The following is a 113,156-nucleotide window of genomic DNA, read 5'->3' as shown; positions in this document are numbered from 1 at the left end:
GTGCCGTTGCACCGGGCGACGCTTGAGCGCATGGTCGAGTCGGTGCAGAAGGACCTGGCGGGGGTGCTCGTCGTGGACCTGCCCGACGGGCGCACGGCCCGGCTCGAACGCACCTCGGCGCTGGGCCGGGCGCTGCTGCTCGCCGATCCCGGCGCCGACCTCGACGACGTCATCGACACCACCCACGGGGTGCGCCACGAGCCGCCGGACCGCTACTGGCCCGCGCCGCCGCAGCCGGAGCCGGTCACCATCCCCGCGACGGTGGCGGTTCCGGCCGAGTCCGCCGAGAACACCCTGTTCCGACGGCTGAAGTCAGCCCTCCGCCCGAACTGACCTCCCTGGACGCCGGGGGCGCCCGCGCGGCCCCGGAGCCTGGTCGTGTCGAAGGTCACCGGCCGCCCCGGGGCCTGGCTGTGTCGGGGGTCAGCCGCGCAGGCGGCGGCCCAGTGCTCGTTTCATCGTGGCGGACAGCAGCGTGCGCAGGCTCTGCTGGGCGCGGTTCGCGGCGGCGAGCTGGCGGCGCAGGGTGCTCACGTCGCGCCGCAGCTCGACGGCCGCTTTGCGCCACCGTGTGGCCTCGTCCTTCCACTTGCTCACCTGGGCGCGCAGGCGGTCGGCCTCCCTGGTCAGCCGTTCGGCCTCGGCCTGGGCCTCCATCCGCGCCCGGTACGCCCCGCGCCGCCCGACCAGGGGCGCCGCCTCCGTGGTGAACCCGTAGGTCTCGCCCTCGACCCAGGACACGCCGGACACGGCGTCCACCACGTCGTCAAGGTCGCCGGGGTCGCCGGCGGCGACCATGCGGGCCCTGGCGAAGGACGACCGGCGTTCCAGGCGGGCCGCGACGACCCCTTGGGACGACTCCCGCAGCAGCACGGAGACCAGCCCGAGCCCCTCGTCGCGGGCCAGGTCGAGCAGGCCGGCGACGGTGTCCTCGCCGGGGATCCAGCCGGGCGGCAGGCGCAACACGAAGGGCGTGGCCGGATCGATCTGCGCGGCCTCCTCGGAGACGGCCAGGCGCACCCGGCCTTCGTGCCGGTAGTGGCCCTGGACCAGCGCCAGGTCGAGGTCGGGGTCCTTGAGCGGGGAGCGGCGTTCGCGGCCCAGCTCGTCCCAGGGGCCGAGCAGGAGCACCGACAGGTCGGGGACGGTGCCCGCGAGCAGCGCGTCCACCGTCGCGCGCACGCTGTCGTAGCCGGCCGTGCCGTCCACGACGGCGGTGACGTACGGGATCTTCCAGTGCCTGGACGGATGAGAGCGCAACCACCGGTACGCCGGGATGCGGTCGGCCACGAACGCGTGGCTCACCCGGTCGATGGACTCCTTGTCGCGCATGCGCATGGTCGGGCCGAGATGGTAGGCGCGGGCGCGCGGCTCGGGCACGAACACCGCGCCGGCCTGGCCCAGCCGGTAGCCCATCTCGGTGTCCTGGCCGAGGATCAGCTCGTCGTCCATGGGCCCGGCGGCCTCGATCAGGCGGGCGCCCACGGAGGTGGCGCCGCCGACGTGCAGGCTGAAGGGGCGCTGGGGGTTGGCGGTGAGGCCGTCGGTGCGTTCGACGAGGTCGACGATCCAGGTGTGCGGCTCGGCGGGCTCGAAGTGATTCTCCAGGTCGGCGGGCAGCTCGGCGGGGACCGGCGCGTCGGTGAACCTGATGTAGCCGGTCACCACCAGGTACGGGGCCGCGTGGTGCCAGCGCATGTGGGCCTCGATCGCGCCCGGGGTGAGGACGACGTCGGAGTCGAGCCAGTGGATCACGTCGCCGGTGGCCTCGGCCAGGCCGGCGTTGCGGGCGTTCGCGCGACCGGGCTGGGAGCAGACGATCAGGCGGGTGCCCTCGGGCCGGGTGGCGGGCAGCCGCAGCGGCGGTGAGCTGCCGTTGTCCACGACGATGACCTCGGTGAGCGCGGCCGGGTAGGTCTGGCGGGCGAGGGCGGCCAGCACCAGGTCCAGCTTGTCCTGGCCACCGTAGGCCGGGACGATCACGCTGACCTTGAGCGACGGGGTGAGGTCCTCGCCCGGACGCAGCACGCGGTAGTCGTTGCCGCGCACCGGAGGGTTCTGGCCGGGCTTCATGCGGGGTCCATCGGCAGGCACGGGTTCATGCGGCTTCCATCGAGCACGGGTTCATGCGGGGTCCATCGGGCGGGGTTCAACAGGTTCAGCGGGTCCGAACAGGCACGTGCGGATTCATGCGAGTTCATGCGGTTCCATCAGCAGGCTCGGCCGGAAGCCGTGCCATTGGTTCGTGGCGATCCTGACGAAATGGGCCAGCGGCAGCTGCCAGGTGTGCTCGGCGGTGAGCGCCCTGCGCAGCACGTAGCCGAGGCCGTGCGTGCGATAGGTGCGCGCGCCGATCTTTTGCGCCGCTTTCAGGAACTCCAGATCGACCGCCCGCGGCAGTGCGGGAAATCCTCCAATTTCCCGAAATTTCGCCGTTTCGAGCAAAATGGTGCCTCCGGCCACATGATCTGCCCAGACCTCGCTGGGGTACGCCGCCCCGCTCGCGAACGTCGTCCGCCGGATCGTGGCGCGCAACGGCTCCAGGTAGAAGAACTCGGCCGTCGTGCCCACCACGTCGGCCCCCGCGTACGAGCGGGCCATGAGGAGGTCGGCCAGGTGGTCGGGGCCGTACCAGTCGTCGTCGTCCCACTTGGCGAGATGGTCGCCCGACGCCGGGGCGGCGGCCCGGTTCAGCACCTCGCCGAACGGCACCGTCTGCTCCGCCTCGACCCATCGCACGGGCAGCGAGCACGCCTCGACGGCTGCGCGTACCTGCTCGAAGGCCACCCCGTGCAGCCCGAGCAGGACCTCGGCCTCGACGCCGCGCTGCCGCTCCATCTGCGCCAGCGCCGCGCCGACCAGGGCGGGCCGCTTGGTCGACATGACGACACTGACCGTCGGGCCGGCCGACGTGCGGGCCGGCCGGTGCGCCAGGCGGCGCAGGCGTACGCTGTGCTCCTCCCGCCGCAGGTCGGCCAGGCAGCGCGCGGTGCCGTCGGGCTCGACGAGCCAGTCGCGGTCGGTGAGCAGCGCGGCCAGGTCGCCCGGCACCCACGCGGGGGCGTCCTTGGCGGTCAGCGGTATCCCCGCGCCGGCCAGGGCCGTCAGGCCGTCGAGCGGCACCGGCGCGGCGGGCCAGTCGATCTCCAGCCCGCGCCGCGAGTGCAGCTCGGGCACCTCGGGCGGCCCGCCGTCGACCTGCCATCCGCCCGCCCAGTGCAGCCGGGCGAACCCCTTGCCCGGCGTACGCGTGAAGCCGCAGGGGGTGACGGACATGGAACGGCGCTCCTCCGGTCGGGACGGGATCGGCGCCTACCTTACGCCCGTTTTTACACGTCAGTAGACGGACAGGCAGCTTTCGCATGGCGGGCGACGCAGGCCGCGGGGCAGCCGGTTCCCAGTTTTCCTCCAGGAACTTATGGCACGGTAGTGGCCAGGATTTATTAGGGTGGCAATAATCCCGCTCCGACTCCTATGCCCGACTCGTCGTGACTATGAAAGGTTTGCGCGGATGCTCTCGCCCCGCCGACTGGCCGCGACCGCCGCACTTCTCGCAGTTGTGGCCACCGGGGTGCTCGTGCTCCTCGTCCTGGCCGGCCTGCTCACACTCGGCGCGGCGGCGACCGTCGCGGCGTTCGCGGTCACCCTGGCCGCCCTCGCCCTCCTGCTGCTCACCGTCCGCCGCGTGGACGGCAAGGCGCACCGGATCGACCTGCGGATGAAGAAGCACGAGGCCGAGCTCGCCCGCGCCACGACCGCGCTCAGGAACCTCGAATCCCGGGTGGAGCTGCTGGTCCAGGCCGTCGAGGAGTCGGCCGCACGGCGCGCCGACGACATCGGGGCGATCCTGGCCTCGCTCGGCGAGGACCGCGTGCACGCCATGACCAGGGCCCGCGAGGTCGAGGAACTGCGCGAGGAGGTTCGCGCGCTGGCCAAGGGCCTGGCATGACCCGCGTCCGGCACAACGACTACGGGGTGCTGCGCCCGCCCGCGATCGGGGCCTGGGAGCCGTCGCTGAGCGTGTCCGTGGTCATCCCGGCCTACGACTGCCAGGAGGCGCTGGAGCGTACGGCGTCCGCGCTGGCCGCACAGACGTACCCGGCCGAACTCGTCGAGATCGTGGTCGCCGACGACGGCAGCACGCCGCCGGTCGAGCTGCCGGGGGCCCACGTCGTACGGGTGACCGACGGCTGGGGACGCGGCGCGGCCCGGCAGACCGGGCAACTGGCCGCCACCGGCGAGGTGATCCACTGGCTGGACTCCGACATGATCCTGGCCCCCGACCACCTTGAGGCGCACATGCGCTGGCACCACCTGCTCGACCACGTCGTGGTGATCGGCGACATCCGGTTCGTGACGGAACCCGGCGAGGAGGGCACGCGGCCGGAGTACACGAGGAAGACGCTGGAGTCGACCCGGATGCTCAAGGACGCGGGCACGAGCGCGTACCTGCTGCACACGGGGGCCTCCACGTCGGTGCGCGCGGAGCTGCTGCGCGCGGCGGGCGGCGTGGACGTCTCACTCAACATGGCCGAGGACACCGAGCTGGGCTACCGGCTGGCCCAGGCGGGCGCGGTGTTCGTGCCCGATCCGCAGGCCAGGGCGTGGCACGTCGGGCCGTCCACGGTGATGCTGCGGGAGAAGGAGGTCCACCGGCACAACTGGTCCTACCTGGGCGACCTCGTCCCGGATCTGCGCTGGCTGCGGGGTCATCCCCGGCGACACTGGCGGGTGCCGTACGTGCGGGTCGTGGTGGGCGCGACCACGTACGAGGAGACCCGGGCGAGCGTGGACGCGGCGCTCGCGGGCACGCTGCCCGACGCCGCCGTCACCGTCGTCGGCCCCTGGGACGAGCTGACCGGCGAACGCCGGTCCAGCCTCGACGATCCGCTGCTCGACCTGCGCCTGCTGCACAACCTGTACGCCCACGAGCCGCGCGTCACGTTCGCGGAGAGCGAACCGGTCTCGGCCGCCCCCACGCCGTTCCTGCTGCGGCTGCCTGCCGGCTGGGTCCTGGGGGCCGACACCCTCGCCCGGCTCGTCCGGCTGGCCGACGAGGACCTGCTCGGCCTGGTCTGCATCGCGCTGGCCGAGGACGGCGGGGAGGTCGTGGCCGCCCGGCTGGAGCGCACGGCCGCCTTCGCCCGCGCCGCACGCCTCGACGGCGCCGCTGATGACAAACCCGACCACCCCGCCGACGACCGGGCCGACAACCGGGCCGACGACCGGGCCGACGACCTGGTGGACGACCTGTTCGGCGTCCTGTGGGTCGAGGGCGGCGAGCACGGCTTCGGCACCGCCGAAGAGGCTCCGCCGCTGGGCGGCGACCCGGCCAAGTGGCGCGCGCTGGCGGCCCGGCGGCTGGCCGAGATCAAGGAGTTGCGGGCCGCGGCCGACCGGCTCGCCGCCGAGGTCGAGCGCCTGTCCGGCCCGCAGGACGAGGAGCCCTCCGCACCCGGGCCGCTGAGCTCCCTGATCCGCCACCTGCGGAGCGCCGGATGATCGCTGACCAGCCGCCCGCCGAGCGGCGGACGGTCGCCGCGCTGCTGGCGGAGCTGCCGGGCGCCCGGGTGTTCCTGGCCGGCATCGAGAGCCGGTCCCTCCTGACCGGGCAGACCGGGACGGGCGGCGTCGTGGACCTGGACCGGGACCTGCTGGAGCCGCCCGCCGAGCCGGAGTCGGCCGACCACGTCCTCGTGCTCGCCAGGACGCCCGCCGACCTGCGCAGGGTGGCGACCCTGCACAAGCTGCTCCCGCTGGCCGGGCGGGTGGTGGTGTGCGTGCTCGACGCCCCGGCCTCGCATCCGGCCCCCGTGCCCACGCCGACCCCGGCGCATCGCTGGCGGTCGCTGACGGACCTGCGGGTGTACCAGCCCAGGAGCCGGGTGTGGGTGGTGGACGCCCGTTTCTCCGCCGCGACGCCCGCCGGCCGCACGGTGACCGCGACCGCGCGGGCCTTCGCCGGGCACCGGCTGGACGTGATCGCCGCGCCGGCCGCCGGGATCGCCGGGATCGGCTCGGCCGACTGGCGTCCGGGCGACCCGAACGCGACCCCCGCCGAGGTCACCGGCCCGGTCCCGGAACGCGTCGGCGCCCCCGGCAGCGACGTCGTGCTCCGCACGCTGGGCGACGTCGCCCTCCGCGGCCTGGCCGGCGACGCCCTGCGCCTGCCGGGCGACGGCCGCGCCTCGGACGCGTCCCCGGCCCTGACGCCGGGCGGGGCCGGAGAGCCGGGCGGTATCGGCTGGGCCGGCGATCAGGCTCCCGTCGAGCGGCCCACGATCGTGGCCGCGAGCTGGGAGAGCATCGGGCGTCCCGGTGGGGCCGGGTCGCCGCTGGCCGATCCCGACGTGCTCGCCGAGCCGTCGATGGTCCCGCCCGTGGACGAGCGCCTGGTCAACCCCCAGGGTTTCGTGACCACGCCGTCCCGGGGCACGGCCGCGCTGGCCGAGCGCGACGGCCGCTGGTCGGTGCTGCTGGACGGCAAGGTCGTCACGACGTTCGCCGAGTCCGGCGGGGTCACCGACGCCGACGTGGCCAGGCTGCGGCAGATCCGGGGCGTCGAGGTGAGCTGGCACCATCCGCACAGCGGCCCGCTGGCGGCCGTACGGGTGCTGGCCGGTCTGGCCGCCGCCGGGGTGCCGCTGGTGACCGGGGCCGTGCCGCGCTGGGCGGGGGCTCTCGGGGACGAACTGGTCACGCTCCTGCCCGCCGCGCCCGACCTGTCCGACGACCTGCGGCGCGAGGAGCACAGCATCCGGTTGCGCCGGGCCGCCCTGCGTACCCATGGCGTGGCGGCGCGGTGGGAGCAGCTCGGCGCGCCCGCCCCCGCTCCTCCGCTCACCTCCGTCCTGCTGGCCACCAGGCGCGCGGACATGGTGCCGTTCGCCCTGCGGCAGATCGCCCGCCAGCGCGACGCCCAGCTCGAAGTGGTGCTCGCGCTGCACGGCGTGCCCCGGGAGCATCCCGACGTCGCCGCCGCCCTGGCCGCCTTCGACGGCCCGCTGACCGTGTACGAGGCCGACCCCGGAGCCGTCTTCGGCGAGGTGCTGAACGAGGCCGCCGCCAGGGCCTCCGGCTCGTTCCTGCTGAAGATGGACGACGACGACTGGTACGGCCCCGACTTCCTGGCCGACCTGCTGCTCGCCCACGCCTACTCGGGGGCCCAGGTGGTCGGCACGGTGCCCGAGTTCGTCTACCTGGCCTCGATCGACGTCACCGTGCACCGCAGCCAGGTCACCGAGCAGATCACCAGCTTCGTGGCGGGCGGCACGATCCTGGTGGAGCGCTCGGCGTTCCAGGCCGTGGGCGGCTTCCGGCCGCTGCGCCGCTCGGTGGACACCCAGTTCCAGGAGGCCCTCCAGGCGGCGGGCGGCCAGATCTACCGCACCCACGGCCTGGGCTACATCCTGCGCCGGGGCCCGGCCTCCGCCCACACCTGGCAGGAGCCGATCGGCACGTTCCTGCGGCGCAACAGACGCCAGTGGCGCGGGTTCCGCCCGAACGCCCTGATGGAGCTGGAGGGGAGCAGCCGCCCATGACCGTGCCCCGGATCCGCGGGAACGACTTCGGCGTCCTGGACCCTCCCGAGCTGGGGGCCTGGGAGCCGGAGCTCACCGTCACGGTCGTCGTCCCGGCGCACGACCGCCAGGAGACCCTGGACCTGACGCTCGCCGCCCTGTCCGCGCAGAGCTACCCGGCCCACCTGCTCGACGTGATCGTGGTGGACGACGGCAGCGCCACCCCCATCCGCCTGCCCGAACTCGTCCCGGGCGGCACCAAGCTGATCTCCGGTCCGCCGGGCGGCTGGGGGCGCGCCTGGGCCGTCCAGGCGGGCCTGGACGCCGCCTCCGGCGAGGTCGTCCTCGTGCTGGACGCCGACATGGTCCCGCACCGGCGGCACGTCGAGGCCCAGCTCCGGTGGCACCATCTGGCCCCGTACGTGGTGGTGCTCGGCTGGATCGACTTCACCTCGGCCGCCGAGCTGCCCACGCCCGGCCAGGTCGTCCAGGCGCTGGACGACGGCGCCGAGAACGGCCTGTTCCCCCTGTCACCGCACCGGCACGACTGGGCCGAGAAGATCATCCACGACCACGACGGCCTGCGCACGGCGTCCGGCGCGACGGCCGCCCGCGTCCACGTGGGGGCGACGGCGTCGTACCCGGCGGCGTTGCTGCGCTCGATCGGCGGCCTGGACACCTCGCTGGTGCTGGCCGAGGACACCGAGCTGGGGTACCGGCTCACGCAGGCGGGGGCGGTCTTCGTCCCGGACCCCGAGGCACGGGCCTGGCACGTCGGCCTGCCGACCGCGATGCGCGACGTGGCCGCGTTGAAGCGGTACAACGATCCCTACGTGGCCGACCGGGTTCCGTACCGGCGGTACCTGCGTACGGAGGCGGGGCGGCAGTGGCTGGTGCCGTACGTGGAGGCGGTGGTGCCGGCGGGCGGCTACGAGGACACCCGCGCCACCGCGGACGCCCTGCTCGCCTCCTCCATCCCCGACGTGCGCCTCACCCTCACGGGCCCGTGGCCCGCGCTGCCCACCGGACGCCGGTCCCCCCTGAACGACCCCGACCTGGACCTGCGCCTGGTCAAGGCCACCTTCGAGCACGACCCGCGGGTCCGGCTGGCCACCGAACCGCCTCCTGGGCCGCCCGCCGGCACGACGGCCCCCTTCCGGCTGAGCGTGCCGCCCGGCTGGACGCTCTCCCCCGGCACGCTCGAACGCCTGATCGCCCACCTGGAGGAGCACGACCTCGGCAGCCTCTGCCTGGCCCTGGACGAGACCGGGCACGGCGTGGTCGCCGCCCGCCTCGACCGTACGGCCGCCCTGTCCAGAGCCGCCCTGGTCGCCACCCCCGACGACCACCCGGACGACCTGATCGACGCCCTGTACGGCGTGGAATGGGCGGACGGCGCGTCGTGGGGCCTCCACCGCCGCCCCGGCGTCTACCCGCCCGGCAGGCCGCCGGTCGCGGAGCTCGCCCGGCTGGCCGCCCGCCACGAGAAGGACCTGACCCTCCACCGCAAGCGCGTGGCCGCCCTGCGCGCCGAGATCGCCCAGCTCCGCCGGGAGTCCGCCAAGAACGGCAGGGACGCCTCCCGCTGGCGGGAGAAGGCCGAGAGCTGGCGGCGCGAGGCGGTGCGGCTGGCCCGCGAGCAGGACCGCACGGTCCTGAAACGGGCCGTGCGCCGCGTCCGCGACCTGGCCTTCCCCACCCACTGAGACCTGGGCGGGGGCAGGCGTCAGTCGTCGCCCTCCACGCGCATCACACTGGCGACCGCCCGGACGATGTCGAGCCCGCGCAGCCCCTCCATGGTCGCCGTGAGGGCGGCGTCGGTGGCGCGGTGGGTGACGATGACGAGCTGGGCGTCGTCGCCGTGGCCCTCCTGGCGGACGGTCTGGATGGAGACGTCGTGCTGGGCGAACAGGTCGGCCACCCGGGCCAGCACGCCCGGCTTGTCGGCCACGTCGAGCGCCACGTGGCAGCGCGTGACCGTGTCGCCCATCGGATGGACGGCCAGGTCGGCGTAGGTGGACTCCTCAGGCCCGTGGGTGCCGGCCAGGCGGTTGCGGCCGACGGCCACGAGGTCGCCGAGCACGGCCGAGGCCGTGGGCGCGCCACCGGCGCCCTTGCCGTAGAACATGAGCTGCCCGGCCGACTCTGCCTCCACGAACACCGCGTTGTACGCCTCGCGCACCCCCGCGAGCGGATGGGTGCGCGGGATCATCGCCGGGTGCACCCGCACGCCGAACGAGCGGCCGTCGTCGGAGCGCTGGCAGATGGCCAGCAGCTTGATGACGTAGCCCATGGCCTTGGCGGAGGCGACGTCGGTGGCGGTGATCTCGGTGATGCCCTCGCGGTGCACCTTGTCGGCGGTGACCCGGCTGTGGAAGGCCAGGCCGGCCAGGATGGCGGCCTTGGCGGCGGCGTCGAAGCCCTCGACGTCGGCCGTCGGGTCGGCCTCGGCGTAGCCGAGCGTCTGGGCCTCCTCCAGGGCGTCGGTGAAGGACGCGCCCGTGCTGTCCATCTTGTCGAGGATGTAGTTGGTGGTGCCGTTGACGATGCCGAGCACGCGCTTGACGTGGTCGCCGGCCAGCGACTCGCGCAGCGGGCGCAGCAGCGGGATGGCGCCGGCGACGCTGGCCTCGAAGTAGAGGTCGCCCTCGCCGCGCCGGGCCGCCTCGTGCAGGGCCGAGCCGTCCTCCGCCAGCAGGGCCTTGTTGGCCGTGACGACCGACTTGCCGCGTTCGAGGGCGGCCACGATGAGCGTGCGGGCCGGTTCGATGCCGCCGATCACCTCGACGACGATGTCGATGTCGTCGCGGGTGACCAGGGACTCGGCGTCGGTGGTCAGCAGCGCCGGGTCGACCTCGATGTCGCGCTTGCGCCCGAGCCTGCGCACGGCCACGCCGGCCAGCTCGAGCGGGGCGCCGATGCGCGCGGCCAGGTCGTCGGCCTGCTCGTGCAGGAGCCTGATGACCTGCGAGCCGACGACGCCGCAGCCCAGCAGAGCCACTTTCAGCGGTTTCACAGCTGCCCCCTCAACAGGTCGTCCTCGGTCTCGCCCGCCACGATCACCCGGGCCGCGCCGTCGGCGACGGCGACCACGGCGGGCCTGGGCAGGTAGTTGTAGTTGCTGGCCAGCGAGCGGCAGTAGGCGCCGGTCGCGGCCACGGCGACCAGGTCGCCGGGCGCCAGGTCGGCGGGCAGGTGGCAGTCGCGCACGATGATGTCGCCGCTCTCGCAGTGCTTGCCGACCAGGCGGCTGAGCATGGGCTCGGCGTCGCTGGCCCGGCTGACGAGGGTGGCGGTGTACTCGGCGCCGTAGAGGGCGGTGCGCACGTTGTCGCTCATGCCGCCGTCGACGCTGACGTACGTGCGCAGCCCCTCGACGTCCTTGACCGTGCCGACCTCGTAGAGGGTGATGCCGCCCGGGCCCACGATGGTGCGGCCCGGCTCGACGGTCAGGCGCGGCACCGGCAGGCCTGCGTCGACGCAGACCTTGGTGACGATCTCGCGCAGGCCGTCGGCCAGCTCCTTGATGTCGGGGGCCTCGTCGCCCTCGACGTAGGCGATGCCGTAGCCGCCGCCGAGGTCGAGCTCGGGCAGGACGACGTCGTGCTCGTCCTTGATCTGGACGAGCAGCGAGGCCAGCCGCCGCGCGGCCACCTCGAACCCGGCGGTGTCGACGATCTGCGACCCGATGTGGGAGTGGAGGCCGACCAGGTCGAGCTGCGGCAGCGCGAGGATGCGGCGCACGGCCTCGGCGGCGGCGCCGGTGTTGAGCGACAGGCCGAACTTCTGGTCGTCGTGGGCCGTGGCGATGAACTCGTGGGTGTGGGCCTCGACCCCGGTGGTCACCCGGATCATCACCTTGGGCCGCTTGCCGAGCTGTTCGGCGAGGTAGCCGAGGCGGGCGATCTCCTCGTAGGAGTCGACCACGATGTGCCCGACGCCGCACTCCAGGGCGCGGGTCAGCTCGGCCTTGGACTTGTTGTTGCCGTGGAGGGTGATGCGCTCGGGCGGGAAGCCGACGCTGAGCGCCACCGCCAGCTCGCCGCCGCTGGCGACGTCGAGCCCGAGGCCCTCCTCGGCCAGCCAGCGCACGATCTCCTTGCACAGGAACGCCTTGCCCGCGTAGTGGACCTCCGAGCCCTGGAAGGCCGTGGCGTAGTCGCGCATACGTGAGCGCACGTCGGCCTCGTCGAGCACGTAGAGCGGCGTGCCGTGCTCGCGGGCGAGGTCGCGCACGTCGACGCCGCCGACCGTGAGCGTGCCGTCGGTCCGGGCCGACGTTCGGGGCCAGATCGCGGGGTCGATCCGGTTGAGGTCGGCGGGCGCCATCGGGGGGCGCTCGTGGGGCAGCATCTCGGCGTGCCGGTCCCCGGCTGGATGGACGAAGCTCACCCGATCGAGGCTATCGGAATCGCCGCCCCTTCTTGGACCGCTGCCCACGTATCGAGACGCGATCAAGGTCCACAAGGGATATTTTTACGATTTTTCGCGGTTTGGCCGGATATTTTACGAGCCGTCACAATCTTTCCGGTCCCACCAGCACCTCCCGTACGGCCTCCGCCAGCCGCAGCCGCGCCGTGTGCACCGGCCGGACCGGCTCGTCCCCCACCGGGACGGCGGGCGCGTGCTCGTGGGCGTCGTGGTAGGCCAGCGCCAGCCGGACCAGGAAGTTGTCCCAGGCGGGGGCGCGGCTGACGGCCCGTCCTGGCAGCTCGGCCAGCACCCGCAGCACCCCGCGGTCGTAGGGGCCGTCGAGCAGCTCGGGCCGGAACCCGGTGAGCGGCACCCCCAGCTCGCCCGCCCACCGCCGTACCGCGCAGGCGCGGGCGTGGCCGTACCGGACGACGAAGCCGGGGTTGTCCCACGTGCGCGGGAAGTCGGGCCAGCCGGGGTCGGGCAGGTCCGGCACGGCCTGCGGCGACTCGACCAGCCGTCCCGGCACGTCCACGACGATGCGCAGGAAGCCGTTCGGCCGCGCCTCGGCCCCGGCCACCCCTTCCACGGCCCGCACCCGCGCGGCCAGGCCGGACGGGGGGATTCGGCGGCGGAGCGCGGCGGCCGACACGTAGACGGCCTCCCGCTCCCACGTGCCCTCGGGCACCGGCGGCTCCCCCAGCACCTCGGCCAGCAGGTCGATCATGGGCCCCAGCGTAGGTGTCAGATCAGCGCGTGCGGCTCGGCCGAGCCGTACTCGACCAGGTGGGCCGCGCCGAGCAGCCAGCGGTCCTCGTCGCGCACCCGTACGTAGCCGAACCGGTCGGCGGAGAAGACCTTGACGCCGTCGGTGCGGCACTGGCGCATCATGACCTCGTCCCAGCCCTCGGTGAGGTCGGCGAAGCCCACCTCGCGCAGGGCGTTCCTGCGGGCGAGCAGGGTGGACCCGGCGATCTCGGGGAGGTAGGCGTACTCGGCCTCGGGCTGCTTGAGCAGGGTCGCCTGGGGCTTGCGCAGGTGGGCGTAGAAGGCCGCCTTGCCGACGATGTCGGCCGTGCTGAACAGGAAGGCCCGGCGCAGGTCCGTCAGGTAGTGCGGGCCGTAGACGTCGCGCGGGTCCATGACCGCGACGAGGTCGGCCTCGCACAGGTCGAGGCCCTTGGCCAGCATCGCGCCCTCGGACATGGCCGGGTGGGGCCGCCGGTACAGGACCTCGGCGTCGGTCAGCACGTCGCGGGCGCGCAGCTCGGCCTCGGGCGGGCCGATGACGATCACCTGGGCCACGCCCGACTGCCTGGCCACCTGGGCCAGCGCGTGCTCCATGAGCGAGGGGTCGAGGATGGGCAGCAGCACGGAGGTGTCGAGAGTGGCGCGGGCGCTCGGCAGGCCGACGGCCTCCAGCAGCTCGTCCACGCGTTCGGTCATCGTCCCCATGTTGTAGGCCCGGCGCAGCGCCACGTGCGCCCGGCGCGAGTCGGGCTCGGTGCCGATCGGCGTGCCGCAGGCGGCGATCTCGGCCAGCCGCCACTGCGGCGTGCCGGGCGGGCACTCGGCCGCGGCGGGCCAGCGGTAGGAGGTGAGCACGTCGGGATAGGCCAGGTGCGGCGGCAGGAGCTGGTCGAGCGTGAGCACCCGGTCGACCCGTCCGCCGGCCAGCGGCAGCGGGTTGTGCACCCGCGGCTGCACGCCGAAGTGCAGGCGCGGCCACGGGACGGTGGTGTCGCCGGTGAAGCGGTGCTCGAACAGCTCGGCCGCGGCGGCGTAGTCGGCCACGTCACCCTGGGTGTGCCAGAAGACGGTACGGATGCCGCGCTCGGCGCACCAGGCCAGCAGCGCCCTGAGCCCCTCACCCGGCTCGCCGGTCAGCTCCTCCAGCCACGGCCCCTGTGTGACGGACTCCACCACGAGCAGGTGGGGCACCTCCAGCGGCAGCACGCGGGCGAAGTCGCGCGGCGTGAACCCGGTCGTCTGGCGCCACTCGTAACGCAGCAGCGCCTCGACGTGCGGATCGGCGACGACGGCCGCGGTCAGGTGCGGGCGGGTGTTGGGCCCGGTGGGGATCCGGTACGGCTTGAGCTTGAACGAGGCCCCGCCCAGCGTCCTGGTCGTGCTCGTGGCCTGGAACGACGCCCCCGGACGAGCCTCCTTGGCCCCCTGGACGGCCACCGGCCGGCGCTTGGGCGCGCTGGGCCGCTTGACCGGCTTCGCCGCGCCCCTGAGCCCCTTGGCCAGGCGCATCGGGTTGTTCCTGCCGCTCTTGATGGCGTCGCCCAGCCGGTTCCAGCGGGCGACCTTGATCGAGGACAGCTTCCAGTTGGCCACCTCGGCCTGGAACCGCTGCTCGGCCAGCTCCCTGCGCAGCTTGTCGGCCGCGGCCCGCTCGATCTCCAGCCGCTCCTCGGCCTCGTCGAGCCGCTCGGCCAGCTTCCTGACCTCCTCGGCGTTCTCCTCGGCGGCCGCCAGCCTGGACTGCGCGGCGTCCAGCAGCCTGGCCAGTTCGGCCGCGCGCTCGGCCTGCGCGACAGCTTCCCGCAACGCCCGACGCGTGCTTTCCAGCTCGGTAGACAACCGGACCTCCGCTCTCTCAGCCCGGCAAAGGATACTCTTTTGCAGGAAGCGTCTCGAAGGGATGAGATCCGGTGCAGTTCAACGTGCGACCCTACGTATGCGGCGCTCTCGGCCGGATCGACACCTCCATACTGGGCAAACTCACCGCCGCGGGCCCCAAGGTGCGGCCCGCGCTCCAGACGGACGAGGCCGCGCTGTTCAGCTCCGCGCCGCTGCCGCCCTACCACCGGGCGGGCGGCGCGTTCGCGTTCTCGTGGGGCGAGCGCAGGCCCGCCGCGGCCGAGGACTGGATGACGGTCGCGGAGACGTACGAGACGCCCGGCCTGATCGGCGACGACGCGCGGGTGACGCTGCACGCGGGCGCGCTCGGCCTGGTCGACGTCTACTACGTGCGCCAGGGCGACGCCGTCTACTTCTCCTCGCTGATCCAGCCGCTGCTCAGCCTGGTGCCCGTCGAGATCGACTGGGCCGCGTGGGCCTCGATCATCCAGGTGACGTTCCCGCTGGGCGAGGCGACCCCGTACCGGGAGGTCAGGCGGCTGCCGGGGTCGAGCGCGCTGGTGTTCGAGCACGGCCGCCTGGCCACCGAGCGCCGGCTGCCGCGCTGGCTGCGCACCGAGCCGTACGAGGCGTGGACGAGCCCCGAGGAGATCGTCGAGCTGCTGCACCACGTCTACGAGGACTACGACGGGCGCAGGCTGCTCGTGCCGGTCAGCGGCGGCTACGACTCGCGGCTGCTGGCGAGCGTGGCCATGGCCCGCGGCGCCGACGTCGAGTCGTGGACCACCAGCCCCGACGACGGCACCGACACCGACATCGCCTTCGCCCAGGCGATCACCCGCGAGCTGGGCATCCCGCACCGGATCGTCACCCAGGACGCCGCCGCCTACCCCGGCGACGCCGCCGAGGTGGCCCGCAGGCTGGAGTACCTGACGCCGCACCACGCCTGGTACGCGCCCTTCGCCAAGGAGGTGCACGGCTCGGGCCGCGTCCTGGTGGACGGCCTGGCCGGCGGCCCGCTGCTGAAGAACTTCATGGTCAGCGGCGCCGCCCTGGAGGCCAGGACGCAGGCCGAACGGTCGGCGGCGCTGCTGGGCTCGTTGTCGCTGGGCGCGCCCGCGCAGCCGTTCCTGTCCAAGGCCGCCGCGCAGTGGATGGAGGAGACCGTGCGCGACCAGTTCGCGGCGGCCACCTCGATGCTCCACGGCCATCGGGCCGAGCTGCCGCTGTCGGTGCTGCACACCAGGACCGTGCGCGGCATCGCGCGGTCGGCGGTCAACCTGGTGGGCCCGGAGGCGTCGTTCGCGGCGCCGTTCATCCATCCCGCCTTCTTCGACGCCGCGCTCAGCGTCGGCGTCGCGCGCAAGGACAAGGGCCGCTTCTACCGCGAGGTGCTGCACGCGGCCAATCCGAGGGTGGCCGCGCTGCCCTCGACGAACGTGGTCAAGCAGCCGCTCCGGCGGGTGCCGCTGCGCTCCACGGCCGCCCCGGCGCGGGCCTACTCCCACGCCATGCTCGAAGTCGTGGCCGGGCGCGTGCCCGGCCTGCTCTCCGACGAGCTGCACGAGGTGATCGCCGGCGGACCCGACGCACTGACCCGGTTCAACGGCTGGAACGACCGGTTCTGGGTGCGCGGCCTGGTGCTTTTCGGACTCTGGCTGAACGACTTCGAGAACGACCTCACGGACGTCACGGCACCTTTTCAGTGAACTCTGGGTAACAGGGCGATTACATACGGATCTCGCGGGTATTACACGTCGCACAGCAGAAGCGGGTTCCGGAAAGCCACCGGGCTGGTAGTGTTCGGCCCGTAAGCGCCGCAACAAACGGGCACCAGATCACAAATCCGGTCTCGTTCGAGGGCATGGAGTTCGCAGGGATGACGACTCCACGCGGCGCGGTCACCAGCTAAGAACGCCGGGGTAACCGGTGACTTCGTCCTGCCCACATCTCTTCCTGTGAGCGACATCATGATCAACGCATCCCCATCACCGGAGTCGATCTCTGAGGCTTTCGTCTCGGAAGATCCGCGATGGTACAAGCGGGCGGTGTTCTACGAGGTTCTCGTCCGGGGGTTCAAGGACTCCAACGGTGACGGCACGGGGGACCTGCGCGGTCTCATCGAGAAGCTCGGGTACCTGGAATGGCTCGGCGTCGACTGCCTCTGGCTGTTGCCGCTGTACGAGTCCCCGCTGCGCGATGGCGGTTATGACATTTCGGACTATATGAAGATCCTTCCAGATTTTGGCGATCTGGGAGACTTTGTCCAGTTGATCGAGGCCGCGCACGAGCGAGGTCTTCGGATCATCACCGACCTGGTCATGAACCACACCAGCGACAGACACCCGTGGTTCCAGGCCTCCCGGCACGACCCGGAGGGCCCCTACGGGGACTTCTACGTCTGGTCGGACGAGCCCACGGGCTATCCGGACGCGCCCATCATCTTCATCGGCGCCGAGGAGTCCAACTGGACGTACGACCCGGTGCGCAAGCAGTACTACTGGCACCGTTTCTTCCACCACCAGCCGGACCTGAACTATGACAACCCGGCGGTGCAGGAGGCCATGCTGGAGGTGCTGCGGTTCTGGCTCGACCTGGGCATCGACGGCTTCCGCCTCGACGCGGTGCCGTACCTGTTCGAGCGTGAGGGCACGGCGTGCTCCGGGCTGCCCGAGACGCACGCGTACCTGAAGAAGATCCGCGCGGAGGTCGACCGGCTCTACCCCGACCGGGTGCTGCTGGCCGAGGCCAACGGCTGGCCCGAGGACGTCGTGGAGTACTTCGGCGACCCCACCGTCGGCGGCGACGAGTGCCACATGGCCTTCCACTTCCCGCTGATGCCGCGCATCTACATGGCGGTGAAGAAGGAGACCCGCGAGCCGATCTCCGAGATCATGTCCCGCACGCCCAAGCTGCCCGACACGGCCCAGTGGGGCATCTTCCTGCGCAACCACGACGAGCTCACGCTCGAGACGGTGACCGAGGAAGAGCGCGACTACATGCACAAGGAGTACGCCAAGGACCCGCGCATGCGGGCCTACCTCGGCATCCGGCGGCGGCTGGCGCCCCTGCTGGACAACAACCGGGACCTGATCGAGCTGTTCACGGCGCTGCTGCTGTCGCTGCCGGGCTCGCCGGTCATGTACTACGGCGACGAGATCGGCATGGGCGACAACATCTGGCTGGAGGACCGCGACTCGGTCCGCACGCCGATGCAGTGGAGCCCCGACCGCAACGCCGGGTTCTCCCAGGCCGACCCGGGCCGCCTCTACCTGCCGGCCGTCATGGACCCGATCTACGGCTTCCAGGCGGTCAACGTGGAGGCCCAGCAGCGCCACGAGGGCTCCCTGCTGCACTTCACCCGGCGCATGCTGGAGATCCGCAAGAACCACCCGGTGTTCGGCCTCGGCGCCTACACCGAAATGTGGTCCTCCAACCCGTGCGTGCTCACGTACGTGCGCGAGGACCGCGACGACGTGATGCTCTGCGTCAACAACCTGTCGAAGTTCCCGCAGCCCGTCGAGCTGGACCTGCGCAGGTTCGAGGGCATGGTGCCGGTCGAGGCCCGCGGCGGGGTGCGCTTCCCGCGCATCGGCGAGCTGCCCTACCTGCTGACCCTGCCGGGCCACGGGTTCTACTGGTTCGCGCTGAAGCCCGAGGAGATCAGCGCGAAGTGACGGGCACCTGGGCACGGGCCGCGCGGCGGGCGGGAATGATCGCCACCGCGAGGGCCGTGCCCACGGCCGTCACCACGGCCACCGCCAGCGTCACCGGCGAGGGCGCGCGGCCGATGCCCGCGCCCACGCCGCTCGTGTGACCCTGCAGGTCGATCAGCCCCACCACCACCGACGCCCCCACCGCCGTGCCGGCGCCGACGCCGAGCACGACCAGCAGGCCCGTGCCGGTCACCAGCGTGGCCATGACCTGGCGTGGCGTCAGCCCCATGGCCTTGAGCACGGCCAGGTCGAAGGCGTGGTCGCGCAGCCCGATCGCGCTCGCCGTGAGCAGGTTCGCCAGCCCGATCAGGGCCAGCACGGCGATCAGCGCCACGATCACCACTCTGATGATCGACAGCCGGTCGGCCGGGTTGACCGCGGCCTGCACGTCGAGGCCCTCCGCCGACTCGGCCAGCAGCCGGGCCCGCACCTCCGCCTTGTCCGCGCCCGGCCGCAGGGCCAGCGCGTAGTACTGGGGCGGCACGGAGTCCTTGGCGGCCAGGCTGTCCAGGCCCACCGAGAGCACCTCGCCGTCCAGGTCGGGCTCGACGGTACGGCCCACGATCCGGACGATCAGCGGCGAGCCGCCCACGGTCAGGCGCACCCGGTCGCCGATCCTGACCCCCAGCAGGTCGAGCAGGCCCTGCCCGGCGACCGCCTCACCGGGCTCGGTGTAGCTCCGGCCCTCCACGACGGGGAACGGGTAGGGATCGGCGGAGCTGCCGACCGCCCGTACCCTGACCGAACGGGCCTCGCCCGGGGCCAGGGCGTTCACGTCGGTGCCCGGGTAGACCGAGCGCACGTCGCGGTCGCGTTCGGCGATGCGCTGGGCCTCGGCCGACTCCATCAGCTTGCCGGGGCGGACGTACAGGCTGGCGTGCTGGCCGACCTGCTCGGGGTGGCTGAGGAAGTTGTCCATGGTGGACCAGACGCCGAGGCCGATCGTGATCATCATCATCGGCACGGCCAGGCCGAACGCCGTCAGGAACGCCGGAACGCGCCTGGTGAAGGCGTCGCGGGTGCCCAGGATCAGGGCGGGCGGGAGGCGTACGAGCAGGCCGAGCCGGGCCAGCCGGGACAGGTGGCCGCGCGGCGGCGAGGCCGGCACGGCGGGGATCGGCGGCGTGCGCGCGCCCCGCCAGGCGGGCACCCCCACCGCGCCCAGCACCACCAGCGTCGTGCCCGCCACGATGGCCAGCACCGGCACCGGCGCGGCCGAGTACGTGCCGAGCACCACCGCCGTCGCCCCCCAGCCCGCCAGCGCGCCGAGTGCGACGCCGAGCAGGCCGAGCGCGCCGTGCTCGACCAGGAGCAGCAGGGCGACCTGGCCGCCGGTGAAGCCCATCGACTTGAGCGTGGCCAGGTCGCGGAGCTGGCCGAGCACCCGGCCGCCGGCCGCGTTGGCCAGCGCGAGCGCCGCCGCGACCATGCCGACCACGCCGAACAGCGCGAGCAGGGTGCCAAGCAGCCGGTTGTCCAGCTCCATCGCGGCCCTGACCTCGCGCCAGGTGTAGACGCGCTGGAGCTTGTCCTCCAGCATCACCACGACGCGCTGGGCCACGACCTGGCTGGCGTCGGGGTCGGCCAGGCGCAGCCCGGTCACCCATTCGCTGCGGCCCAGCATGGGCTCGACGCGGTCGAGCGTGGCGGGCAGCACCCAGGCCAGCCCCGGGGTCCATTCGGGGTAGAAGCCCTGGTCGGCGGAGTCGGCGATGCCGCGTACGTAGAGGGTGTGGCGCTCGCCGTTGAGCGCGATGACCGTGAACGGCGAGCCGATCGCCAGGCCCAGCGACCTGGCGTAGGAGTGCTCGACGACCACGCCGTCGGGTTGCGTGCCGTCGAGCCACCTGCCCTCGGCCAGCACGGGATGGGCCACCGCGGGCGGCGCGGCGGGCATCGCGCGCAGCGACGCGGGCTCCTTCTTGCCCTCCTGCGCCACGGTCACGGGGGCCGAGCGGTAGGGGCCGGTGGTGCCGGTGACGCCGTCGATGTCGCCCAGGGCGACGTTCGGGTCGTCGTCGGTGTAGACCCAGACGTGGGCGCCGTCGGTCTGGGCCGACAGGCTGCGCCACGGGTTGGTGCCGTCCTCCAGGAGGGTCGCCGCGGTGATCAGGGCGGCCACGATCCCGGCCACCACCAGCACGGTGAGCACCGCCTGGCCCTTCCTGGCCCGCAGGTCGGCCTTGATCCAGCGGCTTCCGGCCAGAGCGGCGCTCACTGGTCGCTCACTCCGCGGAGCCCCTCCCCGGTCGGGCCTCCGGTCCGCTCGCCGCGTCGGGTTCGCTTCGCGCTCATCGGAGGTCGATCACCTCGCCGGCGGTGCGGGTGCGGCGGCGGGCGATGCGGCCGTCGTCGACGATCGCGCCGTCGAACAGCGACACCAGCCGGTCGGCCAGGCCGGCCACCCGGGCGTCGTGGGTGACCATGACGATCGTCTGCCCCTCTTTGTGCACGTCGCTGAGCAGGCGCAGCACGTCGCGCGTGTTGCGGCTGTCGAGGTTGCCGGTCGGCTCGTCGGCCAGCAGCAGGCTGGGCTTGTTGGCCAGGGCCCTGGCCAGCGCGACGCGCTGCTGCTCGCCGCCGGAGAGCTGGGCGGGCGAGGCTCCGGCGCGGTCGGCGAGGTTGAGCGCGCCGAGCAGGCTCTCGCGCCGCTCGCGCGCCACCTTGGGCGAGGCGCCGGCCAGCAGGGCGGGCAGCTCGACGTTGTCGCCGACGGTCATGTTGGCGACCAGGTTGAAGAACTGGAAGACGAAGCCGACCTTCTTGCGCCGCAGCAGCGCCCAGGCGCTCTCGGAGAGGGTGTCGACCCGCTGCCCGTCGAGCCAGATCTCGCCGCTGGTGCGCGCGTCGAGGCCGCCGAGCATGTGCACGAGCGTGGACTTGCCGGAGCCGGACGGCCCCATGATCGCGACGAACTCGCCCGGCTCGACCTGGAGGTCCACCCCGCGCACGGCCGGCACCGGGACCGCGCCGTCTTGGTAGATTTTAACCAGATTGACCGTTTTTAGGACCGAGCTCATGCCAGATCCTCCTGGCATCGCTCCAGCCAGTCAAGATCGGCCTGCAGGTGCAGCATGGCCCCTTCGATCAGCAGCAGCGCCACCCGGTCGGTGGGCGCCGTACGGGAGAGCAGCTCATTGAGGTCGCCCATGAGCGACAGGTAGTGGCGGCGCTGGCGGTTGATCAGCGCCATCCGGTCGGCGATGCCGGTGAGCGGCGCGAGCACGAGCTTCATGAAGAACTCGTCGCGCACCCGGGGACCTTCGGTGGGCTCGTCGACCCAGATGGTGAGCAGGTCGCGGCCCTTGGCGGTCAGGTAGTAGACCTTCTTGTTCGGCCGGTTGGACTGTTCGACGTCGACGGCCCTGACGAGCCCGTCCTTCTCCAGCCGGCCGAGCGTCACGTATATCTGCCCGATGTTCGGGGAGGGGTAGGCGCTGCCGAACGTCTGTTCAAGGGCCTGTTTGAGCTCGTAGCCGTGGGCCGGTTCCTTGGCCAGGAGCGCCAGCAGGTGAAGCCGCACGCCTCACCTCCCCGCTTTGTGTTACGTGAGCGTTACGTAGGTATCCGTTGACCATCAGATTACAGGTGTGCATAACATGAATGCATCTACCTAACACGTATGTAACCCCGCTGAATGTGGAGGAAACAGAGTGCTGCGCCCGCTTTCGTTCGTTCTGGTCGTCCTGCTGGCGGCCGGATGCGCGGCGGCGGGTGACGAGGGCGGCGGCGAGACGGGAATGGGCGGCACAGGCCCGATCACCTTCGCCACCGGACGCGACACCACGGCGTACCTGCAACCCTTGCTGGACCGCTGGAACCAGGCCCACCCGGCCGAGAAGGTGACGCTGCTGGAGCTGCCCGAGGCCGCCGACGAGCAACGCGCCCAGATGGTGGCCAACCTCCAGGCCCAGAGCAACCGCTACGACGTGCTGGGGCTCGACGTGGTGTGGACCGCCGAGTTCGCGGAGAACGGCTGGATCATCCCCCTGGAGCGCGGGTTGTTCCCGCTCGACAGGTTCCTGCCGCCCGTCGTGGACACGGCCGTCTACAAGGGCAAGCTCTGGGCCGTCCCGTACACAAGCAACGCGGGACTGCTCTACTACCGGACCGATCTCGTCAAGAAGCCGCCGCAGACCTGGGCGGAACTTCGCGACGAAGCACGAAAAATAACGAAAAAGCGTGACATCGGAGGCTATGCGGCCCAACTCCTGGCCTACGAAGGCTTGACGGTGAACTTCTCCGAGGCAGTGCAGTCGGCGGGCGGGCAGATTCTCAACCACGACGGCACGGAAGTGACCCTCGATCCGGCCAAGGGGAAGATCGCGCTCGACTTCCTGATGCAAGGGCTGCGGGAGGGCTGGATCACCGGCGACTCCCTGACCTTCAAGGAGGAGGAGACCCGGCTGGCCTTCCAGGACGGAAAGCTGGCCTTCGCCCGCAACTGGCCGCACGCCTACGGCCCGGCCAGGGCCAAACTGGGTGACCGTTTCGCGGTGACCCGGCTGCCCGGCCTGAACGGTCAGGGATCCAGCTCCCTCGGCGGGATCAACCTGGCCGTCAGCGCCTACTCCAAGCACCAGCAGACCGCACAGCAGTTCATCCGCTACTTCACCAGCCTGGAGAACGAACGCCGCGTCCTCACCGAGGGCTCCTTCCCGCCCGTGTGGACCGAGCTGTACGACGACCCGGCCCTGATCAAGCGGTTCCCGTACCTGCCCGTGCTCAAGGAGAGCATCCTCGCCGCCAAACCACGGCCGGTGAGCGCCAACTACAACCAGGTGAGCCTGGTGATCGCCAGCTCGGTCGCCAAGGCCCTGGCCGCTCCCTCGAAAGAGTCCGCCGACGACGTCGCGGTCTCCATGAAGTCAGAACTCGAAGAGATCATCAGAACCCAGTGAGGCAAAGCCATGCGTAAAGCCAGAGCAGCAGTAGTCCTGGCAGGGCTCGCGGTCGCCGTCGCCGCCTGCGGCAACGCCCCGACGACGACCACCCCCACCGCCTCGGAGTCCGCGCCGGCCAGCAACGCCGGCGGCGGCAAGACCCTCGAAGGCGTCAAGCTGGAGGTGGCGGCCAAGTGGACCGGCGCCGAGCAGAAGAACTTCGAGCAGGTGCTCAAGGCCTTCTCCGACAAGACCGGCGCCACGGTCACCTACGCCTCCACGGGTGAGGACACCGGCGCCTACCTCGGCCCGCGCATCCAGGGCAAGAACCCGCCGGACGTCGCGATCCTGCCGCAGCCGGGTCTGGTGCAGCAGTACGCCAAGCAGGACGCGCTCAAGCCGCTGTCCGCCGAGGTCACCCAGGAGATCGACACCAACTACACGCCGTACTGGAAGGAGCTGGGCTCCGCCGACGGCAAGGTGTACGGCGTGCTGATCAAGGCGGCGCACAAGTCGCTGGTCTGGTACCGCTCCGACGCCTTCGAGGAGGCCGGCGTCCAGGTGCCGACGACCTGGGACGAGCTGATCAAGGCCGGCCAGACCATCGCCGACTCCGGCACCCCGCCCTTCTCCCTCTGCGGCGCCTCGGGCTGGACGCTGACCGACCTGTTCGAGAACGTCTACCTGTCCAGCGCCGGCCCGGAGAACTACGACAAGCTCTCCAAGCACGAGATCCCGTGGACCGACCCCAGCGTCGCCACCGCCCTGGAGAAGATCGCGCAGATCGCGGGCAAGAAGGAGTTCGTGCTCGACGGCGCCTCCGGCGCGCTGCAGACCGACTTCCCGACCTGCGTGACCAAGGTGTACGGCAACAAGAAGGCCGCCATGGTCATCGAGGCCGACTTCGTCGCCACCCAGGCCACCCAGGACGGCGCCAAGGTCGGCGAGGGCGCGAAGTACTTCCCGTTCCCGAAGGCCGGCGACACCGCTCCGGTCGTGCTCGGCGGCGACGTGGCCGTGGTCATGAAGGAATCCCCCGGCGCGATGGCCCTGGTGCAGTTCCTGGCCTCCAAGGAGGGCGGCGAGATCTGGGCCAAGCTCCCCGGCTACCTGTCGCCCAACAAGAACGTCTCCCCCGACAACTACCCCGACGAGCTGACCAAGCAGCTCGGCCAGACGATCGTCTCCGCCGGTGACGCCGTCCGCTACGACATGTCGGACCTGGCCCCGAGCGCCTTCGGCGGCACCGACGGCAAGGGCGAGTGGAAGGTGCTGCAGGACTTCCTGCGCGACCCCAGCGACGTCAAGGGCGCCCAGGCGGCGCTCGAGGCCGAGGCCAAGAAGGCCTGGAAGTAAAGAGGTAAGGCCGTGACCGAACGGTTGGACGGCCCGGCGGCCCCGCCCGAGAAGACCGCGGGCGGGCCCTCCGCAGGACCGGCTGAAACCCCCCGTACGAGACGACGCCTCGGCCCATCGCCGGCGGTCGCCATCGCCTTCCTCCTGCCGGCGGCCCTGCTGCTCGGCGTCTGGGTGGTCTACCCCATCGTCTACTCCATCTTCCGCAGCCTGTTCGACGCCTCGGGCAGCGGGTTCGTGGGGCTGGGCAACTACACCACGATCTTCAGCGACAACGGCATGCTCGTCACGATCCGCAACAACCTCATCTGGGTGGTCGTGGCCCCGATCGTGGTCACCACGATCGGCCTGATCTTCGCGGTGCTGACCGAGCGCATCCGGTGGGCGACGGCCTTCAAGCTGATCGTGTTCATGCCGATGGCCGTCTCGCTGATGGCCGCCGGCGTGATCTTCCGCCTCGTCTACGAGGAGGACCCCGACAAGGGCCTGGCCAACGCGGTGCTCACCACCGTGCACGACACGTTCTCCTCCTCGCAGGGCTACCCCGAGGCACGGGCACGCGGCGGCGACCAGTCTCCCGTGACCGAGCAGAACGGCGCGGTCGTCACCAAGCAGCCCGTCCAGGCGGGCACGCCGGTGCTGATCCCGATCGTCGGCGTCAAGCCGCAGATCATGCCGTCCAACGCCCAGCCTGCCCACGCCCCCACCGGCGGCTCGGCGGTGTCGGGGACGGTGTGGTTCGACTTCACGCAGGGCGGCGGCGGCCAGAGCGGCGCCGTGGACCCGACCGAGAAGGGGCTGCCCGGCGTGACCGTCGAGGCGGTCAAGGACGGCCAGGTCGCGGCCACCGCCACGACCGCCGACGACGGCAGCTTCAGCTTCGCCGGCCTGCCGGCCGGCTCCTACGTCGTACGGCTGCCGCAGTCGAACTTCCAGGCCAGCTACGGCGGCCTGACCTGGCTCGGCCAGACGCTCATCACGCCGGCCATCATCGGCGCGTTCGTCTGGGTGTGGGCCGGGTTCGCCATGGTGCTGATCGCCGCCGGGCTCGCCGCCATCCCGCGGGACGCCCTGGAGGCCGCCCGCATCGACGGCGCGACCGAGTGGCAGGTGTTCCGGCGGATCACCGTGCCGCTGCTGTCGCCGGTGCTGCTCGTCGTCTTCGTGACGATGATCATCAATACGCTCAAGGTCTTCGACCTGGTCTACATCATCGCGCCGGCCTCGGTTCAGCCGCAGTCGAACGTGGTCGCGCTGGAGATGTGGCGCGTGTCGTTCGGCGGCGGGAACAACCAGGGGCTCGGCAGCGCACTCGCGGTGTTCCTGCTCATCCTGGTTCTGCCCTTCATGATCATGAACATCCGCCGGTTCAGAAGGGAAGACACATGACGACCGCGAGCGTGAGCGCACCTCACGGACTGGAGTCGGGCGCGCCGCGCAGAGGCGTGGCGAGCAGGATCGTGGACCGCCTCGGCGGCGGCGCCGTCCAGGTGGTCATGATCGTGCTCGGCCTGTTCTGGCTGGTGCCGACGCTGGGCCTGCTGGTCGTCTCCCTGCGCACGGTGAAGGTGAACAACGCCGAGGGCTGGTGGACGATCTTCACCAAGCCCGCCGAGCTGACCATCGCCAACTACAAGAACCTGCTGGCCAGCGGCTTCACCTCGTCGTTCTGGAACACGGTGCTCATCACCGTGCCGACCACGATCCTGGTGATCGGCATCGCGGCCATGGCGGCGTACGCGTTCGCGTGGATGGAGTTCCGCGGGCGGGACACGGCGTTCCTGGTCGTGGTGGGGCTGCTGATCGTGCCCATCCAGATCGCGCTGATCCCCGTCGCGGCCTTCTACGGCGGCGTCGGGATCTTCGGCACGATCCCCGGCGTGGTGCTGTTCCACACGGCGTTCGGCCTGCCGTTCGCCATCTTCCTGCTGCGCAACTTCTTCGTCGGCATCCCGTCGTCGCTCCTGGAGGCGGCCAGGATGGACGGCGCACCCGAGTGGAAGATCTTCGCCCAGGTCGTGTTCCCGCTGGGCAAGCCGGCCATCGCCTCGCTGGGGATCTTCCAGTTCCTGTGGGTGTGGAACGACATGCTCATCGCGCTCGTGTTCGCCAACACCGACAACCAGCCGATGACCAAGGCCCTGCAGTCTCAGATGCGGCAGTTCGGATCGAACGTCGACATCCTCTCCTCCGGGGCGTTCCTGTCGCTGATCATCCCGCTGGTGCTGTTCTTCGCCTTCCAGCGGTACTTCGTCCAGGGCATGATGGCCGGTTCCGTCAAGTAGGCCGTCCCCCGCGGGCGCCCGCCTCCCTAGGGGGCAGGCGGGCGCCCGTAACACCTGCTCGCGGACCTCCGATGATTGTTCATGAAGCGTCTTCTCGCCCTCGCCGCAGCAGCCTTCATCTCCCTCCCCCTCGCCCCCGCCGCCGCGCTCGGCGGCACCCCCGGCGCTCCCGGGGCGGGTGATCCGTACTTCCCCGGTCAGGGGAACGGCGGCTACGACGCCGGCCACTACGACCTCGCCCTGGACTACGACCCGTCCTCGAACGTCCTGACCGGCGTGGCCACCGTCGCCGCCCGTGCCACCCAGGCGCTGAGCCGCTTCGACCTCGACCTGTCCGGCTCGCTGTCCGTGCGCTCGGTCACCGTGGACGGCAGGCCCGCCGCCGTCACGCGCGCCGGCGACGAGCTGGTCGTCACCCCCGCCGCCACGCTGGCCTCCGGGCAGAGCTTCTCCGTCGTCGTCCGGTACGACGGCAGGCCCACCCACGTCCTCGACCCCGACGGCTCCAGGGACGGCTGGATCAGGACCGGCGACGGCGTCTTCAACGCCAACGAGCCGCAGGGCGCGATGACCTGGTACCCCGGCAACCACCACCTGTCGGACAAGGCGACGTACCGGTTCACCGTGACCGTGCCCAGCACGAGGGTCGCGGTGGCCAACGGCGACCTGGTGGCCAGAACGTCGGCCGGCGGCCGGACCACGTACGTGTGGGACGCCCGCGAACCCATGGCGAGCTACCTGACCACGGTGTCGATCGGCAAGTTCCAGCTCACCGACGCCAGGATCGGCGGCTACCGCGTGATCACCGCCGTGGACCCCAAGCTCGCCGGCAAGGCGACGGACTTCGCCGCCCGCCACGCGCCCGTCCTCGACTACTTCAGCTCGCTCTTCGGCCCGTACCCGTTCTCCTCCACCGGCGGGATCGTCGACCACGAGCCGAACGTCGGCTACGCCCTGGAGACCCAGACCCGGCCCATCTACCCCGTGGCGCCCAGCGAGTCGCTGCTCGCCCACGAGCTGGCCCACCAGTGGTTCGGCGACTCGGTGACGCCCACCTTATGGCGTGACATCTGGCTGAACGAGGGCTTCGCGACGTACGCGGAATGGCTCTGGCTGGAGAAGACCGGCAGCCGTACCGTGCAGACGTCCTTCGACGGCGTCTACGCCAGGCCCGCCGGCGACGAGTTCTGGCAGACGCCCACCGCCGACCCCGGCGGCGCCGCCGCGCTCTTCCACGACCCCGTCTACGACCGCGGCGCGGCGACCCTGCACGTCCTGCGCCGAACCGTCGGCGACAGCGCGTTCTTCACGATCCTGCGTACCTGGGCGAGCGAGCACAAGTACGGCAACGCCGACACCGCCGCCTTCGTCGCCCTGTCCGAACGCGTGTCCGGCAGGCGGCTCGACGCCCTCTTCGACGCCTGGCTCTTCCAGCCCGGAAAGCCGTCGTTGTGATCATTCCGGTACGGCCTGCGTGCCCGTTTGGGCGGCAAGCCGTACCAGACCTAGATAAGCTTCACGGCCATGGCCGGTCGTCCTTTGCATGAAGTCGTCGAAGCCGGATGGGCTCAGGCTCTTGAGCCCGTATCCGAGCAGATCTCCTTGATGGGTGAGTTCCTGCGCAACGAGATCACCGAGGGCAGGCAGTACCTGCCCTCGGGTCCCAACGTCCTGCGCGCGTTCAACCAGCCCTTCGACGACGTCAGGGTGCTGATCGTGGGCCAGGACCCCTACCCCACGCCCGGCCACCCCGTCGGGCTGTCGTTCTCGGTGGCGCCCGAGGTACGGCCGATACCCGGGAGCCTGCTCAACATCTACAAGGAGATGGAGTCCGACCTCGGCCTCCCCCGCCCCGCCAACGGCGACCTGACCCCGTGGGCCGAGCAGGGCGTGTTGCTGCTCAACAGGGTTCTGACGGTCATGCCGGGCAAGCCCGCCTCCCACCGCGGCAAGGGCTGGGAGCAGGTCACCGAGCAGGCCATCCGCGCCCTCGTGGCCCGCGACAAGCCGATGGTGGCCATCCTGTGGGGCCGCGACGCCCGCAACCTCGCCCCGATGCTGGGCAGCGTGCCGCGCATCGAGTCGGCGCATCCGTCCCCGTTGTCGGCGCGCAGCGGCTTCTTCGGCTCGCGGCCGTTCAGCCGCGCCAATGAGCTGCTCACCCAGCAAGGCGCCGCACCTGTCGAGTGGAAGCTGCCCTAGCATCGTCGCCATGAGTGATGAACCGAAGTACCTGCGCCTTACGGTCGAACTGACCGTGGAGGTGCTCGACGTGAACGCGCTGCAGGCGGCGGCGCTGGCCGAGATCAGGCACCCCGACGCCGACCTCAGCGACGAGGAGCGCTCCGAGCAGGCCGACCTCGTCAACTCCGACGAGACCGGAGCCTCGGCGCTCCAGTGGCTGATCGAGCCTGACCACGTGCTGCAGCTCGTGGAGCACATCACCGAGATCGAGCCGCGTGAGGCCGTTCTCGGGGTGGAGCCGTCCGAGGGGCCGAGCGAGGACGAGGACGAGGAAGAGCACGACCACGACCACGTGTGACGTGTGACGTGTGACGTACGGCGATCAGCCACGACGCCCCACCCGCGTCGTGGCTCTTCGCCCCGGCTACGATCGGTTCGTCCGGGCTGTTTCCGTCTGCTGAGGGATCTGTCGCCATGATCGTGGCCTTCTCCATCACCCCGCTGGGCGTCGGCGAAGGGGTCGCCGAACCGGTCGCCCGCGCCGTCAGGGTGGTCCGCGAGAGCGGCCTGCCCAATCGCACGGACGCGATGTTCACCACCATCGAGGGCGAGTGGGACGAGGTCATGGACGTCGTCAGGCGCGCGGTCGACGCCGTCTCCGAAGTCGCCCCGCGAGTCAGCCTGGTCCTGAAAGCCGACCTCCGCCCCGGCGTGACGGACGGCATGACCACCAAACTCCAAAGCCTCGAACGCCACCTCCCCTGAGCATCTGACGGCTCCCATGAGCCACGAAGCAGGTCAGAGGGCTACTACAGCAATCGGGGCGTGAACCGGGCACACGAATAGGGTAGAGCCACGTCCCCTGGCACGAACGCCCCCTCCGCCGCCATGCAGGGCCGCATCGCCGTATGGCACGCGCTGGGCGAGGCCGTCCAGCCGTGCATAACGCGCGCCTTTCAGGACGGTTCAGAAAGCCGTCTCCGCCAGCCTGAGCCGCGGGGCAGGCGGCCGCGCGCCGGCACGCGGCTCGGTTCCCCGTGCGGCGTTCTCGCGGCCAGAAGCTTGATGCCGACTACTCCTGCATGTGAAGGAAGGCGGTTCGGCCCGTGGCCGGCCCGGCGGCGCCGGTGGAGAGGTCCGACGAATGCGGGGATTCGCGATATGTCTTGACCGTCTCCGTAGACGCGACATATCGTGTTGCGTGATCGACAAACGCGATACTACTCGTGCCCGGAGGTGGAGGCAATGAGACAAGAGCGAGTGCCCGTGCTGGTGGTCGGCGGCGGGTACGCGGGCCTGAGCGCTGCCGCGTTGCTGGCGTGGCGCGAAGTGCCCGTCATGCTGGTCGAACGGCACCCGAGCACGTCGATCCAGCCCAAGGCGTTCGGCATGGGGCCGCGAGCGGTCGAGCTGCTGCGCCCGCTGCCGGGCATCGAGCAGACGTTCGCCGACATCTGGACCGGCATCGGCGACTCCATGCGCATCGCGATCGCCAAGACCCTCGCCGACCCCGAGCCCCACATGATCTTCGAGGAATCGGACGAGTCCAACGCCCTCGCCGGCCTCACCCCCGTGCCCCGCGTGGGCGCCCCCCAGTCGGAGGTCGAGCGGGTGCTCCGCGCCTACGCCGACGAGCTCGGAGCGGACCTGCGCTTCTCCACCGAGCTGATCTCCCTCGACCAGGACGACGACGGCGTCACCGCCGTGATCCGCGCCGCCGACGGGGTCGAGAGCGTCGTACGGGCCGACTACGTGGTGGCGGCCGACGGCCACCGGAGCCCGTTGCGCGAGCGACTGGCCGTGCCCACCTCCGGCAAGGGCGACCTCGTGCAGATGCGCTCGATCATGTTCGACGCCGACCTGACCGGCCTGGTGAACGAGCGCGAGGTCATCGTCTGGTACCTCCACAACGACGCGTTCACCGGCGTGATCGTGACCGGCACGGGCGTGGGCGCGCACGTGCTCGGCGTCAACCAGCCCCCGTCCGAGGAGGGCCGGGTCGACGACCTCACCGAGGAACGCTGCATCGAGCTCATCCGCGTCGGCACCGGCATCCCGGACCTGGACGTGCAGGTGCTCGACACGGCGACGTTCAGCCTGGCGCACGTCGTGGCCGACACCTTCCGCGCCGGACGCGTCTTCTTCGCCGGCGACGCCGCCCACACCATGCCGCCCACCGGCGGCCAGGGCGGCAGCACCGCCCTCCAGGACGGCTGCGACATCGCCTGGCGCCTCTGGCTGGTGCTCAGCGGGCAGGCCGGCCCCGGCTTCCTGGACACCTACGACGCCGAACGCCGCCCGATCGGCGCCCTGACCGCCGACGCCCAGCTCGCCAACCTCGGCGTACGGATGCCCGTGGACGAGCGCTCCGACTACCCCGAGCCCCTGGAGGACTTCCTGCAGGCGATGCTCGGCTACCGGTACCACTCCACCGCCGTCCTGGAGGAGCCCGGCGACGACGGCTCGCTCCTGGAGGACCCGCGCAACCCCGACGGCCGCCCCGGCAGCCGCGCCCCGCACGTCGTGCTCGACTGGGAGGGGCAGCGCATCTCGACCATCGACCTGTTCGGCTCGGGCTTCGTGCTGCTGGCCGACAAGAGCGGCGGCCAGGTCTGGATGGACGCCGGCCGCCTGGTCAAGGAGCGTCTGGGCGTGCAGCTCACCCGCATCCTGGTGGACGACGAGCTGGTGGACGTGGAAGGCCGCTGGCGGGAGCGGTACGGCGTGCGGGAAGGCGGCGCGGTGCTGGTACGGCCCGACGGGTACGTGGCCTGGCGAGCCCCTCGCCCGACCTCGGACCCCATGTCCACCCTCGACCAGGCCCTCACCCAGATCCTCCACCGCTAGACCGCCGCTGGACCACCTGCCTCTCCTGGGGGTCTGGCCGTCTCGCGGGGGCGGGGGTCAGGCGGCGAGAGCCGGGCGTGCGGCAGGGCCGAGGCTGGTCAGGTCGGCACTCCGGGTGGTGCAGAGCCAGTCGTTGAGCGAGCCGGTGAAGCCGGAAGGCGGCCCGACCTTGAGGCAGGTGAGCCGGCCCGAGCCGGGATCGGGACCGACCTTCAGACGGCGGACACCGCCCGCCTTGCCCGGCTCGCCGAGGTCCGCCTCGCACGGGGTCAGCCGGACGCCGAACGGCGGGCCGCCCCGGAAGGCGCCGGACGGCTGGATCCGCAGGAGGTCGTCGATCTCGTGGCAGGTGGCCAGCGGGTGCGCCTTCAGGTGGGCGAGCTGGTCGGTGACCAGGCGGTGGGCCACCGAACGCAGAAGGCCGGTCGCGCACAGGCTGTGGGCGCAGGCGGCGCCGTCGAGCGTGATCTCCGGCAGCGCGAAGCGGCTCAGGCCGCGCGAGGTGACGCGCAGGCAGTCGCAGGCCGCCGTGTCGGACGGGTCCCACGGCGGGCAGGTGGCGTCGTCGTGGATCCGCACGTCCCAGGTGAGCCAGTCGTCGCCGAGGCGGAAGTCGCGCGGCTCGCCCGGACACCTCGGGCAGGCGGGCACGGCCGAGGCGGTCAGCGGGTCGATCAGCAGGCCGCCGCCCTGGAGGGCGAGGGCACGGGCGACGGCCCTGGCGGTCTGGACGTTGCCCGGCAGGCGGTGCGGCGGCGCCGCGGTGGACACCAGGACGTGCTGCCCGGCCCGGCGCAGGCGCCGGCGTTCGTCGCCCACGAGGGCGAGCCCGGCCGGTCCCCAGGGGGCCGGTTCGAGGGAGACCGTCAGGCCCGGCGGGGTGTCGAGCGCGTCACGGGCCGCCTTCCGGTACGGCCCGGGGACCCGCCAGGGCACGAAGGTGCCGACGTCGAACGGCAGATGCTCCACGGCTACGACGAACAGGGAGGTCAGCGTGGCGGGGAGCGGCAGAACGATCTTCATGAGGTGCCTCGCCTTCGGAACGTGGTGAGGCACCCAGAATCCGGAACCCGACCGCCCCCGATGCCGCCGAACCCCGTTCTGGGGACAACTCCGCCGCCCCGCCCCCACCCTGTGGACGACTTAGGGGACGGTACGGGAGATGGCGAGGGTCTGGCCGGGAAGGCGCAGGCCGTCGGGCCCGGCGGAGACCGGGTCGTCGGAGGCGAGCAGGACGACCGCGCCCGCCGGAGGCAACGTCAGCGTCTCGGGGGAGAGGTTGACGCTGACGCACACCGTCCCGCGCCACATGACCAGCCACTTCCCGTCCGGGTCCGCCTCCACCCGCACCCGCTCCAGCCTCGGGTCCGACAGCTCCGGCAGCGCCTTGCGGAGGGCGATCAGGTCCCGGTACCAGCACAGCAGGGACCAGTTCTCCTCCTCCTTCAGTTCGCCCCAGTCCAGCTTGGACCGCAGGAACGCCTCCTCGTCGGACGGGTCGGGCGCGTCCCAGGCGTACCCGAAGCCGTCGAACTCGCGCTCGCGCCGCGCCCCCTCGCTCTCCCGCAGCTCGGGCTCCACGTGGTCGGAGAAGAACAGGAACGGCGTGCGAGCACCCCACTCCTCCCCCATGAACAACATCGGCGTGAACGGCGAGGTCAGCAGCAGCCCCGCCCCCAGCCTGAGCGCCGACACGGGCAGCCGGTCGCCGCCGGGCCGGTTGCCGATCTGGTCGTGGTTCTGCAGGCAGGCGACCAGCCGGTGACCGGGCACGCCGGCGAAGGACTGGCCGTGGGCCCGGTCGCGGAAGCTGGAGTAGCCGCCGTCGTGCAGCACCCCTTGGGTCAGCACCCTGGCCAGCGCCGACGGGTCGGCGAAGTCCTCGTAGTAGCCGTGGCTCTCGCCGCTCACGGCGGTGTGCAGGGCGTGGTGGACGTCGTCGTTCCACTGCGCGGTCATCCCCAGGCCGCCGGCCTCCAGCGGACGGACCATGCGCGGGTCGTTGAGGTCGGACTCGGCGATCAGCGACAGCGGCCGGCCGAGCGAGCAGGCCAGCGCGTCGACCTCCTCCGACAGCTCGGCCAGCAGGTGACGGGCGCGTTTGTCGTGCAGCGCGTGGACGGCGTCCAGGCGCAGGCCGTCGACGTGGTAGTCGCGCAACCACTGGACGGCGTTGCCGATGAAGTACCGGCGCACCTCGTCGGACCCGGGCCCGTCCAGATTGACGGCTTCACCCCAATAACTACCAGCAAAGCCGGAAAAGTACGGACCAAAGGGGTGTAGGAAGTTTCCCGACGGCCCCAGATGGTTGTAGACCACGTCCAGGATGACGCCGATCCCGGCCCGGTGGCACGCGTCCACGAACGACTTCAGCCCGTCGGGGCCGCCGTACGTCTCGTTGACCGCGTAGAGGTCGACCCCGTCGTACCCCCAGTTGCGCCTGCCGGGGACGGGCGCGACCGGCATGATCTCCACGAAGTCCACGCAGAGCTCGACCAGGTGCTCCAGCCGCTCGACCGCCGCGGCGAACGTGCCCTCGCCGGTGAACGTGCCGACGTGCAGCTCGTAGATCACCGAACCGCGCAGGTCGCGGCCCTTCCAGTCGTGGTCGGACCAGGTGAAGCGGGCGTGCTCGTAGACCGCGCTCGGCCCGAACACCCCCTCCGGCTGCCGCCGGGACCTCGGGTCCGGGTAGGGCCCGCCGCCGTCGAGGACGAAGGCGTACCTGGTGCCGTGTCCGGCCTCGGCGACCTCGGCCCACCACCAGCCTCTCTCCCTGGGGGACATCGGCCGGCGTCCGTCCAGAACGTCGACCTCGACAGCCGTGGCCCTCGGTGCCCAGACCTCAAAGATCATGTCGCTCCAGTAGTGAGACGGGGTACTGATCGAGCAGCCGGGCCAGCGGAACCGTCCCCGAATGCGGCTCGCCGGTGAGCAGGTCGCGCCAGGATCCGCCGGGCAGGGTCAAGGTGGTGTCGCCCCACACCGAGTGGCCGGCGACCGCGGACCGGCGCGCGAGGCGTACCGGCAGCCTGGTGGCGACCGCCACCGCCCGCGGGCCTTCGCCCCTGGCGAAGGCGATCGCGTGCTCGGCCGCCTCCCCCTCGGCCCGCAGCGGCAGGTACGGCGCCGCGCCCCCGAGCCGCCTGCGCAGCCGCAACGCCTGCGTCGTGACCAGCAGCTTGGCCGCGTCCCAGGAGGTCTCGGGCTTGCGCGGGTACGTCACGGGCCGCCGGTTGTCCGGATCGACCAGCGAGAAGTCGGTGGTCTCGTTGCCCTGGTACACGTCGGGCACCCCGGGCATCATGAGCTGAACCAGCTTGGCCCCGAGCGAGTTCGACATCGCGAACGGCTCGATGCGCTCGGTGAACTCCTCCACCGGCAACCGCACGGCGGCCTGCGCGAACTCCCGCAGCCGCCGCTCGTAGCCGGCGTCCGGACGCACCCACGAGATCGCGGTCTTGGCCTCGCGAGCCGCCTTGAGCAGGTATTCGGCGAAGCGTTCTGCGGAGATCGGCCAGGCCGCCATGAGGTTCTGCCAGGCCAGGTAGTCGAGGTGGGGGTCGAAGGAGAGCTCGCTCGACCATTCGCCCACCACGGACGCCCACTCCCTGGGCATCTCCGACAACACCGACAGCCGGGCGCGCACGTCCTCCGACCGCTTGGTGTCGTGCGTGGACAGGGTCGTCATCGTGTACGGGGACATCTCCCCGCAGAAGTCATGGAACTCCTCCACCGAGACGCCGAACGCGTCGGGCTCGCCGCCCACCTCGTTGAGGCAGGACAGCGGATACCACCGGTACAGCGCGGTGTCCTCCACGCCCTTGGCCATGACCGGCCCGCACGTCTGCTGGAAACGGACGATCGCCTCCGCCGACCCGTACAGGACCTCCTGGACGAGCGGCCGCACGGCGGGCGAGCACTCGGCGGCGGCCAGCTCGACGATCTCGACCGACTCGGGCGGCGGCTCCTCCCCCGGCACCAGGTAGGCGCGGTAGAGCGGCATCGCGGCCAGCAGCTCCGACACGGCGGCGGGGTCGCAGCCGGTGACCCTGGCCAGCCGGTCGATCTCCGCGCCGAAGAACAGGTCGAGCACCTCGCGCTTGGCCGCGACCATGACCGGACGGTACTCCTCCGGCTGCCCGGTCAGCTCGCCGAACAGCCGGACCAGCGGTTCCTTGCCCGAAGGGTCCACGAACAGGCCGTTGACCCGGTTGAGCACCTCGTAGCCGGTCGAGCCGTCGCAGGCCCAGTCGGGCTGCAGCCGCTCTGGGCCGATGAGGATCTTCTCCACGACCGTCCAGGGGGCGCCGATCCGCTCGCGCAGCCGGTCGAGGTAGCCCCGGGGGTCGGCCAGGCCGTCGGGGTGATCGATGCGCAACCCGTCGACCAGGCCCTCGTCGAACAGCCAGAAGATCACCTCGTGCGTGGCGGACAGCACCGACGGGTCCTCCACGCGCAGCCCGATCAGCGACGACACGTCGAAGAAGCGCCGGTAGCCGGGGCCCTCGCGCCAGTCGACCAGCCGGTAGTGGCCGGGGTGGGGGAAGGCGTGCTCGTGGTAGCGCAGGACGTCGCCGTCCACCACGGGCTCGGTGTCGTCGCCGAGCACCGGCAGCGCCACCTTCCCGTCCACCCACTCGATGTCGAACCAGTTCGCGTACGGCGAGGCGGGCCCGTCCTTGAGCACCGACCAGAACTGGGCGTTCATCGTGTTCATGTGGTTGGGCACGATGTCGATGACGATGCCCAGGTCCTGGGCGGCCAGTTGCCGGGCCATCTCGCGGAAGCCGGTGGCCCCGCCGAACTCCTCCCTGATCCTGGAGTGGTCGACGACGTCGTAGCCGTGCCGCGACTCGGGCGTGGCCTGGAGGATCGGCGACAGGTAGACGTGGCTGACGCCGAGGTCGCGCAGGTAACCGGCGATCTCGGCGACCTGCGCGAAACCGAAGTCGGGGGTGAGCTGCACCCGGTACGTCGAGACCGGCCTAGACACGGCGCAGCACCCGAACGCTGCGTCCGGGGACCTCGATCGCCTCGCCCGCGCGCACCATCCGCACGTCGAGCCTGATGGGCATCGCGGTGTCGATCTCGGTGTGCCACATCTCGCCGTAGTCCTCGGGGATCGTGAACTTGATCGTGTCGTGGTGGGCGTTGAACAGCACCAGGAAGGAGTCGTCCCTGATCGGCCGGCCGCGCCGGTCGGGCTCGGTGATGGCGTCGCCGTTGAGGAAGACGGCCAGCGACTTGGCGTAGCCGACGTTCCAATCGCTGTCGGTCATCTCCTCCCCGGAGGGGGTGAGCCAGGCGATGTCGCTCAGCCCGCGTACCGGCTTGCCGTAGAAGAACCTCCTGCGCCGGAAGACCGGATGTTTCTTGCGCAGCGCCGCCAGCTCCTGGGTGAACTCCAGCAGCAGCCAGTTCTCCCTGATGTCGGACCAGTCGACCCAGGTCAGCTCGTTGTCCTGGCAGTAGCCGTTGTTGTTGCCCTTCTGGGTGCGGCCCAGCTCGTCGCCGTGCGAGAGCATCGGCACGCCCTGCGACAGGAACAGCGTGGTGAGGAAGTTGCGCTTCTGCTGCTCGCGCAGCGACTCGATGGCCAGGCTCGCCGGGCCCTCCTCGCCGCAGTTCCACGACCTGTTGTCGTCGGTGCCGTCGCGGTTGCCCTCCTTGTTCGCCTCGTTGTGCTTGTTGTTGTACGCCACGAGGTCCTGGAGGGTGAAGCCGTCGTGGCAGGTCACGAAGTTGATCGAGGCGGCCGGGCGGCGGCTGTCGTCCTTGTACAGGTCGCTCGACCCGGTGAAGCGGGAGCCGAACTCCGGCAGCGTGGCGGCCTGCCCGCGCCACAGGTCGCGGATCGTGTCGCGGTAGCGGCCGTTCCACTCGGTCCAGCGCGAGGGGAAGTTGCCGACCTGGTAGCCGCCGGGGCCGACGTCCCAGGGCTCGGCGATGAGCTTGACCTGCGACAGCACCGGGTCCTGCTGCACCAGGTCGAAGAAGGCGCTCAGCCGGTCGACCTCGTGCAGCTCGCGGGCGAGGGTGGAGGCGAGGTCGAAGCGGAACCCGTCGACGTGCATCTCGATGACCCAGTAGCGGAGCGAGTCCATGATCATCTGAAGGACGTGCGGGGAGCGCATGAGCAGGCTGTTGCCCGTGCCCGTGGTGTCGACGTAGTAGCGCTTGTCGTTCTCGACCAGGCGGTAGTAGTTGCTGTTGTCGATGCCCCGGAACCCCAGCGTCGGCCCCAGGTGGTTGCCCTCGGCGGTGTGGTTGTAGACGACGTCGAGGATGACCTCGATGCCCGCCTCGTGCAGGCTGCGCACCATCGCCTTGAACTCCAGCACCTGCCCGCCGCGCTGCCCGGTGCTAGAGTAGCGGTTGTGCGGGGCGAAGAAGCCGATGGAGTTGTAGCCCCAGTAGTTGGACAGGCCGCGCTGCTCCAGGATGTGGTCGGTGACGAACTGGTGCACCGGCATCAGCTCCAGCGCCGTCACGCCCAGCTTGGTGAGGTGGTCGAGGATCTCGGGGTGGCCGAGCGCCGCGTACGTGCCGCGCAGGTGCTTGGGGATCTTGGGATGGCTTATCGTCAGCCCGCGCACGTGCGCCTCGTAGATCACCGTGTCGTGGTACGGCGTCGCCGGCGGCCGGTCGTGCCCCCACCCGAAGAACGGGTTGATCACGATGGACCGCGGCACGTACGGGGACGAGTCGGCGTCGTTGCGCGTGTCCGGCTGGCCGAACCGGTAGCCGTAGACCGCCTCGTGCCAGTCGACGCCGCCCTCGATCGCCATCGCGTACGGGTCGAGCAGCAGCTTGCTGGGGTTGCAGCGCAGCCCCCGCGCCGGCTCGTACGGCCCGTGCACCCGGTAGCCGTAGCGCTGGCCGGGGCCGATGCCCGGCAGGTAGCCGTGCCAGATGAACCCGTCGACCTCCGCGAGCGGCACCCGCGACTCGACGTTGTCCTCGTCGAACAGGCACAGCTCCACCGCCTGGGCCACCTCGGTGTAGAGCGAGAAGTTCGTGCCCGCGCCGTCGTACGTCGCCCCCAGAGGGTAGGGGTCTCCAGGCCAGATCTCGATCATCGAGGCTCCCTTGCGGTCTCTCCCCATGTTCCGTTCCCCTGCTCCGACGGACAAGGCCACCCTGTTCCTTCCCACCCGTCCGTCCGAGATACTCGGAAATGTGAGTGGGCCGCCTCCGACAGCGCGGTGTCGACGGCGGCCCACGTATTCGGCCCGGTGGGGGGTGTGGCGGGGTTCACGGATCCGGTGCGCGGCCCCTGCGCACCGGATCCGCACCCGCGATCGGGTGACGCGACACTGCGTCCCCGATCCCCCTCGGCAGGACGGGCGCAGCGGCCGGCCCTGCCCGTCGGAGACAGACAATCATGGAGAACCGATCCTCACGCTCTGGCAGGAGCGAAAGATCGGGGAACCGGGCCGACGAGACGACATCGGCCCAGCCTTATGTGACGGACGGCCTCTGGTGAGCCTTCACGTCAGGGAATGAACGCGGCATTTCGATCTCTGGCGGTTTCGAGTGGATCAGCCCTGGGCATCCCCCTCTCTTACGGCTTGGTTGACTTTTACCCTCCAACGCCAGAAACCCACCTCGATTTGGCACTTGCCATAGGAACGTGCCGGTGACGATTACCTACCGCTCACGACTTCGAAAGAATGCAGCGGGGGTACGCTCCAGAGCAGCAGGCCGCGACGGTCGAAGGAGCGTGGCGATGTCCGTCCCCAATCCGACGCTCCGGCAACGACAGCTCGCCATGCGGCTGCGCGAACTGCGCCACGAGGCGGGCCTGAGCATCGCCGAGGTCGCCGAACACCTGCTCTGCTCTCCGGCCAAGATCAGCCGCATCGAGACGGCCCAGCGCAGGGTGAGCCTGCGCGACGTCCGCGACCTGTGCAGGCTCTACGGCGTCCAGGACTCCTCGGAGCTGATGACCCTGGCCAAGGACGCCCGGCAGAAACACTGGTGGCAGGACTACGACAACCGCAGCTTCCGGCCCATGATCGGGCTGGAGGCCGACAGCGTGGCCATCACCGAATACGAGATCACCACGATCCCCGGGCTGCTCCAGACGGAGGACTACGCCCGAGCCGTCATCCGGGGCTGCCTGCCGCGCATCGACAACGACATCCTCCAGGACCGGGTGCTGGCCCGCCTGAAGCGCCAGGAGCTGCTGACCGGCAGGGAGCCGCCCGACTACTGGGTCCTGCTCGACGAGTCGGCGCTGCACCGCCACGTCGGAGGCCGGCAGACCATGCTGGAGCAGCTGCGCCACCTCCTCACCGTCACGGAGCTGCCGCAGGTCACCATCCAGGTGATCCCTTTCACGGTGGGCGCGCACATGGGGTTCGACAGCACGTTCCGGCTGCTGGAGTTCGACAAGAGGTCGGGCATCGCCGACACCGTCTTCGTCGAGCATCAGATGGGCCTGTTCTACCTCGAAGGCGACAAGGTCGAGCCGTTCAGGGAGACGATCAACCATCTCCGCGCCGAGGCCCTGAACCCGCAGGAGTCGAAGAAACAGCTGGCCGAAATGGCACGCAAATTCGCCTAGTTGCCGCGCTCTCCGGGCGACCTCCGGCAATCGCCTTTGGCAATTGCCGTTCGAGCGCTTTGCTCGGCACTCCATAAACCCGAAATATCCTATATATCGCCCACCTGATGACACAGACACCCGGCCAAAAACCCATCGGCCAGAAAGGCGTCGAACGTCGGCGCGAGGGCTGCGGCGATCCGGATCCCGCCCTTGGCGTCCGGCAGCCGAATGGCCGACGGCCGGGTTTCCCGGCGCCCTTCCCGTCCGGGAAAAGAGGCGACCCCGTCCCGCGGTAATTCCGGCGAAATTCAGGCGCGCCGGAGAGCGTGTCCCTGCGCATCGCCGGAGAAGGAGAACCGGGCACCGGCGGCGCCGCCCGTCCCCGGCCCCCGGCTCCGCGGTTTCCCGGTGGGCGCGCCGCGGGAGAACCGTCCCGCGCCCGGCGAGATGCCCAGTCCGGCAGGCTCCCGGGTGTAGGGTCGTGGCCTCGGGTGAAACGGTCCACCAAGACCGTCAGCGCCGAGCTCACATCGCCTGTGCACGCCGGTCCGCCCGGCGCCGCCGATGGCCCGTAGGGAGCGACAATGTCGAACGAACAAGACCTTGGTGCATTTCCTCGCTGGCGCGCCTCGTCGCGCTGCAACAATGGCGACTGCGTAGAGGTCGCCTATTTCTCGCGTGATTCCATCGGCATCCGCGACAACAAGAATCCGAACAGTCCCGTTCTCACCTTCGACGCCACCGAATGGAATGCGTTCATCGGGAAGATCCGGGAGGCCGGCTGAGCCGACCGGCCGGCCATGTGAGGCGGACATCCCACGGGTGTCCGCCTTTTTTCATGTCCAGGATGATCCGGGGGGCGCGACGGCGGCCCGAGTGGCATCCGGCGATCGGGGTAATATCACATCGGCGCAATACCTCTACAGCCGACCTCCAGGAGGTAGTGCATGAAACGCCCACCTGCCCTTGACCAGGTTGCGTGGCATCGCTGCAACAACGGCGAATGCGTCGAAGTCACCATGCTCTCCGACCGGGTCTGGGTGCGGGGAAGTCAGGACGCCAGCGGTGCCGTCCTGTCGTTCACCATCGACGAGTGGAACGCGTTCCTCGACGGCGTGCGACGCGGCCTCTTCGATCTCGAACGGCTCGCGCCCCAGCTCTGACCGGCCACGACGTTCTCGATCGGGCTCTGTCGGGGGCCATCGGGGTTTCAGGCCGCGGCCCCCGGCAATATGCCGACTCCATGGGCGGTTTCAAGAAGTTCTTACTCCGTGGCAACATCGTCGAGCTGGCCGTCGCCGTGATCGTCGGGGCGACCTTCAGCGGGCTCGTCCAGGCGCTGGTCACCGACCTCGTCACCCCGCTCATCGGCGCGGTGACCGGCGGCCGGCAGCCGAACTTCGCCGAGTACTCCTTCACGATCAACGGCAGCCGGTTCAAGTACGGCGACTTCCTCAACCACCTGGTGACCTTCATGGTCATCGCGGCGGTCGTCTACTGGCTGGTCGTGGCCCCCATGACGCGGCTGATCCACCTGTTCGACCGGGACCAGGCCGCGACGACCCAGCAGTGCCCCGAATGCCTGTCCGACATCCCGTCCGAGGCCAGGCGGTGCGCCCATTGCACGGCCGAGCTGGTGCCCGAGTCCGAGAAACCGCGCTGAACCGTACATCACGGACTCTTGACCCCAGTGGTGCGCCAGCATGGTGGACGTTCGGCAAGATGGACCGATGAGCGTTGAGTTGATGGTCTGGGACGAGCCCGTGCCGATCAGCAGGGATCAGGCCCGGGCCACGTATCTGGCGGTGAAGCGGAGCGACCCCGTCGAGGGGGACGTGCCCGACGTCGCCAAGGAGCTGCCCGGGGAGGTCACCCTGTACCCCGGGCACGTCCTAGTGACGATGGACCTGGACACGATGGACGAGACCTCGGCCCAGGTGTTCACCACCGCCCGCGCGCACGGCATGGTCTGCTACGACCCCCAGCGCGACCTGGTGCACAACGTGGCCCCGCTCGGCGTGTACGAGGGCATGCAGCTCCACACCGGCGACGGGATGGTCGTCCACGACCCCGACCTCGGCCTGGTCCACGACGTCCTGGCCACCCTGTCGCCGCAGAACCCGTTCGTGGCCCTGGTGAACTTCGGCCACCACTTCCTCCAGGTCTCCCCCGGCTACGAGCTGGAGTACAAGGAGGGCACGATGGTCCGGGCGGTCGTGCCCGAGCTGGAGGAGGTGCGGCAGGCGTTCACCGAGTACGCCACCGGCGAGCGCGGGTTCCTGACCCGCCGCACCTGGGCTCAGGCGTAGACCTGGGCGAACAGCTCCGGATCGACGTTCCCCCCGGACAGCACGGCCACCGTGCGCCCGGCGGGGACGCGGCCCGACAGCAGGGCGGCCGTGGTCGCCGCGCCGCTGGGCTCGGCCACCAGCCGGGCCGTGCGCGCGATGTGCCGCACCGCCGCCCGCAGCTCCTCCTCCGACACCGTGACGATGCCTTCGAGGTGCTCGCGCAGGTGGACGAAGGTGAGCTCGGACACCTTGTTCACCCGCAGCCCGTCGGCGATGGTCCGGAACGTGCGGGTGGTCTCCCAGGCCACCACGTGCCCGGCCGCCAGGCTCTCGGCGGCGTCGGCGGCCAGTTCGGGCTCCACGCCGTACACGCGGACGTCGGGCCGCAGCGCCTTGACCGCCGCCGCGACGCCCGCGGCCAGCCCGCCGCCGCTGATCGGCACGAGCACCACCTCGACGTCCGGCAGGTCCTCGACGATCTCCAGGCCGATCGTGCCCTGCCCGGCGATGATCGCGCGGTGGTCGTAGGGCGGCACCAGCGTCAGGCCGCGCTCGCCCGCCAGCCGCTCGGCCGTCACCTCGCGCTGGTCGGGAGGCACTACCACCAGCTCGGCGCCCCACCCCTCGATCGCCGCCGCCTTGACCGCGGGCGTGCCCTCGGGCACGACGACCACGCACGGCACGCCGAACTCGGCCGCCGCGAACGCCAGCGCCTGGCCGTGGTTGCCGGAGGAGTGCGTGACGACTCCGGAGGGACGCAGGGCGGCCAGCGCGTTGTAGGCGCCGCGGATCTTGAACGAGCCGACCGGTTGCAGGCTCTCGGGCTTCAGCCACGCCTCGCCCATCGGCAGGAGCGGGGTGCGCACCGCGATCCCCTTGATGCGCCCGGCCGCCGTGCGGATGTCGTCGATCGTCACCAGGTCCATGTGATGACTTTAGGCTTCAGAACGGCACAATTCGACGAGTGCCTGGTCCATGGCAGGATCGCAAGACATGAGAACTCTGTACCCGCCCATCGAACCCTACGAGTCCGGCCTGCTCGACGTGGGCGACGGCAACCAGATCTACTGGGAGGTCTGCGGCAATCCCGACGGGAAGCCGGCCGTCATGCTGCACGGCGGGCCGGGCGCCGGGTGCAGCGCCGATCACCGCCGGCAGTGGAACCCCGAGCTGTACCGGATCGTCCTGTTCGACCAGCGCAACTGCGGTCGCAGCCTGCCGCACGCCAGCGAGCCGGGCACGTCGCTGGCCGCCAACACCACCTGGAACCTGGTGGCCGACATGGAACGCCTGCGCGAGCACCTGGGCATCGAGCGGTGGCAGGTGTTCGGCGGCTCGTGGGGCAGCGCGCTGTCGCTGGCCTACGCCCAGACGCACCCCGACCGTACGACCGAGCTGGTGCTGCGCGGGATCTTCACGCTGCGCCCGCACGAGCTGCGCTGGTTCTACCAGGAGGGCGCGAGCTACCTGTTCCCCGACCTGTGGGAGTCGTACGTGGCGCCGATCCCCGCCGAGGAGCGCGACGACCTCATGGCCGCCTACCGCGCCCGGCTCGAAGGCGACGACGAGGCGGTCCGGCTCGCGGCGGCCAAGGCGTGGTCCCAGTGGGAGGGCGCCACGATCACGCTGCTGCCCGACCCGAGCCTGGTGGCGGAGTTCGGCGAGGACAAGATGGCGGTGTCGTTCGCCAGGATCGAGAACCACTACTTCCACCACGGCGGCTGGTTCGGGCCCGAGCAGCTCATCAGGGACGTCGACCGCGTCCGGCACATCCCCGCCGTGATCATCCAGGGCCGCTACGACGCCTGCACGCCCATGGCCACCGCCTGGGACCTGCACAAGGCGTGGCCCGAGGCCGACTTCCAGGTCGTGCACGACGCCGGGCACGCGGCGAGCGAGCCCGGCATCGTCGACCGGCTCATCGCGGCGACAGACGGCTTCGCGCGAGCCTGACCGCGGGCGTGACCGCGCCGACCAGCAGCAGCGCGAACAGCGGCGCGAGCACAAGGCCGAGGAGGAAGCCGCCGGCCACGTCGTGCGGGTAGTGCACGCCGACGAACACCCGGGTGAAGCCCATCAGGGCGGCCAGCGGCAGCACCACCCAGGCCAGGGCGCGCCAGACCAGGATGAGCGTGCCCGCCGCCCCGGCCGCGATCACGGTGTGGTTGCTGGGGAAGGACCAGTCCGTCGAGGGCGGGCAGGCCGCGATCGTGGCGATCCCGCCACGGCACGGCCGGTCCTCCCGGACCAGCAGCTTCACGCCCTCGCTCACGATGTACGCGCCCACCACCCCGGCCGGCCCGGCGATGGCGAGCGCGAGGTCGCGGGCGGGGGCCTGGCGCGCCCGCCACCAGCACACGAGGAACAGCGCCGCGAAGACGAACAGGCCGGCGTCCGTGCCGAACTCGGCGAGGGCGTGCAACCACCCGGGCGTGGTCAGGGCGAAGTCGACGATGTCGCGGTACACAGGTGTCCAATCCGTGAACGGGTAGTGGACACGACCTTATGAACTTTGATCGTCAAATGCTTCGACCGAAAGGGTGATTCCGGGTTTTACGCAAGATACTGGCGTACGAGCAGGCTGCGCTTCTGCTCCAGCTCGCCTTCGGTGATGAGCCCGCGGTCGAACGCCTCGGAGGTGGCGTCCCGCTCGGCCACGAAGCAGGCGGCCATGATCTCGCTGCGCAAGGGGGTGAAACCGCGCTCCACGCAGTCGGAGAAGACGGTGACCTTCTGCTCGACGACGCCGGCGGGGACGGTGCACGTCAGGTCGTGCTCTCTGAGTTGCTGAACCGCTTCACGAAGGGTGACGGGGCCGAGTGACCCGTTGAAACGGGTGTCAAGGGTGATCTTCACTGTTTTTACGCCTCCAATCGTTTCAAACGCATCGAGAGAGACCGCGTATTCCCAGGTCAGAGCGGGTAAGAGGGCAAACGTGATCGGAGAGCACGTGATCGTCGGCTACAGCAACGACCCCGGTGGGCGCGATGCGCTCGCGCTCGGGGCCGCCATCACCCGGCTCACCGGGGGCGAGCTCACGGTGGCGTCGATCTATCCCCCGGGCAGCCCGGGGCTGGCCGTGGAGGCCCAGGCCAACCTGGCGCACGCGGGCGAGGAGCTGGGCGTCGTCCCGGCCGAGTACATGGCGTTCGAGAGCCGGGGCCCCGGGCGCGGGCTGTCGGTGCTGGCCAGCAGGATCAGGGCCGACCTGATCGTGGTCGGCTCGGCGAGCGGCGGCCAGTACGGCCGCATCGCCGTCGGCAGCACCGCCGACCACCTGCTGCACCTGTCGCCGGAGGCGGTGATGCTGGCGCCCTCGGGCTACGTGCCGCCCGACGAGCCCGCCCGGCTCACCCTCGCCTACGTCCACCGGCCGCAGTGCGACGCGGCGGTCGAGCGGGTGGCGCAGGCCGCGCTGCGGCTCGACGTGCCCCTCCGGCTGATCACCCTCGACCTGCGCACCGAGGACCAGGGCAAGCTGCGCGACGACCTCGCCCTGGCCGTACGGCTGGCCTGGGAGAGCACCGGCATCGAGGCCGAGTCGGAGGTGGCCGAGGGCCACGACGTGCAGGCCGCGCTGAAGGACGTCGAGTGGCAGCCCGGCGAGCTGCTGGTGTGCGCCGCGGGCGAGGACGCCCAGCCCCACCGGGTGTTCCTGGGCGAGCTGGCGATGAAGGTGCTCAGGTCGTCGTCCTGCCCGGTCACCGTGCTGCCGAGGGGTTTCTCCTAAGCTTCTGGGCGTGCGTGTCGCCCGGTTGATCGTCGTCGTGGTGCTGGCCTCCCTGGCCGGCGTCTACGTGGTGGCCGGCGCGTGGGGGGCGCTGGCGGTGTTCGCCGCTCAGTGCGCCTTCACGCTGCGGGTCAGGAAGGGGTGGCTGCTCGCCGTCCAGGGCGTGCTGGTCTACGCGGTGACGCTGGGGCAGGGCGCGTCCGTGGCGATCCTGGGGTTCCTCGCCGGCTCGCTGCTGGTGACGCGCTGGTGGGCGGTCGCGCCCGCGGTGGCGTTCAGCGGCGTCGTGATCCACCACTGGCGGTACGCCGGTGACGCGGTCTCCACGACGGACCTCGCGATCACGACGATCCTGATGGCGCTGGTCGTGTTCGGCCTCAACCGGCTGGTCGAGCGGGTGGCCGAGATGGAGGCCACCCGTCCGGCGCTGGCCGCGGCGGCGGTGGCCGAGGAGCGGCTGCGCATCGCGGCCGAGCTGAGCGACGGCCTCGGGCGCGGCCTGGCCGCGATCGGCGCGGGCGCGCGGCGGGCGCTGGCCGCGCCGCAGAACGCGGCGCGACTGCTCGGCGAGGTGGTCACGACGGCGCGACTGTCGCTGGCCGACGCCCGCGCCGCGGCGGCGAGCTACCGCGCGATGTCCCTGGCCCCCGAGCTGACGACCGCCCGCGCCCTGCTGGAGGCGGCGGGTGTCGGCGTGGAGGTGCGGGCCGCCCACACCGAGCCGCTGGGCCCGGCGGGCGCGCTGCTCGCCTCGGTGCTGCGCGAGGCGGTCACGGACGTCGCCCGCCGCGGCACGGCCACGGTGTGCATGATCGAGACCTGGGAGGAGCCCGAAGGAGCCCAGGTACTCCTGAGAGTGGCCGACGACGGCCGCCGTACGGCCGAGGACGACGGCCTGGGCGGGCTCGGCGACCCGGCCGGACTCACGCGCCAGGTGGCGGCGGCGGGCGGCACGCTCACCCGCGGCCTGTCCGGGCGGGGCCGCTACACGGTGGAGGCCGTGCTGCCCACGACCCGCCCGCCCGCGGCCGCCCGGCGCGAGCCGCCCGACGTCTCGGTGGTCCTGCTGGCCGCCGTGCTGGTCGGGTTCAGCGTCAAGGCGCTGCTGCAGATCCCGGCCGGCCTGCTGGCCCCCGCGGTCGCGGCGCTGGCCGTGATCGTGGTCATGCAGCTGCGGTCGGTCACCGGCCGCCACATGGTGGCGCTGGGGGTGATGGCGGCGCTCACCTTCGCCCCGATCCCGGTGTTCGGGCCGATCTGGCTGGGGACGGCGGGGTTCCTCGCCGGTCCGGTGCTGCTCGCCTTCCGCCCGCGTACCGCCTGGCCCCTGACGGCCGCGATCCTGGCCGCGGTCTGGACGGTCGCCTCCCTGTATGCGCTGCCCGCCCGGGTCAACATCACGGTGAGCACGCTGACGACCGGCCTGGTCGTCTACAGCCTCCTCCGGCTGGCCCAGCTCGCCAAGGAGCTGCACGCCGCCAGGGAGAGCCTGGCCCGCTCGGCCGTGGTGGAGGAGCGGCTGCGTGCCGCCCGCGACCTGCACGACCTGCTCGGCCACAGCCTGGCCGCCATCCTGCTCACCTGCGAGCTGGCCCGCCGCCTGCCCGACCCCGTTGCCGAGCTGGAGAACGTCGTCACCATGGCCGAGCACGCCCATCACGACCTGCGCTCGGTCACCGGCGAGCAGCGCGAGCTGTCCTTCGCCGCCGAGGCCGAGTCGGCCGGGAAGGTGCTGGCGGCGGCCGGGGTCGAGGTCACCGTACGGCTCGCGCACCCCGAGCTGCCGGCCGAGGTCGAGACCGTGCTCAGCGCCGTGCTGCGCGAGGCCGTGACGAACGTCCTGCGCCACAGCGCCGCCCGCGCCTGCGTGATCTCCACGTCCGCCACGGGCGACGAGGTCGGGCTGCTCGTCCGCAACGACGGCGCGGCCACGGCGGCTCCCCGTCGCGGCTCGTCGGGCCTGGGCAACCTCACCACCCGCCTGGCCACGCTGGGCGGCCGGCTCACCACCGCCGCCGAGGACGGCTGGTTCCGGCTCGACGCGCGCGCCCCGCTAGATCCAGCCGGCCTCGGTGGCGATGCGCACGGCGTCGGTGCGGTTGCGCGCGTTTAGCTTGGCCACGATGGCCGTCAGGTAGTTGCGCACGGTCCCGGCGGTCAGGTGCAGCCGCTGGGCGATGTCGGTGGCCTCCGCGCCGCCCGCCACCAGGCGCAGCACGTCGGCCTCGCGCGGCGTGAGCGGGTTGTCGGCCAGGTCCCAGGCGGTGACGGCGAGCGAGGGGTCGAGCACCCGGCCGCCGCGCGTGACCTCCCTGATCGCCGAGACCAGGTCCTCCGGCGGGGCCGTCTTCAGCAGGAAGCCGTCCACCTGGGCGGCCAGGGCCCGCTTGAGGTGGCCGGGCTTGCCGTACGCGGTGAGCATGAGCGTGCGGCACGACGGCACCCTGGCCCGGATCTCCGCGGCGGCGGCCAGCCCGTCGAGGGTGCCGGGCATGTCGATGTCCAGGACGGCCACGTCCGGCCGGTGCACGGCGGCGGAGGCCACGGCGGCATCCCCGGACTCGACGGCGGCCACGATCTCGAAGTCGGCCTCCAGGCCGAGCAGGGTCGCGAGCGCGTGCCTGATCACGGCTTGATCCTCGGCCAGAAGTACGCGAATCACGGGGACATGTCTATCAGTGTCCGAATCATGATGACGTCATGGGCCATCGGTGATCGTGTCTCTGGTGGGCGTACGCGCAGTTCAGCAGGCTTGGAACCATGACGGACGTAGTGCGGTTGGACGCGGTGAGCAAGGTGTACGGGAAGGGCCAGGGCGCGGTGGCGGCCCTGCGCGAGGTGTCCGTGGGCATCCCGCGCGGCTCCTTCACAGCGGTGATGGGCCCCTCGGGCTCGGGCAAGAGCACGTTCCTGCACTGCGCGGCGGGGCTGGACGTGCCCTCCTCCGGATCGGTCCGGCTGGGCGGCACGGAGCTGGCCGGCATGGACGAGACCCGCCTCACCGAGCTGCGCCGGGAGCGGATCGGTTTCGTCTTCCAGGCGTTCAACCTGATCCCCGCGCTCGACGTGATCGAGAACGTCACGCTCCCGCTGCGCCTGGCCGGGGCCCGCGTGGACCGGGCCTGGCTGACCGAGATCCTGAGCCGGGTCGGTCTGGAGGGCAGGGCCGGGCACCGGCCCGCGCAGCTGTCCGGCGGCCAGCAGCAGCGGGTGGCCATCGCCAGGGCGCTGGTCACCAGGCCGGAGGTGGTGTTCGGCGACGAGCCCACGGGCGCTCTGGACACGATGACCGCCCGCGACGTGCTCAGGCTGCTGCGCGAGGTGGTGGACGGCATGGGCCAGACCGTGGTGATGGTGACCCACGACCCGGTGGCCGCCTCCTACGCCGACCAGGTGCTGTTCCTGGCCGACGGCCGGATCGTGGACGCGATGACCGCGCCGACCGCCGAGAAGGTCGCCGAGCGCATGACCCGGCTGGGAGCGTGGACGCGATGATGATCTCGCTGGCCCTGAGGACCCTGCGGCACCGCGTGGCCGCCTTCGCGGGCGCGTTCTTCGCCCTGCTGTGCGCCGCCGCGCTGGTGTGCGCCTGCCTGATGCTGCTGGAGACCGGTCTGCGCGGCGACGTCCTGCCCGAGCGGTACGCCGGCGCGCCCGCGGTCGTGGCGGCCGACCAGTTCGTCCGCCAGACCGTCGTCAAGGGCGACGGCGACGTCAAGACGAAGGCCAAGGCGCTGGGCGAGCGCGCCTGGCTGCCCGAGTCCGTCGTGGCCGGGCTGCGCCGCGACGGCCGCAAGGTCGTGACCGAGGTGACGTTCCCGTTCGGCGGCTTCACCGGGCACGGCTGGGAGTCGGCCGCGCTCACCCCGTTCACGATCGCCAAGGGCCGCGCCCCGCGGGCCGACGACGAGGTGGCGGTGGACGCCCGCGCCGGGCTCGACGTGGGCGCCAGGCTGCGCGGATACCGCGTCGTCGGGGTCACCGCGCAGGCGCTGCCGAGTCAGGACACCGTGTTCTTCAGCACCGCGCAGGCCCGCCGCCTGGCCGGGCACCCGGGCAGGGTGAGCGCCGCCGGCGTCTTCCCCGGCCTCGACCGGGCTCCCGAGGGCACCGTGCTGTACACCGGGGACGAGCGCGGCAGGCTGGAGTTCCTCGACGCCGAGCAGGCCCGGATCAAGCTGATCAGCATGGGCGGCTCGCTGGCCGGCACCTCGCTGCTGGTCGCGATCCTCGTCGTGATGGGCACGTTCGCGCTCTCCGTCCAGCAGCGGCAGCGGGAGCTGGCCCTGCTGCGGGCGATCGCGGCCACGCCGAAGCAGGTGCGCGGGCTGGTCGGCGGCGAGGCGCTGCTGGTGGGCGCCGCCGCCGGGACGCTGGGGGCCGCGGCGGGCATCGGGCTGGGCTTCTGGCTGCGCGGGCAGTTCGTCTCGCTGGGGGCGGTGCCGGCGAACCTGCACCTGGTGGTGAGCCCGTTCCCGCCGCTGGTCGCGCTGGCGGCCACCGTCGGAGCCGCCTGGGTCGCGGCCCGGGTGTCGGCCCGCCGCCTGACCCGGATCCGTCCGGTGGAGGCGCTGGGCGAGGCCGCTCTCGGCAGCCCGCGGCTGCCGTGGTGGCGGCTGGCGGCCGGGCTCGTGGCGGTGGCCGGGGCCGTGGTGCTGACGCTGGTCCTGTCGGGCCTGCGCACCGAGGCGGCGGCCACGCCGGTGACCCTGCTGACCACGCTGGTCTGGACGACGGCGTTCACGCTGCTCGGGCCCCTGGTGGCGCGGGTGACGGCGGCGCTGCTGGCGGTCCCGCTGCGGATCTCGCGGGTGGCCGGCTTCCTGGCCGCGCGCAACCTGCGCGCCGGGTCGGGGGCGCTGGCGTCGGTGCTCTCGCCGCTGACCCTGATGGTGGCGATGACGTGCACGATCCTGTTCGTCCAGACCACGATGGGGTACGCCGCCCAGGAGCAGGCCGACGCCGGCACCCGCGCCGACTACGTGGTGGCCGGGGCCTCCGGCCAGGCGGCCCGCGCGGTGCCCGGCGTGCTGTCGGTGACCGAGGTCCTGCGCACGTCGGTGCGGGTCGGCCTGGACAAGTTCTCCGCCCAGGCCGTCGCCCACCACTCCGGCACCCTCGACCTGGGGGTGGTCGCCGGTTCCATGGACGGCTTCGCCGACGGCTCGGCCGCGATCAGCCGGACCGCCGCCGACCTGCTCGGCCTGCGGCCCGGCGACCCGCTGAAGCTCACGCTGGGCGACGGCACCCCCGCCGCGCTCACGGTCGCCGCCGTCTACTCCCGCGGCCTCGGCTTCGGCGACGTGACGCTGCCGTACGCGCTGGTCGCCGGGCACGTGGACGACCCGTCCGCCACGCTGCTCGTACGGGCTCCGCAGGTGCCGAGGACCGCGCTGACCGCGGCGCTGCCGGGGGCGAGCGTGCTCGACCGGGCCACGGCGGCCGAGGTGAGCACCGCGAACCCGCAGGTCACCTTCGTGGCCCTGGGCCTGATCATCGCCTTCACCGCCATCGCCGTGGTCAACACGCTGGCCATGGCGACCTCGGCCCGGTCCGGCGAGCTGACCGCGCTGCGGCTGACGGGCACGACCCGGCGGCAGGTGCTGCGGACCCTGCGGCTGGAGACGCTGGGCGCGGTGCTGGCCGCCTCGGTGCTCGGGTCGGCGGTGGCCGTGGTGACGCTGGCCGCGTTCGGCGCGGGCATGACCGGGTCGGCGGTGCCGCACATCCCGCTGCCCGCCTTCGCCGGGGTGATCGCGGCGGCGGCCGTCCTGTCCCTGGTCGCCACCGCTCTGCCGGCCCGGCTCGCGCTGCGGTCAGCCGTCTGAGCCCAGGAGCCGGCCGTACAGCTCCAGGTAGCGGTCGGCCATCACGGCGGGCGAGAAGCGGCGCCGGGCCTCGCGGCGGCACTCCTCCGGGTCGATCTCGTCCACCCGCTGGACCCACTCGGCCAGCTCCTCCTCGGTGTCGGCGAGGAAGCCGGTGCGGCCGTGGTCGATGATCTCGGGGAGGCAGCCGCGGCGCAGGCCCACCGGCGGCACCCCGAGCGCCAGTGCCTCGACGACGGCCGTGCCGCCGGGCTCGTCCCACTGGATGGGGAAGAGCGCGGCGCGGGCCGAGGCGTACAGCTCGTCCCTGGCCTGGCCGCCGACCGCGCCGACCCATTTGATCAGGTCGCCGTCGAGGTAGCGGGACAACTGGTCGAGGTGGTAGCGCACGTCGGGGTGGCCGTGCAGCGGGTGGTGGGGGTCCTGGAGGACGACGTCCAGCTCGGCCTGGCTGTCCCGGCCGCAGACCGGCCCGGCCACGACCAGCGGCAGGCCGAGCTTCTGGCAGATCCCGGCGGCCACGTGCTGGCCCTTGAGCCCGCAGATCCGGCCCATGATCACCAGGTGCTCGCCCCGCTCGGCCCGCACGTCCTGGTCCGCGAGCGGGGTGGCCAGGTAGACGGCGCCGAGCGAGGCCGCGCGCAGCGCCTCGGGGGCGCGGGCCAGCTGCGACTCCGACACCCCGTTGACCGCGATCGACCCCGGGAAGTCGCCGTAGAAGGCCGGATGTTTGCACAGGTCCCAGTGGAGGGTGTGCAGCACCGGCGGCCCGCCCAGCGCCGACAGCACCGCCGGCCCGACGACCTCCAGGTGGTCGTGGACGAGGTCGATGTCGTCGCGGGCGCGCAGCTCGTCCGCCACCCGCGCCTGGTGCGCGTGCGCGATCCCCATGACCTGGTTGTACGGCTTCTGCAGCTCGGCGAACCGGCCCTCGTCGTAGACGGCGATCAGCTCGTCGGCCTCCAGCGTGCTCGACGCCACGGAGGCCAGCACGATGTGCACGCCGCGTTCGCGCAGCGCGGGCACCAGCGTCGCGACGACGTTCTCGATCCCGCCGTAGCCGGGAGGCGGGACCGCCAGCCACGGTCCCGCGTTGATCAGCACCTTCACGCGACGTCCTCCTCCAGCATGAGGGAGGCGAGCGGCGGTCGTTCCGCCACGCCCACGTCCACCAGACCGGCCCGCCCGTCGAGCCCGAACTGCAGCAGCGTGTGTCCCGGGGGCTGCGACGACACCACGCGGCCCTGGCGTTCGAGCCGGGACCACGCGGTGAGCATGATCTGCCCGGCCATCCGGCCGAGCGCGTTCACGGACTGGTGCCCGTGCGCGCGGGAGCCCAGGTCCACCTGGGCCATCGCGTCCAGTCCCACGAGGTGGAGGAGGTCGACGAGGAGGCCGAGCTCCACGCCGTACTCGGTGACGAAGGGCACCTGTTCGAGCACTTCGCGCCGGGCGGCGTACTCGCCGCCGAGAGGTTGGCCGAAGCCCGCCAGCTCCGGCCAGAACATGTTGAGCAGGGGCCTGGCCACCAGCTCGGTCACCCGTCCGCCCGCGCCGCGCCGCGGCACGCCGTCCTCGCCCGTGAAGGGACGCTCGTACGTCGCCTTGACGAAATGGGTGTCGGAGTTCACCAGCAGCGGACCGACCAGCCCCGACACGAAGTGCGAGCCGAAGTTGAGCAGGTCCGAGTCGACGAACGCGACGATGTCGCCGTGGGAGGCGGCCAGGCCCTTCCACAGCGCCTCCCCCTTGCCCGTCATGCGCGGCAGGTGGGGCAGCACCTCGTTCTGCGCCACGACCCGCGCGCCCGCCGCGCGGGCCCGTTCCGCCGTCGCGTCGGTGGAGTTGGAGTCGACGACGAGGATCTCGTCGACGAGTGGCGACTCCTCCACCAGCTCACGCCTGATGACGGTGACGATGTCCCCCACTGTGCGCTCTTCGTCGCGCGCCGGTAGGACGACGCTCACCGTCGTGTTGCCCTTGGCCGCGATTAAGGCGTCCACCGGCCATTCGGACGCCGTGCTGGAATGCGGGCCATACCACTCCTGTGCCCTGGCCAAGGCTCGCACATCTGTATCCATGCAGTCAGCCCCATCTCATAGGGCCACGACCCCTGCCCGATCTATGCGCCTCTGAACATCTTTGTTTGTTAACCCCTAGACGTGGCATATGTCGGGTTGTGTCCCCAATTACCCGTGTCGGCATCATTGGTGCCGGAAATGTCGCCGCTCGCCACGCAGATGTCCTGGCCGGCTTCCCCGATGTGACGATCGCCGGGGTGGCCGACACCGATCTCCACAAGGCTGAGGCGTTGGCCTCCGCGTACGGCTCCCCCGCCTACGGCGACCATGCCGGCCTACTGGAGGCCGGCGGTCTCGACGCTGTTTACGTCTGTGTGCCTCCTTTCGCGCACGGTAAACCGGAGTTCGACGCCCTATCCTGCAATCTCCCGATTTTCGTGGAAAAACCCCTTTCCATGGATCTCAAAACCGCAGAAAACATCGCAGCCGAAATCGAACGGAGAGGGCTCCCGTCCGCCGTCGGCCACCACTGGCGCTACCTCGACGTCGTCGACAGGGCCAGGGAACTGCTCGACGGCCGGCCCGTACGGCTCGCGCTCGGGCACTGGCTGGACAAGGTGCCCCCGGTCGGCTGGTGGCTGAACGCCGGGCTGTCGGGCGGCCAGATCCTGGAGCAGGCGGTCCACGTCCTGGACCTGGCCCGGCTGCTGGTCGGCGAGGTGTCGATGGTGCACGCCGTACCGGCAGGGAACCGGGTGGAGGGCGAGATCGACCGGGCCACGTCGGCCGTCATGAGCTTCACGGACGGCGCCACCGGCCTGCTGGCCACCTCCTGCCTGCTGCCCCGCAAGCACCGGGTGGGGCTGGAGGTGTGCGCCGACGGCATCGCCCTGGAGGTCAGCGAGACCCGGCTGCTCGTGGACGGCGAGGAGTCGATCGAGGACGCCGGGCACGCCAAGACCCTCGTGGACCGCGCGTTCATCGACGCGGTGCGAGGGAAGGACGCCGACGTGCGCGCGCCGTACGCCGAAGCCCTGCGAACCCACCGCCTGGCCCTCGCCCTCACCCGCTCCGCCGCCGAACGCCGGCCGGTGATGCTCGATGAGTGAGCCTGTGAACACCATTCTCAGTATCGAGGCGCCCGGTGAGGTGCGGATGGTGGAGGAGGAGCTGCCGGGCCTGGCCGACGGCGGGTTCATGGTCGCCACCATGCACAGCGGCGTCTCGGCGGGCACCGAGCTGACCTACGTCAAGGGCGCCAACCCCTACCTCAGCTCGACCTGGGACCCGGCGCTCGGCCTGTTCCTGCCCGGCACGCCGTCGGTGGGTTATCCCGTGCGCGGCATCGGCTACATGCAGGTGGGCCAGGTGGTCGAGACCCGTACGCGGGCCGTGGACGAAGGCGCGCTGGTCGCCATGGCGTACGGACACCGCACCGCGTACGCGGCCGACCCGATGACCGACCGGTTCGTCGTGCTGCCCGGCGACCTCGACCCGCTGCTCGGCATCTACGTCGCCCACATGGGCCCGATCTGCGCCAACGGCCTCCTGCACGCGGCCGCCGACCTGCACGGCCCGGCCGTCCAGCACCTGGGCGACGGCGTGCGCGGGCGGCGCGTCGCGGTGGTCGGCGCGGGCGTGGTGGGCCTGCTGACCGCGTCCTTCGCCCTGTCCTGCGGGGCCGCCGAGGTCGTGGTCGTGGACGAGACCCCGGCCAGGCTCGCGGTCGCCGAGGCGATCGGCGCGCAGGTCCTGGCCACCGCCGACGACGACCCCGCGGTGACGTTGAAACGCCGCTGGCGGCACGCCCCCAACGACCGCGGCGCGGACCTGGTCTTCCAGTGCCGCGGTCAGCCGAGGGCGCTGGCCCTGGGGCTCAGGCTGCTGCGCCCGCAGGGCACGCTGATCGACCTGGCGTTCTACACCCAGGGCGCCGACGAGGTGAGGCTCGGCGAGGAGTTCCACCACAACGGGCTGACGCTGCGCTGCGCCCAGATCGGCCGGGTGCCGCGCGGCCTCGCGCACTCCTGGGACCGCGAACGCCTCTCGTACGAGACGATCGGCCTGCTCAGGGAGCGCGGGAGGCTGCTACGCGAGCACGTGGTCACCGACGTCGTCGGCTTCGGGGAGGCCCCCGAACTTCTGGCCGATCTCGCGGCCCGACGGCGGCAGACCGTCCAGGCCGTGCTCAGCGACGACGTCGAGGATGAGGGCGGCTGACCAGCTGAAGTCCCCGCACCCGTGACCGCGCAGCGTGAACGGGTTGAAGTACTCGCGGAAGCCGGAGTGGGCGACGGCGTGGATCATGCCCTCGGCGAGCAGGTCGGCCAGGTCGGGGCGGCGGTCCCTGAGCCCCTGCCAGACGAGCCAGGTCAGGTTGATCCAGCTCGGCCCGCGCCAGTAGCGCGCCGGGTCGAACTCGGCCGTGGCCGGGGCGTGGCTGGGCAGCACGCCGTCCTTGAGCGAGAACTTGTCGACGGCCGTGCCGATCAGCGCCTCGGCGATCTCCGGCGGCAGCCCGGGCAGCATGAGCGGCACCAGGCCGGCGGCGCTGCCCGAGCGGATCAGGCGGCCCGTGCGCAGGTCGCGGGGGCGGAAGTGGCCGTCCTGGTAGAGGTGGTCGACCATGGCGGCGGTGACGGCGGCGGCCTCGCGCCGGTGGGGCCCGGGGTCCTGGCCGCACACCTCGGCGATCTCGGCGAGCGCCGACTCGGCCACGCCGTACGCGGTGTTGAACAGCGGGTCCTCGATCTCGAACGAGCCGGCCCGCTGGTAGCCGCTGTCACGGTAGGCGCTCGCGAGCGCGACGTACCGCTCGTAGTCGCGGTCGGTGGGGCGTTCGTCGGCGCTGACGGTGTTGAGGTCTCTGCGGACGAAGCCCGTCACGCCCGGCTCGACCGCGCGCAGCGGGAGGTCCCAGGCCGGGCTGTTGTCCATGCCCGACTCCCAGGGGTGGACGATCGAGATCAGCCCCTCGGGCGAGCGCCGCGAGGCGCGCAGGAACTCCTGCTGGGCGACGAGCTTGGGATAGATCCTGGCCAGGAACGCCGGGTCGGGCTCGGCCTGGTGCACCTTCCAGGCCGCCAGCGCGTGCACGGGCGGCTGCACGATGCCGGAGGTCGCCGAGCCGGACGGCGCGCGGGCGCCCCAGAACTGCGGGCCGGGGAAGTAGGCGCCCTCGGGCACGACGGGGTTGAACACGATGTGCGGCACCCGGCCGTCGCGCCACTGGGCGCCGAACAGCGAGAGCAGCTCCGCCCTGGCCCGCCGCGGCGACCAGCGGGCGTTGCCGATCGCGATGAAGGCGGAGTCCCAGCTCCACTGGTGGGGGTACAGGCGACGGGAGGGAACCGTGTAGCTGCCGTCCCAGTTGGCGACCAGCACGCGTACGGCGTCGCGGAGGATCACAGGTATTTCCTGATGAAGGCCGCCGTCTGCGGGAGCACGATCTCGGGCTCGCCCCGCAACCGGCATTCGAGGGCGAGGTAGCCGTCGAAGCCGACGGCGTCGAGCGTGGCGAGCTGCGCGCCCCAGTCGAGGTGGCCGGTGCCGGGCTGGTTCCTGTTGGACTCGCTGATCTGCATGTGCGCGAGGTAGGGCGCCGCCTCCGCCAGGGCCTGGCAGGGGTCGTCCTCCTCGATGTTCATGTGGTAGGTGTCGCCGACGATCCTGATCGAGTCCATCGAGCAGTACGACACCGCGTCGGCCAGGGTGTTGACCATGTGGTTCTCGTACCGGTTGAGGGGTTCGAGCATGATCAGCACGCCGTTGCGCTGGGCGTGCTCGCCGAGGATGCCGAGCGCCTCGGCCAGCACCTCGCGGTCCTCCTCGGCGGTGCGCGGCGGCTCGAACGGCGGCAGCCTGAGCGAGAACTGACCCCAGGAAGCCGGGGTCATGACGCCGATGCCGCCCAGCTCGGCGATCACCGTGAGCTGCGACCTGAGCTGCTGGATGGCGTCCTTGCGCTTGGCGGGGTCGAAGTCGCCGATGAAGTGCGGCATCTCGACGCACACCGTGGGCATGACGACGCCGTCGGCCAGCGCCCGCTTGAGCTCGGTCAGGCGGCCGGCGAAGTGGAAGTCGCCCTTGCCCCTCAGCTCGATGGCGTCGAACCCGGCCTCCACCGCGAACGCGAACTTCTCCTGCAGGCTCCGGCCGGGCAGAAGCTGCTCCTGGGCGGCGAGCTTCATCATGACTCCTCGAAGGTGAAGACGAGCTGGAGCACCTCGGACTGGTGCTTGTCGATCAGGTCGAACGCCTCGGCCGCCTGCTCGACCGGCACGCGATGGGTGACGAGGTCGGCGACCTCGACCTCGCCCCGGTGCACGAGCTCCATGAACGTGCGCTGGAGGCGTTCGACGTCCCAGCGGTGGGCCAGCCAGGAGGCGACGCCGCCGATCTGGGAGGAGACGAGCTGCACCTGGTTGTGGTGGAACTCCTCGCCCAGCCGCAGCCCGATGCCGTCGCCCTGGTAGAAGCCGGCCGCCACGACCCGGCCGCCCTTGCGCACACTCCTGATGGCCTCCTGGAGGCCCAGGTGGTTGCCGCTCAGCTCGATCGCGGTGTCGGCGCCCTCGATGCGCTTGCGCAGGAACTCGGCCACCGAGCCGGACCGCACGTCGAACGTCTCGGCGGCGCCGAACTTCCTGGCGAGTTCGAGCCGGTCGGCGATGGCGTCGGCGGCGACCACCCGGGCGCCGCTGAGCACCGCCATGCGGGTGGCGAGCAGGCCGATGACGCCCTGGCCGAAGATCACGACCTGGTCGCCCAGGTGCACGTCGGCGGCGTGGACGGCGTTGAGCGCGATGGCCCCGACCCGGGCGAACACGCCCGCGACGGGGTCGGCGCCCGGCGGCAGGATGTGGCCGGCCAGCTTCTCGGCGGGGACGACCGCCTCGGCGCGGTGGCCCCAGATGCCCCACACGAGGCTGCCGACGGGCGGCTCGGCGACGTCGGGGGCCGCCTCCACCACCTCGCCCACCTCCTGGTAGCCCCAGCCGGACAGGGGGTAGGCGTGCGTCTGGCCTTCGAGGAAGATCCGGCGCTCGGTGTCCCACTTACGGGTGAGGTAGGGATTGGTGCCGCGATACGCGGTCAGCTCGGTGCCCGCGGAAACCCCGGAATACAGGGTCCGCACCCGGACGGAGCCCGGGACGAGTTCGGCGGGCGACTCCAGGCTGACGCTGACACGGCCTGGCTCTTGGAAGGTGATGACGCGCATACCCCACACTTACGCTTTTTGATCAAACAAAAGTCAGAGATTTAGTGTTTGTTTGCACACCATAGTTGCGCTCGAAACACACGTAAGTCTACGACTTCCGTCGATCGCGGCCGATGGAATCCGGGTTTCCGGCAGGGCGCGTTCTGGAAAGAGATCTTATCGACATATCCCGCCCCGTCTGTCCACCTGGTCCGGAAGTGCCAGAAGTGCTTGGCCGGGCAGCATCCGGATGACCGAAATGACATCAGACCCGATCGTTTCGCGACGGGTGTCCGCGATCGGTTCTGGGGAAGATTTGCCGCGATGCCGACCAATCTTTTACGAAATCCCCCCAACCGGAGGAGCGTGCCATGCCGAAGAAGGTCACCGCCGTCCTCTCCGTCGCCCTGCTGGCCTCGGCCTCCCTCGCGGCGTGCGGCGACGGCGGCGAGCAGCGGTCCGGCCCGAACCAGATCACCGTCTGGACCGAGGAGAACCTCGGCGACCGGATGGCCGTGCAGAACCAGATCGTCGCCGAGTTCACCAGGAAGACCGGGATCAAGGTCAAGCTGGTCGGCGTCGGGGAGGACCAGTTCAGCCAGACCGTGACGGCCGCCGCCGCCGCGGACGACCTCCCGGACGTGATCGGCGCGCTGCCCCTCGCCTCCGTCCGCGAACTGGAGGCCAACGACCTGCTGGACACCGAGACGCCGGGGCGGATCGTCGATCGGCTCGGCAAGGACTCCTTCTCGCCGCGCGCGCTCGAACTGGACTCCTCCGGCGGCAGGCTGCTGGCCGTGCCCAGCGACGGGTGGGCGCAGCTCCTGCTCTACCGCAAGGACCTGTTCGGCAAGGCCGGGCTGGCGCCGCCGGACACGTACGAGGCGCTGGAGGCGGCGGCGGCGAAGCTGAACGCGGGTGGGGTGGCGGGCATCACGCTGGCGATCGCGCCCAAGGACTCCTTCACCGCGCAGAGCTTCGAGCACGTGGCGCTGGCGAACGGCTGCCAGCTAGTCGAAAATTCCGGAAATGTCGCGCTAGACAGCCCACAGTGTGTGAAAGCCTTCGAGTTCTACGCGAAACTGGCGAAAAACTACTCAGTCAAGGGCAAACAGGACGTCGACTCCACCAGGGCCACGTACTTCTCCGGGAAGGCGGCCATGATGATCTGGTCGTCGTTCATCCTCGACGAGCTGGCGGGGCTGCGTAAGGACGCGCTGCCGAGCTGCGCCGAGTGCCGCGGCGACCCCGAGTGGCTGGCGAAGAACACCGGCGTGGTCACGGCGCTGAAGGGCCCCGACGGAAGCACCCCCGCCCAGTACGGCGAGATCGTCTCGTGGGCGGTCGTCCGCGGCGCCGCCACCGACCCGGCCGCCAAGTTCGTCGCCTACATGATGGACGAGGGGTACGAGCGCTGGATCGGGATGGCCCCCGAGGGCAAGTTCCCCACCCGCGAGGGCTTCGCGGACAAGTGGAACAAGCTGCCCGCGGGCGTGGACTCCAAGAAGCCGCTGTCGGAGGTCTACCCGGCCGACGTGCTCGACGCGCTGCGCAGGAGCCCGGACACCTTCGCCCGCTGGGGCATCCCGCAGGGCCAGGGCAAGCTCGTCGGCGCCACGATGGGCGAACTGCCGGTGCCCAAGGCACTGAGCCAGGTGGCCGACGGCTCGCTGACCCCGCAGGCCGCCGCCGCCCAGGCCAGGAAGGACGTGGAGACCATCAAGCGCGGGATCCGGCAATGAGCGCACCCCGGACCCTGCGGCAGCGGGAAGGGCGGGCCGGCCTGGCGTTGATCTCCCCCACCCTGGTCATCACGCTGGTCGTGGTGGTGCTGCCGCTGCTGTGGGCGATCATGCTGGCCTTCCAGGACGTCCGGCTGATCAACATCCGCCGGGCCGGCGTCTTCGGGCACTACACGCTGCAGAACTTCACGTACGTGATCTCCGAGCCGGGTTTCTGGACGTCGCTGGTCAACACCCTGGTCTACACGGTGGCCGGCACGGCGCTGTCGATCGCGGCCGGCCTGGTGACCGCGCTCGCCCTGCGCGACAGGTTCCGGGGCCGCACCCTGGTCAGGGCCTCGATCCTGATCCCGTACGTGGCGCCGGTCGTGGCCGTGGCCTTCCTGTGGGAGACCATGCTGAACCCCCAGTACGGCATCGTGAACACCTGGCTGAAGGAGCCGATCGCCTTCCTCACCCAGGCCCAGGGCGACTTCCTGGGCCTGAAGGTGCCGGTCGCGCTGCTCACGGTGATCGCGTTCGAGGCGTGGCGGTACTTCCCGTTCGCGTTCCTGTTCATCCTGGCCCGGTTGCAGGCGCTGCCCGCCGACCTGGAGGAGGCCGCGGTCGTGGACGGCGCCACCCCCACCCAGCGCTTCCGGTACGTGATCATGCCGCAGCTCTGGCGCATCGTGGCGCTCCTGGCGGTGCTGCGGTTCGTGTTCACCTTCACCAAGTTCGACGACGTCTACCTGCTGACCGGCGGCGGCGCCGGGACCGAGGTGGTCAGCGTGCGCGTCTACAACTTCCTGACCGCCCGCGACGACATCGGCGCCTCGGCCGCGCAGGCGATCGTGCTGGCCGTCTTCCTCGTCGTCTTCCTGACCGTCTACCTGCGCTTCTTCTCGGGAGGCGATCGTGAGCAGGGATAGGTTCGAGCGTGGGCTGTTCGCGGTGCTCAAGCCCGTGGTGATCGTGTTCCTCCTCGCGGTCACCGCGCTGCCGTTCCTCTACATGGTGACGTTGTCCGTGCGCGACATCCAGGAGCTCATCCTGGAGCCGGGGTCGGTGTGGCCGCGGCGTCTCACCCTGGACACGTACGTGAACGTGCTCACCACGCAGGGGTTCCTCACCTTCATCAGGAACAGCGCGGTCGTCGCGGCCGGCTCGGTGGCCGCGACGCTGCTGATCTCGATCCCGGGCGCCTACGCCGTCGCGCGGCTGCGCTTCTTCGGCCGGCGGCAGGTGCACTTCCTGTTCCTGGCGGTCTACCTGTTCCCGGCGATCGTCCTGGCCATCCCCTTGTTCGTGCTGTTCACCATGCTGGGGCTCAGAGGATCTCTCGCCGGACTGATCCTGGTTTATATCGCGCAGACCGTGCCCGTCACGGTATACATGCTGCGCAACTACTTCGAGACCGTGCCACGGAGCGTGGAGGAGGCGGCCGCGATCGACGGCTGCTCGCGGCTGTCGACCATCTGGCGGGTGGTGCTGCCCCTGTCCAAGCCCGCGCTCATGGCGACCGGACTCTACGCGTTCATGATCGCGTGGAACGAGTTCCTGTTCGCCCTGCTGTTCCTCGTGGAGCGGCGGGAGAGCTGGACGGTCTCCCTGGGGCTCTCGCAGCTGGCGGGGAGCATAGAGATCCCCACGACGGTGCTGATGGCAGGATCCGTGGTGCTGACGCTGCCCATCGTGATCGTGTTCTTCGCCAGTGAACGCCTGCTGACGGAGGGCCTCACGGCCGGCGCGGAGAAGGGATAGACATGCTGACGGCAGGGCAGGTCCTCCAGCTCGTCCGCGATGGCTCCTGCCGTACCCGCAAAGAGCTGATCGAGTTCACCGGCCTGTCCCGGTCGACCATCACCGACCGGGTCGACCGGCTCATCGCCGCCGGCTACCTGCACGAGTCCGGCGTCGGCGCCTCGGGCGGTGGCCGGCCGCCCTCCGTGCTCGACGTCGACGCCGCCCGGCGGCTGGTGCTCGTGGCCGACCTGGGCGCCACCCACGCCAGGGTGGCCCTCACCGACCTCGCCGCCCGGCCGTTGGCCGAGGAACGCGCCGAGATGCGCATCGACCGCGGGCCCGAGGCCGTGCTGACGTGGGTGCGCGAGGCGTTCCAGCGCATGCTCGACCGGGCCGGACGGCCGGCGAGCGAGGTGTGCGGCATCGGGCTCGACCTGCCCGGCTCGGTCGACCACACCAGCGGGCGGATGATCAGGTCGTTCCTGATGCCGGGCTGGGACGACCATCCGATCAGGGAGACGATCGGACGCACGTACGACGTGCCCATCCTGGTGGAGAACGACGCCAACGCGATGGCGCTCGGCGAGTGGTGGTCGTCCTGGCGGGAGACGGACTCGCTGATCCTGGTCAAGGTGTCCACCGGCATCGGCACCGGCATCGTCCTCGACGGGCAGATCTACCGGGGCGTCGAGGAGGCCGCCGGGAACATCGGGCACGTCCGCATCCGGGAGACCGACGACCGGGTGTGCACCTGCGGCTCCCGCGGCTGCGTGGCCTCCCTGGCCAGCGGGCACGCCCTCGCGGCCGACCTCGGCCAGGAGACCAGCCGCGACGTCGTGCGCCTGGTGCAGGCCGGCGACCCGGCGGCCATCGCGCGCACCCAGGAGGCGGGCCGCACGCTGGGCGTGGTGCTGGCCACCGCGGTCAGCCTGCTCAACCCCGGCGTGCTGGTGCTGGCCGGGGACATGGCGCAGACGCGGGAGCACTACCTGACCGGGATCAGGGAGGTCGTCTACCGGCGAAGCCTGCCGTACACGACGCGCAACCTGGAGATCGTCCCCAGCAGGCTCGGCGACCGGGCCGGGATAACCGGCATGGCGGTGATCGTCATGGAGCACGTGCTCTCGCCCGCGGCCGTGGACGGCGCGCTGGCCGCCGCCGTCGGGTGATCAGGCCAGGGCGGCGGGCAGGATGGTGGCGGCCTCGGTGAGCGAGGGGCCGTACCAGGTCAGCAGGCGGCCGCTGACCAGCGCGCAGGGCAGGCCGGGGAACGCCTCGGGGCCGTCGTCCGCGCTGAAGGCGTAGGGCTCGTCGGGCAGTACGACCAGGTCGGGGCGGTTGCCGGTCAGCTCGGGCAGCGGGATCTTGGGGTAGCGGTCGGCGTGGCCGGCGTACAGGTTGTCCACGCCGAGGTGCCGCAGCACGTCCCCGGTGAAGGTGTCGCGGCCCACGACCATCCAGGGGCGGCGCCAGATCGGGACGATCGCGGTGCGGCGCGGGCCGGGCGCGGGGGCGCCCCACGCCTCGCGGGCGGTATCCAGCCAGGCCGGGCGGTCCGTACGGCAGGCGTGCGCGAACATGCGCTCCAGCGAGGCGAACGCCTGCTCCAGCGTCTCGATCCTGGTCACCCAGACCGCGACGCCCGCCTCGCGCAGGGCCTCGACGTCGGGCGCGCGGTTCTCCTCGACGTTGGCCAGGACGACGTCCGGTCGCAGGCGGAGCACGGCGTCGAGATCGGGGTTCTTGGTGCCCCTGACCCTGGCGACGTCCAGGCCGGCCGGGTGCGTGCACCAGTCCGTCGCCCCGACCAGCGCCTCCGGGACGGTCGCCGCCACGGACTCGGTCAGCGACGGCACCAGCGACACGATCCGCCGGACGTCGCGGGGTACCTTCACAGGCACCCCTGTGTCATCGTGGACCACGGCACCACCTTAGGTTGCGTTTTCCTGAAATATGCGTAGCACCACTCTTATGTCGGTATAGATCCGTAGAATCCCGGTAAAGATCGTTAAAACTCTGTGATCGGGGGCTCGACGGTTGGAGCACGAGGCATCGGATTTCGATCCGAACACGCCGAACGTGGCACGGCTCTACGACTACTACCTCGGCGGCAAGGATCACTTCCCGGTCGATCGGGAGGCGGCCGAGCGGATCCTCACGGTGGCGCCCGAGGTACGGGCGGCGGCGAGGGCCAACCGCGCCTTCCTCGGCCGCGCCGTACGCCACCTCGCCGAGGCCGGGATCAGGCAGTTCCTCGACATCGGCACGGGGCTGCCGACCCAGGGGAACGTGCACGAGGTGGCCGCCAAGATCGCGCCGGGCTCCCGCGTCGTCTACGTCGACCGTGACCCCGTGGTGCTGGTGCACGCCAGGGCGCTGCTCACCGGCCACGGCGACGACACCACGGTGGTCGAGGGCGACCTGCGCAATCCGGGCGACATCCTGCGCGACCCCGAGGTGCTGCGGGCCATCGACTTCAGCCGGCCGGTCGCCGTGCTGCTGGTGGCGATCATGCACTTCATCGAGGAGTCCGACGATCCCGAGGGGATCCTGAAGACGTTGCGTGAGGTCATGGCCCCGGGTAGTTACCTGGTCATGTCCCACGGCACCAGCGACGCCCGTCCCGACGCGGTCAGCACGGGCACCGAGGTCTACCGCAACGCCACCGCGCGGCTGGCGCTGCGCAGCCGGGCCCGGATCAGGGAGCTGTTCGAGGGTTTCGAGCTGCTGGAGCCCGGCCTGGTGTGGCTGCCCGAGTGGCATCCCGACCAGACGGACACGATCGACTTCATGGACCGTCCGGAGTCGTCGCTCATCGTGTGCGGCGTCGCCAGGAAGGTCTAGGACGCGCCCATGGACCTCGGCCTCGCCGTCCCGCAGTACGGCAGGTTCGCCGCGCTGCCCGCCGTGACCCAGGTGGCCCGCGAGGCAGAGGCCATGGGGTTCGCCGCCCTGTGGGCGGGCGACCGGCTGCTGACGCCGCTGCGCCCCAAGGACCGCTACCCCGGCGGCGACGGCAGCGTGCCCGAGGCCCATCGGGTGTTCCTCGACCCGTTCGCGGTGCTGGCCGTGGCCGCGTCCGTGACGTCGTCCGTGCGGCTGGGTACCAGCGCGCTCAACGCCTGCTGGTATCCCCCGCCGGTGCTGGCCCGCTCGCTCACCACGATCGACCACCTGAGCGGCGGACGCCTGGCCGCGGGCCTCGGCCTGGGCTGGTCCTCCGACGAGTACGCCGCCGTGGGCGTGCCCTGGAAAGGCCGGGCCGAACGCTACGAGGCCACCCTCGACGCCCTGGAGGCGATCTGGGGCGAGGACCCCGTGACGTTCGAGCACGAGCTGTGGACGATCGCGCCCAGCCACATCGACCCCAAGCCGGCCCGCCGCCCGCCGCTGCTGCTGGCCGGGTTCGCCCCGGAGGCGCTGGCCAGGATCGGGCGCAGGGGCGACGGCTGGCTGACGGCCGCGCTGCCGATCCCCGCGCTCCTCGCGATGTGGAAGACGGTCAGGAAGAGCGCCGAGCAGGCCGGACGCGACCCGGACGCCCTGCGCATGATCCTGCGCTCCAACCCGGTCGTCACCGCCGACGGCAGCCCGCCGAGGAGCGGCACGGTCGCCGAGATCGCGGCGTACCTGTCGCAGGCGGCGGAGGCCGGGGTCCACGAGGTCATCCTGGACCTCCAGCACACCGCCGCCGACGTCGACCACCTGCTGGAGCTGGCCGCCGAGTTCGGCGAGCGCCTTCGCGCCGCCTGAACCCGGGGCCACAGCCGGCTGCCCGAGCGTCGGCTACTTGAGGGCGGAGAGCGCGCCCTCGTAGTCGGGCTCCTGGGTGATCTCGGGCACCAGCTCGGAGTAGACCACGTTGTCGTCGGCGTCGAGCACGACGACCGCGCGCGCGGCCAGGCCGGCCAGCGGGCCGGACTCCTGGGCCACGCCGTAGTCGGTGAGGAACTCACGCCCGCGCATGAGCGACAGCATGGTCACCTTGTCGAGGCCCTCGGCGCCGCAGAACCGGTTCTGGGCGAAGGGCAGGTCGGCCGAGACGCAGAGCACGACCGCGTCGGGGTGCTCGGACGCGACCTGGTTGAAGCGGCGCACCGAGGCCGCGCAGACGCCGGTGTCGACGCTCGGGAAGATGTTGAGCACCTTGGTCTTGCCGGCGAAGTCGGCCAGCGTGCGGTCGGACAGGTCGGTGCCGACCAGCGTGAAGGCGGGCGCGGCGTCGCCGGGCTTCGGGAAGGCGCCGCCCACGGTGATCGGGTTGCCCTTGAAAGTGACGTCGGACATGAAAGCCTCCTGATAGCGATGTTCCCCGACCGCGATCCTAGCGGCGCGATCTCCCCCGCCAGGCAGCCCGGCCCGGCGCCACGCACCGCTCGACGTCACGCCGGTACCGGGCCCGCGCATCACCGGTACCGGCCGCGGGTGATCGCTAGACGTTGCGCCGGTACTGGCCGCCCGCCTCGAACAGGGCGTCGGTGATCTGGCCGAGCGAGCAGACCCGGGCCGCGTCCATCAGCACCGCGAACGCGTTGCCGTCGGACATCGCGACCTCGCGCAGCCGCGACAGCTCCGCGGGCGCCTGTGCCCGGTTGCGCTCGTGGAAGTCGCGCAGGCGGTCGAGCTGCGAGCGCTTCTCCTCCTCGGTGCCCCTGGCCAGCTCCAGCTTGTGCGGGTCGGACTGCTCGGCGCCGGGGTTGCGGAAGGTGTTGACGCCGATGATCGGCAGGGAGCCGTCGTGCTTGCGCATCTCGTACAGCATCGACTCGTCCTGGATCTTGCCGCGCTGGTAACCGGTCTCCATCGCGCCGAGCACGCCGCCGCGGTCCGACAGCCGCTCGAACTCGGCCAGCACCGCCTCCTCGACCAGGTCGGTCAGCTCGTCGATGATGAACGAGCCCTGCAACGGGTTCTCGTTCCTGGCCAGGCCCCACTCGCGGTTGATGATGAGCTGGATCGCCATCGCGCGGCGCACCGAGTCGGCCGACGGGGTGGTGACGGCCTCGTCGAAGGCGTTGGTGTGCAGGCTGTTGCAGTTGTCGTAGATGGCGATCAGGGCCTGGAGGGTCGTGCGGATGTCGTTGAAGGACATCTCCTGCGCGTGCAGCGACCGGCCCGAGGTCTGGATGTGGTACTTGAGCTTCTGCGAGCGCTCGCCCGCGCCGTAACGCTCGCGCATGGCGACCGCCCATATCCGGCGCGCCACCCGTCCGAGCACGCTGTACTCGGGGTCCATGCCGTTGGAGAAGAAGAACGACAGGTTCGGCGCGAAGTCGTCGACCCGCATCCCCCTGGCCAGGTACGCCTCCACGTACGTGAACCCGTTGGCCAGCGTGAACGCGAGCTGGCTGATCGGGTTGGCCCCCGCCTCGGCGATGTGGTAGCCGGAGATCGAGACCGAGTAGAAGTTCCTGACCGCGTTCTGGATGAACCATTCCTGGATGTCGGCCATCATCCGCAACGAGAACTCGGTGGAGAAGATGCAGGTGTTCTGCCCCTGGTCCTCCTTCAGGATGTCGGCCTGGACCGTGCCCCTGACCGTGGCCAGCGTACGGGCGCGCAGGTCGCGGGCCTCCTGCTCGTCGGGCTCGCGGCCCTGCTCGGCGCGGAAGCGGTCGAGGGCCTGGTCGATCGCGGCGTTGAGGAAGAAGGCCAGGATGGTGGGCGCCGGGCCGTTGATCGTCATGGACACCGACGTGTTGGGCGCCGCCAGGTCGAACCCGTCGTAGAGCACCTTCATGTCGTCGAGCGTGGCGATGGACACCCCCGAGGTGCCGACCTTTCCGTAGATGTCGGGACGCAGGTCGGGGTCGTGGCCGTACAGGGTGACCGAGTCGAAGGCCGTGGACAGCCGGGTCGCGGGCTGGCCCTCCGACAGCAGCTTGAAGCGCCGGTTGGTGCGGAACGGGTCGCCCTCCCCGGCGAACATCCTGGTCGGGTCCTCGTCGTCGCGCTTGAACGGGAACACCCCGGCGGTGAACGGGAACGACCCCGGCAGGTTCTCCGAGCGCAGGAACCTCAGCAGGTCACCGTGGTCGCTGAAGCGCGGCAGGGCCACCCGCGGGATGCGATTGCCGGAGAGCGTCTCGCGCCAGAGCGGGGTGTGGATCTCCCGGTCGCGGATCTTCACGACCAGCTCGTCGCTGCTGTACGCCTCCTTGACCGCGGGCCAGCCGTCGAGCAGGCGGCGGCTCTCCTCGCTCAGCTCCCCCTCGGCCTGCTCGGCGAGCCCGGCCAGCCGGGCGTCCTCGCCGCCCAGGAGCTCCTGTACGGCGGCGAGCTGCTGACGGCGGCGCGCGACCTCCGCCTGGGCCAGCGTCTCGGCGTGGTAGGTCCGGACGGACTCGGCGATGTCGGCCAGGTAGCGGGCCCTGGCGGGCGGGACGATCGCCGCGGCCGCCTTGGAGGTGCGCTCGGTCACGACGGGCAGCAGCCCCGGCCCGACGTCCTCCAGCAGCAGGCCCTTGAGGTGCTGGTAGAGGGCGGTGACGCCGGCGTCGTTGTAGCGGGCGGCGATCGTGCCGAAGACCGGCATGTCCTCGGGCGACTGACCGAACGCCTCCCGGTTGCGCACGAGCTGGCGGCGTACGTCGCGCAGGGCGTCCTCGGCGCCGCGGCGCTCGTACTTGTTGATGACGACGGCCTCGGCGAAGTCGAGCATGTCGATCTTCTCCAGCTGGGAGGCGGCGCCGAACTCGGGGGTCATGACGTAGATGGGCACGTCCACGTGCGGGACGATGCCGGCGTCGCCCTGGCCGATGCCCGGGGTCTCCACGATCACCAGGTCGTAGCCGGCCGCGCGGCAGGCGGTGACCACGTCGTCGAGGCAGGCCGGGACCTCGTTGGCGGCCCCGCGGGTGGCCAGCGAGCGGAAGTACGTCTGGGGGCCCAGGCTGTTCATCCTGATGCGGTCGCCGAGCAGCGCGCCGCCGCCGCGCCGGCGGGTCGGGTCGATGGCGAGGATGGCGATGCGCAGCTTGTCGTCGTTGTCCACCCTGAAGCGGCGGACCAGCTCGTCGGTGAGCGACGACTTGCCCGAACCGCCCGTGCCGGTGATGCCGAGCACGCGCGCCGGGCGCTCCTGGACGGCCACCGCGGCCTTCAGCCCCTCGACCAGCTCGGCCGAGGCGCGTCCGGACTCCATGAAGGTGATCGCGCGGGCCAGCGCCGCCTGGTCGCCCGAGAGCACGGCCTCCAGGGGCGGCGGGTCGCCGAGCTCGTGGTCGCACTCCTCGATCAGCTTGTTGATCATGCCGGGCAGGCCGTACCGCTGGCCGTCCTCCGGCGAGAAGATGCGCGTGACGCCCCGCTCGTGCAGCAGCTCGATCTCCTCGGGGACGATCACGCCGCCACCGCCGCCGTACACCTTCACGTGGCCCGCGCCGCGCTCGCGCAGCAGCTCGACCAGGTAGGTGAAGAACTCCACGTGGCCGCCCTGGTAGGAGCTGATGGCCACGCCCTGGACGTCCTCCTGGAGGGCGGCCGTGACGATCTCGTCCACGGACCGGTTGTGGCCGAGGTGGATCACCTCTGCCCCCTGCGTCTGGAGGATGCGCCGCATGATGTTGATCGCCGCGTCATGGCCGTCGAACAGCGCCGCGGCGGTCACGAAACGGACAGGGTACGCCGGAACGTGCACGCCTGATCACTCCTTTGTGAGGGGACCCCTCCTGCGAAAGATACTAGGACGTCCAACTATTTCGATAGTAGGACGTCCTCGTAGCTCCTTCCGGTCTGGGTAAGGACTGCCCCAGGGGGTGACGCCGATGCGCGCGTTGACGTTCGAGCCGGGCCGGCCGGGGATGCTTGAGGTGGAAGAGGTGCCCGATCCGGAACCGGGCCCCGGGGAGCTGCTCGTCCAGGGGCTGGCCCTGGGGGTCTGCGGGACCGACCGGGAACTGGCGGACGGCGAGTACGGCTGGGCGCCGCCCGGCCGGAGCCGCATGATCATCGGCCATGAGTCGCTCGGCCGGGTGCTCCAGGTCCCCGACGGGTCCGCCTTCTCCCCCGGCGACCTGGTCGTGGGCGTGGTACGCCGTCCCGACCCCGAACCGTGCGGCGCCTGCGCGCGCGGCGAGTTCGACATGTGCCGCAACGGCCGCTACACCGAACGCGGCATCAAGGAGATCGACGGCTACGCCGCCGAGCGGTGGACCGTCGAGGCCGGGTACGCCGTGCGCCTCGACCCCTCGCTGGAGAGCGTGGGCATGCTCGTCGAGCCGACGTCCGTGGTGGCCAAGGCGTGGGAGCACATCGAGCGGATCGGCTCGCGCGCCTGGTTCGAGCCGCGCACGGTGCTGGTGACCGGCGCGGGGCCGATCGGGCTGCTGGCGGCGCTGCTGGGACGGCAGCGGGGGCTGGAGGTGCACGTCCTGGACCGGACGGCGGGCGGGGCCAAGCCCGCGCTAGTGGCCGACCTGGGGGCGACGTACCACGTGGGCAGCAGCCTGGACGCCTTCGCCAACGCCAAACCGGACATCATCATCGAGGGGACCGGGGTGGGGCAGCTCGTCATGGAGTCCATGACCTGCACGTCCGCGGCCGGGATCGTCTGCCTGGCCGGGCTGGCGGCGGGCGGCCGCACCCACCGGCTGGACGTGAGCGAGATCAACCGGGACATCGTCCTGGAGAACGACGCGATCTTCGGCACGGTCAACGCCAACCTCCGCCACTTCCGGGACGCCGCGACCGCCCTGGCCCAGGCGGACCGGACCTGGCTCGAACGCCTGATCACCCGCCGCGTCCCCCTCAGCCAGGCCAAGGACGCCTTCGTCCACCACCCGGGCGACGTCAAGGTGATCCTCGACCTCACCACCTGACCCACTTCGAGGGCGGCCCCGATGGTTGCGCCCCTGGGAGGGGCCCGTCCCCGGGGAGGTCAGTTCTTGGGGGTGTAGGGCTTGCGGCGGGTGGTGGGGGTGCGGCCGGCCGCCGGGCGTCCCGCGCCCGCCGCGACCCGCTGCCGGGGCGGGGTGGTGCCCACGCGGATGCGGGAGGCGTCCTGCGGCGCCTGATCGGGCGCGAGGACGGTCACGCGAGGCGCCCAGTCCTCGCCATCCCCGATGCGCGCGGCACGTGGGCCATCAACGGTACGGCGGTCGTCCAGGCCGGGGCGGCCGGCGCTGCGGTCTTCTGGCGCGTTCCAGGGGCGGGGCCAGCCGAAGCGGCGGTGGGTGCCGCGGCGGCGGCCCGTCACGCGTAAGGAGAGCACGACGGTCACCAGCACCATCGCGACCAGCAGCGCGGGCGGCGTCCCCAGGACGTCCAGAGGCGAGGACCGCCCCACCTCCGTGCGCGGCGCGGGCACGAACGGACGCTCGGTCGACCGGATCTCGGCCGCCTGGTCGGCACCGGCCTTGACCAGCCGGGGAAGCCCGTAGCCGACGACCTTGTCGGTGTCCCTGACCTTGCGCTTGAGCCAGACACGGTCGACGTTGGCCTCGATGGTGTGGATCTTCTTGCCCTCGACCCGTTCCACGATCCCGACGTGGTCGACGCCCTTGTAGCTCTTGCCGCCGCTCCAGTCGTAGAAGACCAGAGCGCCGGGCTCGGGCCGCTGCGCCCAGGCCTTCTGCTTGATGAACCAGGCCGCGTGGGACGGCGTCCAGGCGAACTGCCCGACGTACGGACTGAGGCCGGTTCTGTCGGCTGCCCAGGCGATGAACATGTCACACCAGGGGGCGTTGCGGTATTGGGTGTCCTGGACGCGATCCGCGTACCACTGGCCGAACTTGGTGCTCTGGCCGCTCTTCTCCTTGTAGCCGACTTCCTGCCGTACCTGCTTCAGCAGCGCGTCCGCGATCGGGTCCAGGGTGACTCCTCCCCGAAAAACCGACAAATCACGATGGACTGTAGTAGCGCCATCGCGAATTTGCTCGAATCATTCAGAAAGTGTCTATTAATGGGCCCAAATTTCGGCATTGGGACGCATGTGACTGCTGTGACGAGCGGTATCGCCCGTCAGGCCCCCGCGCCCACTCGGTAGACGCTCACCTCACCCGCGCCCGGCGCCACCACGTCGGCCACGATCACGGTGACGTTGTCGGGCGAGCCGCCCTCGTTCGCCAGGTCGATGAGCCGCTGGACGGCGGCCGCCGGGTCTGCCACCGTGGTCAGCACCTCGTGCAGGACCTCGGGCCCGAGCACGGTCGTGAGCCCGTCGGAGCAGAGGAGGTAGCGATCATCAGGCTCGGCCTCGCGCAGCGCCATGTCCGGCTCGGCCCTGCCCTCGCTGCCCAGGACGCGCAGCACCATGGACCGCCGGGGATGTACGGCGGCCTGATCCTCCGTTATCCGCCCTTCGTCCACCATCGACTGCACAAGTGTGTGATCCTTGGTCATCTGATAGAGCGCGCCATCACGAAGCAGGTATCCGCGGGAGTCACCGAGATGAGCAAGGGCGAACCGGTAGCCGTCCCACAGCAGGGCGGTGACCGTGGTTCCCATCCCCCGGCGGGCCGGGTCGATGTCGGCCAGCTCGACCAGCCTGCGGGCCGCCTCGTGCACGGCGCCCTCCAAGGCCGCCTCCAGGTCGGAGCCGGTCTCGGGAAGCGTGGCATCCAGCTCGCGCATGACGGCGATCGCCGCCGAGCTCGCCAGCTCGCCGGCCGCGTGCCCGCCCATGCCGTCGGCAACCACGAGCAACCGGCCACTCGCATAGCCGGAGTCCTCGTTCTGCTCCCTGCGGCGGCCCACGTCTGATCCGGCGGCATAGCGGATGTTGTGCTTCATACCCAGCAGTAAATCATTGGTTGAAAGACTTCACAAGCAGATGCGCTGAAGACTCTTGTGAACTACTGTGGGTTTCATGAGCCACGACCCGACCGTGAACGCCGGGGACATCGCCCGGCTCGCCGGTGTCGGGCGTGCCGCGGTGAGCAACTGGCGCCGCCGCCACGACGACTTCCCCCAACCGATCGGCGGAACCGCGAACCAGCCGCTGTTCTCGCTGCGGCAGGTCGAGTCCTGGCTGCGCCGCTATGGGAAGTCCTACCAGGTCTCGCTGGCAGATCGGGTGTGGCAACGCCTGAAAGCCGCCGGCGATCTGCGGCTGGGCCATCTGGTCGCCCAGGCTGGAACGTTGCTGACCAGCGGAGAGAGCGAGCTGGAGCCCGAGCTGGCCGGGCTCGTGACGGAGCTGGCCGAGCGGCACGACCCGCTGACGGCCTACGAGTTCCTCTGCGAGCGTTACCTGGAGGCCCACTCCCGCCAGCTCTCGGTCACCCGCGACGACGTGGCCGAGCTGATGCTGCGGCTCGTCCGGGCCGACGGCGCCACCGTCCTCGATCCCGCCTGCGGGGTCGGCACCCTGCTCCTGCCGCCGTCCGCCGTGCCGGAACGCGCCGAAGCCGTTCCCGGCGACCCCGCGCCCGCCGACGGCGACCCGCCCGCGGGCCGGGGCGGCCCCGCCCGCGTCCTCGGGCAGGAGCTCAGCGAGACCTCGGCCGCCATCACCGCGGCCCGCCTGCGGCTGCGCGGCATCCAGGCCGACATCGTGGCCGGCGACTCCATGCGGCTGGACGGCTTCCCCGAGGTCAAGGCCGACGCCGTGGTGTGCGATCCGCCGTTCAACGAGCGGGCCTGGGGTTACGAGGAGCTGACCGGCGACCCGCGCTGGGAGCACGGCCTGCCGCCGCGCGGCGAGCCCGAGCTGGCCTGGGTCCAGCACTGCCTCACCCACGTCAGGCCCGGCGGCCTGGTCGCGGTGCTCATGCCGCCGGCCGCCGCGAGCCGCAAGGCGGGCCGCCGGATCAGGGCCAACCTGCTGCGCGCCGGAGCGTTGCGCGCGGTGGTGGCGCTGCCGGGCTCCGACCTGTGGCTGCTGCGCCGGCCGAGAGCGGGCGAGCGGCCGCCGTCGGAGGTGCTCATCCTCGACGCGACGGCCGACCTGTCGCCGGTCGAGCCCGCCTGGCTGGCCTACCTCGACGACCGCTCCGACCAGACCGTGCGGATCATCGACCTGCTGGCCGACGAGGTCGACATGACCCCGGCCCGCCACCAGCGCCGCGACGACGTGGGCCGGGCCTTCGCGCAGGCGCGCGACCGCTTCCTCGCCGCCGCCGCCGTCCCGCCCGACCTGAAGGTGCTCGACCAGCCGCTCGACCAGCCGTCCACGACGCTGGGCGACCTGATCAAGGAGGGGCTGGTGAGCATGTCGCAGGCGCCGCCCAAGATGGCCGCCGACGGCGGCGACGTGGCCGTGCTCACGGCCGACGACGTGCTGACCGGCGGCGCGCCCTCCGGCCTGACCGGCATGCAGCCGGGCCTGATCGTGATCCGTCCCGGCGACGTGGTGGCCTCCTACTCGGGGGTGCGGGTGATCGCCGACGGCGGCGCGGTGCTCGGCCCCCACCTGACCCTCTACCGGGTCGACGCCCGCAGGCTCGATCCCGACTTCCTGGCCGGGTTCCTGCGGGCCGCGGGCGGCCGGGTGACCACCGGCTCCAGCAGGTTCGACGTGCGCCGCACCCGCGTGCCCAGGCTGTCGCTGAAGGAGCAGAAGGCGTACGGGGAGGCGTTCAGGCAACTGGCCGTGCTGGAGGACGCGCTGCGCGAGACCTCGACGCTGGGCCGTACCCTGATCAGGCTCGGCCTCGACGGGCTGGCCGACGGCCATCTGCACCCGCAGTCCTGACGGTGTAGTTTTTCCCGAAAGGCTGCGTGGAGGGGCGAATGGTCATCGGCGACCGCTATGAGCTCGACGACCTCCCCCTCGGGCAGGGCGGGATGGGCGCGGTCTACGCGGGCCACGACCGCCACCTCGATCGCAGGGTCGCGGTGAAGCTGCTCAGGCTGCCGAGCGGCCCCGACCACGAGCTGGAACGCCGGTTCATCCGCGAGGCGCGCATCCTGGCCAGGCTGGAGCATCCGGGCGCGCCCGTACTGTACGACTTCGGCACCCACGAGCAGCGGCTCTACCAGGTCATGCAGTTCATCGAGGGCGTCACGGTGGCCGACGTGGTCAGCGAGCACGGCCCGCTGCCGGTGCCGTGGGCGGCGGCCATCGCGGCCCAGGCGTGCGCGGTGCTGTCGGCGGCCCACGCCCTGGCGATCTGCCACCGCGACCTCAAGCCGACCAACCTCATGCTCTGCCCCGACGGCAGCGTCAAGGTGCTCGACTTCGGGCTCGCGCTGCTGCGGGACGCCGACGTCACCACGTTCACCCGGATCGGCCAGATCCTCGGCACGCCGGCGTACATGGCTCCCGAGCAGATCCAGCACGGCGTGGCCGAGCCGCGCAGCGACCTGTACTCGCTCGGCTGCGTCCTGCACGAGATGCTGACCGGGCGGCAGCTGTTCACCGGGCCGACCGACTACGTGGTGTTCGAGCAGCAGGTCAAGGAGCGTCCGCCGGCCATCCCCGGCCTTCCCGACAAGCTGGGCGCGCTCCTGGCCGAGCTGCTGGAGAAGCAGCCGGAGAACCGTCCCGCCGACGCCGACGAGCTGTACGAGCGGCTGGCCCCCTTCGCCGTCGGGCTGCCGATGCTGCCCGGCTTCCTGACCGAGGCGCCGAGCCCCGGCCGCATGTACGCCCGCATGGTGGGCCGCGTGCTCAGCCCCCGGTCGTAGGGCCCCGGAATCCGGCGAAGGCGGCGATCAGGGCGTCCCCCAGGCGGTCGCGCCAGCAGTAGCGGTCGTGACCGCCCGCGAACTCCCGGTAGTCCGCCGCCGCGCCGAGGACGGCTCGCAGCCGTTCGGTCGGGCCGTGCATGGCGTCGTCCTCCAGGCTGCCGAGCTGGAGGTGCACGCGTGGCACCGGGCCCCTGGCCAGCTCGCCCGTCAGCCATTCGGGCTCGGGGCCGTCCGGCCACCAGAACGAGCCCGACTGCGACACCGCCGCGGCGAACCTGCCGGGATGCCGGTGGGCGGCGTAGACGGCGGTGAGCCCGCCGAGGCTCTGACCGGCGATCACGGTGAAGCCGTCGTGGGGCAGCGCGTCCACGAAGCCGGGATCGCAGGTGAGCCGGGCCACGCGGTCGGGGCCCGACTCGACCAGCCAGGCCCGGACCGGCGGGATGCGGCCGGCCTCGATGAGGTTGTCGAGGACGACGGGCAGGTCCTCGGTCCACTCCTCGCCGTCGAGCGCGACCAGCGAGGCGACCGGCGGGAGCGCGGGCTCGTACCGGAACCCGGCGGGCTCGCGGACGAGCTCGTGACGGCGCCGGCCGGGGACCAGCCACGGTGACGACGGGGTCGTCTCGGCGATCGAGAAACCGCGCCACCGGCGGGGGTTGAGCGGGTCGGCGACCTGCGCGCCGTCCACCTGGAGGTGGTAGGAGGCGCGCCAGCCGCGCCGCACGCGGAAGGTGCGGCTCCACAGGTCCGGCCCGAGCTCCAGCAGGGCGTCGGCGCCGTCGGGACGCAGCCTGCCGGCCAGGACGCGCACCTCGCCGGCGGGGCCGTGCCACCGGAACGTGACCGCGTCGTGCTCGTCGTCGAGCCGGCTGACGACGGGCGTGACGGTCGCGCCCGGGAGCGGAACCGGCAGGGTCTCGGGCGGAAGGTCGCTCGTCAAGGCGGGCTGCTCCTCGGTCCGGTCGGAGGCGTTGCAGCACCCTACCCCACACCTCCAGGCTGCCCTGAACGCGCTCTCCTGGTAACGCCGATCGTTATGCAGACCCCGTTGACAGGGCGGCACAGAGGCCGCGAATCTGACGAGAGAGCGCTCTCTCACATCCCCCGTTCTACCCAGGAGGGTTTCCATGACCCCTCGTATCCGGCGGCTCGCCGTGCCCGTGCTCACCGCGTCCCTGCTCGCGCTGGCGACGGCCTGCGGCAGCGGCGGCGGAAGCCCCGCCACGGAGGCGAGCGCCAAGCCCGGCGAGAAGATCAAGCTGTCCGTCGGCCTCTTCGGGGACTTCGGCTTCAAACCGCTCTACGAGGAATACAAGAAGACCCACCCGAACATCGAGGTCGTGGAGGCCGTCACCCAGTTCAACGACCACCACAACAACCTGGTCAAGCGCCTGGCCACGAACGCCGGCGCGGGTGACGTCGAGGCCGTCGAGGTGGGCTACATCAGCACGTTCACCTCCCAGCCCGGCAAGTTCGTCGACCTCAAGCAGTACGGGCTCGACAAGCGCCAGGACGACTACCTCGACTGGAAGTGGCAACAGGGCCTCAGCAAGGACGGGCAGCAGCTCCTCGGCCTCGGCACCGACGTTGGCGGCCTGGCCATGTGCTACCGCAAGGACCTGTTCAAGAAGGCCGGGCTGCCGAGCGGACGAGCCGAAGTGAGCGCTCTCTGGCCCACCTGGGAGCAGTACATCGAGACCGGCAAGAAGTTCGGCGCCGCGAAGGTCGCCGACGCCAAGTTCGTCGACTCCCCCGGCGAGATCTTCCGCGCGATGGTCAACCAGGCCCCCGTCGGCCTGTACGACGCCCAGGACAAGATCATCGTGGACAGCAACCCCGACGTGAAGAAGGCGTGGGACCTGTCCAACCAGCTCACCCAGGAGGGCCTGACCGCCAAGCTGGCCGCCTTCACCCCGCCGTGGAACACCGGTTTCGCCAAGGGCTCGTTCGCCACGATCATCTGTCCGGCCTGGATGACCGGGTTCATCCAGGAGCAGGCCAAGGACGCCTCCGGCAAGTGGGACATCGCGACCGTGCCGGGCGGTTCGGGCAACAGCGGCGGCTCCCACCTGATGGTGCCCAAGCAGAGCAAGCACCCGAAGGAGGCGGCCGAGCTGATCGACTTCCTGACCTCCAAGGAGAACCAGGCCAAGGTGTTCAAGGAGGAGGGCACGTTCCCGTCGATCCCGGCGCTGTACGACGACCCCTCGATCCAGAACTTCACCAAGCCGTTCTTCGGCGACGCCCCCATCGGCAAGATCTACTCCGACGCCGCCAAGGCCCTCAAGCCGCAGCACCTCGGCCCGAAGGAGGCCGACGTCCGGGTGGCGATCGGTAACGGGCTCGGCCGGGTCGAGCAGGGCAAGCAGACGCCGGAAGAGGCGTGGGCGCAGGTTCTCCAGGACGTCCAGAAGATCAGATGAGCACGCTCCCGCTGTCGGTGCCGACCCGGCGCCGGCGGCGTAGCGTCCGGCACACCCTCGACGTGAGGGTGTCGCCGTACGCCTACGTCGCCCCCTTCTTCCTGCTGTTCTGCGCCTTCGGGCTGTTCCCGCTCATCTACACGGCCTGGGTCAGCCTGCACGACTGGACCCTGCTGTCGGAGGAGCACACCTTCGTCGGCGCGAAGAACTTCCAGACGCTGCTGGCCGACGGCTACTTCTGGAACGCCACGTTCAACACGCTGTCCATCGGCGTGCTGTCCACCGTGCCGCAGCTCCTGCTGGCCGTCTGGCTGGCCCATCTACTGAACCGGCGGCTGCGCTTCCAGACGCTGCTGCGCATCTCGATGCTGCTGCCCAACGTCACCAGCGTGGTGGCCGTGGTGGTGATCTTCAGCCAGCTCTTCGGCCGCGACTTCGGGCTGATCAACTGGGTGCTGTCGTGGTTCGGCATCGGGAACATCGACTGGGCGGCCGGCACCGCGACCTCGCACATCGCGCTCTCCGTGATGATCATGTGGCGCTGGACCGGCTACAACGCGCTCATCTTCCTGGCCGCCATGCAGGCCGTGCCGCGCGAGCTGTACGAGGCCGCCACCCTCGACGGCGCGAGCAGCTTCACCCAGCTCCGCCGGATCACCATCCCGATGATCCGGCCCACGATCATCTTCGTCGTCATCGTCTCCACGATCGGCGCGATGCAGATCATCGCCGAGCCGCTGCTGTTCGGTCAGAGCAGCGGCGCGGGCGGCGGCGCGGCCAGCGGCGGCCCGGACCGCCAGTACCAGACGCTCGCGCTGTTCGTCTACGAGCAGGGCTTCACCAAGTTCGACTTCGGGTACGCCTCGGCGGCGTCCTGGCTGATGTTCCTGGTCGTGGTGGCCGTCGCCGGGATCAACTTCCTGATCAGCCGCCGGGTGAAGGGCGGCACGACATGAGACTGCGCTACCTGACCCTCATCGCGGTCGCCTTCTTCTCCGCCTTCCCGCTCTACTACAGCGTGGTGGTGGCCTCGCGGCACAACTCGGCGCTGGCCGAGGTCCCGCCGCCGCTGCTGCCCGGCGGGAACTTCCTGGCCAACGTCTCCCGCGTGTTCGACACCGTGCCCTTCGGGCTGGCGCTGCTGAACTCGGTCATCGTGGCGGGCTCGATCGCGGTCGCGGTGATGTTCTTCTCGACGCTGGCCGGGTTCGCCTTCGCCAAGCTGCGGTTCCGGGGCAGGAACGCCATGCTGGTGATCACCGTGGCCACCATGATGGTCCCGGCCCAGCTCGGCATCATCCCGCTCTACCTGCTCATGGTGAAGCTGGAGTGGACCGGCACGGACTACGCGCTGATCGTGCCGGCGCTGGTCAACGCGTTCGGGGTGTTCTTCATGACCCAGTACCTCACCCGGGCGCTGCCCGACGAGCTGCTGGAGGCCGGGCGGGTGGACGGCTGCACGACGTGGGGCCTGTTCTGGCACGTCGTGCTGCCCGCCGCGCGGCCGGCGGCGGCCGTGCTGGGCATGCTGACGTTCATGTCGGCCTGGAACGACTACTTCTGGCCGCTGGTCGTGCTGAACCCGGACAACCCCACCGTCCAGGTGGCCCTGTCCACGCTGGCCAGCGGATACGTCAACGACTACGTGCTGGGCCTGGCGGGCACGGCGGTCGGCGTCCTGCCGCTCGTGGCGGTCTTCGCCCTGTTCGGCAGGCAAATCATCGGTGGAATCATGCAAGGAGCTGTTAAGGGATGAAGTTTCCCGAGGAATTCGTCTGGGGAGCCGCCACGGCGTCCTACCAGATCGAGGGGGCGGTCAAGGAGGACGGGCGGGGCCGGTCGATCTGGGACACCTTCTCCCACACCCCCGGGAAAGTGGCCGGCGGCGACACCGGCGACATGGCCTGCGACCACTACCACCGGTACAAGGACGACGTCGCGCTGATGCGCGAGCTGCGGCTGCGGGCCTACCGGTTCTCGGTGGCCTGGCCGCGCGTCCAGCCGGACGGCAGGGGGCCGATCAACCCGCGCGGCCTGGCCTTCTACGACAAACTCGTAGATGAACTACTAGCCGCCGAAATTTCGCCTTATGTCACCCTCTACCACTGGGACCTCCCCCAAGCCCTCGAAGCCCACGGCGGCTGGACGGACCGCGACACGGCCTACCGCTTCGCCGACTACGCCCAGGCCGTGCACGACCGGCTCGGCGACCGGGTGACCCACTGGACGACGCTCAACGAGCCCTGGGTGTCGGCCTTCCTCGGCTACGGCAACGGCGTCCACGCCCCTGGCCGCCGCGACCCCGGCGAGGCCATGCGCGCCGCCCACCACCTCATGCTCGGCCACGGCCTGGCGGCGCGCCGGCTGCGGGCGGCCGGGGCGCGCAGCATCATGCTCGTGGTCAACTCCGCGCCGGTGCTCACGCCGGCCCAGGTCAACGACCCCGCGGCGATCGCCGGCGAGGCGGACGCGGCCGCCGCAGAACGCGTCCACGCCCTGCTGACCAGGCAGTTCCTAGACCCGGCGGTGTACGGCACGTACCCGGAGGAGGTCCTCGCGGCGGCGGCGCGCAACGGCGGGACCGCGCACGTCCAGGACGGCGACCTGGAGCTGATCAACGCGCCGATCGACCTGGTCGGCGTCAACTACTACAACCCGTGCGTGGTCGAGTCGGGCCCGGGGCTGCCCGCCGACGCCGCCTGGCCGGGCTCGGAGGACGTGCGCTTCACCACGGCGGACGCGCCGGTCACCGCGATGGGCTGGCCGATCGTGCCCGACGGCCTGTCCCGGCTGCTCGTCCGGCTCTCCAAGGACTATCCGCAGGTCGGGCTCATGGTCACCGAGAACGGCGCGGCCTTCGACGACCGCGTCGAGGACGGGCGGGTGCACGACGACGAGCGCGTGGCGTACCTGGACGGGCATCTGCGCGAGGTGCACCGGGCCGTCGAGGCGGGCGCCGACCTGCGCGGTTACCTGGTGTGGTCGTTGCTCGACAACTTCGAGTGGGCCGAGGGCTACCGGCGCAGGTTCGGCATCGTGCACGTGGACTACGCGACGCAGACCCGGGTGCCCAAGGACAGCGCCCTGTGGTACCGCGACGTGATCAGCAGGAACGGCCTGTAGATTTTTTCCGTGCTCTCCCTCTTGGTGCAGTCATGAGACGCCCGACGCTGGAGGCGGTCGCCGCCCGCGCGGGCGTCTCCCGCGCGACCGCCTCCAGGGTCGTCAACAACCAGACGACCGTCGCGCCGCACATCCGCGACGCCGTGCAGCGCGCGATCGACGAGCTGGGCTACATCCCCAACTCGGCGGCGCGCAGCCTGGTCACCCAGCGCACCGACTCGATCGCCCTGGTCGTCAGCGAGCCGGGCACCCGGGTCTTCTCCGAGGACCCGATGTTCTCCACGGCGATCAGATCGGCCAGCTACGAGCTGGAGGCGGTCAACAAGCAGGTCGTGCTGATGCTGGCCTCCTCTCCCAAGAGCCACGCCCGGGTGGAGCGGTACATCTCGGGCGGCCACGTCGACGGCGTCATGCTGATCTCCATGCACGGCGCCGACCCGCTGCCGTCCGCGTTGTCGCGGCTGCGCGTCCCCGTGGTCTCGTACGGGCGGCCGGCCGTGCCGGTGGACATCCCGTTCGTCGACAACGACAACGTGGGCGGGGCCGAGGCGGGGGTGCGGCACCTGGTCGAGTCCGGGCGGCGCAGGATCGCCACGATCGCCGGCCCGCAGGACATGATCGCCGGCCAGGACCGCCTGACCGGCTACCGCAACGTGCTGCGCGACTCCGACCGCCGCTCGATCGTGGCCGTGGGCGACTTCACCAGGGAGTCGGGCGCGATCGCGATGCGCCAGCTCCTCGGCGACGACCCCGCGCTCGACGCCGTGTTCGTGGGCAACGACCTGATGGCCGTCGGTGCGCTCCAGGCGTTGCGCCAGGCCGGGCGGCGGGTGCCCGACGACGTGGCGGTGGTGGGGTTCGACGACATCGAGGCGGCCAAGTACACCGAGCCGCCGCTGACCACGCTGCGGCATCCGATCGCCGAGCAGGCGGCGGCCATGGTCCGGCTGCTGCTCGGGCTGTTCGAGGGCGGCTCGCGGGAACCGGTGATCCTGCCGACCGAGCTGGTGGTCCGTGAGTCGGCCTGAGCGTGCCGGGGCCGCGCGGGCGATCTCCGCGGGCGAGGCCGTGGCCGCCGCCGTCGCGGTGGCCGAGGAACACGGCATCACGGTGCGCGAGCCCGTCGTGCTGACGGACTCCTACAACCTCCGAATCCACCTGCTGCCGGCGCCGGTCGTGGCGCGGGTGCCCACGGTCACCGCCCTGGCCCGGCTCCGGCCCGAGGAGGCGATGCGGCGGGAGCTGGCGGTCGTGTCGTTCCTGCACGGGCGCGGGGCGCCGGTCGTGCCGCCGAGCGACCTGCTGCCCGCGCGGGTGCACGAGCACGGCGGGACGCCGGTGTCGTACTGGCAGTACGTCGAACACGCCGAACACGACGGGTCTGCGGTGACGCCCGAGGCGTTCGGGCGGGCGCTGCGCGAGCTGCACGAGGAGCTGCGCGGCTTTCCGGGCGCGCTGCCGCGCCTCGGGCCCGTCCTCGACGAGCCCCGGCACCTGCTCGGGCTGCTCTCCGGCGAGCTGGAGCCGGACGTGCTGGCCCGGCTCGCCGAGGCCCGCGACGGGCTGGCCGCCCGGCTGCCCGACGGCGGTCAGGCCGTGCACGGCGACGCGCATCCGGGCAACCTGCTGGTCACGCCCGGCGGCCCGCTGTGGAACGACTTCGAGGAGACCATGTCCGCGCCCGTGGGCTGGGACCTGGCCTGTCTGCTGAGGACCGTCCGGCTCGACGGGCGCGCCGCCGTGCGGGCCTACGGCGCCGATCCCGACGATCCGGCCCTGGCGGTGTTCACGGAGGCGCGGACCTTGCAGGCCGTCCTGTGGACGCTGGTCAGGGCGCTGCGCTTCCCCGAGGAGCGGGCCGCCGCCCGCGCCACCCTCGACGGATGGCTGCGCGCCCCCACCCGCCGCACCCGCTGACCGGCACCACGCCCTCCGCGGGGCCGGGGCGGGTCCGGGCGTGGTCAGGCGGGGATGATGGCGCGGGCCTCCTCGACGTGGGCGGCGATGCGGCCGGCGCCGCACGACTCGGCCAGCGCGCGGGCCTCGTCGGCCAGCGCCAGCGCCTCGGCGTGACGTCCCTGGGCGACGGCGATGCGGATCAGTCCGACCTGGTTGGACGCGACCCCCGCCGGATGCCCGAGCTCCCGCCGCAGCCGCGACGACTCCGTCAGCCTCTCGCGCGCCTCGTCGAGCCGCCCGGCCCGGTGGGCGACGATCCCCTGGTGCCTGAGCACCTCCGCGAGCGTGGCGAGGTCGCCCGTCTCCGCGGCCAGCTCCCCGGCGCGCTCGAACAGGGGAACGGCCCGGTCGAGGTCGCCTTCGACGACCTGGTGGAAACAGCCCTCCCAGAACGCCGCCTCGCCCTCCCCGCGCCGGTCGCCGAGCGCCCTGAACAGGGTCGTGGCCCGCTGGAACAGCGGCAGCTCGCGCGGGTCCGCCTCATCCCCTTGCAGCACGCGCCCGTGCAGGACCCGGCCTCTGGCCAGGCACAACGCCGCCTCGACCGCGTCCAGCTCGCGGTCGGACGTCGCGAGCGCCGCGTCGTCCCCGGCGTAGATCCCACGCTCGTAGAGCTCCTGGGCCCGCTCGATCCACATTTGCCCGAACCTAATGGAGGCCGACGCAGCAGACAACGACATCCGGGGCATATGCCTAGCGCGGGAGCGGTCAGCCGCGCGCCCGCGCCGTCGAGGCCCTGACCACCAGCTCCGGCTCGAACAGCAGCTCGTCGGCGGGCACGACCGCCTTGTCGATCTGGGCCACCAGCAGGTCGACGGCGGCCCGGCCCATCGCGTCGATCGGCTGGCGGACCGTGGTCAGCGGCGGCTCGGTGCAGTTCATCAGCGCCGAGTCGTCGAAGCCGATGACCGAGACGTCCCCCGGCACGGTGAGCCCGGCCCGCCTGGCCGCCCGGACGGTGCCGAGCGCGAGCAGGTCGCTGGCGCAGATCACGCCGGTCACCCCCTGCCTGACCAGCCGGGCCGCGGCCGCGTGCCCGCCTTCCAGGGAGAACATCGTGTGCTCGACGAGCCGTGGGTCGCCGCCCCCGGCCTCGAACGTCTCCAGCTTGCGCCGGGAGGGCATGTGGTCCTTCGGGCCGAGCACCATGCCGACGCGTTCGTGGCCGAGCGCGCGCAGGTGGGACAGGGCCATCTCGGCGGCCACCACGTCGTCGCAGGAGACCTGCGGGAAGTCCAGCCGCTCGACGGCCGCGTTGACCAGGACGGTCGGCAGCTTGCGCTCGTGCAGCAGCTCGTAGTGGTCGTGCGAGGCGTCGGCCTGGGCGTAGAGGCCGCCGGCGAAGACCACGCCGCTGACCTGCTGCTGGAGCAACAGGTCGACGTAGTCGGCCTCGGAGACGCCGCCGACCGTGCGGGTGCACAGCACCGAGGTGAAGCCCTGCTGGGCCAGGGCGCCGCCGACGACCTCCGCGAAGGCGGGGAAGATCGGGTTCTGCAGCTCGGGGAGCACCAGGCCGACCAGGCGGGCCCGGTCGCCGCGCAACTGGGTGGGACGCTCGTAGCCGAGCACGTCGAGCGCGGTCAGCACGGCCTCGCGCGTGGCGTCGGACACACCCGGCTTGCCGTTGAGCACGCGGCTGACCGTCGCCTCGCTCACCCCGACCTTCTTCGCCACCTCTGCGAGTCGTCGCGTCATGGGCAAACTATACGGCCTCCCACGCAAGCGCTTGCGATCACTTACGTAGCCCGCGCCCGGCGATCCCACTCCCGCCCAGGACGGCCTTCCCGGCAATTTCGGCGTATCGGCCGGACGAAATGCGGGGTGCCGCACGACAATTGCCCGTCAAATGTTTGCGCAATCACGTCAAGCCGTTGCGAAATTCTGCGTCACAGCTCCGCCCTGGTCGGCAAACCCTGCCAGTCGCTCACGCTCGTCATCGCCGCCGCGCCCAGCAGCGCGCCTCGCTGCAACCGCTCCTGCGGGGTCAGACCGTCGAGCGCGGCGCTGATGTAGCCGGCCGCGAACGCCTCGCCCGAGCCCGCCATGTCCACCACGGGAACCTGTGGGACGGTCACGTCGTAACGCATGCGGTCGGCGCGCACGCTGGCGCCCTTCACACCCCGGTTGACGACGACCTCGCGCTCGGGGGTGAGGGCGGGTTTGACCAGGTCCAGCTCGTCCTGGGCGAGGAAGAGCAGGTGGGAGCGGCAGGCCAGCTCGCCGAGCACCTCCTCGGCCTCCCGGACGGAGGGCCACAGCTCGGGCACGTAGTCGACGGAGAAGGAGATCATGACGCCGGCCGTCCGCGCCGCGCTCATGGCGGCGTGCACGGCGTCGAGCGCGTCCATGCCCAGGGCCGCCGTGACGCCGGTCACGTGCAGCATCTTCGCCGCGCCCACCCGGTCCACCGGCACGTTGCCAGGCGACAGCCGCGACCCGGCCGAACGGGTGCGGTACTGGGCCGTCACCGGCTCGCGGCCGACGCGCACCTCCCTGAGCACCATCCCGGTACGCGCCCCTTCGACCACCCGCACGTCCCCGACGTCGACGCCCTCGCCCTTGAGCACGGTCAGCGCCCTGGCGCCCAGCTCGTCGTCCCCCACCCGGCCGGCGTACGCGCAGCGGTGACCCAGCCTGGACAGGGCGATGACCAGGGTGAACTCGGGACCGCAGACGTCCAGCCTGGCATCGTTCTCGTGCCGCACCCGGCCGCTGGAGACGACGCCGAGCGGCTCGCCCAGCGCGTAGACGTCTGTCATGGGCCAGACTGTAGTTGGTCACGGCAGTGCTGAATGATTTTTTTGCATAAGTCCTGGTTAGGACCGTGATCAAATATTTTCTGTATCTTTAGCGAACCTTTTTCCCAACTCGTGCCTCAAAGTAGTAGAGGAAGCCGGCGCGCCCCGGTGCCGGCTTCGAGTCGATACGGGGAGAGGAATCAGCACCCTCATGAGAAAGATCGCAGTAGGAATCATCACCGCCTTCGTCGGCGGGGCCATGTTGGTTTCCGGCGCGGGCGCCGCCTCCGCCACCGCGACCAAGCACGCCACGGAGCTCAAGATCCGTGACATCACCCCCAACCCGGTCATGGTGAAGGCCGGCAGCGAGACCACCGCGTACTTCGACATCGGGGCCAGCTCCGACGTCCAGAAGGTCACGCTGAGCGTGGCGCCGGAGGGCAACTTCCGCACCTTCCGCGCCAAGGACGTCAAGGACCTTGAGGGCTGGCGCTTCGCCGTCCCGTTCAACGAGGGCGACTTCGCCGGCAAGTGGAAGGCCACCGCTGTGGCCTTCGACAAGGACAACAAGCAGGTCGCCACCGACTCCGCGTTCTTCAACGTCGAGATCCAGAAGGGCAAGGCCGACACCCGCGTCTCGCGCTTCACGGCCGACCCCTACAAGGTCCGTCAGGGCCGCTCGATCTACTTCTCCGGTCGCCTTCAGGTCGATGACGAAGGCTGGGAGGGCCTGCGCGGCGAGAAGGTCAGCGTCTACTACCGCGCCGACGGCTCCAGCGGCTGGAAGTGGGTCGCCTCCACCACGACCAAGTGGGGCGGCAAGTTCTCCGCCAAGACCCGCGCCTGGAAGAGCGGCACGTTCAAGGCCGTCTACGAGGGCAACGACGAGCTCAACGGCTCCGAGAGCCGTCGCGACTACGTCAAGGTCTACCGTTCCTGGCACCACCGGTAATTGATCGTCTGAGGCCCGGTTCCCCTGGTGGGAGCCGGGCCTTCGGCTTTTCCGGATTCCTTTACCCGCACCGGGGTTTATCGATCACCGGATCGCCGCATGGACTGTCCCATTTGCAAAGGAGGCGGCACGCCGCCTCACGGACAGCGCGTCGATCCGACAGGAGCCTTATATGCCCAACCCCCTGATCGCCCTCGTCCTGAGCCTGACGAGCACGCTGGGGGCGGCGCCTTCGGTGCGTTACGAACCCGCCGGCACGGCCCGCGAGCAACACGCCAGGAAGCTCCTGAAGGACAGCGGCGCGCTGGGGCCCCGGCTCGGCGGGGTCCAGGTCGTGGCCCGCGGCTGCGACGCCCCCCGCGCCCGCTGGGACGGCGGCAAGCGGCGGATCACGATCTGCTACTCCCTGGTCAACAAGATCGACCGGACGCTCACCGGCATCTCCGAGACCGAGGAGGCCGACCGGCGCACCACCACCGGCCGCGTGGACGGCGCGCTGGCCGCCCTCTACCACCACCAGCTCGGCCACGCCCTGGCCGCGCTCAACGGCCTGCCCGCCGACGAGCAGCAGGCCGACCGGTTCGCCGCGCTGACGCTCGCCGCGCGCGACGGCGGGCACGTGGTGGCCGCCGCCGAGGCCCGCCACCTGCTGGCCGCCCACACCGACGCGGACCACCTGTCGGGGACGGCCGCCTCCGCCACGTTCGCCTGCCTGCTGTACGGCGCCGACCCCGTCAAGTACGCCCGCATCGCCAAGGGCGGCTGGGTTCCGGCCGAGCGCGCCCCTTCCTGCCGCGCCGAGTACGAGCAGGCCAGGTCGGCTCTGGGCTCCCTGGCCGTGAAAGTCGAGGCGTGAGGGGTACGTCCGGTGTATGGCTGAGGAGCTGCTCCGAGAGTTCGACCCGTTCGACATCTTCGACACCGAGGCGGCCCGGCTCGACCGGTTCTTCGACGGGCTCGACGAGGCGGGCTGGGCGCGTCCGTCCCGCTGTGCCGGGTGGTCGGTCCGGGACGTGCTCGCCCACCTGGCGGGTGAGGAGGCGTACAACCACGCCTGCCTCGACGGCACCGTGCAGGAGCTGCTGACCCGGGTGGCGGCCGAGGGGGTGACCGGGTTCAACGACTTCAACGAGTGGTCCGTACGGCAGCGTCGTGACGTGCCCGTCGAGACGGTGCTCCAGGAGTGGCGCACCAAGAACGGCGAGACGCGCGAACGCATGCGGGCACTCGGCCGCGACGCGACGATCGACACGATGGCGGGCCCGTACCCGGTGGGGTTGCAGACCTTCCACTACGACTCCGAGTACGCCACCCACGCCGATGACGTCGGCGCGCCGGTCTCGCAGGAGGAGATCGACCACCGGACGTTCTGGCGGGTGGCCGTCGGGCGGTTCGTGCTGGCCGAGCAGGACTCGAAGGCGCAGGTGGAGCAGACGGCCGAGCAGATCTGGGTGAGCGTCGACCAGGGCAGCGCGTCGCTGTCGTACCCGGAGTTCGTGGAGGCGACCGTGGGGCGGCTGCCGACCGACGGGCTCGACCCGCGGGTCGCCGCCGCGCTGCGGTGCCTGGCCTGAGAGGAGAGCGGCATGTGGCTGCGTGACCGCGAGGGCTCCGAGCCGGTGACCGCGCGCAGTCCGCTGCGCGCCAGGCGCATCCTGTCGTGGATCGCCCTGGTGGTCGCCGTGGTCGCGGCGGTCTTCTTCGTGACCCGCGCGATGTCCACGGGACAGCAGGTGTGGGTCTGGGAGGCCGCCATCGCCGCCGCGGTGGCCGTGGTGGCCGCCGTGGACCTGGCGGTGCTCAGACGCCGCCGCGCCCGGTCGTCAGGTGGTGAGCACGGCCAGCAGGAGCAGCAGGATCACGGCGGCGGCCACTCCGAAGATGATCCAGACATGGGTCAGCGCCCACACTCGTAGCCGGTCACCGCAGGCATGCGGATACTCGATTCCGTCGGACTCGATCCTGTTGATCGCCGCCACGCGCCGGGCCAGCTCGGGGTCGTCCCGTTCGAGGCCCTGCTCGATCTCAGCGAGGAGGCGGCGTTCCCTTCCAGAGAGACCCATCGCGATCACCATTGCTCCCACGCCGGTGAAAGCCTTGTACCCACCAGTAGCCCCAGCATGCCCGCCTCGCGCGTCCTTGGCACGACATGCCGAAACCCCCGGCCGCTCCGGCCGGAAGGCAGGGAGCGGACAGGGGCGGGTCAAGCTTCGGCTGTCATTTCCTGCCGTAGCGCTGGTTGAAGCGCTCGACGCGGCCCTCGGTGTCGAGGACGCGGCTGCGGCCGGTGTAGAACGGGTGGCTGGCCGACGACACGTCGACGTCCACGACCGGGTAGGTCCTGCCGTCCTCCCACTCGACGGTCCTGCTGCTCGTCAGGGTCGAGCGGGTGAGGATGGCGAAGCCGGCGCTCGGGTCGCGGAAGACGACCGGACGGTACGAGGGGTGCAGGTTCTTCTTCATGCCCCTCTCAACCGGGTGACAATGGTTTTCATTCCCTGGCTTCCGGGTCGATTCCGAGGACGGTCCGGCCGCCGTCCACGGGGATCGTCGCCCCGTTGACGAAGGAGGCCTCCGGCGACAGCAGGTGCGCCACGACCGAGGCCACCTCGTCCGGGTGGGCGACCCGGCCCAGGGGGTGCACCCTGGCCATCTCGCGCTCGACGTCCACGACCTCGTCCGCGCTCCTGGAGGCCAGGAAGTCCTCGTAGCGTTCGGTGGCCACCGAACCCGGCGCGACGGCGTTGACCCTGATGCCGTACCGCCCGTACTCGACGGCCAGCGACCTGGTCAGGCCCTCGGTCGCGGCCTTCGCCGTGGCGTAGGGCAGGCTGCCGGGCACCGCCCTCGTGGCCTGGTGCGAGGTGACGTTGACGATCGCCCCGGGCGTGCCCGCCGCCAGGAACCGCCGGACGGCCACCGCGCAGCCCACCAGCGCCAGGTCCAGGTTGGCCGCGACCAGCTCCCTGACCTCGGCGATCGGGGCGTCGTGCACGGAGGCGTCACGGAAGATCGCCGCGTTGTTGACCCAGCCCGCCAGCGTGCCGGCCTCCTGGGCCCGGTCGGCGGCCCAGCCGGCCAGCTCCTCGTCGGCCGCGTCGCCCACCACGGGGATGACGCGTGGGCCCGTCCAGGACAGCGAGCCGCCGTCGCGGTCGATGACGACGACGGTGTCCTTCTCCCCCAGGAGCCGCTGGACCACGGCCTTCCCGATGCCACGCCCGCCGCCGGTCACCACGTAGGAAAGACTCATGCGTCCGACGCTACTCGGTCCCGGAGTGACCCTTGTCACCGTATTTCCGGCTGGTGAACGGGAACGAACCAGTGCGTGATCGCCGTACCCGGTCCGAGGTCGCCGGCTTTCGTGGTCGGGGCGCTCGCGATCACGCAGACGGCCGGCTACGGCGTGCTCTACTACGCGTTCTCGGTGCTCATCCCGCCGATGGCCCGCGACCTGCGGACCGGGGTCGCCCAGCTCACCGGGGCGATCACGGTGGCGGTGCTGGTGTCCGCCCTGTTCGCGCCGCTCGTCGGACGCCGGCTCGACCGGCACGGGGGCCGCGCGCTGATGACGGCCGGGTCCCTGCTGGGCGGGCTCGCGGTGCTCACGTGGTCGCAGGTGCGCACGGTGACGCAGCTCTACCTGGTGTGCGCGGTGCTCGGGGCCGCCTCGGCCATGGTGCTCTACGAGGCCGCCTTCGCGGTGATCGTCGCCTGGTTCGACGCGGCCCGGCGGGCGCGCGCGCTGCTGGCCGTGACGGTGGTGGCCGGGTTCGCCTCCAGCATCTTCCTGCCGCTGACGGGCCTCCTCGTGGACCGGTACGGCTGGCGGCGGGCGCTGGTCGTCCTGGCCGCCGGGTACGCGCTGACGGCCGTGCCGCTGCACGCTCTCGCCCTTCGGGGGCGGCGGGCGTCCGCGCCGCGGGCCCGGCGGCGCGAGATCGTCGGCTCCGCGCTGCGCGAACGGCCGTTCTGGCTGCTCGTGGCCGCCTTCCTGGCCCAGACGGGGGCGGTGGCGGTCATGGGGGTGCTGCTGGTGACGTACCTGATCGCGCTCGGGCATCCGCCGGTGTTCGCGGCGAGCGTGGCCGGGCTGCTCGGCGTGCTGTCGGTGACCGGGCGGCTGGTGACGACGGGGCTGCGGAGCCGGTGGCCGGTGGCGCTGGTCACGGCGGCGATGTTCGCCGTCCAGGGGGTGGCCGCGCTGCTGCTGCCGCTGGCGGGCGACAGCGTCGCGGGGGCGGTCGCGGGGGTGGTGCTGTTCGGGCTGGGGTTCGGGGTGGCCACGATCGCCCGTCCCGCGCTGCTGGCCGACCGGTACGGCACGACCGCGTACGCGACGCTGAGCGGCGCGCTCGCCCTGCCCGTCACGGTGGCCAAGGCGGTGGCCCCGCTGCTGTCGGCGGCGGTGGCGCAGATCGCCGGATATCCGGCGGTGATGGCCTCGGTGGCGGCGGCGTGCGTGCTCGGAGCGCTCTCGCTGGTGGCCTACGATCGGTACGGGCGGGCGCCGGAGCAGGAGGCCGCGCTGCCCGCCGAGCCGGCCTGAGACCCGCGGTCCGCCGTCGGCGGAACTGACGGAACGTCGATCGACGACCACGTAAGGTAGCCGCATGGATACCCCCACCGAGGTTCTCCACCGCGTCTTCGGTTACGACTCGTTCAGGGCGGGTCAGCAGGAGATCATCGACCATGTCGTCGGCGGCGGCGACGCGCTGGTGCTCATGCCCACCGGCGGCGGCAAGTCCCTGTGCTACCAGATCCCGGCCCTCGTGCGCCCCGGGGTGGGGGTCGTCGTCTCGCCGCTCATCGCGCTCATGCAGGACCAGGTCGACGCGCTGCGCGCGCTCGGCGTGCGGGCCGGTTTCCTCAACTCCACCCAAGACTTCGACGAGCGCCAGCTCGTGGAGGCCGAGTTCCTGGCCGGCGAGCTCGACCTGCTCTACCTCGCGCCCGAGCGGCTGCGCGTCGAGGCCACGATGCGGCTGCTGGCCAAGGGCGAGATCTCGATGTTCGCCATCGACGAGGCCCACTGCGTGTCGCAGTGGGGCCACGACTTCCGCCCCGACTACCTGGCCCTGTCGGAGCTGCGCGAGCGCTGGCCGCAGGTGCCGCGCATCGCGCTGACCGCCACCGCCACCCCGGCCACCCACGCCGAGATCTCCACCCGGCTCGGCCTCGACGAGGCCCGCCACTTCGTGGCCGGCTTCGACCGGCCCAACATCCACTACCGCATCACGTCCAAGAGCGATCCCAAGCGGCAGCTCCTCGACTTCCTGCGCACCGAGCACCCGGGCGACTCCGGCATCGTCTACTGTCTGTCGCGCTCGTCGGTGGAGAAGATCGCCGCGTTCCTGGCCGATCACGGCATCGCGGCGGTGCCGTACCACGCGGGGCTCGACGCCCGCACCCGCGCCGCCCACCAGTCCCGCTTCCTGCGCGAGGACGGGCTGATCGTGGTGGCCACCATCGCGTTCGGCATGGGCATCGACAAGCCCGACGTGCGGTTCGTCGCCCACCTCGACCTGCCCAAGTCGGTCGAGGGCTACTACCAGGAGACCGGCCGGGCCGGGCGCGACGGCCTGCCCGCGACCGCCTGGATGGCCTACGGCCTCCAGGACGTCGTCCAGCACCGGCGCATGGCCCTGGAGGGCGACGACGCCCACCGCCGCCGCCAGGTCCTCCACCTCGACGCCATGCTGGCGCTGTGCGAGACGGCCGGCTGCCGCCGGGTCATGCTGCTCGACTACTTCGGGCAGAAGGGCGCCGAGCCCTGCGGCAACTGCGACACCTGCCAGAGCCCGCCCGAGTCCTGGGACGGCACGATCGCCGCCCAGAAGGTGCTGTCCACCGTGCTCCGGCTCAAGCGGGAGCGCGGCCAGAAGTTCGGCGTCGGCCAGGTGGTCGACATCCTGCTCGGCAAGAAGACGGCCAAGGTGCTCCAGCACGGCCACGACTCACTGACCGTGTTCGGCGTGGGCACCGACCTGGGCAACGCCGAGTGGCACGGCGTGGCCCGGCAACTGCTGGCCCAGGGCCTGCTCGCGGTGGAGTCCGACCACGGCACGCTGGTGCTCACCGACGCCAGCGCCGACGTGCTGCGCGGTCAGCGGGAGGTGCCGCTGCGCCGGGAGACCGCCCGTCCGGCGTCCCGGGCGTCCAGGTCGTCCGGGTCGTCCGGGGCGAAGGGGCAGCCGGTCGCCGAGCTTTCCGCCGAGGCGGCGCCGCTGTTCGAGCGGCTGCGGGCCTGGCGGGGCGCCGTCGCCAAGGAACAGGGCGTGCCCGCGTACGTCATCTTCCACGACGCCACGCTGCGGGAGATCGCCACGTCGGCGCCGTCCTCACTGGCGGAGCTGAGCCGGGTCAACGGGGTCGGGGAGAACAAACTCGCCAAATACGGTGACCAGGTTCTGGAGGTCGTCGGGGCGGCGGCCGCCGAAGACGCCTGACACCGTTTCCGTCTCCGGCCTCCGTGGAGGTGCGGTTCGGGGTGATGGCGACGGCCGCACGAAGAACGGTCGTCGCCATCACGTGGGCCGGCCCGGTCGAGGTGTCTGGCCCGCGACCGGCCGGACGGCTGTCGGGCCCCGTGTCCCTCTTTGATCGTACGGGGTGCCGCCACCGAGTGGGGGGCCGGTCATGCCGTCAGTTCGGGGCGCGGCCGAGGTAGGCGAGGAGGTGTTCCTGGGCGGTGGCCAGCGGGGGCGGCCGGAGCCGGGCGGCGAAGCGGAACGGGCGGTCCTCGTCGGTGACGAACAGGTGGGCCAGGTCCAGCAGTTCTTCCGCCAGGGCGTGCGGGATCGGGCGGTGTTCACCGCAGGCTCGCGCGATGTCCCAGCCGTGCACGGTGATCTCGATGGCGCCCGCCGCGGCGACCATCGGCGTCGTCATCGGCACGTTCCCCACGGAGATCATCTCGGCCTGGATCGTACCCGTCCAGGTGCCGAGCACTTCGGTCGCGCCGTCCCTGAGCAGCAGGGCCGGGTTGCCGGGCGCGGGGCCGCCGACGGTGACGGGCCTGCGGGCGGGGGCGATGTGGCCCAGCGCGGCCTCGTTCAGGGCCTCGAAGGAGTCGTGCATGTGGTCCAGGAGCGCCTGGAGGCTCCAGCGGGAGCACGGGGTGGGGCGGCACAGCACGTGGGGGCTGACTATGCGGAGGCTGCCCAAGGTGTAGTCGATGGCCCGCTCAAGCAGCGCCACCCCTGCCGTCAATGCCCGTGCCCGTTCGTTCATGTCGCCTCCTCGGTTCATGCAGACCTTGGGGATGGCGGAAAATCATCGGCCGTCGAGGCCGGGAGCCGAGGGCCGGGGCCGGGAGCGCCGGGAGCCGCGGGCCTTCCGGTGCTTGGGGCTCAGGTGGCTCTTGGGTTGGGATGTGGGTGGCGCTTGTTTCGCTGGAACCTTTGGGCGGGTGGCGGGGTATGTGAGGGCATGAGGAAGATGGCGACGTTTTCGGTGGTGGCGCTCCTGCTGGCGAGCGGGTGTGCGGGATGCGGTGGTTCCGGAGGGTCGCCAGTCGCGAGTGGTGGTGGCGTTGGGGCTCTGTCCGGGGGCGAGGGGAGCTCATCCCCGGGGCTCACCCCGAGCGGGAGCACGCCGAGCGGGAGTGGAAGCCCGGAGACAGGTGGGCGGCCGAGCGGGGGGCCGAGTCTGAAGGTTGGTGGGAAGCCGGGGTCTAAGGGGGGCGGCGGCGGGGGTTGTGAGGAGACGCCTGTGGTGGAAGGGGAGGGGTTTCCGGAGGTGCGGGGGGTGTCGGGGGATGTCGAGGTGTGGGGGTTGTTGTTCGTGTCCGGGGTGCCGCTGCCGCGGGGCGAGACCGTCAAGATCGTGTGGCGGATGACCGGCGAGGGGCCGCTGACGGTCAAGGCGGCCCTTCCCGACGGCACCGCCGCCCGGCTCGCCTGGGGGCCCGAGGAGCACGGCGGGTCGACCTGGCACCGGCCGGGGGACGAATGGGGCACCGGGCTCGTCTTCCCCGAACGTGGCTGCTGGAGGATCGACCTCAGCCGCACCCACGGCACAGCCCACCTCTGGCTACCGGTCGCCTGACACACGACCACCGAAACACCGTGCACGTAGACCCGACCACCGAAAACACCGGCCGCGTCGCATCCGCCCCCCGGAACTCCGGTCGCGCGACAACCGACCACTGACGCGTCGGCCGCGCAGCAACCGTCCACCGAAATACGGATCGCACAGCACCCGGCCACCGACACGCTGGTCGCGTGGCGCCGGGTCAGTGGGGGTTCAGTGCGCGGTCCACGAATGCTTCGACGTCGGCGAGCACCTCGTTCTTGTTGGTTTCGTTGAACACCTCGTGGCGGGCTCCGGCGTAGATCCGCTCGGTCAGGTCGCTGCCCTTGACCGCCTCCACCCCGGCCCGGCTCCCGGCCAGCGGTACGAGCTGGTCGTCGTCGCCGTGCACCCACAGCGTGGGCAGGTCGCCGAACGTGCCGCCCTTGGCGATCGTGTCGAGCATCGCGGCGAACGCCTGCACCGTGGCCCGCTTGAACGGCCCGTGCCAGACCAGCGGGTCTTCCGCGTACGCCGCCCCCACGGACGGGTCGCGGGAGAGCGTGGCCGGGTCGATGGGGACGTCGGGCAGCTCGTCGAGCGCCATCAGCGCCGGGATGACCTCCCACTCGCCGATCACCGGCCCCGACAGCACCAGCGCGGTCAGGCCCTCGGCGTAGCGCTGGGCGTACCGGGCGGCGATCATGCCGCCCATCGAGTGGCCGATCACCACGACCGGGACGCCGGGATGGTCGGCCCTGGCGCGTTCCTCGACGGCGTGCACGTCGGTGACGACGTCCTCGAAGTCCTCGACGAGCACGCGTTCGCCCGCCGACCTGCCGTGGCCCATGTGATCGAGTCCGTAGACGGCCGCGCCGTGCCGGACGAGGCGGTCGGCGACGTGTTCGTAGCGGCCGATGTGCTCGCCGTACCCGTGGACCAGGAGGGCGAGGTAGCGGGGCCGGGCGTGCGGCCACTCGCGGACGACGTTCGGCCCCCGCGTCCCGGTGAAGGTGTGCTCTCGCGATCCGGCCATGAACTTCCTCTCCTCCAGCCACGACGTCCGAAAACCGCTGACTTCCGCGGACGCTCCGGTGTTGTAGAGACTATGGACATCCACAACATCATCGACAGCCCGCTGGGCGAGATTCTGCTCGCCGGCGACGGCGAGGGGCGTCTGACCCGCGTGTCGTTCGACGTGGGCGCGCCGCCCGGACGCCGGGAGCCGGCCGCGTTCAGGGAGGCGGAGCGGCAGCTCGGCGAGTACTTCGCGGGCGAGCGTACCGTCTTCGACCTGCCCCTGGCCGCCCACGGGACGGCGTTCCAGCAGCAGGTGTGGGAGCAGGTGGCGGCGCTGCCGTACGGGACCACCGTGAGCTACGGCGAGCTGACCGCCCGCGCGGGCGCGGCACGGGACCGCATCCGCGCGGTCGGCGCGGCGATCGGCGCGAACCCGCTGCTCGTCGTGGTCCCCTGCCACCGGGTGGTCGCCGCGGACGGCGCGCTGACCGGCTACGCGGGCGGCCTGGAACGCAAGTGCGACCTGCTCACCCTCGAAGGCGTGCTCCAGCCGCAGCTGTGGAGCGTGCTGCCATGACGGGGTTCCCGCAGGTCGAAGGGGCCGACTGGAAGCTGCCGGCCGGGGAGCTCGACGCCCACGGCTGCGCGCTGACGCCGCAGCTGCTCTCGCCGGCGGAGTGCGCGGAGATCTCCGCCCTGTACGACGAGCCGGGCCGGTTCCGCGCCACCATCGACATGGCGCGCCACCGGTTCGGCTCCGGCCAGTACCGGTACTTCCGCCGGCCGTTCCCGCCGCTGGTCGAGGCGTTGCGGGCGGCGTTCTATCCCCGGCTGTTGCCGATCGCCCGCGACTGGGCGGCCCGGCTCGGCCAGCCGGCGCCCTGGCCGGACGACTTCGGCGAGTGGCTGGACATGTGCCACGCGGCGGGACAGACCAGGCCGACCCCGATCCTGCTGCGTTACCGCGAGAACGACTGGAACGCCCTCCACCGCGACCTGTACGGCGACCTCGTGTTCCCGCTCCAGGTCGTGATCGGCCTCGACCGGCCCGGCGAGGACTACACCGGGGGCGAGTTCCTGCTGGTGGAGCAGCGGCCGAGGGCTCAGTCGCGGGGCACGGTGACCGTCCTGCCGCAGGGTCACGGGCTGATCTTCACCACCCGCGACCGGCCGGTGCGCTCCTCGCGCGGCTGGTCGGCCTCGCCGGTGCGGCACGGGGTCAGCACGGTGCGTTCCGGGCTGCGGCACACCCTCGGTCTCGTCCTCCACGACGCGACATGACGGGCGAGCCGATCGCCGAGCTGGAGGGGGTGCTCGCGCTGGTACGGGCCCAGCGTCCGAGGGCGGCGGCGGTCGTGATCGGCCACGGCCGGGACGGCGTCCACCTGGCCGAGGCGTTCGCGGACGCCTGGGAGGGGACGGTGCTCGCGGTGGTCGCCTGGCCGGAGACGGCGGCGTCGTGGTTGCGTCAGGCCAGGCGGTTCACGGCGGGAGCCCCCGACGCCTGGGTGGTCGCGGGCGAGCCGGCGGGATGGGCCGGGATGAGCGGGCGCCTGCGCCGCAGCACTGACTGGGACCCGAACCGGACGTACGGTTTCGCGGCCACGGCCCGCGCGGTCGCCCTGGCCGCCCCTGGGACACTGGAAGGCATGCGCGGAGCCGACACCGACGGCACACCATGGCGAATAGGACGAAACCTGATATATCGGGAAGAATTGTGATCCCTTTGCCCATGCGGGAGATCGCCCCCGGCGCGGTGCACGTCCCCGGCTGGCTGTCCCTCCGCGAGCAGCAGGACCTGGTGCGCGCCTGCCGCGCCTGGGCCACCGGCCCGGTGCCGATCCGGCACACCGTGCTGCCCGGAGGCGGCGTGATGTCGGTGCGGACGGTGTGCGTCGGCTGGCACTGGCAGCCGTACCGGTACACGCGGCTCGCCCACGACGTGAACGGGCAGCCGGTGGCCGCGTTCCCCGGCTGGCTCGGCGACCTCGGCCGCCGCGCGATCGCCGACGCCTACGGCCGCCCGGACGACGGCTACGAACCGGACACCGCGCTGGTCAACTTCTACGACGGCCAGGCCAGGATGGGCATGCACCAGGACAAGGACGAACGCTCCGACGCCCCGGTGGTGTCCCTGAGCGTCGGCGACACGTGCCTGTTCCGCTTCGGCAACACAGAGACGCGCGGGAAGCCGTACACGGACGTCGAGCTGGCCTCGGGTGACCTGTTCGTGTTCGGCGGCGCGTCCCGGTTCGCCTATCACGGCGTGCCGAAGGTCCATCCGGGCACCGGCGACCCCGCCACGGGCCTGGCCGCCGGACGCCTCAACGTCACGATGCGGGTGACTGGTCTTCGATGAAGTAGTCGAACTGGTCGTCGGTGAGGGTGCGGCGCAGGATGCGCAGGACCTTGCCGGGGTCGTCGTGCGGGCCCGGCACGTAGAAGGGCTTGCCCTCGCGGCCGAAGGTGATGGCCGAGCCGCCCTCCCACTTGCCCAGCAGGTCGCTGACCGGCGAGAAGTCCTCGTGGGGCTCGAAGCCGAGCGTGCGCGCGTAGTCCATCGAGCCGAAGACCAGGTTCTGGGCCAGCTCGATCGGCACCTCCTGGTAGCCCGCGTACTCGCCGAAGAAGTACTCGCGGAACCTGCGCAGGTCGCGGTCGTCGAGCACGTCGGGGCCGATGGTGTTCTTCACGCCGAGGCAGTAGACGTCGGCGAGGTAGCCGCAGACGGTCATCCGGTCCCAGGTGTGACGCCGGGCGACCAGCACGCACACCATGCCGCCCGCGCCGGACTCCGGGGCCTCGTCGGTCCAGCCCTTGGACGGGTCGACGCCCAGCCCGGCGCTCCAGCCGACGTTCGTCCAGCAGCCGACCACCTCGGCCTCGCCGGTCGTCACGTTCTCGGCGGCGATGGCGCGCACGAGGGGCGCGACGACCGACGGCGACACCTTGAGCGCCCGGGCGATCTCCTTGGGGGACCTGCCCTGGGCGCGCAGCTCGCGTACCTGATCCTTCAACTCCACACGCGGCAGCCTAGCGCCCGGCGTCCCGTCAGGCCGACAGGCGGCGGGCGAGCCACGCCAGGGCGAGGGGATAGCGGTACTCGATCGCGCCATGCCCGGCGTCGAAGAGCTCGAAGTAGACCCGCTCGTCCGGTACGCCCGCCGCCTCCAGAGCGCGGCGGAACGCCGTGGCCCCGAAGTCCAGGTAGTACTCGTCGCGGCTGCCGGCGTCCACCCAGATCGCCCGCATCGAGCGCAGCGCCTCGGCGTAGCGGGGCTCGGCGGCCATGACCACCGGGTCGCGGGCCAGCCAGCGGCTCCACACCTCGGGGATCACCGCCCCGGTGTCGTCGAACGGGACGTGTACGGTGCCGTCGTCGTCGGCCGAGTAGGCCGCGGAGTAGGCGTACATCTCCAGGAGCTCGAAGTCGCCCTCCCTGGTGCCGGCCAGACGGCCGCGGAAGTCGGCGAGGAACGTGTCGTAGGAGCCGTCGTACATGTCGCGCAACCTGCGGGCCAGGCCCGGGAACGCGTTCCTGTTGCCGACCTCGAACAGGGCGTCGCCGGCGTGCGTGGCGAGCGCGCCGAACACGTCGGGGGCCAGCATCGCGGTGACCATGGCCCCGTAGCCGCCGCTCGACTTGCCGGTGACGGCACGGTGGTCGCGGTCGGCGATCGTCCGGTAGCGGGCGTCCACCCACGGGACGACCTCGTCGCGCAGGTAGGAGTGGTAGCGGCCGGTGCCGGGCGAGTCGAGGTACTGGCTGCCGCCGAGCGCGGTCCAGGCGTCGACGTAGACGACGATCGCGGGCGGCGCCTGCCCGGCGGCGAACACGGCGTCGGCCAGCTCAGGGTACGGCCGGCGGAACGGCGTCCGGTTGAGCCACATGCCGACGTGCCCGGTGTAACCGAGCAGCACGTAGACGGAGGGGTAGCGGCGGTCGGGTTCGGAGTCGTAGCCGGGCGGCACGTACACCAGGAGGGGCCGTTCGTGCGGGTCGCCCAGGGGGTTGCCGCGCAGCAGGGCGCTGTCGACGACCTGGTGGTCGAGGCGTCCGGCCAGTTCGGCGGACCAGGGCAGCATGAATTCTCCTTCGGTTCAGCCGACCGACTCAGCCGACCGGCTCAGCCGACCGACGGGGTCACGGTGTCCACGTGCTTCTGGGAGACCGAACGCCCCGACACCAGGACGAGTTCGAGCGCGCGCAGGTCGGCCAGGCGGTCGAGCGGGTTGCCGCGGACCGCGATGACGTCGGCGCGCTTGCCCGCCTCCAGGCTGCCGGTCTCGGCCCCGGCCCCGCACGCGTCGGCGGCGCGTACGGTGGCCAGCTCGATGATCTCGGCGTTGCCGAACCCGGCCTCGGCGAAGACCTCCAGCCCCGACACAAAGTCGTCGGTGCGCTTGTCGAGCCCGGCGATGGCGAACCCGGTGTCGGTGCCGGCGACGAGCCTGATCCCGGCCTCGCGCATGGCGGCCAGGTTGCCCAGCCAGCGGTCCATCGGCTCGGCGCCGACGAGCGCGCGCAGGTTCCAGAACTGGCCGTGGACGGTGGGGCACACGTACGTGCCGCTCTCGGCGATGCGGTCGGCCAGCCGCGCGTCGTAGGCCGGGCCCGCCGGGGTGTGGAACGTGCAGTGCTCGATCGTGGTGACCCCGGCCTCCAGCGCGTTGCGGATCGACTCGGGGGCGTGGGCGTGGGCCGCGACGGTCCTGCCGCGCGTCGCCGCCTCCTCCACCGCGGCCCTGATCAGCGCGGCCGGGTACTGGGCCCGCCAGCTCGGCACCGAGCCGGGCGACATCTCGCCTCCCGAGGCCATCACCTTGAGGCAGTCGGCGCCGGCCCGCAGGTTCTCCCTGGCCACCCGTCGGACGGACGGCTCGTCGTCGGCCTCGCCGCCCATGTACCAGCAGTGGCCGCCGGTGACGGTGATCGGCCGGGTCGCGGCGATCAGGTGCGGGCCGACGGCGAGGCCGCCCTCGATCGCGTCGCGCAGGGTGAGGTCGAGGAAGCCGCGTCCGCCCAGGTCGCGGGCGGTGGTGACGCCGGCGGAGACGAGCTTGCGGGCGTTCTCGGCCATGCGCAGCAGCAGGTGGCCGTCGCGCACGGCGCTGCGGCCGGTCACCGGGTCGACAGTGCCGTCGAAGCCGAGGTGCACGTGCGCGTCGACCAGGCCGGGCAGGAGGGTGTGGCCGGGCAGGTCGAGCGTCTCGGGGGCGTCGCCCGCGCTGCCGTGGGGGCCCACCGACAGGATGCGCGAGCCGTCGATCAGCACCTCGCCGTCCGTGATGACCTCTCCGGGACGCCCGGTGAGCACCGTGCCGGCACGGATGATCCGCATGTCCTCCACCCTGTCACACACCCCGGACGCCGCCCACCCCACGCCGCTCCGACCGCGCTCGCGTGCGGGGCGAAGGGGGCCGGTGTGGGCCCGCGCCGGAACCCTTCTGATAAGAAGGTTTCCTTATTAGGGCATGATGGCCGTCCATGTGGACGCGCGACTTCGTGCTCTTCTTCACCGCCCGCACGGTGTCGATGCTCGGCTCGGCGATGATGCCGGTGGCCACCGCGCTCGGCATGCACGACGCCGGTTACGGCGCGACCGGCGTCGGCCTGGCGCTGGCCGCCTGGATGGTGCCGATGGCCGGACTCATCCTGTTCGGCGGCGTGCTCATGGACCGTTTCACCCCCCGCCGCATGATGGTCGGCGCCGACCTCACCAGGACGGCGACGCAGGCCGGCATGGCGGTCCTGTTCGGGCTGGGCCGGCCGGAGTTGTGGCAGGTCCTGGCGCTGTCGGCGGCGGCAGGGGCGGCGGCCGCCATGTACACGCCGGGCGTCGCGGGCACGATCTCGCGGATCGCGTCCGACGTGCAGCGGGCCAACGCCACCTTGCGCATGTCCGAGGCGATCATGCAGTTGCTCGGGCCGGGCCTGGCCGGCGCGCTGGTCGGGCTGGCCGGGGTGGGCGTGGTGTTCGCCGCCGACTCGGCCGGGTTCGCCGTCAGCGCGGCCTGCCTGCTGCTCATGCGGGTGCGGGTGGCCGGCTCGGGTGAGGAGCCGGTGCTCGTGCGGCTACGGGAGGGGTGGCGGGAGTTCCGGTCCCGGACGTGGATGTGGAGCGTCATCATGATCTGGGTGGTCTTCGGGATCACCCTGTTCGGGCCGCTGATCCCGCTGGGCTCGGTGATCGTGACCGACGCGTTCGGGGAGACCGCGTACGGGCTGGTCATGTCGGCGAGCGGGGCGGGCACGATCGTGGGCGGGCTGGTGGCGCTGCGGATCAGGCCGGCCAGGCCGCTGGCGGCGGGCGGCGTCGGCATGTTCCTGTTCGCGCTGGAGCCGCTGAGCTTCGCGGCCGGCGTGCCGCTCGGCGTGATCATGGCCTGTCACGTGCTGGGCGGGGCCGGATGGGCGTTCTGGTCGGTGATGTGGGCGACGAGCGTGCAGACGCTGGTGCCGGCCGAGGCGCTGAACCGGGTCAGCGCGTACGAGATCGGCGGCTCGACCATGTCGCTCCCGATCGGGCAGGCGCTGGCCGGGCCGGTGGCCGCCCTGGTGGGCTCCCGCGAGGTGCTGGCCTTCTCCGCGCTGGTCGCGGTCGCCGGCTGCCTGGTTCTGCTGTCCGTACGGCCGGTGCGGCAGATCACCGTAAGGCCGTGAGAAGAGGACCGTAAGGCCGCCCGCGCATCGTGGAGACATGACAACGACGCAGACCGCACAGTACGAGATCGTCCGCACCTTCGACGCCCCCCGCGAGGACGTCTACGCCGCCTGGACCGAGCCCGAGCGCTTCTCGCGCTGGTTCGGCCCCCGCATGCTGACCACGCCGGTCGGCCGGATCACCCTGGACGCCCGCCCCGGCGGCCGGTGGCGCGCGACGCTCGTCGGCGAGGACGGGTTCGAGGCCACGCTGGAAGGCTCCTACCGCGAGGTGCAGGCGCCCGCGCGGCTGGTGTTCACGACCGGCGACCCCGACAACCCCGGCGACGGCCCCGCCTCCGTGGTGACGCTCGACCTGCTCGACCGGGACGGCGGCACCGAGATGCGCTTCCACCAGTTCGGCGTCAACACCGACCAGGCCCACGCCGACCAGGCCAGGGCCGGCTGGGACGAGTTCTTCGACCGCCTGGCCGAGCATGTCGGGCGCTGACCGTCAGAACAGCCCCAGGGCGTCGTCCAGCTTGTACGTGCCGCCCCGCTCGTACGCCTCGGCGAAGACCCGCTCACCGAGCGCGTCGCGGACCCGGGCCGTGACGCGCTCGTCCTCCTCGCGTTCGGAGGCGGTCGCCGGGGTCTGGATCTGCTCGCGGATCGCGGCGGCCAGGCCCAGCAGCACCGCCGCCGGCTCGGTCGGCCCGGCCGCCGACGCCGCGCCCGCGACGCACGCCGCCGCCGTGCGCGGGTCGCCGATCCTGACCGCCGCGGCCAGCGCCTCCCGGTGCAGTTCCATGGCCGCGGCCGGGTCGCCGCGCAGCTCGGTGACGTGGCCCAGCTCTACCAGCAGGTCGGGCAGGTGCAGCGGGGGCTCGACGCCGGGGTCGCGCGGCAGGCCCTCCAGCAGGTGGTGCAGGTGCGACTCGGCCAGGTCGAGCAGCCCTGCGCGGCGCGCGGCGAACGCCAGGCCCATCTCGGCCATCGTCTCGCCCATCTTGTAGCCCTGGCCGAGCGCCAGCTTCATCGCCCGTCCGCACAGCTCCATGGCCTGGTCGTACGCGCCGCTGTGCAGCGCCGTCCAGCCCAGCCAGGCGATGCGCCCGGCCACCTCGGGCCACAGGCCGAGCTCCTCGGCCAGGCCCAGCCCCTCGGCGAACAGCCGGCGCGCCCGCTCGTGGTCGCCGGCCATCTCGGCCGCGCCCGCCAGCCATTCGGTGGCCTGCAACATGCCCCAGCGGTCGCCCAGCTCGCCGAACAGCCGCGCGCTCTCCCCCGCGTCGCGCTCCAGCGCCTCGGTGTCCCGCGTGGTGAACGCGTCCCGCGCCTGCCTGGCCAGCGCGACGGCGACGCCCCACGTGTCGCCGAGCTCGCGGCAGGCCGCCAGCGCCCGTCCGGTCAGCTCCTGGCCGGTGACCATGTCGGGCACGCCCACGCCGACGAACAGCTCGGCCCTCGCGCGCTCGCCCGGGTCGGCGATCCGGTCGATCAGCGGCTCCCACGCGACCTGCTCGCCCAGGATGAGCGCGAACCCGGCGTGCCAGGCCGCGGCCCGCTGCCGGGCCGGGTCGTCCGGACCTTCGACGGCCAGCGCCGCGCCCAGCGAGCGCCTGCCCTCGGCCAGCCGGCCGCGCAGGAACCAGTACCAGGCCAGCGCGTTGACCAGACGCGCGGCGGCGTCGGCGGCACCCTCGGCGATCGCGGTGTCGAGCGCGGCCCGCATGTTGGCCGACTCGGCGTCCAGGCGCAGCAGGCGGTCCCGCTGCTCGCCGCCGTACAGGCCGGGTTCGGACTCGATCGCCAGGTCCAGGTAGTGGCGCAGGTGCGCGCGGCGGACGCCGGCCAGCTCACCGGCGTCGGCGAGACGGCCTGCGCAGTACTCGGACACCGACTCCAGCAGCCGGTACCTGACCCCGGTCGTGCCCTCGGCGACGACCACGAGCGAGCGGTCGACCAGCCGGGCCAGCAGGTCCAGCACGTCGAGGCCCGGCTCGGCGCACACCGCCTCGGCCGACTCCAGGGTGCAGCCGTCGGCGTGCACGGCCAGGCGGCGCAGCACCACCCGCTCCTCGTCCGACAGCAGGTCCCAGCTCCAGTCGATCACGGCGGTGAGCGTCTGCTGCCGGGCGGGCGCGCCCCGCCGTCCGGACGCCAGCAGCCTGAACCGGTCGTCCAGCCGGTCCACCACGCCCTGGACGCCGAGCGCCCGCACCCGCGTCGCGGCCAGCTCCAGGGCCAGCGGGATGCCGTCGAGCCGCCGGCAGAGCTGGGCCACCGCCTGCGCGTTGCCCGCCTCCAGGGCGAACCCGCGGGCGGAGGCGGCGGCCCTGGCGACGAACAGGCGGACCGCGTCCGAGCGGGCCATCTCGGTCAGGTCCGTGCCCGCAGGCAGGCCGAGCGGCGGGACGCTCCACAACACCTCGCCGTCCACGCCGAGCGGCTCCCGGCTGGTGGCCAGCACGGTCAGCCGCGGCGCGGCGGCCAGCAGCACCTCGGCCAGCTCGGCGACCTGCTCGATCACGTGCTCGCAGTTGTCCAGCACGAGCAGCACGCGCCTCGGCCGCAGCGCCGCGGCCAGCCGCTCGTGGACGTCGCCGCCCGACGGGTCCTCGCGGATGTCCAGCGCCGCCATGATCGCCTCGGCGGGCGAGTGGGTGGCCTGGTCGAGCGCGACCAGCCAGACGCCGTCGGCGAACCCGTCCAGCAGCCGGTGCGCCGCCTCCAGAGCGAGCCTGGTCTTGCCGACGCCGCCGGTGCCGGTCAGCGTGACCAGCCGCTCGGCGGTGACCAGCGAGCAGACCTCGGCCAGCGCCTCGTCCCTGCCGACGAGCCTGCTGACGGACGCGGGCAGGTTCGTCGTGGGCCGCTCGGCGGGCAGGCTCAGCGCCGGGTCCTGGCCCAGGATCGCCTGGTGCAGCGCGACCAGGTCGGGGCCGGGGTCGAGGCCGAGCTCGTCGGCCAGGCGCTCGCGCAGCTCGGCGAAGCCCGCCAGGGCGTCGCTCTGACGTCCGGCCCGGTAGAGGGCGCGCATGTGGGCGGCGCGCAGCCGTTCCCGCAGCGGATGCCGGGCCACCAGGTCGCCCAGCTCGCCCACGAGCAGCCCGTGCTCGCCCAGTTCGAGCCGGGCCTCGGCGCGCTGCTCCAGCGCCGTCAGCCGCTGCTCCTCCAGCCGGACGATGGCCGACCTGGTGTACTCCTCGTCGGCGAAGTCCGCGTACGCCTCCCCCCGCCACAGCGCCAGGGCGTCGGCCAGCAGCCCCGCCCTGGTCCGGGGGCTGTCGGCGGCCTCGGCGCGGGTCAGCAGGTCGGCGAAGCGGGCCGCGTCGAGCGCTCCTGGATCGGTGCGCAGCAGGTAGCCGGGCGCCCGCGAGACCACCAGGTTCTTGCCACCCGGCTCGGCGTCCTCCAGCGCCTTGCGCAACTGCGAGACCCGCACCTGGAGCGCGCCCGCCGGGTTGCCCGGCGGCTCCTCGCCCCACAGGTCGTCGACCAGCCGGTCGGCCGAGACCGGATGGCCCTCGTGGACGAGCAGGTCGGCGAGCAGCGCCCGTACCTTGAGCCCGGGGATCGTCACGGGCTCCCCCGCGTCGGTCCACACGGCCAGCGAGCCCAGCACCCCAAAACGCATGTCCGTCACCTTATGTGCCGCCGTAAGCCGGCGAGAAGCACACCTGAAGCGCCCTCCGGCACCGTGAAGCCATCGAAAAGCGGTGAAGCCCATGGAAGGGGCAAACGACATGAAGACCGGCACCCTCGCGGGACGGCGTGAATGGACCGGACTCGCGGTCCTGGCCTCGGTGGCCCTGCTGCTCTCCATCGACCTGAGCGTGCTCTACCTGGCGCTGCCGCACCTGAGCGCCGGTCTCGGGGCCTCCGCGCCGCAGCAGTTGTGGATCCTGGACATCTACTCGTTCATGCTGGCCGGCTTCCTGGTGACCATGGGAACGCTGGGCGACCGGATCGGGCGGCGCAGGCTGCTGCTGATCGGCTCGGTGGCCTTCGCCGCGGCCTCGGTGGCCGCCGCGTACTCGGTGAACGCGGAGATGCTCATCGTGTCCAGGGCGCTGCTCGGCATCTCGGGGGCGACGCTGCTGCCGTCGTCGCTGGCGCTGATCCGCACGATGTTCACCGACGGCCGGCAGATGGGGACCGCGATCGGCCTCTGGTACGGCTGCTTCATGCTCGGCATGGCGGTCGGCCCGCTGGTGGGCGGGCTGCTGCTGGAGCACTTCTGGTGGGGGTCGGCGTTCCTGATGGGCGTGCCGTTCATGGCGGCGGTGCTGGTCGCCGGACGGCTGCTGCTCCCCGAGTACCGCGACCCGGACGCCGGCCGCCTCGACCTGGCCAGCGTGGCCCTGTCCCTGGCGACCATCCTGCCGGCCGTCTACGGGCTCAAGGAGATCGCGCGCGGCGGCTGGCAGACCGTGCCCGTGGCCGCGCTCGTCGCCGGGACGGCCTTCGGCGTGGTGTTCGTCCGGCGGCAGCGCAAGCTCGCCAACCCGCTGCTGGACCTGCGGCTGTTCGGCAACCGCGCGTTCGCGGCGACGCTGGGGATCATGTCGCTCGGCGGGATCGTCATGGCCGGGACCACGCTCATGACCACCCAGTACCTGCAGACCGTGGAGTCGCTGTCGCCGCTGGGCGCCGGGTTGTGGCTGGTGCCGCAGAACCTGGCCATGATCGTGGCCCTGACGGTCGCGCCGCGGCTCGCCGCCCGGATCGGCACCGCGTACGTGATGGCCGCCGGGCTGGCGCTGGGCGCTGTCGGGCTGTTCCTGCACACCCTGGTCCCGAGCGTCGGCGGGACCGGGCTGGTCGTCACCGGGCTGGTCCTGGCCTCGGCGGGCATCGCGCTGCCGATGGGCGCGGGCAACAGCGTGATCATGACGGCCGCGCCCGCCGAGAAGGCCGGGTCTGCGGCGTCCCTGACCGAGACGAGCGGCGAGTTCGGGGTGGCGCTGGGGGTGGCCGCGCTCGGCAGCCTCGGCACGGCCGTCTACCGTGGCCGGCTCCCCGAGCACCTGCCGGTGGAGGCCGTGCGGGAGAGCATCAGCGCGGCGGTGACCGCCGCCAAGGACCTGCCCGACCTGCTGGACCTGGCGCGGGCGGCGTTCACGGCGGGGCTGAACACGGTGGGGGCGGTGAGCGCGGTGGTCTTCGCGGGGCTGGCCGTCTTCGCCCTCCTCACCCTCCGCGACCACCGCCCGACACCCTGACCGCCCCTCCCCCTCGGACCGCCGGCCCGGCCGGCGGTCCTTCGTGGTTCCGGCGGGTTCCGGCCGTACGCCGGTCAGGTGGACGGCGGCGCCTTGCGGGCCGAGCCGCGGTAGCCGGCCGCGTCGTAGCGGCGTTCGTTGTCCGCCAGCTTGGCCGTCGCCGCCTCCACCAGGTCGACCCCCAGGACGTCGGCCAGCCGGACCAGGTACAGAGTCACGTCGCCGAGCTCGGCACGGACGCGGGCGAGCGTGTCGGCGTCGGGGCTCGCGGACTCCTCGGCGGTCAGCCACTGGAACTCCGCGACCAGTTCCCCGGCCTCCCCCGCCAGCGCCATCGCCAGGTTCTTCGGCGTATGGAACCTCTCCCAGTCACGGGCCCGCGCGAACTCCCGCAGCCGTACGGCCAGCCCCTCCAGCTCCTCGCTCACGCCACCCGACCCTACTGGCCCCGCCCCTCGATTCATCACCACCGGTGATAACAGTGCGGACGAACCCCGTCTGGTTCCCCGGCCGCTTCCGCGATCGACTGGCCGCCATGATCTCCCACCTCAGCGGACCGGCACTCATCCCCGGCGACCCCGGATACGACGACGAGACCGCCCGCTTCAACACCGTCGCCACCCCCGCCCGCCCCGCCGTGGTCGTCGGCGCACGGGACGTGACCGACGTCCGGAAGGCGATCGCCCACGCGCGGTCGGCAGGGCTCAGGGTGGCGATCCAGGCGACCGGCCACGGCCTGTCCACCCCCACGGACGGCGCCCTTCTCATCAACACCCGCCGGATGACCGGCCTGTCCGTCGACCCCGCCACCCGCACGGCCCGCGTCGAGGCCGGAGTGCGCTGGGGCCAGGTCGTCGACGCCGCCGCCGGGCACGGCCTCACCCCGCCGAACGGCTCCTCCCCTCTGGTCGGCGCGATCGGCTACACGCTGGGCGGCGGCCTGCCCGTACTCGGCCGCACGCTCGGCTGGGCCGCCGACCGGGTCAGCCCGAGACCCTGATCACCCCTCTTCGCGCCCTGCGTCCGGTCGAGGACACCGTCAGGGACCGTCCGTGCACCGAGATCGCCGCCGTCCACGAGGACCCCACGGAACCCGCCGCCTATCACGAGCTCTCCCTGATGCTGCACACCCTTGACCCCGGCCTGTTCGACCACGCCGAACCGGGCTTCGCGATGGTCGAGGTCCGCCGGCTCGGCGGCGCCCTGTCCGCCGCCCCGGACGTCCCGAACGCGATCGACCACCGCACGGCCGCCTACAGCCTGAGCACGATCGCACCCGCCACCACGACCGCCTTCACCACCACGAACACCTTCACCGCCCCGAACGTCTTCGCAGCCACGAACCCGAAACCGCCCCTGGACCTCGCCGACCCGTCCAGCACGGGCCTCCGCTTCCGCAACTTCCTGGCCGGCCCAGAAGCCCCGGCCTTGGCCGCCGAGGCGTACACCCCGGCCACCTGGAACAGGCTCACCTCCCTCAAGACCACCCACGACCCCCACAACCTGTTCCTGTGACCGCTCCACAACCCCGTCCAACGCTGTCTGGCGAACAAAATGAACGCGAGACGGCCCCAAATGGGTATGGTGATCCCGACAAGGGAGACGCCGTGCTTCTCAACTTCCGACTGGCCAACGTCCTGTCCTTCCGAGACGACCAGCGCCTCTCGCTGATCGCGACGGAGCTGAACGACGGCACCGCCCGTCCCATCCCGGTCCGTGAGGGAGGGCGGCCCGTCGCCGTGCACCCGGTCCTGGGGATCTACGGAGCCAACGCCTCGGGAAAGACGAACACGCTCGCCGGCCTGCGGTTGATGCGCCAAGCCGTACTGCACTCGGTGGCGTGGATCAGCGAGGAGAAGCCGACCCGCCGGATTCCCTTCGCACTCGACCCGAGCTGCGCGGACGACGACTCCTTCTTCGAAGCCGACCTCGAACTGGCGGGCGTCCGCTACACGTACGGATTCGAGCTGGACGACGAACGTGTCCACGCCGAATGGCTGCACGCCTATCCCAAGGGCCGGCGCCAGATCTGGTTCGACCGCGACGGCGACGACATCCGCTTCGCCGGGGAAGGGCTGCGCGGCGAGAAGCAGGACCTGGCGCGGAAGACCCGCCCCGACTCCCTCTTCCTCACGGTGGCCGCCGAGTGGAACAACGAGCAGCTGCTGCCCGTGTTCGAGTGGTTCCGCGACAATCTGTGGCTGATCAGCCCCGAGCAGGACCTGCCCCAGCGCCAGGAGTTCACCAAGGCCAGAGCCCTGGCGGACGAGCGCTTCAGGGATCAGGTCGGCCGCCTCCTGACCCGGGCCGACCTGGGCATCGTCGGCTTCGACGAGGACGCCCTCGCGCGAGGCGACGTGCGCCTGCTCCACCGCGCCGGAGACCACACGGCCTCTCTGGACTTCGCGCACGAGTCAATGGGGACGCGCGCCTGGTTCGCCATGCTGGGGCCGCTGCTGGAGGCGTTCAAGCGGGGCACCACGGTGCTCGTGGACGAGCTGGACGCGAGCCTGCACCCCGCACTGGCAGCCGAGGTGATCAGGATGTTCGAGGATCCCGAGGTCAACGCGCGAGGGGCGCAGATGGTGTTCACGACGCACGACGCGTCGCTGCTGCGTCCGCTCGCGGGCGGGGAACGCATCCTGGACCGTGACGTGGTCTGGATGGCGGAGAAGGACCCTCGGGGATCCACCGAGCTGTATCCGCTGTCGAGCCTGCGTCCACCGCCCCGTCCGCACGAGAACCTCGAACGCGGCTGGCTGCTCGGCCGCTTCGGCGGCGTCCCCCGAGTCGCACCCGGCGAGCTGGCACGCGAGGCGGGAGAGGCCCTCGCATGAGCCCCGACAAGGTCAAGAAGAAGCGGCAACGCGGTTCCAGCCTGACGGCCCAGCCGCCGCCCCGCGCCGCCAACCGCATCTTCTACGCCGTCGCCGAAGGCGCGGTGACCGAGTACGACTACCTCACGATGTTGCAGAACACGTTCTCCAGGCAGTGTTCCTTCCGCATCGACATGCCGAAGTACCGGCCCGACGACATGAAGCCGTGGAAAGTCGCCCAGCGCGCGCTGACCGTGGCCGAGGAAGACGCCCAGCGGCCGGACAACGAACAGTACGCGGAAATCTGGGCACTCTTCGACCGCGACCAGCACAGCGACCTGGACGACGCCCTGAACGCCCTCAAGGAACACTCCAAGATCAGAGTCGCGCTGTCCCATCCGTCTTTCGACTTCTGGCTCTACCTGCACTACGGCCTCTACGACCAGCCCCAGGACGGCTGGAATCACCAGGTTCATCAGTTGTTGTCGCAGCGGCCGGGGTTCGCGGGCTTCGGCCCCAGGGACAAGAGGATCACCAAATCGCGGGCCGACCACCTGCTGCCGCGCCTCAGGACCGCGTTCGACAATGCGCGGAGCCTGGACAAGCGCTGCGCCTCCGGCAAGTGCTCGCATCCACGAGGCGCCAGGCCACACTGCGGCCTTCTCGACCAGGATCCGTCCAGTGGCATGTGGCGTCTTCTGCAGAGCCTTGGCATCCTGCCGTTTCTCTGACGCCTTGGCGACCTGAGATCGCCAACCGGGGTTACGAACTGCCTCAGATGTCCTGGCGTCCGGGCTCACGTGGGTTGTTGGATGCCAGGCGTCGACGCCCCACGAGGTCACTTGGCGGGCGGGGTTGGGCAGGAAAGGCGGGCGTAGAGGGCCGGCCGTCGCGCAGGGGTGGAGCCAGGGCGCCGCAGGCGCGGGGGGTGCGCCGGAGGCACCGAAGGAAGGACGCCTGAGCCCGAAGGGCGAAGACCGCTTGGCCGAGGTGCCCGCTCCCGTCATTCCACGGCGGCCGTGCTCTCCCGGACGATCAACTCCGTGGCCAGTTCCACCCGCTTGGTCTCCGGCACCTCGCCCTTCCCCATGCCCAGCACCGTACGGGTGGCCAGCGCCGCCATCTCCTGCAAGGGCTGTCGTACCGTCGTCAGCGGCGGCCAGGCCGACTTCGACAGCGGCAGGTCGTCGAACCCCACGACGCTCAGGTCCTCTGGTACGCGCAGCCCCCGCTGCCGGGCGGCCTCGAACACGCCGAACGCCATCAGGTCGCAGCCGGCGAAGATGGCGGTGGGCGGTTCGTCCAGGGACAGGAGCGCGTGGCCCTGGTCGTGGCCGGAGTCGACGAGGAAGGTGCCGCGCCGGATGAGCTCGGGGGCGAGCGGCACGCCGGCCGTCTCCAGGGCGGCCCGGTAACCGTCCACGCGGGCCTGGCTGCAGAGCATGTCGGCGGGGCCGCTGATCATGCCGATGCGGCGGTGGCCGAGTTCGAGCAGGTGGCGGGTGGCGGCGAGGCCGCCGTTCCAGTTGGTGGCGCCGACCGAGACGACGCCGGGCGCCGGCTCGCCCTCGGGGTCGACCACGACGAACGGCAGCGACCGCGCGCTGAGCTGGGCCTGCACGCCGGTGGACAGGCGGGAGGCGACGATCACCACGCCGTCGGTACGGCGGGCGGCCAGCCGTTCGAGCCAGTCGCGTCCGGGGCCGGCGTGGGTGTGCAGCACCGAGATGACGACGCTGGCCCCGGCCTCGTGGGCCGCGCTCTCCGCGCCGCGCACGA

The 113,156-nt window shown here is 71.6% G+C and carries 102 protein-coding genes (2 of these 102 only partly in view); 61 read left to right on the top strand and 41 right to left on the bottom strand.

The genetic code is table 11. The features are described from left to right. A protein-coding gene (locus tag ABZ815_RS07525; RefSeq protein WP_357695065.1) for a glycosyltransferase crosses the window boundary here: on the top strand, positions 1-333 show its final stretch. Its footprint begins 1,056 nt before the window's first position; only the last 333 of its 1,389 coding nucleotides appear in the window; its start codon lies beyond the left edge, outside the window; it ends in the stop codon at positions 331-333. 90 nt (positions 334-423) lie between these two features. Here ABZ815_RS07525 and ABZ815_RS07520 read toward each other — a convergent pair whose 3' ends face one another. Then, complete coding sequence (locus ABZ815_RS07520) at positions 424-2,073, bottom strand: glycosyltransferase (RefSeq protein WP_357695063.1); 1,650 nt, start codon at positions 2,071-2,073, stop codon at positions 424-426. A gap of 114 nt (positions 2,074-2,187) precedes the next feature. Further along, on the bottom strand, positions 2,188-3,276 hold the full coding sequence (locus tag ABZ815_RS07515; protein ID WP_357695061.1) for a family 2 glycosyl transferase: 1,089 nt from the start codon (positions 3,274-3,276) through the stop codon (positions 2,188-2,190). A gap of 235 nt (positions 3,277-3,511) precedes the next feature. On the opposite strand from ABZ815_RS07515, the gene ABZ815_RS07510 reads away from it, so the two are divergent. Genes ABZ815_RS07510 through ABZ815_RS07495 form a run of 4 tightly spaced genes read left to right on the top strand, consistent with a single transcriptional unit; the run spans position 3,512 to position 9,226 of the window. Beyond that, complete coding sequence (locus ABZ815_RS07510) at positions 3,512-3,949, top strand: hypothetical protein (RefSeq protein ID WP_357695059.1); 438 nt, start codon at positions 3,512-3,514, stop codon at positions 3,947-3,949. Next, complete coding sequence (locus ABZ815_RS07505) at positions 3,946-5,502, top strand: glycosyltransferase family 2 protein (RefSeq protein ID WP_357695057.1); 1,557 nt, start codon at positions 3,946-3,948, stop codon at positions 5,500-5,502. The genes ABZ815_RS07510 and ABZ815_RS07505 overlap by 4 nt, the downstream gene beginning before the upstream one ends. Continuing rightward, on the top strand, positions 5,499-7,541 hold the full coding sequence (locus ABZ815_RS07500) for a glycosyltransferase family 2 protein (protein ID WP_357695055.1): 2,043 nt from the start codon (positions 5,499-5,501) through the stop codon (positions 7,539-7,541). The genes ABZ815_RS07505 and ABZ815_RS07500 overlap by 4 nt, the downstream gene beginning before the upstream one ends. Then, positions 7,538-9,226: a glycosyltransferase gene (locus ABZ815_RS07495; protein ID WP_357695053.1), complete on the top strand. Its 1,689-nt coding sequence runs from the start codon at positions 7,538-7,540 to the stop codon at positions 9,224-9,226. The genes ABZ815_RS07500 and ABZ815_RS07495 overlap by 4 nt, the downstream gene beginning before the upstream one ends. 20 nt (positions 9,227-9,246) lie before the next feature. Here ABZ815_RS07495 and ABZ815_RS07490 read toward each other — a convergent pair whose 3' ends face one another. From ABZ815_RS07490 to ABZ815_RS07475, 4 genes are all read right to left on the bottom strand, one after another. After that, positions 9,247-10,536, bottom strand: coding sequence for a homoserine dehydrogenase (locus ABZ815_RS07490; protein ID WP_357695051.1), 1,290 nt, complete (start codon positions 10,534-10,536; stop codon positions 9,247-9,249). Then, entirely contained in the window at positions 10,533-11,873 is a 1,341-nt protein-coding gene (lysA, locus tag ABZ815_RS07485; RefSeq protein WP_357695416.1) for a diaminopimelate decarboxylase, read from the bottom strand. Before lysA ends, ABZ815_RS07490 begins: the two co-directional genes overlap by 4 nt. A gap of 163 nt (positions 11,874-12,036) precedes the next feature. Continuing rightward, entirely contained in the window at positions 12,037-12,660 is a 624-nt protein-coding gene (locus ABZ815_RS07480; protein WP_357695049.1) for an anticodon-binding protein, read from the bottom strand. A 17-nt stretch (positions 12,661-12,677) separates the two neighbouring features. Next, positions 12,678-14,489, bottom strand: a complete 1,812-nt coding sequence (locus ABZ815_RS07475; protein WP_357695047.1) for a hypothetical protein — start codon at positions 14,487-14,489, stop codon at positions 12,678-12,680. A gap of 116 nt (positions 14,490-14,605) precedes the next feature. Between ABZ815_RS07475 and ABZ815_RS07470 the strand changes: the two genes are divergently transcribed. Both ABZ815_RS07470 and treS read left to right on the top strand, forming a co-directional pair. Continuing rightward, entirely contained in the window at positions 14,606-16,231 is a 1,626-nt protein-coding gene (locus ABZ815_RS07470) for an asparagine synthetase B family protein (protein ID WP_357695045.1), read from the top strand. 261 nt (positions 16,232-16,492) lie between these two features. Beyond that, complete coding sequence (treS, locus tag ABZ815_RS07465; protein WP_357695043.1) at positions 16,493-18,199, top strand: maltose alpha-D-glucosyltransferase; 1,707 nt, start codon at positions 16,493-16,495, stop codon at positions 18,197-18,199. Here treS and ABZ815_RS07460 read toward each other — a convergent pair. From ABZ815_RS07460 to ABZ815_RS07450, 3 genes are all read right to left on the bottom strand, one after another. Next, positions 18,186-20,456: an FtsX-like permease family protein gene (locus ABZ815_RS07460; protein WP_357695041.1), complete on the bottom strand. Its 2,271-nt coding sequence runs from the start codon at positions 20,454-20,456 to the stop codon at positions 18,186-18,188. The genes treS and ABZ815_RS07460 overlap by 14 nt on opposite strands. A 73-nt stretch (positions 20,457-20,529) precedes the next feature. Then, positions 20,530-21,258 (bottom strand): ABC transporter ATP-binding protein, encoded by a 729-nt coding sequence (locus ABZ815_RS07455; protein WP_357695039.1) that lies wholly within the window; start codon positions 21,256-21,258, stop codon positions 20,530-20,532. Next, a complete protein-coding gene (locus ABZ815_RS07450) occupies positions 21,255-21,761 on the bottom strand; it encodes a PadR family transcriptional regulator (RefSeq protein WP_357695037.1) in 507 nt (168 codons plus the stop codon). Before ABZ815_RS07450 ends, ABZ815_RS07455 begins: the two co-directional genes overlap by 4 nt. Before the next feature lie 130 nt (positions 21,762-21,891). Between ABZ815_RS07450 and ABZ815_RS07445 the strand changes: the two genes are divergently transcribed. The 9 genes from ABZ815_RS07445 to ABZ815_RS07405 all read left to right on the top strand — a co-directional run bounded on the left by ABZ815_RS07445 (position 21,892) and on the right by ABZ815_RS07405 (position 31,793). Next, positions 21,892-23,139 carry an ABC transporter substrate-binding protein gene (locus tag ABZ815_RS07445; protein ID WP_357695035.1) on the top strand — a complete coding sequence of 416 codons (1,248 nt, stop codon included), beginning with the start codon at positions 21,892-21,894 and terminating at the stop codon, positions 23,137-23,139. Positions 23,140-23,148: 9 nt separating this feature from the next. After that, positions 23,149-24,477: an ABC transporter substrate-binding protein gene (locus ABZ815_RS07440; protein ID WP_357695033.1), complete on the top strand. Its 1,329-nt coding sequence runs from the start codon at positions 23,149-23,151 to the stop codon at positions 24,475-24,477. A 12-nt stretch (positions 24,478-24,489) separates the two neighbouring features. Then, the gene (locus ABZ815_RS07435) at positions 24,490-25,866 is read left to right on the top strand and encodes an ABC transporter permease subunit (RefSeq protein WP_357695031.1); all 1,377 of its coding nucleotides are present in this window, start codon (positions 24,490-24,492) and stop codon (positions 25,864-25,866) included. Beyond that, positions 25,863-26,762 carry a carbohydrate ABC transporter permease gene (locus tag ABZ815_RS07430; RefSeq protein WP_357695029.1) on the top strand — a complete coding sequence of 300 codons (900 nt, stop codon included), beginning with the start codon at positions 25,863-25,865 and terminating at the stop codon, positions 26,760-26,762. Before ABZ815_RS07435 ends, ABZ815_RS07430 begins: the two co-directional genes overlap by 4 nt. Positions 26,763-26,843: 81 nt before the next feature. Continuing rightward, positions 26,844-28,217, top strand: a complete 1,374-nt coding sequence (locus ABZ815_RS07425; RefSeq protein ID WP_357695027.1) for a M1 family metallopeptidase — start codon at positions 26,844-26,846, stop codon at positions 28,215-28,217. A 69-nt stretch (positions 28,218-28,286) separates the two neighbouring features. Beyond that, on the top strand, positions 28,287-28,964 hold the full coding sequence (locus ABZ815_RS07420; protein WP_357695025.1) for a uracil-DNA glycosylase: 678 nt from the start codon (positions 28,287-28,289) through the stop codon (positions 28,962-28,964). A gap of 10 nt (positions 28,965-28,974) precedes the next feature. After that, positions 28,975-29,304: a hypothetical protein gene (locus ABZ815_RS07415; RefSeq protein ID WP_357695023.1), complete on the top strand. Its 330-nt coding sequence runs from the start codon at positions 28,975-28,977 to the stop codon at positions 29,302-29,304. Between the two features lie 116 nt (positions 29,305-29,420). Further along, on the top strand, positions 29,421-29,711 hold the full coding sequence (locus tag ABZ815_RS07410; RefSeq protein ID WP_357695021.1) for an MTH1187 family thiamine-binding protein: 291 nt from the start codon (positions 29,421-29,423) through the stop codon (positions 29,709-29,711). A gap of 480 nt (positions 29,712-30,191) precedes the next feature. Beyond that, positions 30,192-31,793 (top strand): FAD-dependent monooxygenase, encoded by a 1,602-nt coding sequence (locus ABZ815_RS07405; RefSeq protein ID WP_357695019.1) that lies wholly within the window; start codon positions 30,192-30,194, stop codon positions 31,791-31,793. Between the two features lie 57 nt (positions 31,794-31,850). On the opposite strand, the gene ABZ815_RS07400 is transcribed toward ABZ815_RS07405, so the two are convergent. The 4 genes from ABZ815_RS07400 to glgX form a co-directional block, all read right to left on the bottom strand. Next, positions 31,851-32,816 carry a hypothetical protein gene (locus tag ABZ815_RS07400; protein ID WP_357695017.1) on the bottom strand — a complete coding sequence of 322 codons (966 nt, stop codon included), beginning with the start codon at positions 32,814-32,816 and terminating at the stop codon, positions 31,851-31,853. 120 nt (positions 32,817-32,936) lie between these two features. Further along, positions 32,937-34,649, bottom strand: a complete 1,713-nt coding sequence (treZ, locus tag ABZ815_RS07395; RefSeq protein ID WP_357695015.1) for a malto-oligosyltrehalose trehalohydrolase — start codon at positions 34,647-34,649, stop codon at positions 32,937-32,939. Continuing rightward, a complete protein-coding gene (treY, locus tag ABZ815_RS07390; protein WP_357695013.1) occupies positions 34,639-36,789 on the bottom strand; it encodes a malto-oligosyltrehalose synthase in 2,151 nt (716 codons plus the stop codon). Before treY ends, treZ begins: the two co-directional genes overlap by 11 nt. Then, entirely contained in the window at positions 36,782-38,875 is a 2,094-nt protein-coding gene (gene glgX, locus ABZ815_RS07385; protein WP_357695011.1) for a glycogen debranching protein GlgX, read from the bottom strand. Before glgX ends, treY begins: the two co-directional genes overlap by 8 nt. A gap of 650 nt (positions 38,876-39,525) precedes the next feature. On the opposite strand from glgX, the gene ABZ815_RS07380 reads away from it, so the two are divergent. The 5 genes from ABZ815_RS07380 to ABZ815_RS07360 all read left to right on the top strand — a co-directional run bounded on the left by ABZ815_RS07380 (position 39,526) and on the right by ABZ815_RS07360 (position 42,656). After that, positions 39,526-40,365, top strand: a complete 840-nt coding sequence (locus ABZ815_RS07380) for a helix-turn-helix transcriptional regulator (RefSeq protein ID WP_357695009.1) — start codon at positions 39,526-39,528, stop codon at positions 40,363-40,365. A gap of 566 nt (positions 40,366-40,931) precedes the next feature. Beyond that, entirely contained in the window at positions 40,932-41,132 is a 201-nt protein-coding gene (locus ABZ815_RS07375; protein ID WP_357695007.1) for a DUF397 domain-containing protein, read from the top strand. Between the two features lie 162 nt (positions 41,133-41,294). After that, a complete protein-coding gene (locus ABZ815_RS07370; protein ID WP_357695005.1) occupies positions 41,295-41,510 on the top strand; it encodes a DUF397 domain-containing protein in 216 nt (71 codons plus the stop codon). Between the two features lie 80 nt (positions 41,511-41,590). Further along, the gene (gene mscL, locus ABZ815_RS07365) at positions 41,591-42,010 is read left to right on the top strand and encodes a large conductance mechanosensitive channel protein MscL (RefSeq protein ID WP_357695003.1); all 420 of its coding nucleotides are present in this window, start codon (positions 41,591-41,593) and stop codon (positions 42,008-42,010) included. A gap of 67 nt (positions 42,011-42,077) precedes the next feature. After that, complete coding sequence (locus ABZ815_RS07360; protein WP_357695001.1) at positions 42,078-42,656, top strand: hypothetical protein; 579 nt, start codon at positions 42,078-42,080, stop codon at positions 42,654-42,656. On the opposite strand, the gene ABZ815_RS07355 is transcribed toward ABZ815_RS07360, so the two are convergent. Further along, on the bottom strand, positions 42,647-43,564 hold the full coding sequence (locus ABZ815_RS07355; RefSeq protein WP_357694999.1) for a threonine/serine dehydratase: 918 nt from the start codon (positions 43,562-43,564) through the stop codon (positions 42,647-42,649). The genes ABZ815_RS07360 and ABZ815_RS07355 overlap by 10 nt on opposite strands. A gap of 67 nt (positions 43,565-43,631) precedes the next feature. Here ABZ815_RS07355 and pip point away from each other — a divergent pair, with 67 nt between their 5' ends. Beyond that, complete coding sequence (gene pip / locus ABZ815_RS07350; protein WP_357694997.1) at positions 43,632-44,591, top strand: prolyl aminopeptidase; 960 nt, start codon at positions 43,632-43,634, stop codon at positions 44,589-44,591. Here pip and ABZ815_RS07345 read toward each other — a convergent pair. Together ABZ815_RS07345 and ABZ815_RS07340 are read right to left on the bottom strand one after the other, a co-directional pair. After that, positions 44,557-45,105 (bottom strand): phosphatase PAP2 family protein, encoded by a 549-nt coding sequence (locus ABZ815_RS07345; protein WP_357694995.1) that lies wholly within the window; start codon positions 45,103-45,105, stop codon positions 44,557-44,559. The genes pip and ABZ815_RS07345 overlap by 35 nt on opposite strands. 86 nt (positions 45,106-45,191) lie before the next feature. Next, positions 45,192-45,494, bottom strand: coding sequence for a hypothetical protein (locus ABZ815_RS07340; protein WP_357694993.1), 303 nt, complete (start codon positions 45,492-45,494; stop codon positions 45,192-45,194). Between the two features lie 79 nt (positions 45,495-45,573). Between ABZ815_RS07340 and ABZ815_RS07335 the strand changes: the two genes are divergently transcribed. Together ABZ815_RS07335 and ABZ815_RS07330 are read left to right on the top strand one after the other, a co-directional pair. After that, positions 45,574-46,368 (top strand): universal stress protein, encoded by a 795-nt coding sequence (locus tag ABZ815_RS07335; RefSeq protein ID WP_357694991.1) that lies wholly within the window; start codon positions 45,574-45,576, stop codon positions 46,366-46,368. A 10-nt stretch (positions 46,369-46,378) separates the two neighbouring features. Next, the gene (locus ABZ815_RS07330) at positions 46,379-48,481 is read left to right on the top strand and encodes a histidine kinase (protein ID WP_357694989.1); all 2,103 of its coding nucleotides are present in this window, start codon (positions 46,379-46,381) and stop codon (positions 48,479-48,481) included. Here ABZ815_RS07330 and ABZ815_RS07325 read toward each other — a convergent pair. Continuing rightward, complete coding sequence (locus ABZ815_RS07325) at positions 48,422-49,030, bottom strand: response regulator transcription factor (RefSeq protein WP_357694987.1); 609 nt, start codon at positions 49,028-49,030, stop codon at positions 48,422-48,424. The genes ABZ815_RS07330 and ABZ815_RS07325 overlap by 60 nt on opposite strands. Before the next feature lie 98 nt (positions 49,031-49,128). On the opposite strand from ABZ815_RS07325, the gene ABZ815_RS07320 reads away from it, so the two are divergent. Next, positions 49,129-49,863 (top strand): ABC transporter ATP-binding protein, encoded by a 735-nt coding sequence (locus ABZ815_RS07320; RefSeq protein ID WP_357694985.1) that lies wholly within the window; start codon positions 49,129-49,131, stop codon positions 49,861-49,863. Continuing rightward, positions 49,860-52,196: an FtsX-like permease family protein gene (locus ABZ815_RS07315; RefSeq protein ID WP_357695414.1), complete on the top strand. Its 2,337-nt coding sequence runs from the start codon at positions 49,860-49,862 to the stop codon at positions 52,194-52,196. Before ABZ815_RS07320 ends, ABZ815_RS07315 begins: the two co-directional genes overlap by 4 nt. On the opposite strand, the gene ABZ815_RS07310 is transcribed toward ABZ815_RS07315, so the two are convergent. Together ABZ815_RS07310 and ABZ815_RS07305 are read right to left on the bottom strand one after the other, a co-directional pair. Beyond that, positions 52,185-53,306 (bottom strand): glycosyltransferase, encoded by a 1,122-nt coding sequence (locus tag ABZ815_RS07310; protein WP_357694983.1) that lies wholly within the window; start codon positions 53,304-53,306, stop codon positions 52,185-52,187. The genes ABZ815_RS07315 and ABZ815_RS07310 overlap by 12 nt on opposite strands. After that, positions 53,303-54,277: a glucosyl-3-phosphoglycerate synthase gene (locus ABZ815_RS07305; RefSeq protein ID WP_357694981.1), complete on the bottom strand. Its 975-nt coding sequence runs from the start codon at positions 54,275-54,277 to the stop codon at positions 53,303-53,305. The genes ABZ815_RS07310 and ABZ815_RS07305 overlap by 4 nt, the downstream gene beginning before the upstream one ends. On the opposite strand from ABZ815_RS07305, the gene ABZ815_RS07300 reads away from it, so the two are divergent. Next, on the top strand, positions 54,244-55,326 hold the full coding sequence (locus tag ABZ815_RS07300) for a Gfo/Idh/MocA family oxidoreductase (protein WP_357694979.1): 1,083 nt from the start codon (positions 54,244-54,246) through the stop codon (positions 55,324-55,326). The genes ABZ815_RS07305 and ABZ815_RS07300 overlap by 34 nt on opposite strands. A 4-nt stretch (positions 55,327-55,330) precedes the next feature. Further along, entirely contained in the window at positions 55,331-56,437 is a 1,107-nt protein-coding gene (locus ABZ815_RS07295; RefSeq protein WP_357694977.1) for a zinc-binding dehydrogenase, read from the top strand. Positions 56,438-57,621: 1,184 nt separating this feature from the next. Here the strand turns inward: ABZ815_RS07295 and ABZ815_RS07290 are convergent. Together ABZ815_RS07290 and ABZ815_RS07285 are read right to left on the bottom strand one after the other, a co-directional pair. Continuing rightward, complete coding sequence (locus tag ABZ815_RS07290; RefSeq protein ID WP_357694975.1) at positions 57,622-58,410, bottom strand: sugar phosphate isomerase/epimerase family protein; 789 nt, start codon at positions 58,408-58,410, stop codon at positions 57,622-57,624. Continuing rightward, positions 58,407-59,438, bottom strand: a complete 1,032-nt coding sequence (locus tag ABZ815_RS07285; protein WP_357694973.1) for a zinc-binding alcohol dehydrogenase — start codon at positions 59,436-59,438, stop codon at positions 58,407-58,409. Before ABZ815_RS07285 ends, ABZ815_RS07290 begins: the two co-directional genes overlap by 4 nt. 350 nt (positions 59,439-59,788) lie before the next feature. On the opposite strand from ABZ815_RS07285, the gene ABZ815_RS07280 reads away from it, so the two are divergent. From ABZ815_RS07280 to ABZ815_RS07265, 4 genes are read left to right on the top strand one after another with little or no spacing between them, the layout of a single operon-like run. Continuing rightward, positions 59,789-61,159, top strand: coding sequence for an extracellular solute-binding protein (locus tag ABZ815_RS07280; RefSeq protein WP_357694971.1), 1,371 nt, complete (start codon positions 59,789-59,791; stop codon positions 61,157-61,159). Further along, the gene (locus ABZ815_RS07275) at positions 61,156-62,070 is read left to right on the top strand and encodes a sugar ABC transporter permease (RefSeq protein ID WP_357694969.1); all 915 of its coding nucleotides are present in this window, start codon (positions 61,156-61,158) and stop codon (positions 62,068-62,070) included. The genes ABZ815_RS07280 and ABZ815_RS07275 overlap by 4 nt, the downstream gene beginning before the upstream one ends. Then, complete coding sequence (locus ABZ815_RS07270; RefSeq protein WP_357694967.1) at positions 62,057-62,902, top strand: carbohydrate ABC transporter permease; 846 nt, start codon at positions 62,057-62,059, stop codon at positions 62,900-62,902. Before ABZ815_RS07275 ends, ABZ815_RS07270 begins: the two co-directional genes overlap by 14 nt. A gap of 2 nt (positions 62,903-62,904) precedes the next feature. After that, the gene (locus tag ABZ815_RS07265; RefSeq protein WP_357694965.1) at positions 62,905-64,053 is read left to right on the top strand and encodes an ROK family transcriptional regulator; all 1,149 of its coding nucleotides are present in this window, start codon (positions 62,905-62,907) and stop codon (positions 64,051-64,053) included. Here ABZ815_RS07265 and ABZ815_RS07260 read toward each other — a convergent pair whose 3' ends face one another. After that, positions 64,054-64,779 (bottom strand): helical backbone metal receptor, encoded by a 726-nt coding sequence (locus tag ABZ815_RS07260; protein ID WP_357694963.1) that lies wholly within the window; start codon positions 64,777-64,779, stop codon positions 64,054-64,056. It lies immediately after the preceding gene. Between the two features lie 142 nt (positions 64,780-64,921). Between ABZ815_RS07260 and ABZ815_RS07255 the strand changes: the two genes are divergently transcribed. Both ABZ815_RS07255 and ABZ815_RS07250 read left to right on the top strand, forming a co-directional pair. Then, the gene (locus ABZ815_RS07255; protein WP_357694961.1) at positions 64,922-65,728 is read left to right on the top strand and encodes an SAM-dependent methyltransferase; all 807 of its coding nucleotides are present in this window, start codon (positions 64,922-64,924) and stop codon (positions 65,726-65,728) included. Between the two features lie 9 nt (positions 65,729-65,737). After that, positions 65,738-66,637: a TIGR03619 family F420-dependent LLM class oxidoreductase gene (locus tag ABZ815_RS07250; protein ID WP_357694959.1), complete on the top strand. Its 900-nt coding sequence runs from the start codon at positions 65,738-65,740 to the stop codon at positions 66,635-66,637. A gap of 33 nt (positions 66,638-66,670) precedes the next feature. On the opposite strand, the gene tpx is transcribed toward ABZ815_RS07250, so the two are convergent. Then, positions 66,671-67,171 (bottom strand): thiol peroxidase, encoded by a 501-nt coding sequence (gene tpx / locus ABZ815_RS07245; RefSeq protein WP_357694957.1) that lies wholly within the window; start codon positions 67,169-67,171, stop codon positions 66,671-66,673. Positions 67,172-67,316: 145 nt separating this feature from the next. Beyond that, the gene (icmF, locus tag ABZ815_RS07240) at positions 67,317-70,523 is read right to left on the bottom strand and encodes a fused isobutyryl-CoA mutase/GTPase IcmF (protein WP_357694955.1); all 3,207 of its coding nucleotides are present in this window, start codon (positions 70,521-70,523) and stop codon (positions 67,317-67,319) included. Between the two features lie 127 nt (positions 70,524-70,650). Between icmF and ABZ815_RS07235 the strand changes: the two genes are divergently transcribed. Then, positions 70,651-71,703, top strand: a complete 1,053-nt coding sequence (locus tag ABZ815_RS07235; protein ID WP_357694953.1) for a glucose 1-dehydrogenase — start codon at positions 70,651-70,653, stop codon at positions 71,701-71,703. Positions 71,704-71,762: 59 nt separating this feature from the next. Here ABZ815_RS07235 and ABZ815_RS07230 read toward each other — a convergent pair whose 3' ends face one another. Continuing rightward, a complete protein-coding gene (locus tag ABZ815_RS07230) occupies positions 71,763-72,722 on the bottom strand; it encodes a CHAP domain-containing protein (RefSeq protein WP_357694951.1) in 960 nt (319 codons plus the stop codon). A gap of 122 nt (positions 72,723-72,844) precedes the next feature. Beyond that, positions 72,845-73,615, bottom strand: a complete 771-nt coding sequence (locus tag ABZ815_RS07225) for a PP2C family serine/threonine-protein phosphatase (protein WP_357694950.1) — start codon at positions 73,613-73,615, stop codon at positions 72,845-72,847. A 76-nt stretch (positions 73,616-73,691) separates the two neighbouring features. Here ABZ815_RS07225 and ABZ815_RS07220 point away from each other — a divergent pair, with 76 nt between their 5' ends. Further along, a complete protein-coding gene (locus ABZ815_RS07220) occupies positions 73,692-75,518 on the top strand; it encodes an N-6 DNA methylase (RefSeq protein ID WP_357694949.1) in 1,827 nt (608 codons plus the stop codon). A gap of 38 nt (positions 75,519-75,556) precedes the next feature. Continuing rightward, complete coding sequence (locus ABZ815_RS07215) at positions 75,557-76,453, top strand: serine/threonine-protein kinase (protein ID WP_357694947.1); 897 nt, start codon at positions 75,557-75,559, stop codon at positions 76,451-76,453. On the opposite strand, the gene ABZ815_RS07210 is transcribed toward ABZ815_RS07215, so the two are convergent. Continuing rightward, complete coding sequence (locus tag ABZ815_RS07210) at positions 76,437-77,399, bottom strand: alpha/beta hydrolase-fold protein (RefSeq protein WP_357694945.1); 963 nt, start codon at positions 77,397-77,399, stop codon at positions 76,437-76,439. The genes ABZ815_RS07215 and ABZ815_RS07210 overlap by 17 nt on opposite strands. Positions 77,400-77,586: 187 nt before the next feature. Here ABZ815_RS07210 and ABZ815_RS07205 point away from each other — a divergent pair, with 187 nt between their 5' ends. From ABZ815_RS07205 to ABZ815_RS07180, 6 genes are read left to right on the top strand one after another with little or no spacing between them, the layout of a single operon-like run. Next, complete coding sequence (locus ABZ815_RS07205; RefSeq protein ID WP_357694943.1) at positions 77,587-78,882, top strand: extracellular solute-binding protein; 1,296 nt, start codon at positions 77,587-77,589, stop codon at positions 78,880-78,882. Further along, positions 78,879-79,838 (top strand): sugar ABC transporter permease, encoded by a 960-nt coding sequence (locus tag ABZ815_RS07200; protein WP_357694941.1) that lies wholly within the window; start codon positions 78,879-78,881, stop codon positions 79,836-79,838. The genes ABZ815_RS07205 and ABZ815_RS07200 overlap by 4 nt, the downstream gene beginning before the upstream one ends. Continuing rightward, positions 79,835-80,638: a carbohydrate ABC transporter permease gene (locus tag ABZ815_RS07195; protein WP_357694939.1), complete on the top strand. Its 804-nt coding sequence runs from the start codon at positions 79,835-79,837 to the stop codon at positions 80,636-80,638. Before ABZ815_RS07200 ends, ABZ815_RS07195 begins: the two co-directional genes overlap by 4 nt. Further along, positions 80,635-82,005 (top strand): GH1 family beta-glucosidase, encoded by a 1,371-nt coding sequence (locus ABZ815_RS07190; RefSeq protein ID WP_357694937.1) that lies wholly within the window; start codon positions 80,635-80,637, stop codon positions 82,003-82,005. The genes ABZ815_RS07195 and ABZ815_RS07190 overlap by 4 nt, the downstream gene beginning before the upstream one ends. Before the next feature lie 32 nt (positions 82,006-82,037). Beyond that, positions 82,038-83,033 carry a LacI family DNA-binding transcriptional regulator gene (locus ABZ815_RS07185; protein ID WP_357694935.1) on the top strand — a complete coding sequence of 332 codons (996 nt, stop codon included), beginning with the start codon at positions 82,038-82,040 and terminating at the stop codon, positions 83,031-83,033. Next, a complete protein-coding gene (locus ABZ815_RS07180; protein ID WP_357694933.1) occupies positions 83,020-83,922 on the top strand; it encodes an aminoglycoside phosphotransferase family protein in 903 nt (300 codons plus the stop codon). The genes ABZ815_RS07185 and ABZ815_RS07180 overlap by 14 nt, the downstream gene beginning before the upstream one ends. A 44-nt stretch (positions 83,923-83,966) precedes the next feature. Here ABZ815_RS07180 and ABZ815_RS07175 read toward each other — a convergent pair whose 3' ends face one another. From ABZ815_RS07175 to ABZ815_RS07165, 3 genes are all read right to left on the bottom strand, one after another. After that, positions 83,967-84,602 (bottom strand): tetratricopeptide repeat protein, encoded by a 636-nt coding sequence (locus ABZ815_RS07175; RefSeq protein WP_357694931.1) that lies wholly within the window; start codon positions 84,600-84,602, stop codon positions 83,967-83,969. Positions 84,603-84,672: 70 nt separating this feature from the next. After that, on the bottom strand, positions 84,673-85,662 hold the full coding sequence (locus ABZ815_RS07170; protein ID WP_357694929.1) for a LacI family DNA-binding transcriptional regulator: 990 nt from the start codon (positions 85,660-85,662) through the stop codon (positions 84,673-84,675). A gap of 191 nt (positions 85,663-85,853) precedes the next feature. Continuing rightward, positions 85,854-86,726 carry a sugar kinase gene (locus ABZ815_RS07165; RefSeq protein ID WP_357694927.1) on the bottom strand — a complete coding sequence of 291 codons (873 nt, stop codon included), beginning with the start codon at positions 86,724-86,726 and terminating at the stop codon, positions 85,854-85,856. Between the two features lie 190 nt (positions 86,727-86,916). Here ABZ815_RS07165 and ABZ815_RS07160 point away from each other — a divergent pair, with 190 nt between their 5' ends. From ABZ815_RS07160 to ABZ815_RS07145, 4 genes are all read left to right on the top strand, one after another. Next, positions 86,917-87,657 (top strand): hypothetical protein, encoded by a 741-nt coding sequence (locus ABZ815_RS07160; protein WP_357694925.1) that lies wholly within the window; start codon positions 86,917-86,919, stop codon positions 87,655-87,657. A gap of 172 nt (positions 87,658-87,829) precedes the next feature. Then, positions 87,830-88,513, top strand: a complete 684-nt coding sequence (locus ABZ815_RS07155; protein ID WP_357694923.1) for a DUF4344 domain-containing metallopeptidase — start codon at positions 87,830-87,832, stop codon at positions 88,511-88,513. A gap of 16 nt (positions 88,514-88,529) precedes the next feature. Then, the gene (locus ABZ815_RS07150) at positions 88,530-89,231 is read left to right on the top strand and encodes a maleylpyruvate isomerase family mycothiol-dependent enzyme (protein ID WP_357694921.1); all 702 of its coding nucleotides are present in this window, start codon (positions 88,530-88,532) and stop codon (positions 89,229-89,231) included. Between the two features lie 12 nt (positions 89,232-89,243). Beyond that, complete coding sequence (locus tag ABZ815_RS07145; protein WP_357694919.1) at positions 89,244-89,573, top strand: DUF6343 family protein; 330 nt, start codon at positions 89,244-89,246, stop codon at positions 89,571-89,573. Here ABZ815_RS07145 and ABZ815_RS07140 read toward each other — a convergent pair. The 3 genes from ABZ815_RS07140 to ABZ815_RS07130 all read right to left on the bottom strand — a co-directional run bounded on the left by ABZ815_RS07140 (position 89,481) and on the right by ABZ815_RS07130 (position 90,910). After that, positions 89,481-89,720: a DUF3040 domain-containing protein gene (locus tag ABZ815_RS07140; RefSeq protein ID WP_357694917.1), complete on the bottom strand. Its 240-nt coding sequence runs from the start codon at positions 89,718-89,720 to the stop codon at positions 89,481-89,483. The genes ABZ815_RS07145 and ABZ815_RS07140 overlap by 93 nt on opposite strands. Before the next feature lie 154 nt (positions 89,721-89,874). Further along, positions 89,875-90,120 (bottom strand): type B 50S ribosomal protein L31, encoded by a 246-nt coding sequence (locus ABZ815_RS07135; protein ID WP_357694915.1) that lies wholly within the window; start codon positions 90,118-90,120, stop codon positions 89,875-89,877. A 28-nt stretch (positions 90,121-90,148) separates the two neighbouring features. Continuing rightward, positions 90,149-90,910 (bottom strand): SDR family oxidoreductase, encoded by a 762-nt coding sequence (locus ABZ815_RS07130; protein ID WP_357694913.1) that lies wholly within the window; start codon positions 90,908-90,910, stop codon positions 90,149-90,151. A 75-nt stretch (positions 90,911-90,985) separates the two neighbouring features. Between ABZ815_RS07130 and ABZ815_RS07125 the strand changes: the two genes are divergently transcribed. Next, positions 90,986-92,206: an MFS transporter gene (locus tag ABZ815_RS07125; RefSeq protein ID WP_357694911.1), complete on the top strand. Its 1,221-nt coding sequence runs from the start codon at positions 90,986-90,988 to the stop codon at positions 92,204-92,206. A 64-nt stretch (positions 92,207-92,270) separates the two neighbouring features. After that, entirely contained in the window at positions 92,271-94,106 is a 1,836-nt protein-coding gene (gene recQ / locus ABZ815_RS07120; protein ID WP_357694909.1) for a DNA helicase RecQ, read from the top strand. A 196-nt stretch (positions 94,107-94,302) separates the two neighbouring features. Here the strand turns inward: recQ and ABZ815_RS07115 are convergent, their stop codons facing one another. Continuing rightward, entirely contained in the window at positions 94,303-94,890 is a 588-nt protein-coding gene (locus ABZ815_RS07115) for a TIGR03086 family metal-binding protein (protein ID WP_357694907.1), read from the bottom strand. Positions 94,891-95,406: 516 nt separating this feature from the next. On the opposite strand from ABZ815_RS07115, the gene ABZ815_RS07110 reads away from it, so the two are divergent. Beyond that, a complete protein-coding gene (locus ABZ815_RS07110) occupies positions 95,407-95,706 on the top strand; it encodes a hypothetical protein (protein WP_357694905.1) in 300 nt (99 codons plus the stop codon). A 187-nt stretch (positions 95,707-95,893) separates the two neighbouring features. On the opposite strand, the gene ABZ815_RS07105 is transcribed toward ABZ815_RS07110, so the two are convergent. Continuing rightward, the gene (locus ABZ815_RS07105; protein ID WP_357694903.1) at positions 95,894-96,706 is read right to left on the bottom strand and encodes a lysophospholipase; all 813 of its coding nucleotides are present in this window, start codon (positions 96,704-96,706) and stop codon (positions 95,894-95,896) included. Positions 96,707-96,778: 72 nt separating this feature from the next. On the opposite strand from ABZ815_RS07105, the gene ABZ815_RS07100 reads away from it, so the two are divergent. The 4 genes from ABZ815_RS07100 to ABZ815_RS07085 are packed head-to-tail and all read left to right on the top strand — an operon-like array spanning position 96,779 to position 99,049. Further along, positions 96,779-97,267, top strand: coding sequence for a methylated-DNA--[protein]-cysteine S-methyltransferase (locus ABZ815_RS07100; protein WP_357694901.1), 489 nt, complete (start codon positions 96,779-96,781; stop codon positions 97,265-97,267). Then, complete coding sequence (locus ABZ815_RS07095) at positions 97,264-97,971, top strand: 2OG-Fe(II) oxygenase (protein ID WP_357694899.1); 708 nt, start codon at positions 97,264-97,266, stop codon at positions 97,969-97,971. The genes ABZ815_RS07100 and ABZ815_RS07095 overlap by 4 nt, the downstream gene beginning before the upstream one ends. Next, on the top strand, positions 97,968-98,411 hold the full coding sequence (locus ABZ815_RS07090; RefSeq protein ID WP_357694897.1) for a hypothetical protein: 444 nt from the start codon (positions 97,968-97,970) through the stop codon (positions 98,409-98,411). The genes ABZ815_RS07095 and ABZ815_RS07090 overlap by 4 nt, the downstream gene beginning before the upstream one ends. 11 nt (positions 98,412-98,422) lie before the next feature. Continuing rightward, on the top strand, positions 98,423-99,049 hold the full coding sequence (locus tag ABZ815_RS07085) for an alpha-ketoglutarate-dependent dioxygenase AlkB (protein ID WP_357694895.1): 627 nt from the start codon (positions 98,423-98,425) through the stop codon (positions 99,047-99,049). On the opposite strand, the gene ABZ815_RS07080 is transcribed toward ABZ815_RS07085, so the two are convergent. The 3 genes from ABZ815_RS07080 to ABZ815_RS07070 are packed head-to-tail and all read right to left on the bottom strand — an operon-like array spanning position 99,021 to position 102,032. Further along, on the bottom strand, positions 99,021-99,713 hold the full coding sequence (locus tag ABZ815_RS07080; protein WP_357694893.1) for a helix-turn-helix domain-containing protein: 693 nt from the start codon (positions 99,711-99,713) through the stop codon (positions 99,021-99,023). The two genes, ABZ815_RS07085 and ABZ815_RS07080, sit on opposite strands and share 29 nt — an antisense overlap. Before the next feature lie 28 nt (positions 99,714-99,741). Continuing rightward, positions 99,742-100,776 (bottom strand): alpha/beta hydrolase-fold protein, encoded by a 1,035-nt coding sequence (locus ABZ815_RS07075; RefSeq protein WP_357694891.1) that lies wholly within the window; start codon positions 100,774-100,776, stop codon positions 99,742-99,744. 41 nt (positions 100,777-100,817) lie between these two features. Next, positions 100,818-102,032 (bottom strand): amidohydrolase family protein, encoded by a 1,215-nt coding sequence (locus tag ABZ815_RS07070; RefSeq protein WP_357694889.1) that lies wholly within the window; start codon positions 102,030-102,032, stop codon positions 100,818-100,820. 146 nt (positions 102,033-102,178) lie between these two features. On the opposite strand from ABZ815_RS07070, the gene ABZ815_RS07065 reads away from it, so the two are divergent. Both ABZ815_RS07065 and ABZ815_RS07060 read left to right on the top strand, forming a co-directional pair. Then, positions 102,179-103,354 (top strand): MFS transporter, encoded by a 1,176-nt coding sequence (locus ABZ815_RS07065; RefSeq protein ID WP_357694887.1) that lies wholly within the window; start codon positions 102,179-102,181, stop codon positions 103,352-103,354. 37 nt (positions 103,355-103,391) lie between these two features. Next, entirely contained in the window at positions 103,392-103,844 is a 453-nt protein-coding gene (locus ABZ815_RS07060; RefSeq protein ID WP_357694885.1) for an SRPBCC domain-containing protein, read from the top strand. Between the two features lie 3 nt (positions 103,845-103,847). On the opposite strand, the gene ABZ815_RS07055 is transcribed toward ABZ815_RS07060, so the two are convergent. Further along, on the bottom strand, positions 103,848-106,973 hold the full coding sequence (locus tag ABZ815_RS07055; protein ID WP_357694883.1) for a BTAD domain-containing putative transcriptional regulator: 3,126 nt from the start codon (positions 106,971-106,973) through the stop codon (positions 103,848-103,850). Positions 106,974-107,082: 109 nt separating this feature from the next. Between ABZ815_RS07055 and ABZ815_RS07050 the strand changes: the two genes are divergently transcribed. Beyond that, positions 107,083-108,561: an MFS transporter gene (locus tag ABZ815_RS07050; protein WP_357694881.1), complete on the top strand. Its 1,479-nt coding sequence runs from the start codon at positions 107,083-107,085 to the stop codon at positions 108,559-108,561. Positions 108,562-108,635: 74 nt separating this feature from the next. On the opposite strand, the gene ABZ815_RS07045 is transcribed toward ABZ815_RS07050, so the two are convergent. Next, positions 108,636-108,989, bottom strand: a complete 354-nt coding sequence (locus tag ABZ815_RS07045; protein ID WP_357694879.1) for a nucleotide pyrophosphohydrolase — start codon at positions 108,987-108,989, stop codon at positions 108,636-108,638. Between the two features lie 53 nt (positions 108,990-109,042). On the opposite strand from ABZ815_RS07045, the gene ABZ815_RS07040 reads away from it, so the two are divergent. From ABZ815_RS07040 to ABZ815_RS07025, 4 genes are all read left to right on the top strand, one after another. After that, positions 109,043-109,561 (top strand): FAD-dependent oxidoreductase, encoded by a 519-nt coding sequence (locus ABZ815_RS07040; RefSeq protein WP_357694877.1) that lies wholly within the window; start codon positions 109,043-109,045, stop codon positions 109,559-109,561. Positions 109,562-109,680: 119 nt separating this feature from the next. After that, entirely contained in the window at positions 109,681-110,076 is a 396-nt protein-coding gene (locus ABZ815_RS07035) for a hypothetical protein (protein ID WP_357694875.1), read from the top strand. A gap of 92 nt (positions 110,077-110,168) precedes the next feature. Beyond that, on the top strand, positions 110,169-111,398 hold the full coding sequence (locus ABZ815_RS07030) for an ATP-binding protein (RefSeq protein WP_357694873.1): 1,230 nt from the start codon (positions 110,169-110,171) through the stop codon (positions 111,396-111,398). Next, a complete protein-coding gene (locus ABZ815_RS07025; RefSeq protein WP_357694871.1) occupies positions 111,395-112,108 on the top strand; it encodes an RloB family protein in 714 nt (237 codons plus the stop codon). The genes ABZ815_RS07030 and ABZ815_RS07025 overlap by 4 nt, the downstream gene beginning before the upstream one ends. A gap of 272 nt (positions 112,109-112,380) precedes the next feature. Here ABZ815_RS07025 and ABZ815_RS07020 read toward each other — a convergent pair whose 3' ends face one another. Continuing rightward, positions 112,381-113,156 carry the 3' portion of a LacI family DNA-binding transcriptional regulator gene (locus ABZ815_RS07020; RefSeq protein ID WP_357694869.1) on the bottom strand. It continues 235 nt past the right edge of the window, so the window shows 776 of its 1,011 coding nt (coding positions 236-1,011); its start codon lies beyond the right edge, outside the window; the stop codon is at positions 112,381-112,383.

Origin of the sequence: Nonomuraea sp. NPDC047529, from assembly GCF_040642995.1 — a bacterium.
Classification (GTDB): domain Bacteria; phylum Actinomycetota; class Actinomycetes; order Streptosporangiales; family Streptosporangiaceae; genus Nonomuraea.
This window is presented reverse-complemented; position numbering and strand designations above follow the sequence as displayed.

Excerpts from the sequence above, each read along its gene's own strand:
- ABZ815_RS07420 (WP_357695025.1), top strand. The coding sequence starts at position 28,287 with ATGGCCGGTCGTCCTTTGCATGAAGTCGTCGAAGCCGGATGGGCTCAG.
- ABZ815_RS07235 (WP_357694953.1), top strand. The coding sequence starts at position 70,651 with ATGCGCGCGTTGACGTTCGAGCCGGGCCGGCCGGGGATGCTTGAGGTG.
- lysA (WP_357695416.1), bottom strand. The coding sequence starts at position 11,873 with ATGCTGCCCCACGAGCGCCCCCCGATGGCGCCCGCCGACCTCAACCGG.
- ABZ815_RS07165 (WP_357694927.1), bottom strand. The coding sequence starts at position 86,726 with ATGACAGACGTCTACGCGCTGGGCGAGCCGCTCGGCGTCGTCTCCAGC.
- ABZ815_RS07070 (WP_357694889.1), bottom strand. The coding sequence starts at position 102,032 with ATGCGGATCATCCGTGCCGGCACGGTGCTCACCGGGCGTCCCGGAGAG.
- ABZ815_RS07285 (WP_357694973.1), bottom strand. The coding sequence starts at position 59,438 with ATGCGCGTCATCACCTTCCAAGAGCCAGGCCGTGTCAGCGTCAGCCTG.
- ABZ815_RS07145 (WP_357694919.1), top strand. The coding sequence starts at position 89,244 with ATGTGGCTGCGTGACCGCGAGGGCTCCGAGCCGGTGACCGCGCGCAGT.
- ABZ815_RS07305 (WP_357694981.1), bottom strand. The coding sequence starts at position 54,277 with ATGGATACAGATGTGCGAGCCTTGGCCAGGGCACAGGAGTGGTATGGC.
- ABZ815_RS07380 (WP_357695009.1), top strand. The coding sequence starts at position 39,526 with ATGTCCGTCCCCAATCCGACGCTCCGGCAACGACAGCTCGCCATGCGG.
- ABZ815_RS07060 (WP_357694885.1), top strand. The coding sequence starts at position 103,392 with ATGACAACGACGCAGACCGCACAGTACGAGATCGTCCGCACCTTCGAC.
- recQ (WP_357694909.1), top strand. The coding sequence starts at position 92,271 with ATGGATACCCCCACCGAGGTTCTCCACCGCGTCTTCGGTTACGACTCG.
- ABZ815_RS07500 (WP_357695055.1), top strand. The coding sequence starts at position 5,499 with ATGATCGCTGACCAGCCGCCCGCCGAGCGGCGGACGGTCGCCGCGCTG.
- ABZ815_RS07250 (WP_357694959.1), top strand. The coding sequence starts at position 65,738 with ATGGACCTCGGCCTCGCCGTCCCGCAGTACGGCAGGTTCGCCGCGCTG.
- ABZ815_RS07360 (WP_357695001.1), top strand. The coding sequence starts at position 42,078 with ATGAGCGTTGAGTTGATGGTCTGGGACGAGCCCGTGCCGATCAGCAGG.
- ABZ815_RS07150 (WP_357694921.1), top strand. The coding sequence starts at position 88,530 with ATGGCTGAGGAGCTGCTCCGAGAGTTCGACCCGTTCGACATCTTCGAC.
- ABZ815_RS07095 (WP_357694899.1), top strand. The coding sequence starts at position 97,264 with ATGACGGGGTTCCCGCAGGTCGAAGGGGCCGACTGGAAGCTGCCGGCC.
- treS (WP_357695043.1), top strand. The coding sequence starts at position 16,493 with ATGATCAACGCATCCCCATCACCGGAGTCGATCTCTGAGGCTTTCGTC.
- ABZ815_RS07425 (WP_357695027.1), top strand. The coding sequence starts at position 26,844 with ATGAAGCGTCTTCTCGCCCTCGCCGCAGCAGCCTTCATCTCCCTCCCC.
- ABZ815_RS07090 (WP_357694897.1), top strand. The coding sequence starts at position 97,968 with ATGACGGGCGAGCCGATCGCCGAGCTGGAGGGGGTGCTCGCGCTGGTA.
- ABZ815_RS07050 (WP_357694881.1), top strand. The coding sequence starts at position 107,083 with ATGAAGACCGGCACCCTCGCGGGACGGCGTGAATGGACCGGACTCGCG.
- ABZ815_RS07215 (WP_357694947.1), top strand. The coding sequence starts at position 75,557 with ATGGTCATCGGCGACCGCTATGAGCTCGACGACCTCCCCCTCGGGCAG.
- ABZ815_RS07200 (WP_357694941.1), top strand. The coding sequence starts at position 78,879 with ATGAGCACGCTCCCGCTGTCGGTGCCGACCCGGCGCCGGCGGCGTAGC.
- ABZ815_RS07175 (WP_357694931.1), bottom strand. The coding sequence starts at position 84,602 with ATGTGGATCGAGCGGGCCCAGGAGCTCTACGAGCGTGGGATCTACGCC.
- mscL (WP_357695003.1), top strand. The coding sequence starts at position 41,591 with ATGGGCGGTTTCAAGAAGTTCTTACTCCGTGGCAACATCGTCGAGCTG.
- ABZ815_RS07220 (WP_357694949.1), top strand. The coding sequence starts at position 73,692 with ATGAGCCACGACCCGACCGTGAACGCCGGGGACATCGCCCGGCTCGCC.
- ABZ815_RS07170 (WP_357694929.1), bottom strand. The coding sequence starts at position 85,662 with ATGACGCGACGACTCGCAGAGGTGGCGAAGAAGGTCGGGGTGAGCGAG.
- tpx (WP_357694957.1), bottom strand. The coding sequence starts at position 67,171 with ATGTCCGACGTCACTTTCAAGGGCAACCCGATCACCGTGGGCGGCGCC.
- ABZ815_RS07355 (WP_357694999.1), bottom strand. The coding sequence starts at position 43,564 with ATGGACCTGGTGACGATCGACGACATCCGCACGGCGGCCGGGCGCATC.
- ABZ815_RS07515 (WP_357695061.1), bottom strand. The coding sequence starts at position 3,276 with ATGTCCGTCACCCCCTGCGGCTTCACGCGTACGCCGGGCAAGGGGTTC.
- ABZ815_RS07405 (WP_357695019.1), top strand. The coding sequence starts at position 30,192 with ATGAGACAAGAGCGAGTGCCCGTGCTGGTGGTCGGCGGCGGGTACGCG.
- ABZ815_RS07455 (WP_357695039.1), bottom strand. The coding sequence starts at position 21,258 with ATGAGCTCGGTCCTAAAAACGGTCAATCTGGTTAAAATCTACCAAGAC.
- ABZ815_RS07055 (WP_357694883.1), bottom strand. The coding sequence starts at position 106,973 with ATGCGTTTTGGGGTGCTGGGCTCGCTGGCCGTGTGGACCGACGCGGGG.
- ABZ815_RS07075 (WP_357694891.1), bottom strand. The coding sequence starts at position 100,776 with ATGCTGCCCTGGTCCGCCGAACTGGCCGGACGCCTCGACCACCAGGTC.
- ABZ815_RS07400 (WP_357695017.1), bottom strand. The coding sequence starts at position 32,816 with ATGAAGATCGTTCTGCCGCTCCCCGCCACGCTGACCTCCCTGTTCGTC.
- ABZ815_RS07480 (WP_357695049.1), bottom strand. The coding sequence starts at position 12,660 with ATGATCGACCTGCTGGCCGAGGTGCTGGGGGAGCCGCCGGTGCCCGAG.
- ABZ815_RS07185 (WP_357694935.1), top strand. The coding sequence starts at position 82,038 with ATGAGACGCCCGACGCTGGAGGCGGTCGCCGCCCGCGCGGGCGTCTCC.
- ABZ815_RS07315 (WP_357695414.1), top strand. The coding sequence starts at position 49,860 with ATGATGATCTCGCTGGCCCTGAGGACCCTGCGGCACCGCGTGGCCGCC.
- pip (WP_357694997.1), top strand. The coding sequence starts at position 43,632 with ATGAGAACTCTGTACCCGCCCATCGAACCCTACGAGTCCGGCCTGCTC.
- treZ (WP_357695015.1), bottom strand. The coding sequence starts at position 34,649 with ATGATCTTTGAGGTCTGGGCACCGAGGGCCACGGCTGTCGAGGTCGAC.
- ABZ815_RS07035 (WP_357694875.1), top strand. The coding sequence starts at position 109,681 with ATGCTGCACACCCTTGACCCCGGCCTGTTCGACCACGCCGAACCGGGC.
- ABZ815_RS07375 (WP_357695007.1), top strand. The coding sequence starts at position 40,932 with ATGTCGAACGAACAAGACCTTGGTGCATTTCCTCGCTGGCGCGCCTCG.
- ABZ815_RS07495 (WP_357695053.1), top strand. The coding sequence starts at position 7,538 with ATGACCGTGCCCCGGATCCGCGGGAACGACTTCGGCGTCCTGGACCCT.
- ABZ815_RS07135 (WP_357694915.1), bottom strand. The coding sequence starts at position 90,120 with ATGAAGAAGAACCTGCACCCCTCGTACCGTCCGGTCGTCTTCCGCGAC.
- ABZ815_RS07410 (WP_357695021.1), top strand. The coding sequence starts at position 29,421 with ATGATCGTGGCCTTCTCCATCACCCCGCTGGGCGTCGGCGAAGGGGTC.
- ABZ815_RS07140 (WP_357694917.1), bottom strand. The coding sequence starts at position 89,720 with ATGGGTCTCTCTGGAAGGGAACGCCGCCTCCTCGCTGAGATCGAGCAG.
- ABZ815_RS07415 (WP_357695023.1), top strand. The coding sequence starts at position 28,975 with ATGAGTGATGAACCGAAGTACCTGCGCCTTACGGTCGAACTGACCGTG.
- ABZ815_RS07195 (WP_357694939.1), top strand. The coding sequence starts at position 79,835 with ATGAGACTGCGCTACCTGACCCTCATCGCGGTCGCCTTCTTCTCCGCC.
- ABZ815_RS07280 (WP_357694971.1), top strand. The coding sequence starts at position 59,789 with ATGCCGAAGAAGGTCACCGCCGTCCTCTCCGTCGCCCTGCTGGCCTCG.
- ABZ815_RS07160 (WP_357694925.1), top strand. The coding sequence starts at position 86,917 with ATGAGAAAGATCGCAGTAGGAATCATCACCGCCTTCGTCGGCGGGGCC.
- ABZ815_RS07155 (WP_357694923.1), top strand. The coding sequence starts at position 87,830 with ATGCCCAACCCCCTGATCGCCCTCGTCCTGAGCCTGACGAGCACGCTG.
- glgX (WP_357695011.1), bottom strand. The coding sequence starts at position 38,875 with ATGATCGAGATCTGGCCTGGAGACCCCTACCCTCTGGGGGCGACGTAC.
- ABZ815_RS07190 (WP_357694937.1), top strand. The coding sequence starts at position 80,635 with ATGAAGTTTCCCGAGGAATTCGTCTGGGGAGCCGCCACGGCGTCCTAC.
- ABZ815_RS07085 (WP_357694895.1), top strand. The coding sequence starts at position 98,423 with ATGCGGGAGATCGCCCCCGGCGCGGTGCACGTCCCCGGCTGGCTGTCC.
- ABZ815_RS07370 (WP_357695005.1), top strand. The coding sequence starts at position 41,295 with ATGAAACGCCCACCTGCCCTTGACCAGGTTGCGTGGCATCGCTGCAAC.
- ABZ815_RS07105 (WP_357694903.1), bottom strand. The coding sequence starts at position 96,706 with ATGGCCGGATCGCGAGAGCACACCTTCACCGGGACGCGGGGGCCGAAC.
- ABZ815_RS07320 (WP_357694985.1), top strand. The coding sequence starts at position 49,129 with ATGACGGACGTAGTGCGGTTGGACGCGGTGAGCAAGGTGTACGGGAAG.
- ABZ815_RS07115 (WP_357694907.1), bottom strand. The coding sequence starts at position 94,890 with ATGAACGAACGGGCACGGGCATTGACGGCAGGGGTGGCGCTGCTTGAG.
- ABZ815_RS07100 (WP_357694901.1), top strand. The coding sequence starts at position 96,779 with ATGGACATCCACAACATCATCGACAGCCCGCTGGGCGAGATTCTGCTC.
- ABZ815_RS07205 (WP_357694943.1), top strand. The coding sequence starts at position 77,587 with ATGACCCCTCGTATCCGGCGGCTCGCCGTGCCCGTGCTCACCGCGTCC.
- ABZ815_RS07065 (WP_357694887.1), top strand. The coding sequence starts at position 102,179 with ATGTGGACGCGCGACTTCGTGCTCTTCTTCACCGCCCGCACGGTGTCG.
- ABZ815_RS07130 (WP_357694913.1), bottom strand. The coding sequence starts at position 90,910 with ATGAGTCTTTCCTACGTGGTGACCGGCGGCGGGCGTGGCATCGGGAAG.
- ABZ815_RS07225 (WP_357694950.1), bottom strand. The coding sequence starts at position 73,615 with ATGAAGCACAACATCCGCTATGCCGCCGGATCAGACGTGGGCCGCCGC.
- ABZ815_RS07025 (WP_357694871.1), top strand. The coding sequence starts at position 111,395 with ATGAGCCCCGACAAGGTCAAGAAGAAGCGGCAACGCGGTTCCAGCCTG.
- ABZ815_RS07440 (WP_357695033.1), top strand. The coding sequence starts at position 23,149 with ATGCGTAAAGCCAGAGCAGCAGTAGTCCTGGCAGGGCTCGCGGTCGCC.
- ABZ815_RS07505 (WP_357695057.1), top strand. The coding sequence starts at position 3,946 with ATGACCCGCGTCCGGCACAACGACTACGGGGTGCTGCGCCCGCCCGCG.
- ABZ815_RS07265 (WP_357694965.1), top strand. The coding sequence starts at position 62,905 with ATGCTGACGGCAGGGCAGGTCCTCCAGCTCGTCCGCGATGGCTCCTGC.
- ABZ815_RS07510 (WP_357695059.1), top strand. The coding sequence starts at position 3,512 with ATGCTCTCGCCCCGCCGACTGGCCGCGACCGCCGCACTTCTCGCAGTT.
- ABZ815_RS07430 (WP_357695029.1), top strand. The coding sequence starts at position 25,863 with ATGACGACCGCGAGCGTGAGCGCACCTCACGGACTGGAGTCGGGCGCG.
- ABZ815_RS07275 (WP_357694969.1), top strand. The coding sequence starts at position 61,156 with ATGAGCGCACCCCGGACCCTGCGGCAGCGGGAAGGGCGGGCCGGCCTG.
- ABZ815_RS07290 (WP_357694975.1), bottom strand. The coding sequence starts at position 58,410 with ATGATGAAGCTCGCCGCCCAGGAGCAGCTTCTGCCCGGCCGGAGCCTG.
- ABZ815_RS07520 (WP_357695063.1), bottom strand. The coding sequence starts at position 2,073 with ATGAAGCCCGGCCAGAACCCTCCGGTGCGCGGCAACGACTACCGCGTG.